This is a genomic window from Brevibacillus nigriterrae (assembly GCF_049846925.1).
Classification (GTDB): domain Bacteria; phylum Bacillota; class Bacilli; order Brevibacillales; family Brevibacillaceae; genus Brevibacillus_H.
In genome coordinates, this window is record NZ_JBNCMT010000023.1 from 1 (window position 1) to 95,903 (window position 95,903).

At 45.3% G+C, this 95,903-nt stretch carries 105 protein-coding genes and 1 pseudogene; 18 read left to right on the forward strand and 88 right to left on the reverse strand.

The genetic code is table 11. The annotated features are described in order from the left end of the window. The 6 genes from ACPW7N_RS16845 to ACPW7N_RS16870 form a co-directional block, all read right to left on the reverse strand. A partial coding sequence (locus ACPW7N_RS16845; RefSeq protein ID WP_425652271.1) for a right-handed parallel beta-helix repeat-containing protein occupies positions 1 to 375 on the reverse strand: 375 nt, incomplete at its 3' end. Next, entirely contained in the window at positions 372 to 935 is a 564-nt protein-coding gene (locus tag ACPW7N_RS16850) for a hypothetical protein (protein ID WP_425652272.1), read from the reverse strand. The genes ACPW7N_RS16850 and ACPW7N_RS16845, both read right to left, overlap by 4 nt. Positions 936 to 1,013: 78 nt before the next feature. Further along, a complete protein-coding gene (nosZ, locus tag ACPW7N_RS16855; protein ID WP_425652273.1) occupies positions 1,014 to 2,888 on the reverse strand; it encodes a Sec-dependent nitrous-oxide reductase in 1,875 nt (624 codons plus the stop codon). A gap of 41 nt (positions 2,889 to 2,929) precedes the next feature. Further along, a complete protein-coding gene (locus ACPW7N_RS16860; RefSeq protein WP_425652274.1) occupies positions 2,930 to 3,376 on the reverse strand; it encodes a cytochrome C in 447 nt (148 codons plus the stop codon). An 89-nt stretch (positions 3,377 to 3,465) separates the two neighbouring features. After that, entirely contained in the window at positions 3,466 to 3,804 is a 339-nt protein-coding gene (lpdD, locus tag ACPW7N_RS16865; protein WP_425652275.1) for a prenylated flavin chaperone LpdD, read from the reverse strand. A 133-nt stretch (positions 3,805 to 3,937) separates the two neighbouring features. Continuing rightward, positions 3,938 to 4,474 (reverse strand): hemerythrin domain-containing protein, encoded by a 537-nt coding sequence (locus ACPW7N_RS16870; RefSeq protein WP_425652276.1) that lies wholly within the window; start codon positions 4,472 to 4,474, stop codon positions 3,938 to 3,940. 229 nt (positions 4,475 to 4,703) lie between these two features. Between ACPW7N_RS16870 and ACPW7N_RS16875 the strand changes: the two genes are divergently transcribed. Genes ACPW7N_RS16875 through ACPW7N_RS16885 form a run of 3 tightly spaced genes read left to right on the forward strand, consistent with a single transcriptional unit; the run spans position 4,704 to position 7,116 of the window. After that, the gene (locus ACPW7N_RS16875; RefSeq protein WP_425652277.1) at positions 4,704 to 4,943 is read left to right on the forward strand and encodes a FeoA family protein; all 240 of its coding nucleotides are present in this window, start codon (positions 4,704 to 4,706) and stop codon (positions 4,941 to 4,943) included. Next, positions 4,940 to 6,949 (forward strand): ferrous iron transport protein B, encoded by a 2,010-nt coding sequence (feoB, locus tag ACPW7N_RS16880; protein WP_425652278.1) that lies wholly within the window; start codon positions 4,940 to 4,942, stop codon positions 6,947 to 6,949. Before ACPW7N_RS16875 ends, feoB begins: the two co-directional genes overlap by 4 nt. A gap of 20 nt (positions 6,950 to 6,969) precedes the next feature. Then, the gene (locus tag ACPW7N_RS16885; RefSeq protein WP_425652279.1) at positions 6,970 to 7,116 is read left to right on the forward strand and encodes a FeoB-associated Cys-rich membrane protein; all 147 of its coding nucleotides are present in this window, start codon (positions 6,970 to 6,972) and stop codon (positions 7,114 to 7,116) included. 69 nt (positions 7,117 to 7,185) lie between these two features. Here ACPW7N_RS16885 and ACPW7N_RS16890 read toward each other — a convergent pair whose 3' ends face one another. The 10 genes from ACPW7N_RS16890 to adhP all read right to left on the reverse strand — a co-directional run bounded on the left by ACPW7N_RS16890 (position 7,186) and on the right by adhP (position 17,160). Next, the gene (locus ACPW7N_RS16890) at positions 7,186 to 8,229 is read right to left on the reverse strand and encodes an SGNH/GDSL hydrolase family protein (RefSeq protein ID WP_425652280.1); all 1,044 of its coding nucleotides are present in this window, start codon (positions 8,227 to 8,229) and stop codon (positions 7,186 to 7,188) included. Between the two features lie 179 nt (positions 8,230 to 8,408). After that, positions 8,409 to 9,488 (reverse strand): HD-GYP domain-containing protein, encoded by a 1,080-nt coding sequence (locus ACPW7N_RS16895; RefSeq protein WP_425652281.1) that lies wholly within the window; start codon positions 9,486 to 9,488, stop codon positions 8,409 to 8,411. A gap of 204 nt (positions 9,489 to 9,692) precedes the next feature. Further along, positions 9,693 to 11,285, reverse strand: coding sequence for a YifB family Mg chelatase-like AAA ATPase (locus tag ACPW7N_RS16900; protein ID WP_425652282.1), 1,593 nt, complete (start codon positions 11,283 to 11,285; stop codon positions 9,693 to 9,695). 119 nt (positions 11,286 to 11,404) lie between these two features. Further along, positions 11,405 to 12,091: a DUF5071 domain-containing protein gene (locus ACPW7N_RS16905; protein ID WP_425652283.1), complete on the reverse strand. Its 687-nt coding sequence runs from the start codon at positions 12,089 to 12,091 to the stop codon at positions 11,405 to 11,407. 255 nt (positions 12,092 to 12,346) lie between these two features. Further along, positions 12,347 to 12,736: a tetratricopeptide repeat protein gene (locus ACPW7N_RS16910; protein WP_425652284.1), complete on the reverse strand. Its 390-nt coding sequence runs from the start codon at positions 12,734 to 12,736 to the stop codon at positions 12,347 to 12,349. Next, positions 12,736 to 13,485, reverse strand: coding sequence for a DUF4184 family protein (locus ACPW7N_RS16915; RefSeq protein WP_425652285.1), 750 nt, complete (start codon positions 13,483 to 13,485; stop codon positions 12,736 to 12,738). The genes ACPW7N_RS16910 and ACPW7N_RS16915 overlap by 1 nt, the downstream gene beginning before the upstream one ends. Before the next feature lie 16 nt (positions 13,486 to 13,501). Next, positions 13,502 to 14,041 carry an RNA 2'-phosphotransferase gene (locus ACPW7N_RS16920; RefSeq protein WP_425652286.1) on the reverse strand — a complete coding sequence of 180 codons (540 nt, stop codon included), beginning with the start codon at positions 14,039 to 14,041 and terminating at the stop codon, positions 13,502 to 13,504. Between the two features lie 192 nt (positions 14,042 to 14,233). Continuing rightward, positions 14,234 to 14,566 (reverse strand): DUF779 domain-containing protein, encoded by a 333-nt coding sequence (locus tag ACPW7N_RS16925; RefSeq protein WP_425652287.1) that lies wholly within the window; start codon positions 14,564 to 14,566, stop codon positions 14,234 to 14,236. 8 nt (positions 14,567 to 14,574) lie between these two features. Next, entirely contained in the window at positions 14,575 to 16,095 is a 1,521-nt protein-coding gene (gene adh / locus ACPW7N_RS16930) for an aldehyde dehydrogenase (protein WP_425652288.1), read from the reverse strand. 51 nt (positions 16,096 to 16,146) lie between these two features. Then, positions 16,147 to 17,160: an alcohol dehydrogenase AdhP gene (gene adhP, locus ACPW7N_RS16935; RefSeq protein ID WP_425652289.1), complete on the reverse strand. Its 1,014-nt coding sequence runs from the start codon at positions 17,158 to 17,160 to the stop codon at positions 16,147 to 16,149. A 347-nt stretch (positions 17,161 to 17,507) separates the two neighbouring features. Here adhP and ACPW7N_RS16940 point away from each other — a divergent pair, with 347 nt between their 5' ends. Next, on the forward strand, positions 17,508 to 19,367 hold the full coding sequence (locus ACPW7N_RS16940) for a sigma-54-dependent Fis family transcriptional regulator (RefSeq protein WP_425652290.1): 1,860 nt from the start codon (positions 17,508 to 17,510) through the stop codon (positions 19,365 to 19,367). A gap of 113 nt (positions 19,368 to 19,480) precedes the next feature. After that, positions 19,481 to 19,765 carry a hypothetical protein gene (locus ACPW7N_RS16945; protein ID WP_425652291.1) on the forward strand — a complete coding sequence of 95 codons (285 nt, stop codon included), beginning with the start codon at positions 19,481 to 19,483 and terminating at the stop codon, positions 19,763 to 19,765. 200 nt (positions 19,766 to 19,965) lie between these two features. Here ACPW7N_RS16945 and ACPW7N_RS16950 read toward each other — a convergent pair whose 3' ends face one another. The 30 genes from ACPW7N_RS16950 to ACPW7N_RS17095 form a co-directional block, all read right to left on the reverse strand. Further along, positions 19,966 to 20,316, reverse strand: a complete 351-nt coding sequence (locus ACPW7N_RS16950) for a YraN family protein (protein ID WP_425652292.1) — start codon at positions 20,314 to 20,316, stop codon at positions 19,966 to 19,968. Then, positions 20,313 to 20,606 (reverse strand): EscU/YscU/HrcU family type III secretion system export apparatus switch protein, encoded by a 294-nt coding sequence (locus ACPW7N_RS16955; protein WP_425652293.1) that lies wholly within the window; start codon positions 20,604 to 20,606, stop codon positions 20,313 to 20,315. Before ACPW7N_RS16955 ends, ACPW7N_RS16950 begins: the two co-directional genes overlap by 4 nt. Then, complete coding sequence (locus ACPW7N_RS16960) at positions 20,603 to 22,825, reverse strand: hypothetical protein (protein ID WP_425652294.1); 2,223 nt, start codon at positions 22,823 to 22,825, stop codon at positions 20,603 to 20,605. The genes ACPW7N_RS16955 and ACPW7N_RS16960 overlap by 4 nt, the downstream gene beginning before the upstream one ends. 29 nt (positions 22,826 to 22,854) lie before the next feature. Continuing rightward, positions 22,855 to 23,640 (reverse strand): ribonuclease HII, encoded by a 786-nt coding sequence (locus ACPW7N_RS16965; RefSeq protein ID WP_425652295.1) that lies wholly within the window; start codon positions 23,638 to 23,640, stop codon positions 22,855 to 22,857. 107 nt (positions 23,641 to 23,747) lie between these two features. Continuing rightward, positions 23,748 to 24,650: a ribosome biogenesis GTPase YlqF gene (gene ylqF, locus ACPW7N_RS16970; protein WP_425652296.1), complete on the reverse strand. Its 903-nt coding sequence runs from the start codon at positions 24,648 to 24,650 to the stop codon at positions 23,748 to 23,750. 79 nt (positions 24,651 to 24,729) lie between these two features. After that, positions 24,730 to 25,290 (reverse strand): signal peptidase I, encoded by a 561-nt coding sequence (gene lepB, locus ACPW7N_RS16975; RefSeq protein WP_425652297.1) that lies wholly within the window; start codon positions 25,288 to 25,290, stop codon positions 24,730 to 24,732. A 200-nt stretch (positions 25,291 to 25,490) separates the two neighbouring features. Then, on the reverse strand, positions 25,491 to 25,838 hold the full coding sequence (gene rplS / locus ACPW7N_RS16980; protein WP_425652298.1) for a 50S ribosomal protein L19: 348 nt from the start codon (positions 25,836 to 25,838) through the stop codon (positions 25,491 to 25,493). Positions 25,839 to 26,000: 162 nt separating this feature from the next. Continuing rightward, positions 26,001 to 26,744 carry a tRNA (guanosine(37)-N1)-methyltransferase TrmD gene (gene trmD, locus ACPW7N_RS16985; RefSeq protein WP_425652299.1) on the reverse strand — a complete coding sequence of 248 codons (744 nt, stop codon included), beginning with the start codon at positions 26,742 to 26,744 and terminating at the stop codon, positions 26,001 to 26,003. A 10-nt stretch (positions 26,745 to 26,754) separates the two neighbouring features. After that, positions 26,755 to 27,270, reverse strand: coding sequence for a ribosome maturation factor RimM (gene rimM, locus ACPW7N_RS16990; protein ID WP_425652300.1), 516 nt, complete (start codon positions 27,268 to 27,270; stop codon positions 26,755 to 26,757). Further along, entirely contained in the window at positions 27,263 to 27,688 is a 426-nt protein-coding gene (locus ACPW7N_RS16995) for a YlqD family protein (protein WP_425652301.1), read from the reverse strand. The genes rimM and ACPW7N_RS16995 overlap by 8 nt, the downstream gene beginning before the upstream one ends. Positions 27,689 to 27,772: 84 nt before the next feature. After that, a complete protein-coding gene (locus ACPW7N_RS17000; RefSeq protein WP_425652302.1) occupies positions 27,773 to 28,000 on the reverse strand; it encodes a KH domain-containing protein in 228 nt (75 codons plus the stop codon). A gap of 23 nt (positions 28,001 to 28,023) precedes the next feature. Then, positions 28,024 to 28,299 carry a 30S ribosomal protein S16 gene (gene rpsP / locus ACPW7N_RS17005; RefSeq protein WP_425652303.1) on the reverse strand — a complete coding sequence of 92 codons (276 nt, stop codon included), beginning with the start codon at positions 28,297 to 28,299 and terminating at the stop codon, positions 28,024 to 28,026. 86 nt (positions 28,300 to 28,385) lie between these two features. Further along, positions 28,386 to 29,840, reverse strand: coding sequence for a signal recognition particle protein (gene ffh, locus ACPW7N_RS17010; protein ID WP_425652304.1), 1,455 nt, complete (start codon positions 29,838 to 29,840; stop codon positions 28,386 to 28,388). Between the two features lie 11 nt (positions 29,841 to 29,851). Next, positions 29,852 to 30,190, reverse strand: coding sequence for a putative DNA-binding protein (locus tag ACPW7N_RS17015; protein ID WP_425652305.1), 339 nt, complete (start codon positions 30,188 to 30,190; stop codon positions 29,852 to 29,854). 132 nt (positions 30,191 to 30,322) lie between these two features. Then, on the reverse strand, positions 30,323 to 31,330 hold the full coding sequence (gene ftsY / locus ACPW7N_RS17020) for a signal recognition particle-docking protein FtsY (protein WP_425652306.1): 1,008 nt from the start codon (positions 31,328 to 31,330) through the stop codon (positions 30,323 to 30,325). Positions 31,331 to 31,376: 46 nt separating this feature from the next. Next, positions 31,377 to 34,949, reverse strand: coding sequence for a chromosome segregation protein SMC (gene smc / locus ACPW7N_RS17025; RefSeq protein WP_425652307.1), 3,573 nt, complete (start codon positions 34,947 to 34,949; stop codon positions 31,377 to 31,379). Between the two features lie 441 nt (positions 34,950 to 35,390). Further along, complete coding sequence (locus ACPW7N_RS17030; protein ID WP_425652308.1) at positions 35,391 to 36,413, reverse strand: MupG family TIM beta-alpha barrel fold protein; 1,023 nt, start codon at positions 36,411 to 36,413, stop codon at positions 35,391 to 35,393. Further along, positions 36,410 to 37,795 carry a PTS transporter subunit EIIC gene (locus ACPW7N_RS17035; RefSeq protein WP_425652309.1) on the reverse strand — a complete coding sequence of 462 codons (1,386 nt, stop codon included), beginning with the start codon at positions 37,793 to 37,795 and terminating at the stop codon, positions 36,410 to 36,412. The genes ACPW7N_RS17030 and ACPW7N_RS17035 overlap by 4 nt, the downstream gene beginning before the upstream one ends. Positions 37,796 to 37,872: 77 nt before the next feature. Then, the gene (locus ACPW7N_RS17040) at positions 37,873 to 38,730 is read right to left on the reverse strand and encodes a MurR/RpiR family transcriptional regulator (RefSeq protein ID WP_425652310.1); all 858 of its coding nucleotides are present in this window, start codon (positions 38,728 to 38,730) and stop codon (positions 37,873 to 37,875) included. A gap of 22 nt (positions 38,731 to 38,752) precedes the next feature. Continuing rightward, complete coding sequence (gene murQ, locus ACPW7N_RS17045; protein ID WP_425652311.1) at positions 38,753 to 39,655, reverse strand: N-acetylmuramic acid 6-phosphate etherase; 903 nt, start codon at positions 39,653 to 39,655, stop codon at positions 38,753 to 38,755. A 242-nt stretch (positions 39,656 to 39,897) separates the two neighbouring features. Then, entirely contained in the window at positions 39,898 to 40,599 is a 702-nt protein-coding gene (rnc, locus tag ACPW7N_RS17050; protein WP_425652312.1) for a ribonuclease III, read from the reverse strand. 24 nt (positions 40,600 to 40,623) lie between these two features. Next, positions 40,624 to 41,865: a beta-ketoacyl-ACP synthase II gene (gene fabF, locus ACPW7N_RS17055; protein WP_425652313.1), complete on the reverse strand. Its 1,242-nt coding sequence runs from the start codon at positions 41,863 to 41,865 to the stop codon at positions 40,624 to 40,626. A 164-nt stretch (positions 41,866 to 42,029) separates the two neighbouring features. Beyond that, positions 42,030 to 42,263, reverse strand: coding sequence for an acyl carrier protein (acpP, locus tag ACPW7N_RS17060; RefSeq protein ID WP_425652314.1), 234 nt, complete (start codon positions 42,261 to 42,263; stop codon positions 42,030 to 42,032). 54 nt (positions 42,264 to 42,317) lie between these two features. Further along, positions 42,318 to 43,058 (reverse strand): 3-oxoacyl-[acyl-carrier-protein] reductase, encoded by a 741-nt coding sequence (fabG, locus tag ACPW7N_RS17065; RefSeq protein WP_425652315.1) that lies wholly within the window; start codon positions 43,056 to 43,058, stop codon positions 42,318 to 42,320. Further along, positions 43,052 to 44,002, reverse strand: coding sequence for an ACP S-malonyltransferase (gene fabD, locus ACPW7N_RS17070; RefSeq protein WP_425652316.1), 951 nt, complete (start codon positions 44,000 to 44,002; stop codon positions 43,052 to 43,054). Before fabD ends, fabG begins: the two co-directional genes overlap by 7 nt. A 42-nt stretch (positions 44,003 to 44,044) precedes the next feature. After that, a complete protein-coding gene (locus tag ACPW7N_RS17075; protein WP_425652317.1) occupies positions 44,045 to 45,052 on the reverse strand; it encodes a beta-ketoacyl-ACP synthase III in 1,008 nt (335 codons plus the stop codon). 5 nt (positions 45,053 to 45,057) lie between these two features. Beyond that, entirely contained in the window at positions 45,058 to 46,065 is a 1,008-nt protein-coding gene (plsX, locus tag ACPW7N_RS17080) for a phosphate acyltransferase PlsX (RefSeq protein WP_425652318.1), read from the reverse strand. A 28-nt stretch (positions 46,066 to 46,093) separates the two neighbouring features. Continuing rightward, positions 46,094 to 46,678 carry a transcription factor FapR gene (fapR, locus tag ACPW7N_RS17085; protein WP_425652319.1) on the reverse strand — a complete coding sequence of 195 codons (585 nt, stop codon included), beginning with the start codon at positions 46,676 to 46,678 and terminating at the stop codon, positions 46,094 to 46,096. Between the two features lie 306 nt (positions 46,679 to 46,984). Then, on the reverse strand, positions 46,985 to 47,155 hold the full coding sequence (gene rpmF, locus ACPW7N_RS17090; RefSeq protein WP_425652320.1) for a 50S ribosomal protein L32: 171 nt from the start codon (positions 47,153 to 47,155) through the stop codon (positions 46,985 to 46,987). A gap of 187 nt (positions 47,156 to 47,342) precedes the next feature. Continuing rightward, a complete protein-coding gene (locus ACPW7N_RS17095; protein ID WP_425652321.1) occupies positions 47,343 to 47,855 on the reverse strand; it encodes a YceD family protein in 513 nt (170 codons plus the stop codon). 170 nt (positions 47,856 to 48,025) lie between these two features. Between ACPW7N_RS17095 and ACPW7N_RS17100 the strand changes: the two genes are divergently transcribed. Next, positions 48,026 to 49,276 carry a nucleotidyltransferase gene (locus tag ACPW7N_RS17100; protein ID WP_425652322.1) on the forward strand — a complete coding sequence of 417 codons (1,251 nt, stop codon included), beginning with the start codon at positions 48,026 to 48,028 and terminating at the stop codon, positions 49,274 to 49,276. On the opposite strand, the gene ACPW7N_RS17105 is transcribed toward ACPW7N_RS17100, so the two are convergent. Together ACPW7N_RS17105 and ACPW7N_RS17110 are read right to left on the reverse strand one after the other, a co-directional pair. After that, complete coding sequence (locus ACPW7N_RS17105) at positions 49,239 to 50,318, reverse strand: SepM family pheromone-processing serine protease (RefSeq protein ID WP_425652323.1); 1,080 nt, start codon at positions 50,316 to 50,318, stop codon at positions 49,239 to 49,241. The two genes, ACPW7N_RS17100 and ACPW7N_RS17105, sit on opposite strands and share 38 nt — an antisense overlap. Beyond that, positions 50,302 to 51,108, reverse strand: coding sequence for a patatin-like phospholipase family protein (locus tag ACPW7N_RS17110; RefSeq protein WP_425652324.1), 807 nt, complete (start codon positions 51,106 to 51,108; stop codon positions 50,302 to 50,304). Before ACPW7N_RS17110 ends, ACPW7N_RS17105 begins: the two co-directional genes overlap by 17 nt. A gap of 101 nt (positions 51,109 to 51,209) precedes the next feature. Between ACPW7N_RS17110 and ylbJ the strand changes: the two genes are divergently transcribed. Continuing rightward, entirely contained in the window at positions 51,210 to 52,439 is a 1,230-nt protein-coding gene (gene ylbJ / locus ACPW7N_RS17115) for a sporulation integral membrane protein YlbJ (RefSeq protein ID WP_425652325.1), read from the forward strand. Here the strand turns inward: ylbJ and coaD are convergent. Both coaD and rsmD read right to left on the reverse strand, forming a co-directional pair. Continuing rightward, positions 52,432 to 52,920, reverse strand: coding sequence for a pantetheine-phosphate adenylyltransferase (gene coaD, locus ACPW7N_RS17120; protein ID WP_425652326.1), 489 nt, complete (start codon positions 52,918 to 52,920; stop codon positions 52,432 to 52,434). The genes ylbJ and coaD overlap by 8 nt on opposite strands. Positions 52,921 to 52,932: 12 nt before the next feature. Next, positions 52,933 to 53,487, reverse strand: coding sequence for a 16S rRNA (guanine(966)-N(2))-methyltransferase RsmD (gene rsmD / locus ACPW7N_RS17125; protein ID WP_425652327.1), 555 nt, complete (start codon positions 53,485 to 53,487; stop codon positions 52,933 to 52,935). 441 nt (positions 53,488 to 53,928) lie between these two features. Here rsmD and ACPW7N_RS17130 point away from each other — a divergent pair, with 441 nt between their 5' ends. Continuing rightward, complete coding sequence (locus tag ACPW7N_RS17130; RefSeq protein ID WP_425652328.1) at positions 53,929 to 54,072, forward strand: hypothetical protein; 144 nt, start codon at positions 53,929 to 53,931, stop codon at positions 54,070 to 54,072. A gap of 133 nt (positions 54,073 to 54,205) precedes the next feature. Here the strand turns inward: ACPW7N_RS17130 and ACPW7N_RS17135 are convergent, their stop codons facing one another. Next, positions 54,206 to 56,182: a methyl-accepting chemotaxis protein gene (locus ACPW7N_RS17135; protein ID WP_425652329.1), complete on the reverse strand. Its 1,977-nt coding sequence runs from the start codon at positions 56,180 to 56,182 to the stop codon at positions 54,206 to 54,208. A gap of 293 nt (positions 56,183 to 56,475) precedes the next feature. Between ACPW7N_RS17135 and lgt the strand changes: the two genes are divergently transcribed. Further along, entirely contained in the window at positions 56,476 to 57,273 is a 798-nt protein-coding gene (gene lgt / locus ACPW7N_RS17140) for a prolipoprotein diacylglyceryl transferase (protein ID WP_425652330.1), read from the forward strand. An 85-nt stretch (positions 57,274 to 57,358) separates the two neighbouring features. Beyond that, complete coding sequence (locus ACPW7N_RS17145; RefSeq protein WP_425652331.1) at positions 57,359 to 57,592, forward strand: hypothetical protein; 234 nt, start codon at positions 57,359 to 57,361, stop codon at positions 57,590 to 57,592. On the opposite strand, the gene ACPW7N_RS17150 is transcribed toward ACPW7N_RS17145, so the two are convergent. The 6 genes from ACPW7N_RS17150 to ACPW7N_RS17175 all read right to left on the reverse strand — a co-directional run bounded on the left by ACPW7N_RS17150 (position 57,593) and on the right by ACPW7N_RS17175 (position 61,399). Beyond that, the gene (locus ACPW7N_RS17150) at positions 57,593 to 57,823 is read right to left on the reverse strand and encodes a hypothetical protein (protein ID WP_425652332.1); all 231 of its coding nucleotides are present in this window, start codon (positions 57,821 to 57,823) and stop codon (positions 57,593 to 57,595) included. 45 nt (positions 57,824 to 57,868) lie between these two features. Continuing rightward, positions 57,869 to 58,888 (reverse strand): inorganic phosphate transporter, encoded by a 1,020-nt coding sequence (locus ACPW7N_RS17155; protein WP_425652333.1) that lies wholly within the window; start codon positions 58,886 to 58,888, stop codon positions 57,869 to 57,871. Then, the gene (locus ACPW7N_RS17160) at positions 58,881 to 59,498 is read right to left on the reverse strand and encodes a DUF47 domain-containing protein (RefSeq protein ID WP_425652334.1); all 618 of its coding nucleotides are present in this window, start codon (positions 59,496 to 59,498) and stop codon (positions 58,881 to 58,883) included. Before ACPW7N_RS17160 ends, ACPW7N_RS17155 begins: the two co-directional genes overlap by 8 nt. Before the next feature lie 200 nt (positions 59,499 to 59,698). Continuing rightward, complete coding sequence (locus ACPW7N_RS17165; RefSeq protein WP_425652335.1) at positions 59,699 to 60,148, reverse strand: PilZ domain-containing protein; 450 nt, start codon at positions 60,146 to 60,148, stop codon at positions 59,699 to 59,701. A gap of 42 nt (positions 60,149 to 60,190) precedes the next feature. Continuing rightward, complete coding sequence (locus ACPW7N_RS17170; protein ID WP_425652336.1) at positions 60,191 to 60,841, reverse strand: GGDEF domain-containing protein; 651 nt, start codon at positions 60,839 to 60,841, stop codon at positions 60,191 to 60,193. A gap of 168 nt (positions 60,842 to 61,009) precedes the next feature. Continuing rightward, positions 61,010 to 61,399 carry a VOC family protein gene (locus tag ACPW7N_RS17175; RefSeq protein ID WP_425652337.1) on the reverse strand — a complete coding sequence of 130 codons (390 nt, stop codon included), beginning with the start codon at positions 61,397 to 61,399 and terminating at the stop codon, positions 61,010 to 61,012. A 347-nt stretch (positions 61,400 to 61,746) separates the two neighbouring features. Between ACPW7N_RS17175 and ACPW7N_RS17180 the strand changes: the two genes are divergently transcribed. Both ACPW7N_RS17180 and ACPW7N_RS17185 read left to right on the forward strand, forming a co-directional pair. Then, entirely contained in the window at positions 61,747 to 63,375 is a 1,629-nt protein-coding gene (locus tag ACPW7N_RS17180; RefSeq protein ID WP_425652338.1) for a peptide ABC transporter substrate-binding protein, read from the forward strand. 53 nt (positions 63,376 to 63,428) lie between these two features. After that, positions 63,429 to 63,758, forward strand: a complete 330-nt coding sequence (locus ACPW7N_RS17185; protein ID WP_425652339.1) for a hypothetical protein — start codon at positions 63,429 to 63,431, stop codon at positions 63,756 to 63,758. A gap of 9 nt (positions 63,759 to 63,767) precedes the next feature. Here ACPW7N_RS17185 and ACPW7N_RS17190 read toward each other — a convergent pair whose 3' ends face one another. Next, positions 63,768 to 64,229 (reverse strand): PilZ domain-containing protein, encoded by a 462-nt coding sequence (locus ACPW7N_RS17190; protein WP_425652340.1) that lies wholly within the window; start codon positions 64,227 to 64,229, stop codon positions 63,768 to 63,770. 623 nt (positions 64,230 to 64,852) lie between these two features. Here ACPW7N_RS17190 and ACPW7N_RS17195 point away from each other — a divergent pair. Beyond that, positions 64,853 to 65,068, forward strand: coding sequence for a hypothetical protein (locus tag ACPW7N_RS17195; RefSeq protein ID WP_425652341.1), 216 nt, complete (start codon positions 64,853 to 64,855; stop codon positions 65,066 to 65,068). Positions 65,069 to 65,142: 74 nt separating this feature from the next. Here ACPW7N_RS17195 and ACPW7N_RS17200 read toward each other — a convergent pair whose 3' ends face one another. From ACPW7N_RS17200 to ACPW7N_RS17230, 7 genes are all read right to left on the reverse strand, one after another. Next, positions 65,143 to 65,457 carry a YbjQ family protein gene (locus ACPW7N_RS17200; RefSeq protein ID WP_425652342.1) on the reverse strand — a complete coding sequence of 105 codons (315 nt, stop codon included), beginning with the start codon at positions 65,455 to 65,457 and terminating at the stop codon, positions 65,143 to 65,145. 102 nt (positions 65,458 to 65,559) lie between these two features. Then, positions 65,560 to 65,955 (reverse strand): spore coat associated protein CotJA, encoded by a 396-nt coding sequence (locus ACPW7N_RS17205; RefSeq protein WP_425652343.1) that lies wholly within the window; start codon positions 65,953 to 65,955, stop codon positions 65,560 to 65,562. 17 nt (positions 65,956 to 65,972) lie between these two features. Further along, entirely contained in the window at positions 65,973 to 66,545 is a 573-nt protein-coding gene (locus ACPW7N_RS17210; protein WP_425652344.1) for a manganese catalase family protein, read from the reverse strand. Positions 66,546 to 66,556: 11 nt separating this feature from the next. Beyond that, complete coding sequence (locus tag ACPW7N_RS17215; protein WP_425652345.1) at positions 66,557 to 66,808, reverse strand: spore coat protein CotJB; 252 nt, start codon at positions 66,806 to 66,808, stop codon at positions 66,557 to 66,559. 176 nt (positions 66,809 to 66,984) lie between these two features. Continuing rightward, positions 66,985 to 68,334 carry a sensor histidine kinase gene (locus ACPW7N_RS17220; protein WP_425652346.1) on the reverse strand — a complete coding sequence of 450 codons (1,350 nt, stop codon included), beginning with the start codon at positions 68,332 to 68,334 and terminating at the stop codon, positions 66,985 to 66,987. Beyond that, on the reverse strand, positions 68,331 to 69,002 hold the full coding sequence (locus ACPW7N_RS17225) for a response regulator transcription factor (RefSeq protein WP_425652347.1): 672 nt from the start codon (positions 69,000 to 69,002) through the stop codon (positions 68,331 to 68,333). The genes ACPW7N_RS17220 and ACPW7N_RS17225 overlap by 4 nt, the downstream gene beginning before the upstream one ends. Position 69,003: 1 nt before the next feature. Continuing rightward, on the reverse strand, positions 69,004 to 69,858 hold the full coding sequence (locus ACPW7N_RS17230; protein ID WP_425652348.1) for a DUF4405 domain-containing protein: 855 nt from the start codon (positions 69,856 to 69,858) through the stop codon (positions 69,004 to 69,006). A gap of 337 nt (positions 69,859 to 70,195) precedes the next feature. Here ACPW7N_RS17230 and ACPW7N_RS17235 point away from each other — a divergent pair, with 337 nt between their 5' ends. Further along, entirely contained in the window at positions 70,196 to 72,463 is a 2,268-nt protein-coding gene (locus ACPW7N_RS17235) for an RCC1 domain-containing protein (RefSeq protein WP_425652349.1), read from the forward strand. A gap of 147 nt (positions 72,464 to 72,610) precedes the next feature. Here ACPW7N_RS17235 and ACPW7N_RS17240 read toward each other — a convergent pair whose 3' ends face one another. From ACPW7N_RS17240 to ACPW7N_RS17255, 4 genes are all read right to left on the reverse strand, one after another. Beyond that, a complete protein-coding gene (locus ACPW7N_RS17240) occupies positions 72,611 to 72,889 on the reverse strand; it encodes a hypothetical protein (RefSeq protein WP_425652350.1) in 279 nt (92 codons plus the stop codon). Positions 72,890 to 73,093: 204 nt separating this feature from the next. Further along, on the reverse strand, positions 73,094 to 73,438 hold the full coding sequence (locus ACPW7N_RS17245; RefSeq protein WP_425652351.1) for a YolD-like family protein: 345 nt from the start codon (positions 73,436 to 73,438) through the stop codon (positions 73,094 to 73,096). Next, positions 73,425 to 73,799 carry a YhjD family protein gene (locus ACPW7N_RS17250; protein ID WP_425652352.1) on the reverse strand — a complete coding sequence of 125 codons (375 nt, stop codon included), beginning with the start codon at positions 73,797 to 73,799 and terminating at the stop codon, positions 73,425 to 73,427. Before ACPW7N_RS17250 ends, ACPW7N_RS17245 begins: the two co-directional genes overlap by 14 nt. Next, positions 73,799 to 75,049, reverse strand: a complete 1,251-nt coding sequence (locus ACPW7N_RS17255; RefSeq protein WP_425652353.1) for a DNA polymerase IV — start codon at positions 75,047 to 75,049, stop codon at positions 73,799 to 73,801. The genes ACPW7N_RS17250 and ACPW7N_RS17255 overlap by 1 nt, the downstream gene beginning before the upstream one ends. Before the next feature lie 210 nt (positions 75,050 to 75,259). On the opposite strand from ACPW7N_RS17255, the gene ACPW7N_RS17260 reads away from it, so the two are divergent. Further along, the gene (locus tag ACPW7N_RS17260; protein ID WP_425652354.1) at positions 75,260 to 76,840 is read left to right on the forward strand and encodes a hypothetical protein; all 1,581 of its coding nucleotides are present in this window, start codon (positions 75,260 to 75,262) and stop codon (positions 76,838 to 76,840) included. Positions 76,841 to 76,962: 122 nt separating this feature from the next. On the opposite strand, the gene ACPW7N_RS17265 is transcribed toward ACPW7N_RS17260, so the two are convergent. The 7 genes from ACPW7N_RS17265 to ACPW7N_RS17295 all read right to left on the reverse strand — a co-directional run bounded on the left by ACPW7N_RS17265 (position 76,963) and on the right by ACPW7N_RS17295 (position 84,445). Then, positions 76,963 to 77,493, reverse strand: coding sequence for a hypothetical protein (locus ACPW7N_RS17265; RefSeq protein WP_425652355.1), 531 nt, complete (start codon positions 77,491 to 77,493; stop codon positions 76,963 to 76,965). 57 nt (positions 77,494 to 77,550) lie between these two features. Continuing rightward, complete coding sequence (gene recG / locus ACPW7N_RS17270; RefSeq protein ID WP_425652356.1) at positions 77,551 to 79,605, reverse strand: ATP-dependent DNA helicase RecG; 2,055 nt, start codon at positions 79,603 to 79,605, stop codon at positions 77,551 to 77,553. After that, positions 79,605 to 80,498 carry an L-serine ammonia-lyase, iron-sulfur-dependent, subunit alpha gene (sdaAA, locus tag ACPW7N_RS17275; RefSeq protein ID WP_425652357.1) on the reverse strand — a complete coding sequence of 298 codons (894 nt, stop codon included), beginning with the start codon at positions 80,496 to 80,498 and terminating at the stop codon, positions 79,605 to 79,607. The genes recG and sdaAA overlap by 1 nt, the downstream gene beginning before the upstream one ends. A 27-nt stretch (positions 80,499 to 80,525) precedes the next feature. After that, entirely contained in the window at positions 80,526 to 81,191 is a 666-nt protein-coding gene (gene sdaAB / locus ACPW7N_RS17280) for an L-serine ammonia-lyase, iron-sulfur-dependent subunit beta (protein ID WP_425652358.1), read from the reverse strand. Between the two features lie 231 nt (positions 81,192 to 81,422). Next, on the reverse strand, positions 81,423 to 82,292 hold the full coding sequence (locus ACPW7N_RS17285; RefSeq protein ID WP_425652359.1) for a DegV family protein: 870 nt from the start codon (positions 82,290 to 82,292) through the stop codon (positions 81,423 to 81,425). A 74-nt stretch (positions 82,293 to 82,366) separates the two neighbouring features. Continuing rightward, positions 82,367 to 84,067, reverse strand: coding sequence for a DAK2 domain-containing protein (locus ACPW7N_RS17290; RefSeq protein WP_425652360.1), 1,701 nt, complete (start codon positions 84,065 to 84,067; stop codon positions 82,367 to 82,369). Between the two features lie 12 nt (positions 84,068 to 84,079). Further along, on the reverse strand, positions 84,080 to 84,445 hold the full coding sequence (locus tag ACPW7N_RS17295) for an Asp23/Gls24 family envelope stress response protein (protein WP_425652361.1): 366 nt from the start codon (positions 84,443 to 84,445) through the stop codon (positions 84,080 to 84,082). 283 nt (positions 84,446 to 84,728) lie between these two features. Here ACPW7N_RS17295 and rpmB point away from each other — a divergent pair. Continuing rightward, positions 84,729 to 84,906 (forward strand): annotated as a pseudogene (rpmB, locus tag ACPW7N_RS17300) (50S ribosomal protein L28). Between the two features lie 89 nt (positions 84,907 to 84,995). On the opposite strand, the gene spoVM reads toward rpmB, so the two are convergent. The 7 genes from spoVM to ACPW7N_RS17335 form a co-directional block, all read right to left on the reverse strand. Further along, complete coding sequence (spoVM, locus tag ACPW7N_RS17305) at positions 84,996 to 85,079, reverse strand: stage V sporulation protein SpoVM (RefSeq protein ID WP_005831022.1); 84 nt, start codon at positions 85,077 to 85,079, stop codon at positions 84,996 to 84,998. 21 nt (positions 85,080 to 85,100) lie between these two features. After that, the gene (locus tag ACPW7N_RS17310) at positions 85,101 to 85,277 is read right to left on the reverse strand and encodes a hypothetical protein (RefSeq protein WP_425652362.1); all 177 of its coding nucleotides are present in this window, start codon (positions 85,275 to 85,277) and stop codon (positions 85,101 to 85,103) included. Between the two features lie 170 nt (positions 85,278 to 85,447). Further along, positions 85,448 to 86,098 carry a thiamine diphosphokinase gene (locus tag ACPW7N_RS17315; RefSeq protein WP_425652363.1) on the reverse strand — a complete coding sequence of 217 codons (651 nt, stop codon included), beginning with the start codon at positions 86,096 to 86,098 and terminating at the stop codon, positions 85,448 to 85,450. A gap of 40 nt (positions 86,099 to 86,138) precedes the next feature. Then, a complete protein-coding gene (locus tag ACPW7N_RS17320; protein WP_425652364.1) occupies positions 86,139 to 87,389 on the reverse strand; it encodes an aminopeptidase P family protein in 1,251 nt (416 codons plus the stop codon). Positions 87,390 to 87,509: 120 nt separating this feature from the next. After that, positions 87,510 to 88,232 carry an amino acid ABC transporter ATP-binding protein gene (locus ACPW7N_RS17325; protein ID WP_425652365.1) on the reverse strand — a complete coding sequence of 241 codons (723 nt, stop codon included), beginning with the start codon at positions 88,230 to 88,232 and terminating at the stop codon, positions 87,510 to 87,512. Then, positions 88,225 to 88,884, reverse strand: a complete 660-nt coding sequence (locus tag ACPW7N_RS17330; RefSeq protein ID WP_425652366.1) for an amino acid ABC transporter permease — start codon at positions 88,882 to 88,884, stop codon at positions 88,225 to 88,227. Before ACPW7N_RS17330 ends, ACPW7N_RS17325 begins: the two co-directional genes overlap by 8 nt. 27 nt (positions 88,885 to 88,911) lie before the next feature. Next, positions 88,912 to 89,718 (reverse strand): transporter substrate-binding domain-containing protein, encoded by an 807-nt coding sequence (locus ACPW7N_RS17335; RefSeq protein WP_425652367.1) that lies wholly within the window; start codon positions 89,716 to 89,718, stop codon positions 88,912 to 88,914. Between the two features lie 335 nt (positions 89,719 to 90,053). On the opposite strand from ACPW7N_RS17335, the gene ACPW7N_RS17340 reads away from it, so the two are divergent. Beyond that, on the forward strand, positions 90,054 to 91,184 hold the full coding sequence (locus ACPW7N_RS17340; protein WP_425652368.1) for a M20 family metallopeptidase: 1,131 nt from the start codon (positions 90,054 to 90,056) through the stop codon (positions 91,182 to 91,184). Positions 91,185 to 91,250: 66 nt separating this feature from the next. Here the strand turns inward: ACPW7N_RS17340 and ACPW7N_RS17345 are convergent, their stop codons facing one another. Further along, complete coding sequence (locus tag ACPW7N_RS17345) at positions 91,251 to 92,402, reverse strand: MFS transporter (protein WP_425652369.1); 1,152 nt, start codon at positions 92,400 to 92,402, stop codon at positions 91,251 to 91,253. A gap of 57 nt (positions 92,403 to 92,459) precedes the next feature. Here ACPW7N_RS17345 and ACPW7N_RS17350 point away from each other — a divergent pair, with 57 nt between their 5' ends. Then, positions 92,460 to 92,606, forward strand: a complete 147-nt coding sequence (locus ACPW7N_RS17350; protein WP_425652370.1) for a hypothetical protein — start codon at positions 92,460 to 92,462, stop codon at positions 92,604 to 92,606. Positions 92,607 to 92,701: 95 nt separating this feature from the next. Here the strand turns inward: ACPW7N_RS17350 and ACPW7N_RS17355 are convergent, their stop codons facing one another. The 4 genes from ACPW7N_RS17355 to ACPW7N_RS17370 form a co-directional block, all read right to left on the reverse strand. Next, positions 92,702 to 93,589, reverse strand: a complete 888-nt coding sequence (locus tag ACPW7N_RS17355; RefSeq protein ID WP_425652371.1) for a DMT family transporter — start codon at positions 93,587 to 93,589, stop codon at positions 92,702 to 92,704. A 96-nt stretch (positions 93,590 to 93,685) separates the two neighbouring features. Beyond that, positions 93,686 to 94,336, reverse strand: coding sequence for a ribulose-phosphate 3-epimerase (rpe, locus tag ACPW7N_RS17360; protein ID WP_425652372.1), 651 nt, complete (start codon positions 94,334 to 94,336; stop codon positions 93,686 to 93,688). Then, positions 94,330 to 95,220, reverse strand: coding sequence for a ribosome small subunit-dependent GTPase A (gene rsgA, locus ACPW7N_RS17365; protein WP_425652373.1), 891 nt, complete (start codon positions 95,218 to 95,220; stop codon positions 94,330 to 94,332). The genes rpe and rsgA overlap by 7 nt, the downstream gene beginning before the upstream one ends. Before the next feature lie 18 nt (positions 95,221 to 95,238). Next, on the reverse strand, positions 95,239 to 95,903 hold a 665-nt coding region (locus ACPW7N_RS17370), incomplete at its 5' end, for a PASTA domain-containing protein (protein WP_425652374.1).

Genomic DNA, 95,903 nt, shown 5'->3' on the forward strand with positions numbered 1-95,903 from the left:
GTGATAGGAATCCGAAATTTCAATGTTCTCAATGATGTTATTGGATGAATTCACCTTCACTGCCGCATATTCTTCACGTGAATTCATGCTTTTGCTTCCATGCTCCACCTTCAACTGATCGAGATGGACATTTGGTGAATCGATTTGGATCACATTGCCGGTCGCATCTCCACGAATAATGGTATTGCTCTTTCCTATGATGGTTAGCGGCTTTGTGATTACGAGATTCCCCTCATACGTTCGATCGTCCAAAGTAATCGTTGCATTTGCTTGCGCCTGATCAATCTTCTCTTGCAACGATTCCTCTGCGAATGTGATTGACATGCTGATTGACCAAAGAAGTACTCCTAGCCACAAAGCTGCTAATTTTCTCATTGATTTCGTTCCCTCCATAGCGGGATTACGAGTAGAAGGAATGCCGCTCCAATTAGAAAAGAACCATAGGTAAAGTAGCTGTGAGTAACAAAGTTGGCGATTGTGTTCTCACCGATCATCGGTGGAATAAATGGATCAATTTTGATCGGAGCTTTCGGATCGAGATTCGTGCCAAACGCTTTTAGCCAACGATTAATGTCATAAAGCCCAAGAATTCCCCCTACACCGAAGAGTCCTACTATTCCGTACAACAACGATTTCTTTCTTAGTATTGCAACTACAAGGGTGAGAACCGCCATCCCGCCAATCACCCAAGGCAAGAACTGCAACTCTGGGAATGTTTCTTCGCTGAATGGAGCCATGCCAACGTAATGATTCAGTCCGTTTACAATGTCATATTTTCCATCTAGCTTATAAGGGTAAACAATAATATCAAGTCCTTCTGGATATTGAGGGGCAAAAAATTTCATTTGCCACCAAGGGAAAAAGATGGACACCGCTATCAGTACAGAAGCAATACCGATCATCACAGTAGAAGTCAGTGATAGTTTTCGTGCCACTCTACTCATCTCCTATTTAAATTAGGAAAAGAAGGGGCATCACATGGACACCCGCTTCATTTCCAAAGTCTGAACCTCTTAATTTTTTGGTTTTACCAGCAAGTAACCTGTCATTTCTTGGTGAAGCGCAGAGCAGAAGTTTGTGCAATAGATCGGGAATGTTCCCGCTTTATCAGCAGTGAACTCCATTGTTCTTGTTTCACCTGGTTGAATTTCGAAGTTCAGGTTTAAGTTGTTGATACCAAAGCCGTGGGTAATGTCCTCATCCAAATCGATGTTGGTCAGATGGATGACTACTTTGTCGCCTTGGTTTACTTCAATAACGTCTTGACGTTTTGCTTTTGCATCAAGGATGAACTTCGAACGCATTGCAATACCGTAAACGTGTACTTCATTGCCTTTACGCTCGATACGTGCATCATCAGCTTTCCAAACAGAATTAGGTCGTTTTTCATCCTTCTCAATAACTTCAGTTGTCTTGATCTTGTCTGCTTTGATCATTTGAGCATAGTGAGGCTCTGGGTCAACTGGTGCTGATTGAATGACTCTCATCTTGTCTCCAGACAGATCAATCAACTGCATGGATTCAGGGTGAGATGGACCTACAGAAAGATAGCTGTCTTTTGCAATTTTGTTCAGAGATACTAAGTATTTACCATCTGGGCTAGCACTGTCACCTTCTGCTGCAGCACTGTGTCCAGGAGAGTATTGAACAGCAACACGGTCAAGAGTTTCACCGGTTTGTACATTCCACTTAACTACCTCAGATGAGATGAACATGGTTGTATAAGCTAAACCTTTGTCGTCGAATTGAGTATGAAGTGGTCCAAGAGCATTCGGTGGGTTCACTTCACGTTCCATAACGGAATTGTAATCAAGAACTGGAATGCCTTTTTCTTCGCCAGAGAACTTCTTGTTTTTGATAGCATCGAATGCTTTTTCAAAAGAGAACACAGTCATTGCAGGAGCCAATTTACCAGAAGCAATAAAATTCTTACCATCTGGAGTTACGTCAACCCCGTGCGGAGACTTGGCAACTGGTACCAGGTAGATACCACCCTTGTGTTTCTCAGGGAAGATCACCTTCGAACCGCCAACCTCTTCAAATTGACCAGCAGCAACCATCTTTTCGAGCTCTTTCCAATTCCAGAGAATAATGTAGTCGCGGTCTTTTTGGGAAGCGTTGATTTCCAGGTTCGTTGTTGCTTCTTCTGTATTGTAGGTTGTCATAACAGCCCACTCATGAGAAGGTCCTTTACCCGCATCGGACAAGTCATAGTTCCAAGGTGGCAGGGCAACTTGCCAAGGAATGGAAAGTTTTTTGCTCGCCTCATCAAATTTCACAGCAGACAATGTACCTCTGAACTCTTTGCTGTAGTCATCGAGTGACGCATATTTGCGCTCGAGCGGAACAGCGAAACGAGTCGGCATGAACAAGTACTCTGTATTTTCAGTAACGAAGGCAGCGCAGTGAGGACCCGCAACGTTCGGTGCTTGAATCATGTCAATAGTCTGGAATGTTTTCAGATCCATTACCGCCGCACGGTTGTTGGCTACGTCAGTAGCGAACATCCATTTTCCATCGTATTCCCCTTTTGTTTCAGAGAATGCCGGATGGTGGAAGTCACCCCATGTGTATCCGCCTAACATTTCTTTGGTTTCTTTTTCATATCCATAACCCGTTGCAGAATCGATGGAGAATACAGGAACCGTACGGATCTTTCTCATGGATGGAACGCCATAGACGAACAGATGTCCAGAGTGTCCACCAGAAGCAAACAAATAGTACTCATCCAATTTACCGAAAGGTACGTGTACTTTTTCGGCATCAGATTTGATCTTCGTGTCTTCCGCTGTTGTTTTAGGACCTACGGAAGTTGAGCCAGCAAAAAACACAGTTGCTGCAATGAACCCCGTAAGAACCCCGGAGACGATTGGAACAATCTTCTTCATGAAGAATCCTCCTCAAAATTTTCATCAAAGAAATAAGATAATTACTTTTCTGACGCTAGTTTTAACGCTTTCAGAATTGCTTCGCGTTCCTCATCTGTCAATGGATTACCACCAATAACGCCAGACATTACGGCAGAAGTCGGCTTCTTGAGGAACTCTTCAATTGGTACCCCGTGCTTATCTTTCACGTTAACAAATGCTTTGGATAAATCAGGTCCAGCTGCTCCACCTTGCAAGTTTAGAGCTGAAATGGAGTGACATCCAATACAACCTTTTGTTGTAAAAATCTGACCTTCTGATGAAGAAGCAGTTGCCGCAGGTGCTGCAGGTGCTGCAGGCGTTTCTGCTTTACTCTCATCTGCCTTGGCAGGAGTAGAAGTTGCAGGTTCGCTGGCAACATCCTTAGAACCCTGGGATTGATAGTAAACATATCCCCCTGCAAACGTGATTGCAAAGCAAAGGAAGAATATCAAAAGATTTTTATTCATACTAAACCTCCCTTCATTCGTACTTCACTTACTATGATATTCCTATAATTTTCCCATACCTGTGTTTTCTGTCACACTTCACAAAGTTGTCAAACTATGTCACAAATTAGCAAAAGCGCTTCTTCCATAGCCTCTCGAGCCGTTACCACTGCGGTTTCTATATCTTTTTTAGTTGCTTGATCAATATGAATACCAACAATAACTGTCACAGATTTGTTACATTTCCGGCATGCTTGTCTGGCAAATTCGACTGCAAGTTCGTCCTCTCTATGACCAGGCACGGTAACAAGACCTACTTCTACTTCGCCATCAACAAGGTAAGCTGTTGCCGTTGCGCCGATGTGTGCAACACCTCCTGTTACTAGAAAGACCAAGTCTTCCCCCATTTGATAGTGTTTTACTTCGATTCCAAACGGTCTCAAGCTCATGCATATACCATCCCTTACCATTATTTATAACATGTAAATGTTGGAAATGATAGATTAAAAAACGAAAAAACTGCACCATCCGTCAATATCTGACAGATAGTGCAGAACATGTCGCTCTATTAAATATGGTTGCCTAGTTGATCTCGTTAAATTTTACTACCAGCTCTTCTTTTTCTGCGTCAGTCAGCATTTGTTGAGCCATTGGGAAGAGCACATTTTCTTCTTTCATAAAATGCTCTGTCAAAATCATATAGGCATTCATTAAATGGGAGGCAATACCTTTTGCTTCGTCTTTTTCTACTGTTTCGCCGATTGCAGCCATTTTTTCTGTGAATTGTTTCAGGTTTCTCTTTGCTTGATCATGCTCGTATTCCATTACAGAGATTGGTCCTGTTTCGCGGCCGATGTATTTTGCCATCATCACGAACAAAACATCTTCTTCACGAATGGAGTGAGGATCCAGTTCACTGATAAACTTCTGTGCCTTTTCGTTCAAATGACGAAGTGCATCCGCCCAGTTACTTGTCGCTTCGTCTCCGCCAATGTCTTTTGCAAGTAGATAAAACTCGTCCATTTGTGCACGTAATGGAATATGCTCTTCTTTGAGACGAGCCAATGCGGGGCTCAAAGGTAAATTGTTCACATTTGGAATTCCACATCCGAAACTCATAGTTAAAAGCCTCCTTCGTTTTACTCTAAGCAACAGTATAGTCTTTCACCTAATTTGATCTGTTAATCTGATCACATTTAACAATAATGAGACAATTTGTTTTAAAGCCATTTTACCACGTTCCAGAAGGATAAAAATGTGATTTTTGTCATACGACTCGTGTTGAAAGCATGATATAGTAAAACCTGAAGCATTGATAAAGATTATCATTTTCCTTTCGGAGGCAAGTATGAAAACATACAAAAATCTTGTCGACATCCAGCCAGGCACAAAGGTATGCATTTGCGATATTTCCAAGGTTAACTCGATCGTACTGCGGCGTCTCATCGATCTGGGTATTATGGAAGGTACAGAAATTTGCATGAAACGCCGTAGCCCATTCGGAGGGCCGCTCACATTAGAGGCGAACGGACAAAGCATTGGCATCAGGCGCAATGAAGCAAGCATGATCGAGGTGCAGTTCGTATGATGAAAATAGCGCTTGTAGGCAATCCCAATACAGGAAAGACCTCGCTCTTCAATACGTTGACTGGCTCATACGAGTATGTTGGCAACTGGGCGGGCGTTACTGTTGAGAAAAAAGTAGGGATGCTTAAAAACAAGCAAGGGCATCTTATTGACTTGCCGGGAATTTATTCCCTTAACCCGCTTTCTCGTGATGAAGGGGTTGCAAGTCAGTTTTTGTTGACTGAAGATTTCGAAGCGATTTTAAATATCGTCGATGCTTCTCAATTAGAACGTAATTTGTACTTAACTGTTCAATTACTGGAGTACGGGAAACCCCTGTTAGTTGGTTTAAATATGGTCGATGTGGCCCAAAATCGTGGGCTTGATATCGATCACAAAAAATTGTCAGAGCGATTGGGAGTTCCTATCGTTCCTATTGTTGCGCGTACAGGTAAGGGAAGTAATGAACTTTCATCAGAATTAAACACCATTACGAAAAAGCAAACTCAGCCCCTCACCCTCTACTATGGTGCGATTGTTGAAAAAGCGATACTGCGTTTAGCCAATCACCTCCCTTCTGATACGACTCTTCCTGTTCGTTGGTTAGCTTTGCAGTTCCTGGAGGGTAATCCGATCGTCCGAACCGAGTGGGAAAAATATGTGGATGCGAAAACACTCGCTGAATTGTACCAAGATGTTGAGCTTCAAGTGAAACAGCAGCAACTTGCATCTTCTCTTCCGCATTTCCTCCGCCAGATTCGAACGACCTTTATTAAAGAAGTGATTGATCAGGCATTGGTGCGAACAAAAACGATTGAACATACCTTTACTGACCGGATCGATGCCATTGTGACCAACAAATACTTAGGGATGCCGATCTTTCTGCTGTTCATGTATCTGATGTTCAAATTAACATTTGATTGGGTGGGCAGCCCGCTCTCCGATCTGTTGGATGAGTTCATTTCTGGTCCGCTGAGTGAAATGGTCGTTTCGCTTTTAACCTCGATGGGCGCATCGGAATTTACTCATGCCCTGATCGTGGATGGTATTATTGGCGGCGTCGGCGGCGTACTCGTCTTCGTTCCACAAATATTTATGTTGTTTTTCCTGATCTCTTTCATCGAGGACTCTGGTTATATGTCCCGTGTTACCATCGTAATGGATAAATTAATGGAGATTGTCGGTTTGAATGGAAAGTCCTTTATCCCGATGATCATCGGATTTGGTTGTAACGTGCCAGCAGTAATGACTGCCCGTACCATTGAACAGCCAAAGGAACGCCTGTTGACAACTCTTTTGATCCCGTTGATGTCATGTTCGGCACGTCTTCCTGTATACAGCTTGTTCGTAGGTGCTTTCTTTGTAAAAAATCAGGCATCGGTCGTTCTTTCCCTATACGTTCTCGGAATCGTTTTGGCCCTTTTACTGGCGAAGTTGTTCTCCTCTACATTGCTAAGACAGGAAACAACGATGTTCATTGTTGAACTCCCTCCTTATCGTCTGCCACAAGGTCGCACCTTGTTCCGCAGCACCTGGGAAAAAGGAAAAGGATTTATTCGCAAGGCGGGTACATTTATTCTCGGGGGTTCTGTTCTCATCTGGTTCCTCTCCTACGCTGGCCCTGGCGGTTTTGATGTTGATATGAATCATAGCTTTCTCGCCATGATTGGTGGAATCGTCGCACCTCTGCTTTCCCCAATCGGTTTTGGCAACTGGCAAGCAAGCTCGGCATTGATCACCGGATTCTTCGCCAAGGAAGTTGTCGTTTCAACGATGAATATTATTTATAACGCACCAGATGTGGACAGTTTGACAGGAATGGTAGGACAATTTTTTACGCCATTGCAAGCATTCTCATTTATGGCTTTTGTACTGCTTTATGTTCCTTGTCTGGCTACTGTTGGGGTTATTCGCAAAGAAACGGCTTCAACTCGCTGGACGTTGTTTTCGATTTCCTATTCACTGGTTCTAGCCTACCTGATTTCATTCATTATTTATCGTGGAGGCTTGCTAATCGGTTTAACGTAATGGAAGGGAGATGAATTTTTATGATTGATATTCTCATCGGCTCTCTCGTGTTTGGTTACGCAGGTTGGACAATCTACCGATACGTAAAAAAAAGCAAGCAAGGCTCTTGTTCTGGCTGCGCCCATACTACAAGTTGTGGAGTTACCGATTGTTCAGAACAAAAATAAAACAGTGATGGATACAACCCTTTCGAATTCATCGATTTTCTTGATTCGAAAGGGTTTTTTGTCATTCTTTTATTTTACTGTGACGGGTATTTTTATCAGTTCACCATCAAATAGAGCCTTGATAGTCGCTTCCCCTTTATCTTTTGCTTCAATCAGACCTGCCTTTACTCTCGCAACCTTGCTTTTCGTAGTAGTCCATTTTGCAAAGGCAGTGACATTTTCCCTAGCGCCATTTTTATATACTGCTGTAAGCTTCAGTTGCGTTTTTGCACCTTCTTTTAACGTAACACTCTTTTTGCTAATCAGCAGTTTCTCTGCCTTGAATTCTTTTATTACATAATTCCAGAACAAATCAGCGACAACTTCATACCCTTCTTCACTTAGATGGATATTTAGTGGATTAGGCAAATACTTCTCAAAATCCTCAGCAATTGCATCGGCTGTCGGTACAAACGTCGCTTTTTCATTCTTGGCTACCTTTTGAATCGTCTTGTTAAGCAAATCAAGGATTGGTTTCAATTGTTTCTGTTGTTCCTCTGGAAGGTACGAGTACGGATTGTAATACCCCATGATATAGAGGGACACATCATCATTCAGTTCGTGAATTTCCCTTGAGATGAAAGTAAGATTGGAACCGATTTGAGTCAAAACCTGTTGCACGACAGCAGGATCAGCATTGACAGTACCATCTGGTAATATTTTTATTTGCTTTAACAGATCATTGGCACCTGCATCCAGTGTGATGATTTCGGCGTCACGAATATTTTCACGGATGCCTTTTTCATCCTTACTTGAATCTGTATCTTTTTTTACATCATTTTTGATATCATCGAGCACGTTGGTGGTCGTATATCCTGGTACGGCATATCGCTTGTCCCAATGTGCGAGATAGCCAATCCGTTCGATTCTCTCAGCCAAAAAATCGGTATACCCTTTCCCCAATTCATTATACGGTGTCACACCCGCTGCAAGAGAATTTCCTAATGCCAAGTAATCGACTTCTTCTCTCTGCTCCTGCTTGGCAAAAACACTCGTAGCAAAAACGAGTGCCCAGATCAGTGTAAGCGAAACAATGATTTTGGTGCTATGATAGAAACCCTTCCGAAGATTCACGATGATTCCCCCTTATAAAATAGAAATGATCAGAATAGTACCTATATTCAACCAAAATTTGCCAGTTCCTTTCTGTTTTGCCCATCATTGCCTAGTAAGAAAAAACGGAAGTATTCGACGAAAAACCCGAACAGGAATCTGCTCGGGTTTTTTGAGGACAGTTTATTTTTTTGAAGGCCCTATCCAATCATGCGTTCGATGGCAAGTCCCCGGTGGTGTCGTAAATCCAGGTATTCATCATGGCGACGGACAAGCGGCCTCATCGGTTCATCCTGGTAAATGAGGACCACTTCCACCTCATCTCCGCTATTGAGGACAGCACGTGAGCCTGTATACAAGGTTGCAATGAAATGAATGAAACGAGTAGCAATTTCTGCGTTAATTTTGCCTAAACAGGCCTCATTCCATAACAAATTGGCTGCTTCAAATGGAGATGTACGTCGTTTATAAACACGATCAGAGCAAATGGCATCAAATACATCTGCAACCATTACAATTTGTGTGTAGTAGGAAAGACCTTTTTGAACCCGCTTCTCCGGATATCCGGAACCATCCAGTCTTTCATGGTGAGACAAGGCGATGTCAGCAAAAATTTCAGACCCACCCTCCATTTTGGATAGCAAATTATATCCATGAACGGTGTGTAGCTTCATTTGTTCGAACTCTTCTTCCGTTAATTTACCAGGCTTCATCAGAATCTCTTTGGGAACTAACATTTTTCCCACATCATGAAGCAGCCCCGCTTGTCCAATCAGAATAATTTCTTCTTTTGAAAGCCTAAGTAATTTTGCAATTAAGGCAGATAGAATTCCTACGTTAATAGAATGCCGGTATGTATAACCTTCTGAGCCGTCAAGGACATACAGTGCTCTGAATATTCCCGATTGGTTCAGGATTTGGTCAACTAACGGAAGAAAAGGGCCAGAAAACTGATTGATCGGTGGAATGTAATCCTCCCGAATTTCGTCAAAAAGTTGCCTTGCATTATCCAAAACGGTAACATAGGCTGCTGAAACTTCTTTTTCAATATAGAAATTTTGTAGATGTTTACTCAGTTCTTCATTGGGATCATCTTGTTGAGTTGATGTTTCATTCTTGTCCTCTACGTCGACGTACATGATCTTTTGTCGCAGCATTTTAAAGATCTCTGAACTGGATAATACCGTTCCTCTGGAAAGTAGAAGTAATCCGCTTCTGCTAAATACATCCTGGTTCAGTATACGTCCTACAAGAGAAACATCTAATGGTACTAACGCCATAAGTCTCCTCCCTTTACTAGATCCCTACAAATTTCATTCGTTATGTAAACAAAGTAAATTAATTCCAAAACCTAACTTGAGTATACAACCATTTGTCGAATTATCAAGAAGTAGCATATGAATTAGAGTAAAGTACCTAAGAGATATACTTTTTTAAAAGATAATCTCTATTACTTCAGTCCTATTATTTGATAACCGGGACTTTTATCCTAATTCCTTTTTTATCAAATTTCTGTCCAGTGCACGATACCGGATTGCTTCAGCAACATGGGCAGCAACTACCTGATCGGATGCACTGAGATCTGCAATGGTTCTTGCTACTTTCAAGATTCGATCATACGCTCTTGCACTTAACCCCATCGTTTCAAAAGCTACCTTCAACATGCGCTTGGCTTCCTGATCCAGTTGGATGAATCGTCTTATTTCTCCCGAGCTCATTCTGCTGTTAAACGGCAACTCTTTTCCATGGGAAAACCGCTGAAGCTGCAGAAGTCGGGCGTTCTCTACCCGTTTCTTGATACTTACAGATGCCTCTTCTTCCTTTCGATCCCCTAACAGTTCAATTGAGACCCGAGGAACTTCCAGCTGGATATCAATGCGGTCAAGCAAAGGTCCTGAAATGCGTGAGCGATAACGCTGAACGTGAGACGGATGGCAAGTACACTGCTGTTGATTTGCCGAGCCGTAGTAACCGCATGGACAAGGATTCATCGACCCAATTAAGAGAAATTGAGCTGGATATGAGTAAACCTGCTTCACTCGCCCAATTGCCACCTTGCCTGATTCCAATGGCTGCCTGAGCACCTCCAATACACTACGTGGAAACTCAGGCATTTCATCGAGAAACAGAATACCGGAATGGGCTAAACTGCATTCGCCTGGACGAGGGTTATGTGCGCCCCCTCCAATCAATGCGGCTTGCGTAATGGTATGGTGCGGAGCTCGGAAGGGACGCTCCCGGATTAACCCGCTTTTCCTCGTTAAATGCCCTGCTATGCTGTATATCTTGGTTGTCTCATATGCTTCGTCATTGCTCATCTCTGGCATGATGGATGGCATGCAGGTAGCGAGCATGGTTTTGCCAGATCCAGGTGGCCCGATGAGTAAGACGTTATGAAATCCTGCCGCCGCTACCTCCAAGCCTCTTTTCACGAGAGCTTGTCCGCAGACATCGGCGAAATCCTGTGTTGTTCGTTGTTCTTGAGATACTTTTTGATGATGAGTGTCTTCGATAAAAATGTGTGGAGAGTGAGGGAGATTGTCATGATGCACTGTTGGCTGCGAGGTTGGTTGATCTCCCTTCCACAGTTGGACAGCTTCATGCAGGGTGGATGCGGGGAGAATGGTCGCATTGACTAATCTTGCTTCTGATTCATTGTGTATGGGAATAACCACATCGGTAAAGCCTTGTTTCGTAGCTTCTAGAAGAATCGGTAAAACGCCGGGAATGGGTAGTAGAGTTCCATCCAATGCGATCTCACCCAATATCACGGTCTTCTTTTCACGTGGTGGTATTTGTTTGGAGGCAAGCAATATCCCTAATGCGATGGAAAGATCAAACCCAGAGCCCTCTTTTCTCAGGTCGGCAGGAGCGAGGTTCACGGTTATCCGTTGCATGGGAAACTCAAAGCCGGAATTGCGAAGTGCTGCTCTCACACGATCCCTGGCTTCTTTGACCGCCGATCCTCCGAGTCCAACTACATCGAACTGCGGCAATCCGTTGGAAATATCCACTTCTACGGTAACGATCATCCCGTCGATTCCGAGTATCGTTCCTGAAAAGGTCTGTGCGTACATGATCTGTCCTCCTCAAAACTCGGTTCTATGCTGTGATCTGCTATATGAACACTGTTATAGTTTTAGAGTAGGAGAAGACAGAGAAGGGGGCAAATAAATTTATCCTATTAGAAATAAACCTACATATCGTTTAATCGAGCTAGCAACTCTTTTGCCTCTTGATCAAACTCCCATTCTTTCTCATTCGCACTAGGATTAAAAGCTAATCTTCTTAACTCTGGAACGATTTCGATTAACACTTCATTCGGAAGTTCTTTTATAATCCAGCCTATACATGCAAATTGCCATGTATCATCTCCTGAGTTTAATATTCTTTTTAACTCAGGGATGATTCGTTTTCCGCATTTTAATAATATTTTTGGTAGTATCTGAGCTACTGGCCAATTAATATTTTGCATCCATTCCATCAATTCCGGAATTACAGGCTGTAGTTGATCTGAGTCTAAATCTAGTAGCCTTTCAACTGTTTCAGTATCCATTTTGTCTTTAGGAATAAGATCGAGTAGAGAAGGCGATTTGGTCAATGTTCTTTTAATAAAATTTGTAGCAGAAAAGGAGTGGCCGTAATGTTTATAAACGAGCGCACCAATCATTGCTTCATCGAGATCGTTAAACCACCAACCTACTTCTTTGAAGTCCACATATGCAACATACCGAATCATTTTGTTATTTGAATAGTCATATGTTGTTTCTTTTTTTACAAATTGAAAATCTTCCATTTCAAATATTTCTAGCACAGTGGTAACATATGAATCGGTTTTGCTTTCGTTCAGTTCTATTAATTTCTTTTTTTTCTCAGAGTCCATCTTCACAACTCCTTTTCTAAAAAACCCCTTCTGTTGTATTCTATGAAATCATGAAGAAACATTGTATATACCGATAGCACTAATCGTTGATCGATCTTTGTCCCAACCACTTAGATTCCTTCAGCTTCTATAATTATTGTAAAGTCATACCTTAAACGAATGTAATAATCAGATGGCAGTTTATCCCGTAAGTCTTCCAATCTTTCTCCCAAACAACCTAATTGCCATCTTTTTCATAAAAAATATCTACCTTTTTTATTCCTCAGCATCCATCTTCTCTATGATTTGTTTAAATAAAATAGCATCAGTATGGTCAGGGGTTATTTTCAGTGTAGTATTTATATCCTCTAATGCTTCGTGAGTAATTGCCTGCTCTAACTCTGAACTCGCTCTTTCGAAATCTTTAATTGAATCTTCAATAGCTCCTAAAAAGTCAGCAGAATCAAATTTTGTCATTCCTCTGAAGTAAAACGCCTGAGAATCAGACTGATCTAAACTAATAATCCTTGAAAAGAGCTTAAGTTTATGCGGGATATCACCATGATCATATATTCGTTTGTAATGGTGAAAGGAACTGTTTAAAAAGTTTTTTACGATATGAAATAACAAGGCTTCAATAAAAATCCAGACGTCCAGTATCATCATTATTCTCTCATTCTTTCTTTCCATTGATAAACAACTGACGAAATGACAATTCCAATCCAAAATCCAGTGATGGGAGCGACTACAATTATGCCTAATTTATTTTCACTGGAGCTGACTGTTAATTTTAAGATCAATACAAGCAGGGTAGTCAGCAGAACAATAAACCAATATCTGATTTTTTGTTGGATACTAGCTGATTGAAATCTTTGGACTGCTGTACCTTTTTTTACTCTATTGAGCAACAGTAAGATCGGTACGATTAATCCAATTAGTGACAAACTGTGCTGTAGAATTTTATATGTTGGTAATCCCAATGCTTTGCTTTGGAGGAAAGTGCTTTGTACCACAAAATATCCTCCGACGTGTGTAAATGAATCAATAAATATGTGAGTCAAAAACCCTATAATAATTGAAACTATGAAAGTTACCCACTTATTTAGTGTGTTAAGTATCCACTGTTTTCTCTGTATGCTTATGTTCTGTCGGATTTGTTTACTGAAAGGCAAGTGAAACAGCATCTGTCTTTTCACGACATAATGAAATAAAAGAGCTAGACAAACACTTATCGGAATTGCCTGAAAGAACAAGCCTTGTAGTGTGTGTCCGATCGTCTGGTAAGGTTCCAACATGAAAAAGTATTCAAAATCTGGAGACATGCTTCCGAGAATCAGTCCTGTAAGACTGAACCACCTTGGTTTTACTCTCTTGAAAGGAGCCGCATACAGTGGATGGGCAAATGTAAATGGCATTGCATCAAATCCTTTTTTATACTTCCGAAATGTACTTCTTATCTACCCTATCTGCTAACCAAACCATCTCATTGCCATGGTAAAAACGAATCCCATCTAGCCAAGCATCTTTCGCATTTATCTTGAGAATTACCGGCTCATTATCTCTTCTTTTTCCAACTTGAATAGCAGTTTCTTTTTCTTCTGAAAGGTGTACATACTGCCTTCCTTTTGGCAGCAGTCCCTGTTCTAGAATAAGAGCAACAAATTTCTTGGGTGTTCCATGAAAGAGAATGTCTGGTGGTTTCATCACATCTTTCATTATCTTCCTCGGTACTGAATGTCCATACAGCGCTCGTATTTTTCCATCTTTAATCTCATGGCGTTTCTTATCCGATTGAGAAATCATTGTATGTAAATCATTTTCGTCAAGATTACTCCACTTGGACTGTTCGTGGAATGAATATAGCAACTGTTCGATACTGACCCATCCATGTTCATCTAGTTCTAACTCATATTCATGAGGGGCATGTCGCAGGGCATAGGAGAGTTCTTTACTTAACTTTTGATAGTCCATACAGTCACTTCCTTCTTTCATAGAAATCTCATCTCAAAATCTCTTCCGTATGTCCACCTTTGTTCAGCATGTTGTTTCTCTCTTTTTACCCGATCGTACCATATATGGTGGATTAATACATTCTGATTTTTAACAAGAAAAGCCTTGCCCTTCCTCGAATCAACAGGAAAGACAAGGCAAATATCACAACAATTATCGATTACCGAAGCTAAGGATAAACCGAACCCTCTCCGATCCTTCCAAAGAAAACATTCCACTCCTACCAGACGCAATATCCAATACAATCTCTTTATCTGTCCAATATTCTGCCAGCGTTTTGTTGCTGTAGATCTGGCATTCTCCTACTTTGCCCAATAAAATATCCGATTCGCCAATCAGTAATTCTCCCACAGGCAAGCACATCGGCGTTGTCCCGTCACAGCACCCGCTCGACACATGAAACAGGAGCGGACCGTGCTTTTCCTGCAGACGTTCTATTAGCTTCAATGCGGCATCAGTAGCAACTAATTTTTGCTCGTTTGCCATTGAACCGTTTAGAAGAAACCTAATGCATTAGGGCTATAACTGACGAGCAAGTTCTTCGTTTGCTGATAGTGTGCGAGCATCATTTTGTGCGTCTCCCGACCGATACCTGAAACCTTGTATCCTCCAAATGCCGCATGTGCTGGGTACGCATGGTAGCAGTTCGTCCAGACACGTCCTGCTTCAATACTCCGCCCCATCCGGTACGCCGCATTGATATCTCTTGTCCAGACACCCGCTCCAAGCCCGTACAACGTGTCATTGGCAATGGCCAGTGCTTCTTCTTGATCCTTGAAAGTAGTGACTGATACTACGGGGCCAAAAATCTCTTCCTGGAAGATTCTCATTTTGTTATTACCTTTAAATACGGTAGGTTGAATATAGTAACCGCCCTGCAAGTCACCTTCAAGAACTGCTTTGCCCCCGCCGATCAGACATTCAGCACCCTCTTGTCGCCCGATGTCTATGTAACTGAGGATTTTTTCGACTTGTTCCATGGATGCCTGAGCTCCGATCATTGTATCTGTATCCAGTGGATTTCCCTGCTTGATGCTGGCTACTCGTTGCAGTGCTCTTTCCATAAATGGTTCGTAGATCGATTCTTGGATGATTGCACGAGATGGACACGTGCACACTTCTCCCTGATTGAGGGCAAATAAGACGAAGCCTTCTATGGCCTTATTAAAGAATTCATCATCCTTCTGACAAACGTCTGCGAAGAAAACATTTGGGGACTTGCCACCCAGCTCCAATGTTACGGGGATAATCGTTTGGGAAGCGTACTGCATGATCAGGCGACCCGTTGTTGTCTCTCCGGTAAAGGCAATTTTCGAAATCCGATTACTGGATGCCAGTGGCTTTCCTGCTTCCAAACCGAACCCGTTGACGACATTTAGCACTCCAGGAGGGAGCAAATCCTGGATCAATTCAACCAATACCAAGATGGAAGCTGGTGTCTGCTCTGCTGGCTTCAACACCACACAGTTACCTGCCGCAAGTGCCGGAGCGATTTTCCATGCTGCCATCAGGATGGGGAAGTTCCACGGAATAATCTGACCCACTACTCCTAATGGTTCATGAAAATGATAGGAAACCGTATCTCCATCAATCTCACCAAGGGTGCCTTCCTGTGCACGAATACAACCGGCAAAATAACGGAAATGATCGATTGCGAGCGGAATATCAGCAGCAAGCGTCTCACGTACTGGCTTCCCGTTTTCCCACGTTTCGGCTACAGCTAAAGTCTCCAGATTTGCTTCCATGCGGTCCGCAATCTTGTTAAGTATTGCCGCTCTTTCTGTCACTGATGTTTTGCCCCATGCTCCTTTGGCTGCGTGTGCGGCATCCAATGCAAGCTCAATATCCTCGGATGATGAACGGGCAACTTCGCAAAACGCCTGTCCTGTTACAGGGGTAATGTTCTCAAAATACTCTCCTTTCACGGGAGCAACCCATTTGCCGCCAATGAAATTATCGTAACGTTTTTTGAATTCTACTTTTGCTCCAGATTGTCCGGGTTGTGCATAAATCATGTAAATGTCCCCCTTCAAAGGATTTTTTTATTGAACAGTTGAAGAATTCTATTAATCAATTGTCAAAACGATCCGACCATTGATTTGACCTTTTTCCATTTTGTCGAACACGTCATTGATATCATCGAGTTTAAAAGTTTCATAAATGACTTTCACTTTACCTTCAGAAGCGAATTGCAATGACTCTTGCAGGTCTTTTCTTGTACCGACAATTGAGCCTTTTACTTGTACTCCATTCAGGACAGTATCAAAAATCGGGAGCGGCAAATCCCCTGTTGGCAAACCTACGATGACGCAAGTACCGCCACGACGGATGGACCGATAGGCTTGCTCAAATGCTTTGGCAGTCACCGCTACGCTGATGGCTGCATGTACACCGCCAACCTGCTCTTCAATAAAGGCTACAGGATCGGTATCCATTGCATTCACTGTCAAATCAGCACCCAATCGGGTAGCCAACTCCAGCTTCTCCTGATGAATGTCAACAGCTACTACGTTGAGTCCCATCGCTTTGGCATACTGCAGGGCCACATGCCCAAGACCGCCGATACCATAGATGGCAACCCAATCACCCGGTTTGGTCTCGGATACCTTCAATGCTTTATACGTGGTTACGCCAGCGCAAAAAATCGGTGCTACCTCTTCATAGCTCAAATTGTCCGGAATTTTGCAAACGTACGCCGCAGGTGCCTTGCAGTACTCCGCATATCCGCCATCGACTGAGTAGCCGGCATTCAACTGATCTTTGCAGAGCGTCTCCCATCCTGTCAGGCAGTATTCACATTCGCCGCAAGCTGAGTAGAGCCAGGGGATTCCTACACGATCTCCCACTTTAATGTTTTTGACGCCTTCTGCAACTTCAACTACAACACCAACCCCTTCATGTCCAGGGATCAAAGGCAGCTTTGGCTTGACTGGCCAATCACCATGTGCAGCATGGAGGTCTGTATGGCATACCCCGCATGCTTTAATCTGTACCAGAATCTCACCGTGTTCCAATGTTGGTTTTTCAACCTGCTTGATTTCCAGCTTCTCTTTGAATTGATTGACTACCGCAGCTTTCATAACCATTCACTCCCCCAAAAATGTAAGTGCTTACATTCGTGAAATATTGCATGTTTGATGCCAACAGTTGAACATGGCATTCTCACCTATTTCATCTGTAACTTTTGCCTGCAATCGTATCTCAGTTGTTCCATTGTGGAGCAGTACAGTGATCCATTTTGGAACAATTGTCTCGGCAAAATGAACACTAACTCGAGAGATCAGGTGTGGCTTGGCTTCAACTAAAAACAGGCAGAGATATTTGTCGGCATATTTCCTGAAAATTCTATTATCTTTTAGTATAATCTGTTACAATACAAGTAACTTTTTGTGAAAACTTCTTATCTTTCGTGATGTGAGGTGTTTCTATGACGATTGATTCTGTCAGATCGACAGGGGTAATTCCCTTACATATTCAAGAATCTTGGAAGCGCTGTCAGTCAACCGGACTACATCCTACAACCATTGATAAAGAAATCATCATCGGGGAGTACGAGCTAACCGAATACAATGAGCGGTATGCTGAGCTTCTCTACTACTCTGCACCAGTTCTAGAAGATGTCTACCAGTATATTCGTGGAACAGATACTCTTTTGCTGATTGCTTCTCCAGAAGGTTACATCATTGATTGTTTGGGAGACCCCTCCTTCATGCGCCATGCTGATCACGTCTCTCTTCGGAAGGGTGCTAACTGGCTGGAAGAATTCAAAGGTACCAATGCGATTGGAACTGCTATTGTGGAGAAAAAGCCTGTCCTAGTTCACGGTAACCAGCACTTTTTACACGATAATCACTTTCTCACCTGTGCGGCTACACCTATTTACCATCCGGAAGGACAATTGCTGGGTGTTCTCAATGTAAGCAGCTATCACCAGAACTATCATCCTCATACGCTAGGCCTGGTTAGAAGAGTGGCGCACAGTATCGAACAAGCTATTTTTCTTGCAAACTCTCAGAAAATGACCAGGAAGCTGTCAAACGACCTTGATTATATTTACTATCATCACCCTTCTTCGCTCATTACTATCGATAAAAAAGGAACGATTACCCGAATCAATTCAGAGGCAGCACGGATTATCGGATGCAGAGAAGAAACCGCAGTCGGTCTTCCAATCACCCGCTTCTTGCCAGAGATTCATACCAGCAAGCTTGCAGACGCATCGGAACACAAGAAATATGTTTGTAAAAACATTGTGTTCACCCCCCGCCTCCTTCCAAGCAACCATTCCGATCAGGCATATCTTCTGTTACGCGGAGAACCCCTTAAGCAGCTCGACACACATGGCAATCGTTACGATTTCTCAGATATACTGAGCGCTGATCCACAATTGGATGAAGTGACCTCAATTGCTAAACGAGTGGCGCCATTGGATATGAGTATCTTGATCAGTGGTGAAAGTGGTACGGGCAAGGAGCTGTTCGCCCAGTCCATTCATGCTGCAAGCCTACGATCTGACAAGCCTTTCATTGCTATCAATTGCAGTGCGATTCCTGACAGCTTGCTGGAGAGTGAGTTATTTGGGTATGAAAAAGGGGCATTTACCGGGGCAAAATCAAACGGACAAATCGGGAAATTCGAAGCTGCTGATGGAGGTACATTGTTTCTGGATGAGATTGGCGATATGCCTTTAGCTGCACAGGCAGTTTTGCTTCGGGTATTGCAGGAAAAGTGTGTGACGAGAATTGGCGGAATTATTCCTCGTCCGGTAGATGTGCGAATTATTGCCGCTACTCACAAAGACTTAACCAAAGAAATTGAGGCTGGCAGGTTTCGAGCCGATCTGTATTTTCGTCTGAACGGTTTCACACTAAGGCTGCCTGCCCTTCGTCATCGAAGCGATTTGCTCATGTTGGCCGATCACATTTTCGCTCAGCTTCCATTTACCAAAGGAAAACCTGTCTGTACCGAGGATGCCAAACGGTTTATCCAGACATATGAATGGCCAGGTAATTTCAGACAGCTCTATAATGTCTTGCAGCAAGCTGCATTTTTGGCCGAAAACAAACCGATCACCCATTCATTGCTGCACACTCTCTGTCCGACTGCTCCTTCTTCTTCACCGGCCAAGAGTCAAACTCAGCAAGAGAAAATGAGCATCCGTGATCAGGAAATTGCTTTGATCAAACAAGCACTGGAACTGCATCAGGGAAATATCACTCAGGCTGCAAAACAACTGAAAATTGGCCGAAATACGCTGTATCGAAAGCTGAAAGAGTATCAGCTTTAGCAGCTTTTAACATACAAGTTACCATTTGCACTCTTGCGTTTCCCATCGGGGAGAGAGTACTCTACCAGTAGGAATTGTCCGTACAATTAGCCTGCGAAAGTGGAGTGACGATCTTGCCCGATCTTTTTTTCGTCTCAGCAATAGTCAATATTTTCTTAGGAACATTTATTTTCTGTATCGGACTGCTTTTGATACATGCTAGCTTACGCAAAGTGAATCCGGAAGCCACTTTTTCCATTCGTACATATTGTCTGATATTTATGGCGGCAGCAATTGCCTATGCCCTCATCTCGCATGAAGTACCTTACTTCTTTGTGATCGCCGCTATCGTGCTTTCCGTGATTGCGCTTGTTGTGATCTGGTCGATTTTCGTCTACAAGCGGCTGTCTGGGAAATAATTCAAAAAAAGAACCCTCTGACTTTGCAGAGGGTTAAGAGGTGATGATGTTTGGAGGAGTTCATCGCGTCGAGTACAATACATCCTACGCTGCAATCATGATACTTGCTGTAGACGTTTCCCCAACTGGCAGGCCTAATTCACCCTGTCAACCTGCCTAAATGTGTGATTTCCTCGTCCATTTGCCTCTTTGCCCATTCGTTAAAATGCATGTGGGATATGGACAATCTCATATTTTTGATTGGCAGCCAGTACGATCGAACAGACATCAAACCGAAAAGAACTCGCCCCTTTATTCATTTGCAAATAATGGAGGGCGAGTTCTCGAAGTTTTTGCTGTTTTTTACGTGTAACGGATTCAACCGGGAGCCCGTATCTTGCCTGGCGTCTCGTCTTTACCTCAACAAATACAAGCGTTTGACGATCAAGTGCAACGATGTCAATCTCTCCATATCTTGTTTGAACATTCCGCTCAACAATTTTCAGACCTTTTTTTACAAGATATGATGCAGCGATTTCTTCTCCCCATTGTCCTAGCTCACGCTGATTCATCTGGGGCGACCTTCCCGGTCCATCCGATAAATGAATGCTAGTATCTCTGCAACCACCTGATACAACTCAGGTGGTATTTGTTGATCTATATCCAACTTGCCCAGCAGCTCAACCAATGAAGGATCTTCCTGAATCGGTATCCGATGTTCTTTTGCTTTTTGCAGGATGTTTTCGGCGATGAAACCTTTGCCCTTGGCAACTACAGACGGTGCTTCAGATACACCCGCCTGATACCGAAGGGCAACCGCCTGCTTTCGTTTCGGGACAGTTGGTTTGTCGGATTGGCTCATACTCGGAGGTCCACTCCTTTATAAGCACTTCCTAGGTTCACTGGCTGTGGTGAATTGCCTGATCTGCTCTTCCCTTCCGGAATCGGTTGTGACTTCAGATTGGATAAGAGATAGCCTGCGTCTCGCAATTGTCCCGCAAACGTATCCTTGCCGACAGCAATCAGTCCTTCCACCCACGGCAAATCATTATAAATGTTGATATTCACAATTTTATTGACGATATTTACATCTACCATGGTGATCCCGAGGGAATGCAGATCGAGATTAAAGAACAGGCGACAGTTATCCGGGTCAAGCTGTCCGCCATCTTTTTTCTTAGACTCAATTTGAATAAAAGCCGTCTCATCTCCATTTTCGGTACGCAGTGGAATTTGCATGACTACTTGAGAAATGGCTTGATTGGTTGGTTGCGAAAGCATAAGCTGTTGGCCTGTCACTTGCTGAAGCAATGTTTCTGCGGCATCTTTCAGACCTGCAGGCAAATTTCCTGATGCTTGCGATACCTGTAACAGCAGTGATTTTACATTTTCCAAGCTTGTATCCAGTTTGGACAACTCGGCAAAGCGAGGGCCAACCAGTTGCCTTTCGTGTGAAACACCCAACTTTTGGAACAAATCCTTCAACAGTTGAGATTTGTCATCATTGCCTGTTGCTCGTTGATTAGCCAGTTCACCTGTCCCTACATTTTCTCCCGGGTTCAATCGGTTCGGATTGGTGAGGTTTTCTTTTCCATTCACAGTTGGTTGTTCTGGCGGGAAGCCAACAAAGCCACTCGGTGAATAAATCGAATTGTTGACCTGAATCGATCTTGTCTCCATGTTGGCAGGAACCGCTGTCTGTTGTGTCGTATTGTTCAGTGCTTGTATTCCCTCTTTTTGGGTAGGGGTTGCATTCGCTGCAGCAGGTGTCACCTTTTGTGAAGCAGGTTGGCTCTGCGATGCTGATTGACTTTGCGATGCTGATTGACTCTGTATTGCTGTTTGCCTTTGTGCTGCAACTTGATCTTCGCCAGTCAAATTCAGGTTAGGGACGGTATTGCCCTGTGCGCTTGCAGATTGGTTCAGTATCTGTTGCTGATTTCCTGCAGCCTGACTGAGTGTAGTAGCTTGATTGGTTTGCAAAGGTATACTTGTATTGGGTACCGGTTGGGGTACTTGGTTTCCTGTTGTCAATGTGTTCGGTTGAGCAATCGACGCTTGTGTGCTCGTTGCCTGATTGTTCATTGCCTGATTACCACCTTGCTGTGTGGTGGCAGATGATAAGTTCGGATTGCTACCCTGTTGTGTGGTTGTAGTGGCTTGCTGTACACTTGGGTTGCTTCCTTGTTGTATGACGGCAGGCTGTGTTCCTGGATTGTTATTCTGAACCACATGTAACTGGTTTGCATTTGCTTGGGATGACACTGTTTGTGCTGTATTTGTCTGTCCAGCATTTCCTTGAGCACTGTTACCAGATAAGGAGACAGGCGACGGATTGGCTTTCGTCTGGTTTTCCGATTGAGCGATCACAGGCAGCTCTACTGGCAAGCTGCTGACCTTTGCCAATGCTTTGGAAACCAATTGTCGCAACCCTGTCTGATCTGCTACGGCAGCCCCGTTTTTGGAAGATGGCGCTGTAGTAGTTTCATTTGGTTCCTGTGCCAGAAAAGCTTCGACTTCCTTTACGAATTGTTGAATGGTTTCTGAAATTGGCTTGCCTGATAAAAAGGCCTTGAGAGAACCCACCACATCATTCGTTAATGGGAGATTTCGTTTCATCGCCAAAACAAACACATCCACAACTTCCTGGGAGTTCCCTTGCGCCTTCGCTATTTCAAGAAAAGCATTGACTGTTTCTTTGGTTACAGGAAGGTTCTGTCTCACCAAGGTCTGCACTAGTGCCCGGCTTTCCTCGCTCTCCGGGATACCCAGCGATTTCATCAGACCTTCCATCGATGGCTCCTGCAATTGCTGCGGATTTTCTGGAGAGGTAAGTACTTTTAACGTAACTGGATTTGTCGAAGGCTGTACTTGCAACCACGCTTTCTGCCCTACTTCCAGATTCGCTTCCAGCTTGGCAGAGACCGTCACGCCCCCCATTTGGACCAGAGCCATATTGTCGGGAAGCAGTTTGGTCACTGTCCCTTTGAAAACTTGTCCAGGCTCAAGCTCGATTGGTTTTTGCGTTGTGGACGATATGCGATTGAACATGGACGACATTAGTTGCCCGGCCTGTATCATATATTCCCCCTCCTTTCAACAACAGTGCATTAACCGATTTGTTCTTCCTTCACTCCGCCAAAAGACATACGGTGAATTGGGGATGGGCCCAGTCTGCGGATTGCTTCCATGTGCTCTGCCGTACCGTAGCCGGCATTTTTTTCAAAACCATAGCCAGGATACTTGTTGCCCCACTCTTCCATGAGCTTGTCCCTTGTCACCTTTGCCACAATCGAGGCAGCAGCAATTGAGATGCTTTTGCCATCCCCGCCGATTATCGGGATTTGCCGATAAGGCATGTTTGGAATATGTACTGCGTCAATCAAACATACATCAGGTGTGCAACCTGCATCCTGAACAGCTAGAATCATAGCCTCACGAGTAGCCTCCAGGATATTGATTTCATCAATTCGTTTTGCATCTACAATCCCCACACCTACGTGAAGGGCGTCTCGTTTGATTATTTCGTAAAATGCCTCTCGGGTAGCAAGCGGTACTTTTTTCGAATCGTTCAATCCTGGCAAATAGAAATCTTCTGGTAACGCTACCGCACAAGCAACTACTGGCCCTGCCAGCGGTCCTCTGCCTACTTCATCAATCCCGATGATGATCCGATTCCCCTGTTCTCTCAGTTGCCGTTCATGCTGGCTCATTTCTTGCCATTTTTGGGCAAGCTTTTGCTGTGCTTCTCTTTTTTGATGATATATTTTCACTAAATCAAGAACACCTTTACGCTTATCCGACAGTAACAATTGTTCCGTTTCAGCCGGAAGATCTCCACTTAGTTGGTCGAGCCATTGCTTTACTTTAGTTATCGACATTTTTGCAAAATCCATCTAGTATTTCTCCCTGCATCAAAATCTGGTGGTTCGAAAAGATAAAAACCGCCTACTTTTCATAGTAGACGGTAACAGCTCTCATCGCAATTTTTTCTTTTCAACCACTATTTACTATCTTCGTAGATCGAAGAGGGCTTGCCAATTGGGACTTCCATCTGCCAATCGATCGGCCTCTCCAGCGAAATCGTTCCTAACTTGCCGGAGCGCAGTTCACGGAGGAAAATCTCGGAGGCTTTATCATAATCAACCTGCCCTCCAGAAATCAGACAGCCACGCTTTTTGCCAACAATTTCAAGCATTTCAACGCCATCCTCTGGCAACTGATCGATCTTGAATCGGTCTTTGAGTTGCTCTGGATAGTAATGCAGCATGTATCTTGTCACAAACAGGGCAACTTCTCCAAAGTCAAGCAGTTCGTCTTTAATGGCACCACTCGCTGCCAGTCTGAGACCAACCATCTGATCCTCAAACTTCGGCCACAAGATTCCCGGAGTATCCAGCAATTCCAGGGTATCGCCCATTTTTACCCACTGTTGCGATTTCGTGACCGCAGGACGATCTCCTGTTTGCGCAACGGAGCGTTTGGATAATCGATTGATCAGAGAAGATTTGCCCACGTTGGGAATACCCAAAATCATAATGCGAATGGCACGTGCTTGCATGCCCCTGTCTGAGCGTTTTTGCAGCATTTCGGATGCCAACTCCTGGCAAAGTGCAGGAAGTTTGTTTACCCCTTTACCTGATAACGCATCGATCGGCAGCGTCCGTATTCCTTGTTCCCGAAAGTAAGCCATCCACTGATCAGTTGCTTTATCATCCGCCAGATCCGCTTTGTTGAGCAGAATCAAACGTGGTTTTTCCGCGACAATCTCATCAATCATCGGATTGCGACTGGAAAGGGGAAGTCTTGCGTCCAATAACTCAATCACAACGTCAATCTGCTTTAATTTCTCTGTGACCTGACGACGTGCTTTAGCCATATGACCAGGGAACCATTGAATCGCCATGTTATCACCTTCTTTGTCAATTAATAAAATACCCACCCGACAGATACGCTAGGTGGGGGCTGATTCCTATCACTTGCTACTACCTTGTCATTCTTACGGAATTCAATGGCCAAAAGACAAATTCCGCTCGTCCGACAACTGTTTTCAGATCAACCGGGCCAATCGCACGGCTGTCGTGGCTGTTTAATCGGTTGTCACCCATCACGTAAATTCTGCCCTCGGGAATCGTAAGTGGCCCGAAATCTTCCGTTAACGGGATATCCTGGCCTTTGATGTTCTCTCGGTTCTCGGCAAGATACGGTTCATCCACTTCTTTGCCGTTAATAAAAAGCACATCATTTCTCATCTCGATGGTATCACCGGCAACGGCTATCACTCGTTTGATGTAATCACGCTTGGCTTCAGCATGAAATACGATGATATCGCTACGTTGCGGTTCACCTATGTAGTAAATGGCCTTATTTACCACTAGCTTCTCTTCGTTATGTAGGGTGCTCTCCATTGATTGCCCTTCTACGATAAAGGGAGCAAACAAAAAGGTCCGAATAAAAAAAGCGAGTGCGATCGCAACAGCAAGAGCTTTTACCCACTCCCACGCTTCATTGTTGCCTTTGCTGGAGGTTTGTGCTGCTTCACTCATATCTATTATCCTCCTGCTTCTTTATAAATATTAACGTGATGTTCGGTCTGTTCGAAAACAGCTTTGTACAAACACGATATAGATTACTATAGCAAAATCCCGCCTATATGAAAAGTTTATCAAGAAAACGTTATATTCTCGATAATCCAGTTCAAACGTGAAAAAAAGGAGGACTGGAATCCAGACCCCCTTTGGTTCTCTTATCGACGAATTTCTTTAATACGAGCTGCTTTACCAACACGGTCACGCAGGTAGTAGAGTTTCGCACGACGAACACGTCCATGACGAACGATTTCGATTTTATCGATTTTCGGTGTGTGCAAGAGGAACGTACGCTCAACACCAATACCGTAAGATACTTTACGAACTGTGAATGTTTCGCTAACACCAGTACCACGACGGCGGATAACTACGCCTTCGAACAACTGGATACGTTCGCGCTGACCCTCGATAACTTTTACGTGTACACGTACAGTATCACCCGGTCTGAATGCAGGAAGGTCCTGTTTCAATTGTTCTTGTTCCAATGCGCGGATCACTTGATTCATTATAATTCCCTCCTTCCACCAGACGTTCATACTCGCCTCAGGTTCGTTGCGAGATGGCACAGTTGCCATCTTACGAGTAGCGGACCGTCTTACTAACGGGCAAAATTGCCACAAGAAGTATATTAACACATTGGACAGGCAACATCAAGAGAAAATCCTAAATTATTCGGTTTGTTTTTCCAATTCGGATTGTAGTTCTTGCAGTAGCTGTCTCATTTCCTTAGTAAGCTCCATCTCTTCCAACAGCTCAGGGCGACGCTCCAGTGTCCTGCGAAGAGACTCCTTCAGACGCCAGCGCTCGATATTGGCATGGTGTCCAGACAGCAAAATATCAGGAACTTTCCAGCCGCGATATTCTGCGGGACGTGTATAATGAGGGTGCTCCAAGAGTCCGGTGGAAAAAGAATCAGACACGGCTGAGGTTTCATTCCCAAGAGCGCCCGGCTGCAAACGGACGACACTGTCGATAATGACCATCGCCGCCAACTCGCCACCAGTCAGCACATAGTCCCCGATGGAGATTTCATCTGTCACCAAGTGTTGTCTGATCCGCTCGTCATAGCCTTCGTAATGACCACATAAAAACACGAGATGCTCTTCATTGGCCAACTCTTCTGCGAGCTTTTGATTATAGCGCTTTCCCTGCGGGCACATAAGTACGACACGAGGTTTGGAATCACCTGTGACTGCCTCTACTGCGTTAAACAGCGGTTCTGGCTTCAGCACCATGCCTCCGCCTCCACCATAAGGTGTGTCGTCCACCGTGCCATGTTTGCTTTCCGAGAACTCACGGAAGTTCGTCACCTGGAAGTTGACGATCCCTTTCTCTGCTGCCTTGCCCAGGATGCTTGAATGTAGAACGCCAGAGAACATTTCAGGAAAAAGCGTAAGGACATCAATTCTCATATGCGCCCCCCTACAGCAACCCTTCCATCAGATGGCAGACAATCCGTTTGTTCTTCACGTCTACCTCTTTGATACACTCATCAATAAACGGAAGCATGATCTCTCCACGCTTTCCTTTGACGACCCAGACGTCATTGGCACCTGGCTGTAATACTTCGACGATCTTGCCCAAATCCTCACCGTCATCCGTGACAACCTGACATCCTACCAATTGATGGATATAAAATTCATCGTCTTCGAGATCCAACAGCTCTTCTTCGCTGATTTTCAATTCTCCGCCTTTGTACTTCTCGATGTCGTTGATCGAATTGTAGCCTTGGAACTTGAGCAATTCAAAATCTTTATGGTTACGCCTAGAAGCGACTTTTAGCCGAATCGGTTGGGACAGGGTGGGGTGAAATAAATACAGTTCAGCCCCAATTGCAAAGCGCTCATCTGGAAAATCCGTTGTCGATACCACTCGCACTTCGCCCTGTAATCCCTGTGTGTTGACAAGCTTGCCAACGGTGTAAAACTTCTCACTCATCGCTCTTCTTCCCTCCTTGCCGAATGTCGATGACTACCCCGTCTTTTAGTATGATTTCTGTACCGTCCATGATTTCATCCCATACATCGCCAACGTTTACCTGTACACTGCTCTCAACAGTCGTATGGTAAATCTCGCTGCCTTCCGGGAGGTTCTCCACTTGTTTCACCTGAAATTGAAGCATCTCCATTTTTTCTTTTCTGATGCGTTCCTCACGTGCGATTCGTTCCGCCATAAATTTGTATGTATCGCCAGTCTTTTTCTGTGCATCGGCAAGTAATTTTTTACGCTGGAATTGCCACTGCTCCAACTCGCTCTGCACTTGTTTTATCTGACGGTTGTATTGAGAGAGCAAGAGCAACCGAGATGCCTCCGTCAGCACTATTTTCACTTGAACGGGTCGATGAATCGTGATCACAGAAAAACCTCCCCCCTCATCCGGACGCTCGCACACTCTTTACTATAGTACAAAAAAGACTGGGACGCATCCCAGCCTTCTTTTTTATACGATTTCAACGGTCACACGCTTGTCTGAATTGACTCCAGCAGCAGTAACAACTGTGCGTAGAGATTTTGCGATACGTCCTTGTTTGCCGATGATTTTACCCATATCACTTGGGTGAACAGATAATTCAAAGACCAGAAGACGTTCCTTCTCTACAGCGTTGACTCGTACCTCTTCCGGATGATCTACAAGAGCCTTTGCGATCAGTTCGACTAACTCTTTCATACAGAACCCTCCGTCAGAGATGCTTACTTCTTGCCAAATTTGGCTTCGTTCACTTGAGCAAGTACACCTACTGTAGAGAGCAGGTTACGAACTGTATCGGTTGGAGCTGCACCGTTCAAGATCCATTGAACAGCTTTCTCCGTATCGATATTGAGAACAGCCGGTTGAGCTACCGGATTGTAGTAACCAATCTCCTCGATGAAACGACCATCACGTGGGGAACGAGAGTCAGCAACAACTACACGGTAGAAAGGAGCTTTCTTGGAACCCATACGCTTAAGACGAATTTTAACTGCCATGTTGTTCACCTCCTATAAAAATCAACGCATACAACGTTGGTATTTCTTTATCTGAACTATCGCTTGGATGCGATAAGAGTTCAACTTTATTTAAATGGTGGTTTGAAGTTAAACGGGAAGTTGAGTCCGCCCTTCTTCTTGTCATCCATTCCCGGAAGCCCTGGCAAGTTTGGCATTTTGCCTCCGCCCAGACCTGGGATATTGAATCCACCTTTTTTGTTGCCTTTTTTCTTCATTTTGGTAGCCATGCCAGAGAACTGCTTCATCATTTTCTTCATTTCTTCGAATTGCTTGATGAAACGGTTTACTTCCTGAACAGTCGTACCTGCACCTGTTGCGATGCGGCGACGACGGCTTGCATTCAAAAGATCAGGGTTGGCACGCTCTGCTTTGGTCATCGATTTCACAATGGCTTCTGTGCGAGCCACTTGTTTCTCGTCGATCTTCAGGTCTTTCATGCCTTTCATCTTGTTCATGCCAGGCAGCATTCCCAATAGATCTTCCAATGGACCAAGCTTGCGCATTTGTGCCATCGAGTCGAGGAACATGTCAAAGGTGAATTCCCCTTGACGCATTTGACGCTCCATCTCTTTGGCCTTCTCTTCGTCAACCGCTTCCTGTGCCTTCTCAATCAGGCTGAGTACGTCACCCATGCCAAGAATTCGGGAAGACATGCGGTCCGGATGGAATGGCTCCAATGCATCCAGCTTCTCACCCATACCAGCAAACTTGATTGGCTTGCCAGTTACTGCTTTAACGGAGAGTGCTGCACCACCACGGGTATCACCGTCAAGCTTGGTGAGAATGACGCCCGTCAACTCCAACTGATCGTTGAAGCTTTCGGCCACATTCACGGCATCTTGACCAGTCATCGCATCGACGACGAGTAAAATCTCATCAGGTTTGGCTACTTCACGTAACTGTTTCAGCTCATCCATCAATGTTTCATCGATGTGCAAGCGACCAGCGGTATCGATCAGCACGTAGTCCAGGTGATTCGCTTTGGCATGCTCAATTGCTTGTCTCGCAATTTCAACCGGACTTACCTGATCACCCAAGGTAAACACAGGCGCTTTGACCTGCTCACCTAAAACTTGAAGCTGTTTGATCGCAGCCGGACGATAGATGTCGCCTGCAACCAACAGTGGTTTGCGATTTTGTTTTTGCAGATATTTGGCAAGTTTCCCTGTGGTGGTCGTTTTACCGGCACCCTGCAAACCTACCATCATCACGACAGTTGGCGATTTTGGAGCAACGGCAATTGATGCTACGCTGCCTCCCATTAACTCGGTCAATTCCTCGTTAACGATCTTGATGACCATCTGTCCTGGAGTTAAACTTTTCAGTACTTCCTGACCTACCGCACGCTCTTTGATACGAGCGACGAAGTCTTTGACAACTTTAAAGTTAACGTCAGCTTCGAGAAGAGCGAGTCTTACTTCACGCATCGCCTCGTTGACCGCTGTTTCGTCAATCTTGCCTCTGCCTCGCAGCTTGTCAAAAGCATTCTGCAACCGACTTGCTAAACTTTCAAAGGCCATGTCAGCCCCTCCTAATCCATCTCAGACAGCTGGCGGAGCAAAGAAAGTAGCTCCTCTTGAGAATCACTTCTGTTCAAGTTTTTTACCAAGCTAAACATCTTCTCTAGCATCAACTGGCGCTGTTCATGCTTATGAGTAAGCTGCAGCTTTTGTTCATATTCAAACAGTTGCTTCTCTGCACGTTTGATATGATCATAAACCGCTTGACGACTCACTTCATGCATTTCGGCAATTTCGCCTAGCGACAGATCGTCCAAATAGTAGAGCTCCAGATATTCTCGCTGTTTCCCTTTGAGTAGCATGGCATAAAAGTCAAACAAAACATTCACTTGATTGGTCTTTTCTAACATGGAACCAATCCTTTACTTGATGATTCTCTTATGAACAACGTGTAAAGTTTTTCCCTTTACAGAGCCAGATATAATACTATCTAATTCTCCGCCCACTGTCAAGTATTTTTATTGACACAGAAAAATTGAATTTTATTCGGTCGGATTTGGCTGTTCCTCGGCCTTGTCAATCAGCCCTGCAAATAGGGCATGAACGAATTGCTCCGCATCAAATGGCTGCAAGTCATCCATCTTTTCACCAAGTCCAACATACTTCACCGGGATATTCAATTCATTGCGGATGGCGATGACAATACCACCCTTTGCCGTGCCGTCCAGCTTGGTTAACACAAGTCCAGAAACTCCTGCCGAGGTACCAAACGTCTTGGCCTGCGACAATGCATTCTGACCAGTAGTTGCATCGAGAACCAGAAGTACCTCATGAGGCGCATCCGGAATCTCACGCTGTAACACCCGGTATACTTTATTCAATTCATCCATCAAATGTTGTTTGTTTTGCAAACGTCCTGCTGTATCGACCAGAAGAACATCTACACCTCTGCTCTTTGCTTCCTGAACTGCGTCGAAAACTACGGCTGCAGGATCAGATCCCTGATCTTTTTTCACTACATCGACTCCGACACGCTGCCCCCAAACCTCCAATTGTTCGATGGCTGCGGCACGGAATGTATCGCCTGCAGCAAGCAGCACTTTCTTTCCTTGCTGTTTAAACATGTGTGCCATTTTACCGATCGTGGTTGTTTTTCCTACCCCGTTTACCCCAACGTATAAAATGACGTTCATTCTGCCCTCTTTTACGTTCAGGGAGACGTCCTGTTTCTCGTCATTTTTGAGCAACCCAACCAGCTTTTCAGAAAGAATGGGCTGCAAGTCGAGAGCGTTCTCGATCTTGTGCTTCTTTGCTTCTACACGAAGCTCGTCGATCAGCTCCATAACAGTGCTGACGCCTACATCGGCAGCAATCAAAATTTCTTCCAACTCTTCGAAAAAGCTCTCATCCAGCTTTTTGTACCTGCGAACCAGTGCTTCTACCTTTTCCACCAGAGCATCTCTTGTCTTGGTCAACCCATCAGTAAACTTTTGAGTGACCTCTTCGGACTTCTGGAATATGGCGTCTTTCAGCTTTTTAAAAAAGCTCATGGTTTATTTCCTCCTTCAATGACTTCGGGCTGTGGCAAAATTCGTGCTAGGATGCGCTCTCAATCATTTTCTTGGTATCTTCCAGCTTGACGGACACCAGTTTGGATACGCCGCCTTCCTGCATGGTAATACCATATAATACATCTGCACTTTCCATCGTGCCTTTGCGGTGGGTAACACAGATGAATTGGGTCTGCTTGCTAAAGTGGTGCATGTACTCGGCAAATCGGCTCACGTTGGCTTCATCAAGGGCCGCCTCTACCTCATCGAGCACACAGAACGGAACTGGCTTTACTCGTAAAATGGCGAACAATAACGCCATGGCCGTAAAGGCACGCTCCCCCCCTGAGAGTAGGGCAAGGTTTTGCAGCTTTTTGCCTGGAGGTTGGGCCACAATGTCGATACCTGTTTCCAGCAGGTTGTCTGGATTGGACAAGACGAGATCTGCTCTACCTCCGCCAAATAATTGAACAAACACATCCTGGAACTGTTCACGGATCAAATCGAACGTCTCCCGGAATCGGCGTGACATCTCTTCGTCCATTTCTCGAATCACCTGATACAGCATATCCTTGGCTTCATTCAAGTCTGCTTCCTGACTACTTAAAAACTCCATGCGCTCCGAAAGACGCTCATACTCTTCGATTGCGCCCAGATTCACCGTGCCCAGTGCGGCAATTTCTTTTTTCAGTTTGTTTACGATCTGCTGCTGTTCGTTGATGGCAAGCTCTGACGGGTATTTCTGCTTTGCCAGCTCATAGCTTAACTCATATTCTTCAGAAAGTTTATTTAGAAGATGATCCAATTCTACATCGAAGCGATTTTTCTTCACTTCTTCCTGATGCAGAATATCCTCTAATCCTTTCACTTGCTTACGGATTTCTTTAACCTCTACTTCGATTTGTTCTTGAGCAGCAAATAGGGTAGCCCGCTCCGAACGCCGCTCGGCAATCAGGTTGCTGACACGTTCCTTATCCTGGCGCAGCTCACTGATTTTGCTGTCCAATTCGGTAGTAGATGATTCGTTGTTGCCCTCTAACGCATCGTAGGAGGCCAATGTGCGGTTTGCTTCATCCCATTCGTGTTGCAAACTGCTCTTTTGCTCGGCAAGACGCTTCACTTGCTCTTGACGGGATTGATACTCCTGCTTAACTTGTGCGGCTTTTACCTTAAGCGAAGTAATGCGTTCGTTCATTTCTTCCTTGTTGGAAAGCTGCTCTTGACGTCTCGTCTCAGCAAGCGCAATTGCCTCTGTCAGTTGTTTCTCTTCTTCTGTGAGGACAAGCAGTTTGTCTTCAGATTGCACCAGCTTCGTTTGAGCATCCTTGATTTCTCGTGAATGCCCCTCCAAATCCTGGGTCAAAAGGAACAGGCGTTCAGACAAATTCTTGCTTTCTGCTTCCACTTGCTGCAACAAGCCCTTGAACTCCTGCTCTCGCAAACGGAAACTCTCACCCTGTGTACGAAGCTCTTCCTGGCGAGCTTCGGTCTCCTGCACCAGACGAGACAATTTTTCGATCGTCTCTTGATGCGAGATAATCTGTTTGTCTACTTCGGCGAGCGTTGTTTCCAGCTCTTCTGCCTGACGACCACGCCCCAACAAATTGGAGGTGTTCTTTTTCAGCGCACCACCAGTCATGGAACCGCCTGCGTTCACCAAGTCTCCATCTAATGTAACGACACGATAGCGGTACCCTAGCATGCGAGCGACCTGGTTAGCTTGCTCCAGTGTCTCTGTCACAATGACGGTACCAAGCATGGACTCGACAATCGCACGATAGGTGTTGTCAAAAGAGATTAACTCACTGGCAATCCCGACGACACCCGTTGCCTGTTTCAGCTGCCTCTGGTCTGAATCCTGCAGTGTGCGTGACTTGATTACGGAAAGCGGCAGGAACGTCGCTCGTCCCAAGTTATTTTTCTTCAAGTAGGCAATTGCGTCACGGCCTGCTACTTCGTCGTTTACGACTACGTTTTGCAAGGCACCGCCCAACGCAACTTCTACTGCTGTTTCCACTTTCTCAGGCACTTTGATCAACTCGGCAACGGCACCGTGGATACCTTTCATTCCTTTGTCCCGTGCTTTGAGAATTTCTTTAACGCCTTGCTGGAAACCGCTGAATTCAGCCTGCATCTCTTTAATTAGATCAAGACGGGACTTCAAGGATTCACGACGTTGCTCATCTTGTCTGAGCAACTGACGGGCTTTTTCCACCTGAAGCTGATTGTTTTTCATCGCTTCTATTAATTCTTTATAGGTCGTAAGCGATGCTTGTATACTCTCTTCAAGCTGGGAAAGTTCTTTTGTGTATTCATTTTGTTTGGTTAAACGAGCTTGTTCCTCTTGATCGAGCTTCGATTTTTCTTGTGTAAGGCGATCAATTCTTGCTTGATTGGTCTGTGTTACCTGTTGCAGGTGGCGAATCTCGTTTCGCAGGCTGGCCATTTCATTCAGTTTCTCAAAGTAATCACTTTTGAGCTTGTCCACATCGTCAGATGCCGCCTGGACAATTTCAGCATATTGAATGCCCGCATCGTCGAGCGATTTTTGCACTTGATCGAGATTTTGCTTGGCCTCATCCTGCAATTTCAATTCTTCCTGCAATTCTGCTTCGATCGTATGCTGCTTCTCGGTTAACCGGTGCAACTGCTCCATGGTCGCTTGTCGGTTGGCTACCAGGTTACGCTGACGCTCCTTGAGTACTTCCCGTTGACCTTCGACCTTCTCCGTCTCTTCACTCACCGTCAGGAGTATTTGCTGCAACTCTTCGATCGATTGGTCGATCTGGGTGACTTTGAAACGAGCCTGCTCCAGATCAGCTTCACGGGTGCTGGCTTGTGTCGAGAGCTGCACCAATTCCCCCTGCAAGCGATCGACTCGCTGGTTCGCTTCTTCCCATTTCTCATGTGTGGCTTCGATTTGTTGCACATAGAGAGCTACCTCGTGAGTCTTGAGCTGTTTGCTTAATTCCAAATAGGATTTGGCTTTCTCTGCTTGCTCGGCAAGCGGTCCGACCTGTTCCGAAATTTCGCTTACAATATCGTGAATACGAACGAGGTTCTGTTCCGTTTCATCCAGCTTTTTCTCAGCTTCCCGCTTACGGGACTTGTATTTCACAATACCCGCCGCTTCTTCAAATATGCCACGGCGGTCTTCTGCTTTGGTACTTAGAATTTCTTCAATTCGGCCTTGTCCGATAATGGAATAAGCCTCTTTTCCGACACCCGTATCCATGAACAGCTCCATGATGTCCTTGAGACGGCAGGAGCGTTTGTTAATGTAATATTCACTATCACCTGAACGGTACACCCGTCTGGTCACTGTAACCTCAGAATATTCAAGGTCAAGGGATCGATCCGTGTTATCCAGTGTCAATGAGACTTCAGCAAAGTTAACCGGCTTGCGTGAGTCGCTTCCGGCAAAAATAATATCCTCCATCTTGGTACCACGCAATGATTTGGCGCTTTGTTCCCCTAACACCCAGCGTATAGCATCTGATACGTTACTTTTGCCGCTGCCATTTGGCCCGACAACTGCAGTAACACCCGGTACAAACTCCAATTCGGTACGATCGGCAAATGATTTAAAGCCGACTATTTCCAACCGTTTCAGATACATACGTGCTTCATCCTCCTAATTCAAAACGGTCATGACCGTTTTTTGACCGCAAGCGGTCACATCCACTTTTATGACAAGGTACCTCAGCGTCACACCTGGCATCTACTTCGGTAAAAACGTCGAGACGTTTTTCACTGAAAAGATAACCAAAAACTTCGGTGCAGCCAATTTTAAAATAATTACTTCTGTATAACTGTATTATTTTATCATAGAACGAAAGGGGAGAGAAGATAAGAAAAGACTTCGTCCGTTTACGCTCAGTGGAAGTTCGCAAAGAAGATCATCAAGTCCGTTCTTCCACCTCTCATCGGGTGGCTGAAACGTCGCTCAGTATCACTTCCAAGGAGACTGAAAGCGGACGAAGTCTTTTGATATGAGAAAAAGGACTGCCCCATAAGTAGCACCCTACTGTCGGGACAATCCTTCCGTTCCTCTATACTTCTATTCTTCTGTACACTCCAAGTATACTAGCTGACCAGGTTGAATCAGGTCGAGCAGATGTAGATCTGCTTCTGCTACTGAACCGACGACATTCACCCTCTCGTCAGCAGCCAAATCATGCAGCGTGATATGCAGCTCCCCACGATAACGCCCATACAAGTCATTATCTCTCGTTACGGTTCCCCGTGGTCTGACCTGCGAAATGTCATCAGGTGGAATCGACTCACTTGAGCGAGTATCCATAAATCGCATTACATCACGGGCAAAGTCTGGGCGCGGCCGATAGACTCCACTTTTTACTGCACCGGAGTGAATGCGAATGGGAATGATTCTGTTTTGATCGTAGGCAACCAATTGCTCCAACAGTCCCTCGCCAGGCTCAGGATCACCGACATATACATCATCGATTCCCGCTGAGAAAAGTTCGATTGTAGCATGGAACGGATCAAGGCTCCGGTGGGACTCCAACGTAGGCAACCCCTCTAACAGCGGCCCTCGCTTCTCACCACGCCCGGCGACAAAGGCAGCCACTCTGATGTCATGGCGTTTGTACAACTCCGTCTGTTTCTGAAAAAAGGCTTCGTCCAATCCCGTCTCTTTACGTGGATAAAAATTGTGCCAGGCAATCAACTGATTGGTGTCAAAGCCTCTTAATAACAACTCCAGCAAATCTCGTTCCAATACAATGCTGGCATTTAAGGCGATTTGAAACTGCTGGGAAAGCTCGATGATCGTCTCGTAGTCAAAGAAATCATCCAATCGTAGGCCCACTACCCCAAGTGACCGCAGTTCCGAAAGATCATTCAACCCCAAATGACCCGGTGTCCTCATCGACACATCTGCGTACACGTGAACTCCCAAATCCTTTGCCAATTGCAATAACTGTTTGGCCCGATTCGCCAACTCTCCTGACTCTTCGGGAATGTGGAGCGAGGTAAAGGCGTTGGTCACACCTTTCCCCGCCGCTTCCGTCAATCGCTGTTCAGCTAATGGATCGTTTAAATAGAAGGAAATTCCGATCATTCAAACTCACTCGCCATTTCATCTTTAAAGCCGAACAAGTATGTGCAGATAAAACCAGCAATATAAGCAATGAGAAGCCCAACCAGATAAAGCAGAATTTGATGAGGCAGGACGATAAAGGTCAAAGGCAAGCCAGAAACACCAACAGCAACCGTAGCAACGCTAAAGTATGCTTGGAAGGCTGCACCGAAACCGGCACCAAGGCACGCTGTAATAAACGGACGACCAAGCGGCAAGGTTACACCGAAAATCAGTGGTTCCCCGATTCCCAACATCCCCGCAGGAAGCGCACCGCCGACAGCACGTTTCAGACGTGGTTTTTTGGTTTTCATGTAAATCGCAAACGCCGCACCAACCTGACCCGCACCACCCATGGCAAGAATCGGCAAAAGTGGATCGTTACCGATTGAATTGATCAGCTCAAGGTGTACTGGTGTCAACCCTTGGTGCAATCCAGTTACTACAAGCGGCAGGAAGGTTGCTCCCAAAACGAAGCCAGCGACAATTCCGCCCATGTTAAGAATAGCGAGCAAACCTTGTGTAATTCCTGCAGAGATCCAGCCACCAACCGGCATAAAAACAAAATACGTTACGATACCAGTAATCAAAAGCGTGATGGTTGGTGTCAAAATGATATCCAATGCTGCCGGGATAAAGCGACGAACTCGTTTTTCAACAAAAGCGATAAAAATGGCAGCTAACAGAACCCCGATTAACCCGCCACGACCTGGCAAGAGCTTCTCACCGAAAAGCGTAATCTTGGCTACCTCCGGGTTGATGATCAATATCCCAGCCAAGGCGCCGAGTGCCGGAGTTCCGCCGAATTCTTTGGCTGCATTGATCCCGACAAGTACGCCCAAATAGGCAAATAACCCGCCACCGATAACAGTCAAAATAATAGCAATTTGCGAATCAGCAGGAAGCCACCCAGCCTGAACAACCCCTTTGGACAGACCTGTGATCAATCCAGATGCGACAAGGGCCGGAATTAGCGGGATAAAAATGCTGGCAATTCGCCGTAAAAATAGCTTAAAAGGAGTGGCATTCTTTTCTTTCAGCTCTGCCTTTTTCTTGTCTGCAAGCGCTTTCAGATCAAGCTCACTGGATGCCGCTGCTGACGCCCCAGACGCCTGCAACAATTTGCCGAATTCCTCTGACACATGATTGACAGTTCCTGGTCCAACAATGATCTGGAGTGTCTCTTCCTCCACCACGCCCATGACGCCTTCTATTTTCTTCAAGGCATCCTTGTTTACCTGAGCTGGGTCTTGCGGTGTAACACGCAGACGGGTCATGCAATGTGTGTACGAGACTACGTTAGTTGGTCCGCCTAAAGACTCCAAGATTGCGGCGGCCAGGACTTGATGTTTCTTCTCAGCCATAAGAATGTACCTCCCTTTTGTCAGGTATTTATGTTTTTGTTACCGTACTGCTGCTTTTGGATGATCAAGTAAGAGCATCACTTGTTTTTCTTGGTGATAAACCGAATTGCTTCTCTCGTCTTGTCAATGTAATCGACTGTCTCCTCATACTGCTGAGACGCCATGCACAGGAACAAAATATCGATCAGATGCAGTTGAGCGATACGAGAGGATGTCGCTGCACTCCGAAAAGGAGCTTCATTTGAATAGGAAGTAAACAAGTGAATATCAGAAAGAGTGGCCACCGTAGACTGCCCAAATCTGGTCAAGCTGATGGTCTTCACGCCACGCTCTTTGGCAAGTGACATCATATTCACCACTTCCGGTGTTTCGCCCGAAAATGATATGCCAAAAACTACGTCATCTTCATTCGCATTAGCAATCAGTGCTGCAACAAGATGGGCATCGGTGAAGGCTGTAGCCGCTTTGTTGATACGCAGGAGCTTTTGCTGAGCATCGGTTGCAATAATACTTGAGGCACCAATTCCAAAGAAATGGACCGTTTTTGCCTTCAGCAAGGCAGAGACAGCTTGTTCCAGCATGTCATAATTGATGATTTCTGCCGTGTCACGCAGACTCTGAATGCTGTTGTTGGTTGTCTTTTGTACGATGGAGTACATCGATTCGTCCGGCTCAATGTCCCGGTATCCCTGTTCGGCTGGCTTGGTCAAGTCGCCTGCCACCCGCAGTTTCAATTCCTGAAAACCCTTGAGCCCAAGCGATTTACATAATCGGATCACCGCTGAACTACTCGTATTTGTGCTCGTACCCAAATCACCAACGGTCATGTTCACTGCTTCATGAGGGAATTCCAACATGTATTCTGCAATTTTTCGTTCAGATGCCGGAAGCTGTTCTAGCATACTCTCCAGCATCTTCAAGCCACCAGTTGCCAAAAACCCTTCCTCCTTCCACTCGTTATTTCAATGAAATGGCGCTGCGCACATAACCATTGGCTCTGTTCAGCAGTTCCTTTGCTTCCGCATAGTCAGCGCCAGTTTTAATCATCACAATGGATGTCTTTACTTCCTGATTCGCCTGTTCCAACGTCGCCATCGCCGTTTCATAGGAAACCCCGGTGATGGTTCGTATGATCTGAACCGCGCGTTCTTTCAGCTTGTGGTTGCTGATATTCACGTCGATCATCAGATTTTCGTACACTTTGCCCAAGCGAATCATGGCAGCCGTTGAAATCATATTCAGCACCATTTTATGAGCTGTCCCCGCCTTCATCCTCGTTGAACCTGTCAGCACTTCCGGCCCGACGATCACTTCGATTGCCTGTTCTGCGAATTGACTAATGGCTGCATTCTCATTACAGGACAATGCAACGGTATTTGCTCCGATGCTTCTCGCATACTGCAAGGCACCAATCACATAAGGTGTTCGGCCGCTTGCAGCAATTCCAATAACGGTGTCTTTGCCTGTCAAGTTGATATTCTTGAGATCAGCTTCTCCTAGCTCCGGTTTGTCTTCTGCCCCTTCTACTGCTTTGACAAACGCATTCTGGCCACCCGCAATAAGACCAATTACCATGTCAGGAGATGTACTGAAGGTCGGAGGACACTCTACCGCATCAAGGACACCCAGTCGTCCACTGGTTCCAGCACCGATATAAATTAATCGTCCGCCTTGTTGCAAGGAAGCAAAGGCAAAATCGACTGCCACTTGCACTTCTGCCAGAACTTTCTGAACAGCAAGGGCAACCTGTTGATCCTCATCATTTATCGCTTTCAATATACTCAGTGTATCTGCTGTATCAATTTGCTTCGTCTGACTATTCCGTAATTCGGTTGTAAGTATACTCAGATTCTCTTCCACTTTTGATCAGTCCCTTTATAGGAAGTTCAAAAAGTCCGGTCCTCCTTTTTGAACTACCATTTTATTGTTTTATATGAGCTGCTTGGACTTATCTTTTGTATTTTTGAAATGTACTTATGGCTTTATTATATCCCTCCTGAAATTATATTTCAACATTTTCGTTTTATTACTGAAATTTTATGTCGGAATGAATAATAAAAAACCGCACCACCTTAATCGGCGATACGGTCTCTTTCACTTTCTTATTTAGCACCCAATTGAATTAACGCTCTAGCAGCCGCCTGTTGTTCAGCTTCCTTCTTGGAACGTCCAATTCCTACCCCAAGCTGGGCATTGTTCAAAAGCACTTCCGAGACGAACTCACGATTATGAGCAGGCCCTTTCTCCTGAATAATGCGGTATTGGATCTCGCCCAAGTTGTCTTGTTGCACATATTCTTGTAACTGACTTTTGAAATCCGTAACCTGCGTGAATTCACCTTTGTCAATTCGCGGGTACACGTATTTCTCCATGAAATTAAATACTGCATCAAGACCCTGATCAATGTACAAGGCGCCGATGAAGGCTTCGAACACGTCAGCTAGAAGGGCAGGGCGTTGTCGACCACCAGTTAATTCTTCTCCTTTTCCCAACAGGACAATATCGCCAAAATGTAAAAGCTCCGCAAATTTGACCAGTGAAGGCTCACAAACAATAGCCGCACGAAGTTTGGTCATTTCTCCTTCGCTCATTTTAGGAAATGTCTTGTAAAGAAACTGAGAGACGGTCAGTTCAAGAACAGCATCGCCCAAAAACTCCAGGCGTTCATTATCCTGAATCCGTTTGCCCCTCTGTTCGTTAACATAAGAAGAATGGGTGAATGCTTGACGCAACACGCTCTCATCCCGAAAGCGAATGCCGATCTCTTCCTGTAGCTGCGTAAAATTCAACACCTTCACCACCATTCCAAAGCATCCCTCTTCTTCTAATTATGCTTCATATCTTTTCAAAACAATCGTAGCATTGTGTCCGCCGAACCCAAACGTATTGGACAAGGCAACATTAATATTTGCTTTGCGAGCTACATTTGGTACGTAATCGAGGTCGCACTCGGGATCTGGATTATCCAGATTAATGGTTGGAGGCAGAACCTGATCACGAAGTGCGTATGCGGTAGCAACTGTTTCAATACCGCCAGTCGCACCAAGCAAATGGCCTGTCATCGATTTCGTAGAGCTGACTGCCAATTGGTATGCATGCTCTCCGAAAACCGATTTAATCGCCATTGTTTCAGCGACGTCACCTTGGCCAGTCGATGTACCATGGGCATTGACGTAGCCTACTTCAGAAGGATCGATTCCCCCATCTTTCAGTGCATTTCGCATACAGCGTGCTGCACCCTCTCCACCTGGAGATGGAGCTGTAATATGATGGGCATCTGCACTCATGCCGTATCCAACCACTTCAGCAATAATGTTGGCACCACGTTTTTTCGCTGACTCCAACTCTTCCAGCACGAGAACTCCCGCACCTTCACCCATGACAAAACCATCACGATCTTTGTCAAACGGACGACTTGCTTTCGTCGGCTCGTCATTTCGAGTGGACATTGCTTTCGCAGAACAGAAGCCTGCCAATGCCATTGGGCGAATCGTCGCTTCGGTACCACCCGTAATCATGACATCAGCATGACCGTGCTGGATCAGCTTGAACGCATCTCCAATCGCATTGGTACCTGTTGCACAAGCGGTAATCGCACTTGAAGTCGGTCCCTTGGCACCGAGTTCAATCGAAACTTGTCCAGAAGCCATGTTGGCGATCATCATCGGGATAAAGAATGGGCTCACACGACGCGGGCCTTTTTCCATAAGAACGGTGTGTTGATCTTCCCAAGTAGCAAGTCCCCCAATACCGGAACCGATATAGACACCTACTTGTTCAGCATTTTCTTCTGTAATGGTGAGATTTGCATCTTGAACAGCCATTTTGGATGCTGCCAAAGCAAATTGCACAAATCGATCATTGCGCTTCACTTCTTTTTTATCCATGAACTCTTCAGGATTGAAGTTTTTTACTTCTCCAGCAATACGAGTTGGATACTCAGATACATCGAATGACGTAATTAGATCAATCCCGGATTTACCTTCTAACAAACTGTTCCAGAAAGTTGTTGCATCGTTACCCACTGGTGAAATAACACCTACACCGGTGATTACCACTCTGCGCTTCATCAGGCTCACCTCTATATTTAAATCAGCATTTCGCTTCTCATCTTCATGTTCATGATCTTTATACAAACAAATAAAAAGGGTTCATGGCATATCATATGGTTTTGACCAATGTACAGGTGAAGTTGAAGGAGAAGTCCCGCTTGTGACGGGACTTCCTGTAAATCTTACTTGTGGGATTCTATGTATTTTACTACCTCACCCACAGTAGAGATTTTTTCTGCATCTTCATCAGAAATCTCCATATCGAACTCATCTTCGAGTTCCATCACCAACTCAACGATATCCAGGGAGTCAGCACCCAAATCTTCTTTGAAAGAAGCTTCAAGAGTGATCTTGGACTCGTCTACACCAAGACGGTCAACGATGATTTTCTTCACAGTGTCAAAAATATCAGCCATTCTACTTCACCCCCTCTCCCAGTATTATACGGGATGTCCTTGGTAAAAACCAGCTTACATGTACATGCCGCCATCGACATGCAATGTTTGCCCCGTCATATAATTTGCTGCGTCGGAAGCAAGGAACAAAACTACTTGTGCAATGTCATCAGCCTGCCCCAACCGTCCTAATGGAATTTGAGTCATCAGACCGCTGCGCACATCTTCCGGCAGTTTGGACGTCATATCCGTATCGATGAATCCTGGAGCAACTGCATTCACTGTAATGTTACGGGATGCCAGCTCTCGAGCGGTTGTTTTGGTCAAGCCGATTACGCCTGCCTTAGCCGCTACATAATTGGCCTGCCCTGCGTTACCCATTACCCCTACTACAGAAGTAATATTGATGATGCGACCACTTCTTTGCTTCATCATTGGACGAGTAGCAGCCTTGATGCAATTGAATACCCCTTTGAGGTTGATATCAATGACATCATCCCACTCGTCTTCCTTCATCCGCATGATCAGATTATCACGAGTGATACCTGCGTTATTGACGAGAATGTCAACCTGCCCGAATTGATCGAGCACGGCTTTGAACATGTCGTTCACTTCATCAGCATTGCCCACATTGGCACGAACCATAATCGCTTCGCGGCCCAATGCTTTGATCGCTTCTACCGTTTCGGCTGCTGCTGCTTCACTGCCAGAGTAGTTAACAGCGACATTCGCTCCTTCTTTTGCCAAACGAAGTGCAATGGCACGACCGATTCCACGAGAAGCACCTGTGACCAGCGCTACTTTACCAGCTAACATAAAATCCCTCCGCTCAACAGTTCTTCCAATGACTCCATGTCTTGAACAGCAAAGATTTGAACCTCTTTCGGCGCAATTTTTTTAATGAGCCCTGCGAGAACTTTGCCTGGACCTACTTCAATAAAGGTTGTTACCCCTTGCTCGACCATGTACAAAACAGAGTCTTCCCACAATACCGGTGACGCCACTTGCTGCACCAGGCTTTGCTTGATTTCCGCAGAAGAGGTAACAGCCGTTGCACTGACATTTGCGACAACCGGCGTGTGTGCATCCTGAATGGAAATCCCGTCAAGGACACTTGAGAGCTTTTCTGCTGCCGGGGCCATCAAGGAAGAGTGGAAAGGACCGCTCACGTTGAGAGGCATTACCCGTTTGGCACCACTCTCTTTGGCTTTCTCCCCTGCCAGCTTCACGCCTTCTGCACTTCCTGAAATTACAATCTGTCCTGGCGAATTCAGATTCGCAAGCTGTACAGGGAATCCTTCTGCGCTGACAGCTTCGCACACCTGATGAAGTACTTCTCGCTCCATCCCAAGGACTGCAGACATTGCTCCCTGACCTGCCGGGACGGCTTCTTCCATGAACTGTCCACGAGCACGTACTGTCTTCACTGCGTCTTCAAACGATAGAGCTCCCGCCGCGACTAGCGCTGAGTATTCACCCAAACTGTGACCAGCCGTAAAATCAGCACGTACATCAGGATGCTTTTCCTTGATTGCTTCCAATACCGCCACACTCATAGTCAGAATGGCTGGTTGAGTATTTACCGTTAATCGCAGTTGTTCTTCCGGTCCTTCGAAACAAATCGTGGAAAGAGAAACTCCTAGCGCTTCGTCTGCTTTATCGAAAATGGCTTTGGCAGCAGCCGATTTTGTAATCAACTCCGCTCCCATACCTACAAATTGAGAACCCTGACCCGGGAATACCAAGGCAATTTTGCTCATGAATCAGCTCAACTCCTTCTGTGCTCTTTATCCTCTGGGGAATTATTTTGCTTCCTTCACAGACCACTTGCACAACGCTGCACCCCAAGTAAGACCCCCGCCGAAACCGACGAGAATGACGGTGTCGCCTTCCTGCAAACGTCCTGCTTGCACTGCTTCATCTAATGCAACAGGGATCGAAGCAGATGACATGTTTCCGTAGCGATCGAGATTGATTGCAACTTTGTCCTCTGACAAGCCAAATCGCTTGATCGCCGCATCAATAATGCGGAAGTTTGCCTGGTGAGGAACAAGCAGGGAGATGTCTTCCTTGGTCATGCCTGATTTCTCCAGCACGGTTTCTGTTGCAGAATTCATCACCCGCACAGCAAATTTGAACACTTCGCCGCCAGTCATCTGTACGTAATGCAGCTTGTTCTCAATTGATTCCTTGCTGGCAGGGATTCTCGAACCGCCGGCAGGTTGGGATAAAAGGCATCCGCCTGAACCGTCTGCTCCCAAATCAAATGCTTTAAACCCGTATTCCTCTGCCACTGGACCAAGAATGGCCGCTCCTGCGCCGTCTCCAAAAAGGACACATGTATTTCGATCTTCGTAGTCCACAATCTTGGAAAGTACTTCTACACCAATGACGAGAATATAGCGATACATTCCAGTAGTGATGAATTGTGTAGCCGTTGTTATGCCGTATAAAAAGCCTGTGCAAGCCGCAGAAACATCAAGTGCACTGGCTTTAGTAGCTCCCAGCTTTTCTTGCAGGATGCAGGCAGTCGACGGGAACATGGTGTCCGGCGTAACGGTTGCAACAATGATCATATCAAGCTGATCTGCAGTAAGATTGGCTTTAGCCAAAGCTTTTACTGCGGCTTCATACGCGAGGTCAGAAGCTGCTTGCTCAGGAGCTGCGATCCGACGTTCACGAATTCCAGTACGGGAAATGATCCATTCATCAGATGTCTCCACCATTTTTTCTAAGTCTTTATTTGTCAAAACCCTGTCAGGTGTATAAGAACCGGTTGCCAATATTCCTACTGAGCGCAATCCATTCATCCCATTCACTCGCTTTCTGTTGTATTAATGGATTTCAATTCTTGCTGGATCGAATCGTTCACACCAAGCTTGACGAATCGAGCCGCAGCATGAATCGCATTTTTGATTGCACGTGCATCCGATGAACCATGCGCCTTGATCACTGGCTGGCGAAGGCCAAGTAATGGAGCGCCTCCGTATTCAGCATAATCCATTCGATTTTTGAAACGAACAAGGCTAGGCTTCAGGATGGCAGCAGCTACCTTATTCAAGAAATTGGAAGTTAATTCCTGCTTTAATTGTGAAAAAACGGCAGACGCTACACCTTCAATGGACTTAAGCAGTACATTTCCTGCAAACCCATCACTTACCAGTACATCACACTCACCAGTCATGACATCTCTGGCTTCCACATTGCCAATAAAGTTGATGTTCGCTCCCGAAAGCATGGGATAAACCTCTTTGGTCAGTTCATTTCCCTTCGCTTCTTCTGTTCCTACGTTAAGCAAACCAACACGGGGCTTCGACAGCCCAAGCACCTTTTCCACATAGAGGCTGCCCATGATGGCATACTGGAGCAAATGGAGCGGTTTGGCATCCATGTTTGCACCGACATCCAATACGAGCGTCACGCTGCCTTTGGTGTTCGGGATCAACGCTGCCAGTGCCGGGCGCTCAATGCCTATATTGCGTCCTGTGATTAACAGTCCTGCTGTCATCAAGGCTCCCGTATTCCCAGCAGAAATAAATGCGTCTACTTCTTGCTTTCGAGTCAGATCTGCCGCAACAACCATTGACGAGTCTTTTTTGCGTCGAACGGCACGAACAGGCTCATCATCTGCTTCGATTACTTCTGTTGTGTGGCGAATCTCAATTCCTGCGGGAACATTACCGGGCAAGACCTTTTTTATCTCTTGTTCATTACCTACCAATACTACAGTTAGCGATGGATCAGACGAGACAGCTTGCAATGCGCCTTCTACGTTGCTGCGCGGAGCAAGATCGCCTCCCATGGCATCTATGGCGATACGCAAATGGAATTCCTCCTCAGACTACAATCCGCTAATCTTCCGGTTGAAAACGTTGTCGAAATACACGGAAGGTGGCAGTGAACACTGTTTCTCCCTGTACCTTGGTTTCAACCCGTACCCTGCTTTCGTCTCCCTTATGTGAACGGACAACTGCTTTGGCTATCAATTTCTCACCAAGCTTCACCGGGCGAATGAATCGAATGCGTGCGGTTGCGGTCAATGCAACGTCTGCATCAATGACAGCAACAGCGAGCGAGTTGGCTTGTGCAAATATGTAATGACCACGGGCGATCTGTGTTCGAGTAAATACATGGTCTTCTTTTATTTCAAGTACAGAGATACCATGTGAATCGAGCTGCAAATCGATCACTTCCCCAATCACTTCATCAATCCCAAGCGATTTTACATGATCGAAGCTTTTTTCTGCCACATTTTTGATCCTCTCGCGCAGTTCAGGAATTCCCAATTCCAACCGGTCGAGCCGAATCGTCTGGATACTTACGTGATATTGTCCTGCAAGTTCTTCATCCGTTGCAAAGGGGTTATCTTGCAAGAAGTTGATTAGCTGTGTTTGACGATCTTTTTTGGGTAATCGCATATTAGCCAACCCCCCCATAAAAAATAAATGTATGTATGTAAAAAGCGAAAGAAAACTGAATATTAAGATCAGTTTTTAATACCAGGTACTAAAAAGAGTATAACGGATTCTCGTCACTTTTACAACCCCGTGAACATGTTTTCCCACCAACGGACAATTGGCACAAAAACGGCCATGACCGTTTTTGCTGACCGCATGCGGTCACATCCACTTTAATGACACGGTACCTCAGCGTAACATCTAGCATGTGCTTCGGTAAAAACGTCGAGACGTTTTTCACAAAAAAAAGAACAGAGGATGTTACTCCCCTGTTCTTCGACGTTATTACTTCGCGATTTTTTCGCCTTTGTAAGTTCCGCAGCTTGGGCATACGCGGTGGGAAAGCTTGTGTTCGCCACAGTTATCGCATTTGATCATGCCTGGAATCTCTAATTTGAAGTGCGTACGACGCATTCTTTTACGAGTTTTGGAAGTTCTCCGTTGAGGTACTGCCATCTTCCTTACACCTCCTTCAACTGATGTGTCTCAATTATTGTTTACACCCTCTATTGAAGCACTCTTTTTATCGAAGAGCAGCAAATCCAGAGGTGAACATATATGGATGGAATACCATCCGTTCAAAAATGAAGCTAACCATCAAAACGATTGTAAGCCACATTCTGAAAACAAAAGTAATTCTCGGTTATTCCTTTTTGAATAAATCTGCAAGTCCTGCCAGACGAGGGTCAATCCGTTCGTTGTTGCACGAACATTTCTTCTCGTTCCAGTTGGTACCGCAGGTCGGGCAAAGCCCCTGACAATCTTCTTCACAAAGCGGAATAATCGGCAGTGCAAGAAGAAAATCTTCTTGAAGAATCGGATCCAGCTCAATTTCATCCCCGCTAACGAGATGAATATCGCTATCTTCGTCATAGTCCACTTCTGACTTGTCCGATGCGAACGTTTCGTCAAAAGAAACATTCATGTGTTCCCGAAACGGCTTCAAGCAGCGAGCACAGACAAAATCAACATCTGCCTCCATTTTGCCTTTTACATAGTACAGTCCACCGAGCAGAGCGGCTTCACCACTTGCATTGACCTGTGACAAGTCGGTAATCTCCTGATGACGAGATTTCAACTCTTGCGGGTCTAACGTTGTGTGGAAAGGCAAGGCTTCACCTTTTCGATGATCTAATTCTGTCAATTTAATATTCATATTCTTTCACCTCATGCACAACAAGGATGATTATATCTGTTACCAAATCCTTTGTCAACCAATTTTGCTTGACACCTTACTTGAGAAAAAGCAAATACTTTGTAACGTTTGCCAACTGAGTCAAGCATCCTTACACTAGAAGAAAATGGTCAAGTAAAGGACGGTTATGAATGAAAACAGTTGGACTGGTTGTTGAATATAATCCACTGCACAACGGCCATAAATACCATTTCGAAGCGGCCAAGGAAAAAACAGGCGCCGATGCATGTGTCATCGTGATGAGCGGTAATTTCCTGCAGCGAGGCGAGCCTGCCCTCCTGCACAAACGTGCTCGTGCTGAAATGGCTCTACGATTGGGCGTTGATTTGGTCATTGAACTTCCCGTCGTTTATGCCACTTCCAACGCTGAGATGTTCGCTCATGGAGCCATTTCGATACTCGACAGACTCGGTGTTGTTGACGCCATCTGTTTTGGAAGTGAGAGTGGCTCGATTGAATGGATGCATACGCTTGCCAAGCATCTGGCAGTTGAACCAGCTTCTTTCAAAGAAATCCTGAAAGAAAAACTGGATCAAGGGAACGCTTACCCCATAGCTTATGCACAAGCGGCGAGCCAATACATGCAATCTCTCGGATTTATCGAGACTCCCCTAGATCAGCCGAACAACATTCTCGGATTTAACTATCTGCTTGCTCTTGAGCGTCTCGGAAGCAGAATGGAAGCGACCACGATTGAACGCCAAAAGGCAGGCTATCACCAAAAAACCATAACGGATCAGCAGATTGCCAGTGCAACTGCTCTGCGCAAGCTTCTTTTTGAAGATCAAAAAGACTTGCCCGATCTTGCGTCCTACGTTCCTGAAACGACTTTGCTTGTAATGAACAGAGAGTTTCAGAATGGGACAGGACCTGTTTCATGGAACAATTTCACACATCCTCTGTTTCATCGCTTGCTCCAGCTCACACCAGAGAAACTGGCAGACTACCACGAGATTGAAGAGGGAATGGAGTACCGAATACTTGCGCAAGCAAAACAAAGTCATTCCATTCATGACCTTCTCACTCAAGCCAAAAATCGCCGGATTACCTGGAACCGTCTACAACGAATGCTGCTTTCTGTCCTGCTCGATCTGAAGAAATCAGATGTTCGAGCGTTCCGTTTGCGTGAAGGCGCTCCTTATGCAAGAATTCTCGGTTTTAGCGAAAAGGGTCAAGCCCTTTTGCGAGAAGCCAGAAAAAAGTCAGCCATCCCACTTGTTACAAAAGTAAAGGACGGGCTGCATCCTATGCTTGACCTTGACTTGCGGGCCAGCATGGTTTATCAGCTTGGCCAGCCCACAAATCGCTCAACGAACTTCCTTGCAGAGTACCAACAACAACCGCTTAACTCTGCTTCGCTTTCAGATTCGTTAAATACGTAATCGCATCGTCAAAAGTTTTGACAGGGACGACAATCATCTTGGTGCCGATTCTCTTGGCAGTTTCTACTGCTTCCTGATAGTTCGATACAACATCACCCGTGGTCGCCTCATCTGGAGCAAAGAAAATTTCGGCACCTGCTTTATCAGCAGCAATGATTTTGTGATTGATCCCACCGATACGCCCCACTGTGCCATCTGCCGAGATGGTCCCTGTTCCCGCAATGCGGTATCCTTTTGTAATGTCCGTTTTTTTCTCAAGTTGTTCGTATATTTCCAAAGACATCATCAAGCCCGCCGATGGGCCGCCAATCCCTTCAGCAGAAATTGTTACTTTCTTGGGAATCTCGATTACCTGCTTGTTTTCCGGACGAATCCCAAGTCCTACACGACTAGTGGCATGGCCACTTTCGTCAGGCAGGGCCTTTAAGGTAATCGTGCCGGAATTTTCTTTTCCATTCCGATTATAGGTTACCGTAATGGTATCACCCGGTTTCTTTTGCTTCAGATAATCTAGCAATTCTTGCGTGGTAATCAGCTTGGTCTGGTCCACTTTTGTGATGACATCGCCTACTTTTAATACTTCTTTGGCTGGCATCCCCGCAATAGTACCCATCACCAGGACTCCGTGGTTTTCGATATTGACAGGGTACCCTGCACGTTTGAACGCAACAGCTTCCGCCAGCTTCTGTGAATTTCGCATGACTTCAAGCTCTCTTTGCGTAAAATCCTCGTCAGATTCTCCATGACTGAGTACCAGATTTTTATCAATCAGCTCTACATCGGGAGATATCTTGGAGTATAGATACCACAGCAGCTTCGCTTCTCCCATACGAACCGTTGTCAACATGAAGGTGCCCTTCTCGTCCTTGGTACCGTCCTCTACTTGAATAATAGGTGAAAGCTCAATGGCGGAACCCGGTCTGGTTATGTAATACGGAAGCGGTATATAAAACAGACAGACCAATGTGACGATCAGAGCCACGAAGCTCCATCGCAGACGTTTTTTCATGCTGTCGGAGCGATGTTCAACAGTTTGATTCATCGGTGTTCCCCCAATTCTCAATCAATTCCTTAATTCGATCTACGTTCTCTAGCGCAGCCCGCTCGCCTTCTGCAATGATATCTTCAATTCCCGTATAGTTAATGCTGCTATGGTGCCCTACATCGGGGCGAATGACCAAATCCGCAGAAAGCATCCTGTGTCGAAAAATTTCTCGTTCCATCACATCAATTGCTTGTGCGATGACATCAAAAATGGACGTCACTTTCATTTTTTTGTCAATGTGGCCAACATCAACTGCGAGAACGATGTCCGCTCCCATCTCTCTCGTAACCGTTATGGGTACCCGATCAATTACGCCCCCATCAACCAACAGGCGCTCCCCTACTCTTTCTGGAACAAATATGCCGGGAATGGAGATACTGGCTCTCACGGCAACGTCGATTGGTCCCTCTCGAAAAACAACCCTTTCCCCATTCTCAATATCTGTGGCGACAATGGCCAGTGGTTTGGGCAGCTCTTCAATCTTTTTACCGTGAGTGAGCAGCCTGATCAATTCCTTGATTTTTTGCCCTGAGACGAGGCCCATATTCGGTACAGTCAGGTCCAACCAGTGCTTCCGCTTCAAATTCATCGCCAGTTTTTCCATCATGTGCGGTTGGATATTGTTGGCATAGACGGCTCCGATGAAACTCCCCATGCTGCTTCCTGCAACCAAGTCGATTGGAATACTATGCTCTTCAAACACTTTCAACACACCAATATGTGCAAAGCCTCTAGCTCCTCCCGATCCGAGGGCTAACCCGATTTTTGGTTTTTGTTTGGAAGCCACAAGCTATCCCCCCTCCCCAAATGAATATGTATCTTCTATTGCATAGTTTCGTCCATCTTTACGTAGACATGTACTATCTCTCATACGTCCAGGAGGAATGTATGGCACACCGATCTCCGTTTTTAACACTTACACTCGCTATTTCGTCCATTGCTCTCGTGATAACTCTCATTACGAATCCCGAAACGTCTTTTCGAGCAGCAGTAGAAGGCTTGAAGATTTGGTGGGAAGTTGTTTTTCCTGCCCTGTTGCCTTTTATCGTTGTCTCCGAAATCCTGATGGGGGTTGGGGTCGTACATTTCGTTGGTGTACTGCTCGAGCCGCTGATGCGACCGTTTTTCAATGTACCGGGAACAGGCGGATTCGTACTCACGATGGGCTTTTCTTCCGGATATCCGGTTGCAGCAAAATTAACGACAAGCTTGCGGGAACAAGGGAATATCACCCGTGCGGAAGGAGAGCGTCTAGTTACATTTACAACAACTGGCGACCCTCTGTTTGTCATCGGTGCAGTTGCTGTCGGGTTCTTTCACAGTGAGCAGCTCGGATACATTTTGGCCATCACGCACTACTCATCGGCCATTTTACTCGGGATTCTCTACCGGTTCTACTCTACGGAGGCACCATCGACAAGACAACTCAAAAAAGATGACAATCCTGTCATATACAGAGCCCTGCAAGCCATGCATCGTGCCAGACTGAAAGATCATCGGCCTTTTGGCAAGTTAATGGGCGACGCTGTCTCATCGGCCTTGCAAACACTGTTTATGGTAGGTGGATTTATAATCGTTTTTTCGGTGATGCTACAGCTCCTGTCAGAAGTAAAAGTGACCGATGCGTTAAGCCATTTTCTTGCTGTCTTTTTGATGCCATTTGGCTTTCCTACATCATTTAGTAAAGCGTTGATTGCCGGATTGTTCGAGGTTACCCTCGGTGCACAAACAGCCAGTGAAGTAACCGGACAGGTATCCATGATGTGGAAGGCTGCCGTTGCAAGTGCGATTCTTTCTTGGGGTGGACTTAGTGTTCATGCTCAGGTTGCGAGCATTTTAAGTAAAACCGACATCAAAGTAGGTCCTTACTTGATCGGACGAGGCATCCATGCCTTTCTGTCTGCCTTCCTGACGATCTTGCTTTGGAAGCCCTTGGAGCATTTTACCCAAACAGCTTCAGCCGCACTGCCTGTTTTTTATACAAACAAGCATTTGCCCCCTGTTCATACCTGGTTGTATCACATCAGCCATTCGGCGTTTACAGTCGGAATCATTGCTATTGTATTACTGATTCTCTACGTCACCTTGAAACGCATTCCGAGCCGTATCATCAAGTAGTAGGCTTGGGAAACTTGGTCAATAGCGCCTTCTCTACGTCTGGTGGAACCAGGTCTGTTACTGGCGCATGATACCTCGCCACTTCCTTGACAATGCTGGAGCTTAAATAGGAATACTGATTATTTGTCATCACGAAAAATGTTTCCACATCCTCATCAAGCTTGCGGTTGATAGAAGCCATTTGCATTTCATATTCGAAATCAGAAACGGCACGCAACCCTTTTAGCAGTACCCTTGCTTCCTTGGTGCGCATGTAGTCAATTAACAATCCGCTGAACGTATCGACCTCGACGTTGGGTAAATCCTTTGTAACCTTGCGCAACAGTTCCAACCGTTCTTCGATTGTAAAGAGTGGGTCTTTTTTGGAGTTCACCAATACGGCTACAATCACTTTGTCAAAAATTTTGGCACCTCTTGAAATGATGTCAAGATGTCCGTATGTAACCGGATCAAAACTTCCTGGGCAAACTGCTATCACCATTTGTCTTCCCCCTTAGGAAATTCGCTCAAAAATACTTACTGTGGTATCACCGTATGTGACAAACCGAACTTTGGCATATGTACCGATACTTTCAGGTAACACAACGGAAGCGTCGTGCTCAGTTACAATTTGTGCATCTGGCGCAAGCAAGTTGTAGTCTTGCAACAACTGAATTTCTTCTGCGATTTTTTGTTTCGCATACGGCGGGTCTAAAAACACCAGATCAAACTGGAGCTCCCTTTTGGTTAATGCCTTCAAGGCTCGATGGGAATCAGTACGGAAAACCTCAACCTGATTATCCAGTTTGAAGGACGATAAATTTTCTTTAATGACAGAAATCGCTTTGGGATCAATATCGATAAAGACTGCTTTCTCAATGCCCCTGCTCAATGCCTCAATCCCCAAGCCACCTGTACCTGCATACAAGTCCAGGACTGTTCCACCTTCAAAATACGGCCCGATGATATTAAAAATAGATTCTCTGACTTTGTCTGTTGTTGGACGGGTTCCCTTGCCTGGTACGGCTGACAGTGGACGCCCCTTGAAATCTCCAGCGATTATTCTCATTATCCTTCACCTATAAACCCTTCATTTTGAGGCCCTGCCCGGTTCAGCACAAGCTGTAATCAAGCAGGTACAGAATAAAATCATACTATCATATGATAGATTCCTCGTAAAATAAAGCACTTGCTCTGTATCATTTTTCGGTAGCCGTGTATAAAAGGCCTCTTCCTTGGCAAAGAATAGAACTAGCGACGCAACGGTGTCGCTGACAACCGCGGAGAAGACTTACGTTTCCCCATAAGCTCTTCCTCCGGTTTCTCCTCTCCCATAATTGAAAAGCGGTTTACATACCGGCAAGAATTGTCTGATAGGAGCGTTCTTGCCATGCTTCAATGGAAGCAATCAATGAACCGCTACCTCACTGCATGAATGTAGTGAGGTATTTTTTTTGCCATTGGCAATACTAATCAAGAAAATGGACACAGAAAAAGGAGGTGTTGGGCAATGGCTGAAAAAAACCCTTCCAAACAAAAGATTGAGGCTGAGAAAGCACAATCCATGGCTGATAAAACAGGACAAAACAAGGATGTCGCACGACGCATGCAGTCAGAAGCTGACCAATCCGATATTGTTAAGCACGGACAGTAAAATACCCACCCGACACAAGCTATCGCTGGCGTCGGGCGGGGTCCCAAACTTCAAATATTAAAACAACCCATCGTACGCATTAATCGCTGTACCAGATGGGTTGTCCTTTTTCGTCTTTGTTTTAGGCCGGGGCTTAGCCCTCAACCTTGAACTGCGCCATAATCACTTGAAGCTCATCAGCCAATTTGGCTAATTCCAGTGCGTCAATGGAGATCTGATTGGCAGCCGCCGCCTGTTCTTCACTCGCTGCGCTTACCTCTTCTGAACCAGCAGCCGCTTCTTCTGTCACCGCAGAGATGTCTTCCATATTTCCTACGACTTGTCGGCCCATTCTCTCCAAGTCCTGAATGCTTTGGTGAATGCTTACGTTTTTCTCAAGGACATTATCGATCTGACCTTCGATGACTACGAACGCTGATCCAGCTTCCTGTACGGTATTTGTTCCTTCTTCTACCACACGAGTACCGAGTTCAACAGCTTCTACTGCCCGATGGCTTTCATTTTGCGTTTCCTTGATGAGACTGGAGATCTTTTCTGCTGAGATACTTGTTTCGTTTGCCAGTTTTCTGACCTCTTCCGCTACAACTGCAAATCCTTTTCCATGATCGCCTGCCCGTGCAGCTTCAATAGATGCATTTAGTGCCAGTAAATTGGTTTGCTGCGCAATATTTGTAATCATCCCTACAATATTGCCAATTTCTTTTGAATGATGATCCAATCGATTGATGATGTCTGCCGTTTGTTTTACAGTCTGGTCAATCTCGGACATTTTTTGTACTGCTTGATTGGCAAACCCTCTTCCCGTAGCTGCGGATTGCTTGCTTTGACGGGAGGCATCAATGATTTCATTCGCATATTGCGAAATTTTATTGACCGTTACCATGATTTCATTAATTTTGTCAGTTGCATTGGTAACTGATGCAGCAATATCAGACGTTCCGGAAGCAAGCTCTGAAATCGTTCTTGCCACTTGTTCAGCCGATTGTTTTGTCTCTTCACTACTATGAACCAATGTATCAGAGGATCGTTTGGTGTGTTCGGTCGTTTTATTAATCAGTGTTAAGACACCCTGCATTTTGTGTATCATCTCATTGAAGTTTTGGCCCAGGACGCCAACCTCATCTTTGGATTTATGTTGAAGTTTAATCGTTAAGTCTCCATCTGCTACCTGTGTAGTCAGATTTGTCAGCAGTTTGATCGGCTTGATCAAGCTTGTGGTAAAGAGAGTAACAACGATAACTGCAAATGCAAGAACAACGGCAGCCGTTACAAATGAGATGATCGCCATCGTCTTGAGTTGACTGGTCGCTTCATCTACCGGAGCAGTAATTATGACTCCCCAACCCGTGGTCGGAACTACAGAATAGAAGGCAAATTTTTCAATTCCGTCCAGCGTATATCGTGTCTGATCACCTTTCCCTGCTGAAAGCTTTTGTTGTGCTTCTGCAAGTTCAGGAACACCAAGATCTTGCATTTTATTCTTCATCACAAACTCTGCCTTCGGATGAGCGATAAACGTCCCATCTTTTTGAACCAGAGTAGCATAGCCTGTTTCACCATATTTCCCTTTGCCAACCAACTCGTTAATGGTTTTGATCGCTATAGTTGCCCCGAATACACCTTTCAGCTTACCGTTTTCATCTTTAACAGGACAGGCGATGACAATGATTTGATCACCAGTTACCTTGTGTATCAACACATCTGAGATTGCATACGGTTTGCCTGCCATAATGTCCTTAAAATAGGCGCGATCAGCTATGTTTGTCTTTTGATCGAGAGAGGTATAAGATTCCCCGTTTGGAAGCGCATACAAAAACGTGGAATACTCGGGCAATTCCTTCTGGATTTCCTTAAAGTATGTAATGGTGGTCCTCTGGTCCATAGTGACAACCTGTTGACTGGTTGACATCATTGAAAGCCGGGCAATATGCACCTGTAACCAGCTATCCAGTTCCCCACTCAGTTTGGCAATATCCACGGCTGACTTTTCTTGAAAATTCTGCACGAGAAAGTCAGTAGCTTTCGAATGGTTAATCCATGCGATACCAACTAAAGAGATGGTGAGGATCGGAATAATAATTAACAGCAATTTTGAACGAATACTTTTCATGGTGACTCCCCCTACAATCTAACATTCCAATAGTAATTAAGATGAAAAACTTGTTTTTTTATAATATTTCGAATATTTCATTCCCACTTTATCCCACCTCTACTCTCTTTGCAATTTATAGCTGTGATTTTTCACACAATCTTCGATATTTTTCGGGTAAATTTGACACTCTTTCCATTGTATTACCCTTATCCTGTTAAAACGAAACACACAGCTACTCTCCTCGGCAGGAAACTATCGGCAACTTGTGATATACTGTCTACATTAATGGCTAGTTTAGGAGGAGATAAGCGTTGCTAGACCCGGTTGCAATTTCACTTGGACCCATCCAAGTTCATTGGTATGGAATTATTATGGGTACCGCATTCTTCTTGGGAACCTATTTTGCAAGATATCACGCCAAACGTGCGGGAATCGATCCTGATCACATCTTAAATATGGTTGTGTGGATTATTCCTGCAGCCATCATTTGTGCCCGTGCCTACTACGTGATTTTTGAATGGGAACAATACGCTTCTCGTCCACTGGATGTTTTCGCTGTATGGAAAGGCGGCCTGGCCATCCACGGCGGTTTAATCGGCGGCTTTCTGGCCGGAGCGCTTTATGTTCGAAAACACGGTCTTCCTTTCTTCTTGATGGGCGATATCATCATGCCGAGTGTGATTCTCGGTCAAGCAATCGGCAGATGGGGAAATTTCATCAACCAAGAAGCGCATGGCGGTGAAGCATCTCCTGAATTCATGGCAAACTTCCCTGAGTTCATCCGTAACCAAATGTTTATCGACGGCGTATATTACCACCCTACTTTCTTATATGAGTCTCTGTGGAACTTACTTGTACTTGGCATCTTGCTTATACTTTTGTATCGGTTCAAACGACATGATGGTCAAGTTTTTGCCAGTTATATGATCCTCTATTCGCTTGGCCGCTTCTTTATTGAAGGCATGCGCACGGACAGTCTGATGTTTGCTGGTCTGCGGGTAGCACAGTTTACCAGTCTCAGTCTGGGCATGTTGGGTCTGTTCTTGCTTGTCTATGTCAGCAGAAGACAGACACCGCATGATCCTCATCTTCCTACAAAAACAAAATAGTAGAAAGCAAAAAAACCGTTGCCTCTGATTGGGGCAACGGTTTCCTGTTTATAATGGTTAATATGAAAATCAAGGAGGTGAGCGGATGAATCAGGGCGTCCTTGAAGAGTATATAGACAGGCCGATCACAATACATTTTCAAGATAGCCGTATTAGCCCTTCTCCTGAAATGGAAGGTGTCTTGCAAAATATCACAGCTTACGGAATTCTATTACAGGACGAAGAAGATACACTGCTTTTTATTCCTTATCATTCAATTCGAATGTTTGAAATCAAACCAAAACCAAGCTTCTGGCAAAAACTCACTGGAACGTATTAGCTAACTCCTGATAAACAAGTAGCCGATAAGCGTAGTGATTGCACCTGCTACAAACATGGTATAGCTTATGTATGTTGCTACATTCGTATACGCCTCATCCCATGAAATGAATTGATAGACATCAGCCAAATACAGGGCAGCACTGACAACCATGGCAGCTATGCCGATGTAAAACAACCATTGACCAACGTACCTGGATCGAATATTCCCTGGAGTGTTCGGATCAAGCAAGGGGCATACCTCCCAATCGTTCTGGGAATAGTATGCCCCTACTTTTTATAGAAATACGTCTAATACTACGTAACAAGCTGCAGCTAAAAGTCCTGTTACAGGCAAGGTAATAATCCAGGTAAATACGATACGTCCAGCCATTCCCCACTTCACTGCAGAGAACTTCTGAGATGCACCTACCCCCATAATCGCAGATGAGATAGTATGCGTCGTACTTACTGGCAATGCAAATGCTGTGAAAATCGTGATAATCATTGATGCTGACAAATCAGCAGAGAAACCGCTAATTGGTTTGATCTTCATGATTTTGCCGCCCATGGTTTTAATGATTCGCCATCCACCAACCGATGTACCCAAGGCCATTGCGAGGGCAGCAGAAAGCTTAACCCACAATGGAATAACTATATCACCATTTTCAGGCACCATAAAACCGCCTGTAATTAAAGCAAATGTGATAATACCCATTGTTTTCTGTGCATCGTTGGCACCGTGGCTGAATGATTGCCAGGAAGCTGAAAGCACTTGCAAGAAACGGAAATTGGTATTCGTTTTATGATAAGGCATGTTCGCTACAATGGCTGAAACAATCTTGATTACAATAAAACCGACAGCAAACGCAACCAGCGGAGAAACAATCAGCGCTTGGATGATGCTCACGAAGCCTTCCATGTTAATGGAACCCATACCCGCTGCTCCGACAACGGCCCCGGCTACACCACCGATGAGTGCGTGCGAGGATGAGCTAGGAATTCCAAACCACCACGTAATCAGGTTCCAGAGAATCGCTGCCGTCAGTGCGGCAAGTACAATGACCAATCCATTTTCTAGCTTAAAAGGGTCCGCAATTTTACCCCCAATGGTTTTGGCAACGCCGGTATAGGTAAGTGCTCCAACCAGGTTAAACACAGCAGCGAGAATAATCGCTGTTCGTGGGCTTAAGGCACGCGTGGATACTGATGTAGCAATTGCATTCGCAGTATCGTGGAACCCGTTAATAAAGTCGAAGCTAAGTGCCATTACTACGACCAGAATTAGAATAATCATATCTGGCGAAAGACTAAGCATTCTTGAGCACAATCCCTTCAACTAGGTTAGCTACATCTTCGGTGAAATCTGCACAGTCTTCCAGTCGATCATAGATCTCTTTCCATTTAATCGCCATAATTGGGTCTGTATTTGGATTATTGAGCAACTCGGATACCATTTTGCGATAATTGGCATCAGATTCCCATTCCAGTTCTTTGATCTCTTTTGCAATCGCTGCAACTACTTTATGATCAAGTTTGCGAAGAGTACGAATAAGTTCAATTAATTGCGTGGAGCATTTCACAATGATGTTTGCTTGTGCAAGCACACGACCATCTGGTTGTGGCAATTGATACAAGTACATACGGTCTGCAACGCCGTCAATATAGTCCAAAACAGAGTCCATCGTATGAGCCAATGCTACAATATCTTCGCGTTCAAGCGGGGTGATGAACGTGGAGTTCAACTCGTTCATAATTCTGCGAACGATGGCATCCCCTTCTTTTTCAACTGCTTTTATTTCCTTCACTTTTGCTTCCACATCGTGATAGTTACCCAACATTTCGAAAAACAGATGGGTCCCTTTGTGCAAAATGGATACTTGCTCTTCAAACAGATCGAAGAATAGATGTTTTTTGGACTTTAGCATAAAAGAAAACGTCACTCCTTTAGGAAAATTGCACCTCTACGATTATATCCGACAGGATTGTAAAGGTAAATTTAATTTGAAGCATTTTGTGTTAAGATTATGTAAAGATTATTTTCAAACTTTTCTTATATATTCTATGACGATTAGTATTGCCTTTTTCTCATGAAAGTTTGCATAAAAAAAGAGCAAAGCCTTTTGGCTCACTCTTCACGTAATTCTGATGTTTGAAAGCATTTTTCGCCTTCTTGCAAATGACAAAACGTACAGCTCGTCAGATTTGCTCTCGTGCGAAGCCGAATCATCATCGAATTGATATGCTGTGTTAATTGATTTTGGACATTATCAAAAATAGTAAACTGAACACCATATTCAAACAATTGTCCCATTTCCTGGCTTCTGACAATGACACCCAACAACTTAACAAGCTCGTCCATCATTTTGACTTCGAACTCCAGTACGATTTCATTGGAAACAGGCAGCTTCAGGCTTGAGATAAATCGCAACCCGCCTGGACCAATATCCTCAATACAAACTTTAGTCGTATTGGACTGTATGGTTTGTCCTTTAATCTGAACAATTTCAACGTCGCCACACATTGATTTATTTAATTCATACCGAAAATATTGTCGCCTGTTATGATGTTCGTTCATGGTAGTCTCCACAAATTTTGAATTATCCGCACGTGTTTTTTCTTACCCACTTAGCGGACCTGCCAGCATGCAGTCCTTTTTCTTTTTGGCCTCATACATCAAGGCATCTGCTCTTGCGGCCAATTCGGTAGCGCAGGCAGCATGATCCGGATAACTGGCTAACCCAATGCTTACTGTGATACCCGGAATCTCTTGTCGCAAAACCCCTTGTATCCTTCTTCCAACAATGATGCCTTGTTCGGTATCGGTATGAGGTAAGAGAACGACAAACTCCTCGCCCCCCCATCTACCTACTGTGTCCTGGTCGCGTACGGTTTTCTCCAGGAGCTGGGCAAATCGAACCAACAATCGGTCTCCCGCCAAGTGCCCGTGCTTGTCATTGTATTTCTTAAAGTTGTCTAGGTCAATGAACATCAGTGTAACCAGGTAACCGTGTCTTCGTGCTCGCTCAATTTCTTGTTGGAGCAATTGATTGAATCTTTTATTCACCAAGACACCCGTCAACGAATCGAGATAAGCCATTTTTTGCATATTCTCATATTTTTTACCGGACCAATACCCGATGAACCCTTGAATGACAATGGTTGCTGACAATAAGGAAAAAACGATCTCAGAAGTCGATATAAATTGAACCCCTATACCAACCGTTCCTAGCACGACCCCCGTCGATAATCCGATCCACCGATATGACATACATCTCTCTCCCCCGACAGACACACCAGATCCGGTACACTGCTCTAGATCTTAATACCTATCTCTCTTTTACGCTTCTTTTATATGCAGGTAATCTGATCGATCTATAGGGTCATTGTACCTAGAATAATATGGAAGAATCAAGAACAAACTGCAAAAATGTTCATATTATTTCCATACTTGCATTCTCTTTTCCAGATTGCTCGTATGCAGTTCCAACTCCGTCCCATCTGGATCCAGAAAGTTAATCGAACGTCCAAGGCCGCGATCAATTGGTCCTCTAACTATCGTCACCTGGCACTGTTGGAGAATACTCACTGCTTCATCAAAGTCTTCTTCCGCAATGGTAAATGCCACATGATCGACTCCTGCTGTTTTTTCTCTACGGGGAAGCTGTTCCTTTTGGATCAAACACACCCAAGCACTGCCCCACTCGAGATAGCAATCAAGATTTCCCTGATGGGCAAGCTTCATTTGCAGCACTTGTGTATAGAAAGCGAGAGAAGTCTGCAGGTTAGAAACAAGGATCGTCACGTGATTAAATCCTTTTACTTTCATAAAGAACACCTCCAAATGTCAATTTAAAATGTGCCCAAGGCTATTATGGAAATCATTAAAAAAGGTTAAAATTGTCATATGTTCCACATGTTTCTTGGATTCATCTATCAATTTTGATATAAATAAATAAAATCATCTGCGATTTCCCGCTTCGATCATGCAAGATATTGTATGATGAGTGCGTTCAGTATACAAAACGGTGATGATCGTTTTCCCCTCTTATCCCCTCTTATCGGGGGACAGAAACGTCGGGGGACTGAAACGTGTTGATGACCACAAGCGGTCACATCCAATTTTACGAAAAACGTTTGAGACGTTTTTCACACAATAAAGGAGCAGTTATAGGCGTGAAAACAAACCGTTCTCTAGCTGTAGTTCTTCTCGTTGTGAGTTCGTTGATCATTAGTTGCAGTATCGGTTTAAACAATGACAACCTAACAACCAGCAAAAACAGCCACTCTACCAAGCAAGTTGATCCTGGCCTACTCAGGCTGAATTTGCCTCGTGATCCAGTTACTGCCGACCCCAGTCTAGTTGAAGATACCACATCAGGAATTCTTGTTCGAGCTCTTTTTGATGGCTTAATGCGACGTGGCAAAGATGGCAATCCTCATGAAGCAGTAGCAGAATCGTACGAAGTTTCTGCCGATGGGTTAACGTATACGTTTCGCTTGCGCAATACAAAATGGAGTAACGGTGATCCGCTAACCGCCAGTGATTTTGAGTTTTCCTGGAAACGAATGATCGACCCGAAAACCGCCTCAAGCTTTGCTTATCAGATGTATTGCATCAAAAACGCAGAGCTTGCCAATAAAAGCAAAATCGGTATTGATCACGTAGGTGTCCGGGCGTTAGACGACTACACTCTTCAAGTAGAATTAGAATATCCAACTCCCTTTTTCCTTGAACTCGTCTCATTCCACTCCTTTTATCCCGTTCATCCGGGAGTCGTCCATGCCAATCCGCAATGGGCGCTTGATGCAAAATCTCACGTAAGTAATGGACCTTTTGCGTTACAGGTATGGGAACATCAAAATCGTATTGTGCTTATTAAGAATCCGCTTTACTGGGATGCTCGCGAAGTTCGTCTGCAGCGAATTGTTTTCTCCTTGGAGAACAATCCAATAACCGAGCTTTCGATGTTTGAAAATGGAGAATTAGACTGGGCGGGGGCACCGTTACACGAATTGCCGTTTGAATCCTACGATCGCTTGAACAAGGCAGGCAAACTGGTTACTTACCCGATTGCTGGTACTTATTGGTACAAGTTTAATACCAATCAGCCTCCGTTCCACAACGCTAAAATTCGTAAAGCCTTTGCCTATGCCATCAATCGTCAGGAGATTTGCGATTCGATTGACTCCGGTAAAAAACCAGCAACGGGTGTCGTGCCCCCTACCATGTCGCTAACAGAAGCGGGATATTTCAAGGACAACGATGCTGAAAATGCGAAAAAATTGCTTCGAGAAGGCATGGCGGAGCTGCAAATTACAAAGCTTCCACCCATCACGCTCTCTTATAATACCTCTGCTACTCACAAAAAAATTGCGGAAGTCATTCAAAAGCAGTGGAAAGAGGTCCTTGGAGTAGAGGTTACACTTCATGATGAGGAATGGAGCACCTACATGAGCGATCTTCATATGGGCAACTTCCAGATTGGACGTATGGGATGGCTTGCTGACTATCATGACCCGATCAATTTTCTTGAGCTGTTCAAGGAGCAAACTACGGCAAACAACGATACAAACTGGGAAAACAAACAGTATAAAGATTTACTCAACCAATCAACACGCACCCGAGACAACAACAAGCGGAAAGAATTACTTACACAGGCTGAACAGATCCTGATGGATGAAATGCCGGTTCTGCCCATCTTTTTCTACACCAATTCGTACGTCAAAGATGACTCGATCAAAGATGTCCTCGTGGACGGGCTTGGCTATATAGACTGGAAATGGGCCTATCGTGAAAATTGATGTTTGATTGTCGAATCGTGCGGGTAATATATCTCCAGTAGGATGGATGGGGGGTGTTACCAATTCAAAACATCGGTGTAAACGAAAAAGAAGCCAGGAAGCGCATGTTGAAAGATCTGATTGATTTAATCGATCGAGTCCCTGATGAGGACAATCCATCCGCTATCAAACAATTAATTGCTTATCTCAACGGATTACTTCGGATCAAAGTCATCACTCCACCAACGTCGGAGATAATCAGTTTGATCAAATATCAAAAACCTCACCTCTACCATGCGACCAAAAGGAGCATTACATCAACCAGCCATCTCAGCATGTTATTTTTAATTGAGATGGACCCGGTTCTTGCTTCCAATCGACTACAACAATTTGCCAAAAGTTAAAGCACCCTTTTAGGAGGGTGCTTGTTCTTTCAGTTCTGAAAAAAACTCTTCAATAGAAGTTTCACAGAGAGCAGTCTGGTATAAGGGCATTTTTTTCCGTTGACGAAGTGCGGCAACGTTAAGTAATCGTGTAATCAAATTATGTACTTCTTCATCAATCGTAAACGCCACGCCATAGGCCTCGATTTCATCGGAAACCGGTATATTTCTCACTACATATCCCAACAACTTTACATATTGTCCTAGCAGCGTAAGCTTAAATTCCAGAATGATATGTTCCGTTGCCGGTATTTTTAAATTGGATAAAAAACGAAGACCGCCCGCACTCAAATCTTCTATCAAGATCGAAACAATCCCTGTCTCAATCGTTTTCCCCTTCACACGCACAATGGTCATTTCTGCTTGGATGGGTGGATTGAACTGAAGCCGGAAATATGTACGCCTGGTTGACAACTCGGCTGAAATGGACACATTCCTTTCACTCCTTTAACCTACGCAAGTAGAACTAGTAATTAGATCGTATTGAACAATCCATCTTCACACAAGGACTGAAAGAACTATCTTTTGGAATTTTTTAACTCTATTTACATGTTGTTTTTGCGTTTAATTGGACAACCTATCCACTGACAGGAGGTGATGGGTGTGTCTAGCAAAAATAACAACAGTAAAGATTTAGGAAAAAACCGTGGAAAAACACTTGATCAAAACGATAAAAATCGTAACATTCGAAATGGCAACAGTGATAATAACGACCGTTAATTAACATTTTCTGCTCCCTATGGGTCCTCTGACGTTTCCAGTCCCAGCGGGAGCTTCCTTCTTACTATTCCTGTCGACAAAAAATGATTTTTTGTGACATTTTTATCACAATTTCGTGACATTTTACTTATTTTCATTTATTATTATTTTAGTCGATAAGAATTTATAAAATTATAACTTATCGACATAAGTAGTCGACTAAACGCAACATCCTTGTTGCATCGTCGACACTAGCACATCGTGTGCGTCGCACGGCTCTGCTGTCGCCACAGGCTCGGCAATCGCCGAGTTTACTAATTAAATTGGTTGGAAAATGATAGGTGGAATGTACTAACATGAATACAAATATTATCGAATTCCATGATTATGTCATTAAAGGGACCTGCCCTCATTGTTCTATGCATGTTCCTCATACCCTCACCAAGACAGCTTTTTTGATTTGCAAGAATGAGCTAATTGCGCAACTGCAACACACACCCAAGGGCTTATCCGTTAAGACTGACGCCAGTTTTCAACTGCTTGGCAAAGAGTTAACTTTTTTGGCCTGTTAATTGTCCGATGCTTCAAATGAATATGAAATCAACAAAAAAGAGGCATTCCTTGGAGAATTGCCTCTCTTTTTCCTTTATTTCACTCTGACTGCAGTCCCTGTCGCAATCACCATCATCATGCCTTCCCGCAATGTTTCGAAGTCAAGGTCAACGCCGATGATTGCATTTGCTCCGAGATGTCGTCCCTTTTCTGTCATTTCTCGAATAGCAAGTTCTCTTCCTTCTTGCAGCTTGCTCTCGTATGCACCGCTTCTGCCACCAATGATGTCCGTAATGCCTGCCAAAAAGTCCCTTACTACGTTTGCTCCCAAAATGACTTCTCCACTGACAATCCCTAAGTACGATTCAATCTCTTTACCCTGTAAATTAGAAGTTGTTGTAATGATCATGTGGTATTACCTCCCGTTTGTATTCTTTCCTTTTCCTCTTTTATTTACGATTGATTTTGACGAAAGTTCCAGGAAAAGAAGTAGGGAGCCTAAAAGTGATACTCACCTTCTATAGGGATCAACATACGGTTCATACAGCCAGCGAAAAAGTGTACCTTTTTCAAGCGCTTCGGGAAGCGGAAACTGGTCCATATACGGATCGGGCGGGTATGGCTTCACAGGAGGCAAATGAACTGGCGGTTGACCTGGCCGCCCAAGGCTCTGATTTCCAAGACCGGGTGAGAGGGCTTGCGGCCCTGGGCTTAATGGGCCTGGGCTTAACGGGCCTGGGTTTATCAGCCCTGGTCGTAACGGTCCGGGACTGAGTGGCACCGGATTTGGGGGTAAAGGAGTCAGCGGTCCGAAGTATACTCCACCGCTGCTACTACTGCTACTACTACTGCTGCTTCCATGGTTGTACCCTCTGCGTTGGCTTCCTCCTTTATTAAATAGGCTCATGTAACGATTTCCTCCTTTTAGAAGAATTTGCGGGTGTTGTTATGCTCTTCAACAATGTATAGGGCTTCACGGAACCGTTGGGAGTGGACGATTTCTCGCTCACGCAAATAGGTTAGCACCTGGATGACATCGGGGTCGTCCGTCAAATTGATCAGCCACTGATAGGTAGCACGCGCTTTTTCTTCAGCCGCAATATCTTCACAAAGATCAGCTACCGGATCTCCTTTTGCCTGAATGTAAGTAGCTGTCCAGGGAACACCGTTGGCATCGACGTAGAACAACGCCTTGTCGTGGTCGGCATACATACCTCCAAGCCCTGCTTCTCTCATCTGCTGCGGCGTTGCATTTTTCACCAGCTTGTGTACCAAAGTGGCAATTACCTCCAAATGCCCCAGTTCTTCCGTGCCGATATCTGTCAAAAGGGCTTTGGCCCGCTCATTTGGCATGGAATAGCGTTGATTCAGGTAACGAAGCGCTGCGGATAGTTCTCCATCAGGACCGCCGTATTGGGTAATGAGAAATTTGGCCATTTGCAAATCGGGCTTGCTCACTCGTACGGGAATTTCCAGCTTTTTTTCGTAAATCCACATGAATCTTCACCTCAATATTCGATTTCCCATGGCCATGGTTTGGTGATCCATTCCCAGCGGTTGGGCGATTTGGAAAAACCGTATTGCATTAAGGGACCGTGCTGCGCTTCGTACTCATGTTTGAGCCGCTGCAGTTCGTTGGATAGCGTGTTGTATTGATGGATGGCACGTTGGTCATCCGGGTTGATATCGAGATAAAACTGCAGCTCAACCAATCCAAACTGCACCTCTTGTAACCGTCGGAGAGTAACGCTGTACTCCATATGTCTCCTCCTTCTCTCTGTAGGTAAATCTCTATCTTTATACCGTATGCAAGTGGGCATTTGTCCGTCCCTGATGCGGAGGATAAATTGGCAGAACAGGTTAGCAAATAAAAAAGTGAATCATCCGCATGCAATTCTGCATGGGATAATCCACCAATCCGCTCGTTTTGTAGCGCTTATGCCCACTTCTTCGGATAACAAATGGTGAAACAGACTTGTCCGCTTTGATTCTCTACTTGAATGCTGCCATGGTAAAAACTGATAATTTTTTGGGAGATGGTTAACCCGAGCCCAAAATTACCATTCTCCCCCTTATAAAGGCTTTTAAAAATCTGATTAATGCTGCTTTCCGGGATCAGAGGGCCATCATTTTTTATTTCAACCATCCATGACGACTCATTCTCTTTCAGGGACACCTGGATGGTTTTCGCTGCAAACCTTAATTGATTTTCCAATATATTTTCAATAGAGACTCGGATACGATCGGGATTGCCGAAGATACAGGCTGCTTTTGTTTCTATATTCAACTGCCACCATAAATCTGTATTGATTGCTTGGAAATTATCCACTAGATAGGTCAATAATTTATCGAGATATACTTCCTCTTGTTCTTTCTCATTATCCAAAACATAGTCCAGGGTATTTAAGTAAAGAATTTGTTTGATTTTCCTCTCCAGACGTACTGCTTCATTCTTGATAACCCGGGCTGTATTTTCGGCGGATTCTACGTACATTCCATCGATAATGGCCTGTGCATAGCTCATGATCACCATTACCGGTGTCTTCAAATCATGGGAAATACTTTGAAGAAACTTGTTCTCCTCTTCATCTGCCAGTTTTAATGCCTGTTTCATCTCATTCATTGCACTGGCCAACCGTCCGATTTCATCCTGACGCTGTAATGAAAGCTCACTGTCCCACTCCTTATTGGCTATTCGTCTGGTATATGCCTCTACTTGCTTGAGTGGCTTCGCAATCGAATGGGCTACTAGCTTGGCTACAGGCAATGTACAGAGAATTATCAACAATCCAATCATAAAGACTTTCCCAAATTGCTCTCTCTCAAACAAACCTCGATAGGAAATTAAAAAGAGTTGATCCTTGACCTGACTAATTTCCAAAAGATATGTCTGGTTGTTCCTGATTTCCTTAAAGCTGCCATGATAGGTTTGATTGGGTTCAGCCTTTATGAAACTGCCCATCCATAATAACAAGGACTGATCCACGTATTCTTCGTGCTTATCGTCAGCAAGAAAAGCAATTTGTTTCGTGCGTTTATCAAACGTAAAATGATGCATACCTTCATGATAAATAAATCGTTTGATCGTATTATTCACCTGATTTTCTGCTACCGTATGCAAGACAAATTCATGAGTGTATTGCAATAGTTCCCTGTGTGTATCTTCATTGAAATCTTTAAAGAGAAAAGTAAACGCAAGCGAGCTAACAAATACAATGGCAAAAATGATAGCAGACAATAGAAACCAGATTCTCTTCGTCAGGGAGGTGAATTGGAATTTGATCATTTGACAACCAATTTATAGCCAAAACCATAGAGTGTTTCAATTTGAATTCTGGTTATTTTCTTTCTCACTCTTCTTATCGTATCGTCTACAACACGATCGGATCCAAAATAATTATCTCCCCATACTTTCTCCAGAATCTGTTCTCTCGTCACAACCGTGTTTTTATTCTCGATAAAATACAGCAACAGGGAAAACTCTTTATTTGTCAGCACAATTTCCTGTTCACGATCAAAAACAGTTCGTTGCTTCTTGTCTACAAGATAGTCTTCAATTTGAATGGCGGTCATCCTTTCTTCTTTGTCACCGTACAGCCTCTCCATTAATTTATTCGTTCTTATGATTAATTCCCTCGGTAAGAAAGGCTTTGACAAATAATCGTCACTGCCAAGCTCCAGCCCAACGACCCGATCAAGCTCCTGATTGCGTGCAGACATAAAAATGACAGGCGTGCGGGGGTTATACTCTTTTATCTCTCTGATCAACTGGTACCCATCCACATCTGGTAGCATAATATCCAAAATCCAGAGAGCTGGCATGTCGGAAATTCGCTGGCGTGCTGACTCACCGGTAAAATACGACTCTACTTGATAACCCTCTTTTTCTAAATATTTTCTCAGCAATTGATGCAAATTTTCTTCATCTTCGACTAAATAGATTGTTGTTGTCACGTTAGAACCTCCTTGCCCAGTCCAATGATGAGGCATTTTTCCGCTTGTTCGTCGATCTTCTCTCCCATATATACGTATAAAAAGCAATTGCTGCAAACATAGCTAGATATATCAAGAGAATGGGGATGATTCCGACCAACTGGATTGGGGAAAACGGTTTTTTGTGCCCTCTGCCTTCTCTGTTACTAATTTCTCCGCTTTCTCTGCTCTCCTGCCTTTCGGTGCTTACAATATTTTGACCATTCTCCTTGCTTTCTACATGGTGAAACTCCTCTTGCCCTACTGCTTGCTCACTAAAAATCCCGGGAGTTAACAGGATCATCTTGGGCATTTGTGCGATCAAGGCAATCGTTCCAATCACAAGGATGATACGTGACACCACTTTACGGGAAGGCCTTTGAAAAGTAAACAGCTTTGCCAGTTTAGGAAATTGACTCCCCATTTGCTTGATCCAGTTCCAATGCATTCCGATGTGTATACCGACGATGACCAATCCCAAAAGAGAGGAAACAATATGCAGAGCTTTCCAGTTGATTCCTATCGAATATCTTAGCTCGGAAAAAACCACCTTCGAGATGAAGAGTCCGCTTATCATGATAATCACCATATCCATGAACAGGACAAGGGTTAGGATAGACGAAAATTTTGTTTTTCCTTTGATTTTTTTATCGAATATTTTTTTGCTGATTCCAATCACCCAGTCCTTGTTTACACATATATGTCCGAGTATTGCAGCGCCCCATACGAGACCAGCAATTTCATGAAACGCTAAACTCGTCACCTCAGGTGTGAACAATAAACCAAACAGTATTGCTAGAACAATATCAAACCAAAACTTCCATCGATTTTTCTCCATTTCAATCCCTCCAAACAGACTTTCTATTCTCTAGCTTTGATCATAGAGATGAATTTTCAGAGAATTATCGTTACATTATGTGAAAGTGATGTGTTTGGAATTGGCGCACGGGAATACATCTCCCAAATAATAGGAAGAAATTCCTCTAACACCCGGGAATGGGAGTTGCGGTATTCTCAGGTTGCTTGCTTCTACATGAGTCACTCGGCGGTGGGTAGAATTTATACTTTCGCCGAAGCAAATGTATACTTTCGTATAATGTTGGCTGCGAAAGTGTTGAAGTAAACTATTCCTGAAGATTTTCAAGATTCCATACTGAAAAAGGACGTGATTTGTAGTGTCTCGCTTTGCAAAGTGGCTTCTCAGTTTGACTGTTGCTTCCAGTGCCCTTCCCTGGAATGTCGCTAGTGCCAGTGCCGGTTCTCCCGAAGATTATCCAATCGTCAAATCAGGTTTTGACTTTAACGTTGCGGTAAAAGAAGATGGCACCGTTTGGGCATGGGGCAGAAATACGGAAGGGGAGCTGGGAGACGGCTCGACTACCAGTGTAATCCTTCCGAAAAAAATCAGGGATCTCAAAGGGATTACCGATCTGGCGGCAGGCTATACCTATGCGCTTGCCTTGGATGAAGAGCAACATGTTTGGGCATGGGGCTCCAATGAATCCGGGCAGTTGGGCGATGGGACGACTGTTGCCAAACGTACTCCCGTAGAAGTAAAAGGTCTGAAAGATGTAGTCGATGTGGCAGCAGGTCGTTACCACTCCGCTGCTCTGGACGAGGACGGCAATTTATGGTCTTGGGGTGACAACACGTACGGTCAGTTGGGAGATGGCACCAATTCTGGTCAATCTGCTCCAGCAAAGATCAAAGGCTTATCGAAAGTAACGGCCCTTTCCGTTGGTACTTTCCATTCTGCTGCCGTATTGGATGATGGCAGCGTGTTTACTTGGGGCTTCAACGGTGAAGGTATCCTTGGTATCGGAGATGGTCCTAATAGCCCTTCACCAGTAGAAGTTTTGGGTCTAACCAGCGTTGTTGATGTAGCTGCCGGCTGGAGACACACGCTCGCCCTTCGCAGTAATGGAACCGTCTACTCCTGGGGTCGAAACGGTGAAGGCCAACTGGGCGATGGTACGAATGTCACCAAAGATCGTCCGGTGAAAGTAGAAGGACTAAGCGATGTGGTGGCAATTGCTGCTGGTCATGACGCCAGTTACGCAGTCAAAAAGGACGGCAGTCTCTGGGCATGGGGCTCGAATTACAGCAGCCACCTAGGTGACGGAACTTCTGACAAGAGACTCACTCCCGTACAGGTAGTCGGCCCCAATCAGTCTGGTGTCCTGAAGGATGTCATCTCAGTTTCTGCGGGTGAAAGCCATGCGATGGCTGTAGATGAAGAAGGGAATGTATTTGGCTGGGGAAGCAATAATGGTGGTCAACTGGGCTATGACTCTGCTCAAGCGTCCCCAAGTCCGGTTAAAATCAACCACAACTTCGTTATTGATTCCAAGTTGACTGGTTTGAAACTTTCTGATGGTACGTTGAGCCCGAATTTTTCTCGCAAAATTAAAAAATATACAGCACAAGTAGCTAATCAAGTGGAGAGCATCACTGTAACGCCAACTGCTTTCAATTCCAACGCAGGGATACTTATCTCAATGAATGGTGCCAAAGAAGCCATCGTCAGCGGACAAACGACAAACCCTCTTCCGCTGTCTGTTGGCGAAAATCAAATGGAGATCGTGGTCAAAACTCTTGATAGCGCAACTACCTATCATGTTACCGTCACTCGTTCTTCAGAAAACCAGGCACCTGTAGCCTCCGACCTCTCTCTCTCCACACAGCAAGAGACGGAAGTAAAGGGAACCCTCCCAGCCAAAGATGAAGAAGGAGATACCTTGACCTACAGCATCGTCGATAATGGCTCACATGGAACGGCGAAACTTACGGATGCGGAAAAAGGTGCCTTCACCTACACACCTGACAAGGATTTTATTGGTACAGATTCCTTCACATTCAAAGCGAATGACGGTAAGCATGACTCCAATATCGCTACCGTTTCCGTAACGGTTGGTAAACAAGGAAGCTCTGACCTGCTCGTTTCTGAAGAGAATCTTTTGCTCCAGCCTTCCAAGACAACAAGACTGAAAGTATACATGGTTGATGAAAAAGGTAAAAAGAAAGACATTAGTACTGACAATCAAACCAAATATGTAACGAGTGACAAAAACATTGTCACTGTCGGCAAGGGTATCGTAAAAGCAGGCAAACAGGAAGGCGAAGCAACCATCACCATTAGCTACAAGGAATTGAATACAGAAGTAACAGTGAAGGTAGCCAAAAATTCTGTATCCAAACTAACTTCTTCACAGAAAAAAGTGACACTCAAAGCGGGGGAAACTTCTCAAGTCAGCCTGAAAGCCGTATTCTCTGACAAAAGTGAAGCGGATGTAACCGCTCTGGCTACATGGACTTCGAGCAAGCCGGAGATTGCTACCGTAGTGGATGGCCAAATTACGGCACTCAAAACAGGCACAGCTACAATCAAGGCGATCTATGGCGGTAAATCGGTAAACGTAACGGTATCTGTGAAGAAAAAGTAACCGGATCGCACAAGAAAACCCACCCGATACAAGCTATCGCTGGCATCGGGCGGGGCCCCAAACTTATAAATCTACCAAGAAAAGCTCTTTCCCTTGTCGGAAAGAGCTTTTGCGTTGTTGTTTATTTGTCTGTTTGTGTGGTGTCTGTTATTTCATCTGAGTTTCCCGCTGTCTGGCGAGGACGTGATGACCGATCGGCAACCCTTTGGCCTCCAGTTCCTCTGCGGTTAGGACGTTAAAAGTCTCGTTTTTGCACGGCATTGGCATCAATCCTCCCAACGGGCTTAAACATTTGCCATTGGTGTCTGTCTCGATTACCATATACAACCCCTTGCACTCTAGCTGTTGAATGAAGTCGGTCCATCGCTTGGCGTTCAGTAACTCTGCGTGCTTGGTTAAGATTACGCCCATCTCTTGTGCTTGCATGAATATCCCCTTTTTCTGTTAAAAACGTCTTTGGCTCGCCAGTTTGTATTGACGTGTTTGCTGCCCTCACTAAGATACAGCGAAAGCAACTTTCATGCAAAAAGCGTTTTGGCACAAAAACACGCAAATTTCAGCCGTTTCTCGCAACCATTACGACGCAAAATGCTGTTTCGCTTATTTTGCTCTTCTCTCTCCTGTTTTCATCTACAATCGCTCTACTTCCAGTAAAACATCAAAAGAAATCCACTTTACACCCTGTAATGTATTCATTTTCAACCGTCTTGCCGCCTGATCGATATGGGTCACCAAGCCACGTATTTCCTGGGACACCCGCCCATCGTAATACTGCAGACGCAGGGTTGCTCTTTCACGCATACCCTCCCACACTGACTGGCTTAACTCCGCCTTCTCATCTTCATCCAGCACAGGCGGCACATATCGAAGCTGATCTTCTTTTAGTTGCAGATATAACTCACGGTGTTCTGGCAACACGAACCGACTGGCCGCAAACAAATTTTCTTTTTTCGAAATCGTCTTATCCCGTTTCACTCGCAACCTCTCTCTCTTCTGTCACCCACATGCGTACACGCTGCTGGCATTCCGCCCGCAGCAATTCAATGGAGTAAACCGCTTCCTGTAAATAGCCGTTGCAACGAACCTGTACACAGTAGAGATGGTCTTGTTTTTTGCTCGTGAGCAGCTCGTATCCCTTTTGACGAAGACAGCGCTTCAGGCGAATATGCTGCTTTTCTGCCCAACAGGATAAGCCCTCTAACAAGGCATGATAAGACAGCGACAGCGGCAATTGATGCATAACTGTCAAATCAGCCATAGCGGCCTTGAACAACAATCCGAAAAGCACACACTCCCGCAGTTGCTCCTGCAAGCTTGCCAGCTCATCTTTTTGCATTATTTATAATGCCCTCCTATCTTGCGTGCCCGCTCCTTGGCCTGCCCTGAATCCAGCAGTGACACGGCACGAAGAATCGCATCTTTTCCATATTTTGCTCGAATCCCGTCCATCACAGAGGCAAGCGAGCGCTGTTTGCTTTTATCCTCAAACAAGCTGAGTTGAATCTCATCATCTGGCTCCAGTTGACCGAGGTGAACGCCTACACTTCGAACCGGATGGTGATCCCAAAATCGCTCAAACAAAAGCAGGACGGCCTGATACAGCGTCATTGCATCATTGGTTGGCTCAGGCAGCTTGATCTGACGCCAAAAGCCTGTGGGCACATCGTAATTCGCTCCCCGACAGCCGACGGAAGCAACATGCCCCATCAGTTGTTTGCTGCGAGAACGGCGGCACACCTCTTCGCACAATTCCAGCAAGATGACCTTGATATCTTTTGCCGTATGATAGTCGCGTGGCAATGTCATATGGTGCCCGATTCCCTTTTGACGCTCATGTGACTTTGCGGATACGGGAGAGTCATCCAGCCCATGTGCGGTTCTCCACAAAACATCCCCATTCACTCCCCACCGCTTGGTTAGAGAAGAGAGAGGAAGGTTTGCCAATTGTTCAATTTTATAAATGCCCATCTGGTGCAAATGCCGTTTCATCCGTGACCCGACACCAAGCAACTTCTCAATCGGCAGCTTCCACAGCGTATCAGCCAGCTCTTCTTTACGAAGCCAATAGATACCAGCCGCCTGTTTCTTGGCGAAATTATCACAGGCCATCTTGGCAAGCACCTTGTTTTCGCCGATCCCGATACGGCAGACGACACCTGTTTCGAGCCAGATGCGTTCACGTATCATTTCAGCAATGCGCCACGGCTCACCAAACAAGGAAGTACTTCCTGTCACATCAAGAAATTGCTCATCAATCGAATACGGTTCAACCAGGTCTGTGAACGCCTCGAAAATCTGTGTAATTTGCAGGGAAACACGAATGTACTTCTCCATGCGGGGCTTGACTACCACCAGATGCCTGCACTTCTGTTGCGCTTGCCAAAGTGTCTCTGCTGTCGCCACTCCATATTCTTTGGCTAGCGGACAAGCAGCAAGGACAACACCACTGCGCCGCTCCGGGTCCCCCGCTACGACGATTGGCTTGTCGCGAATCAGTGGATTAGCTGCCTTCTCGACACTTGCATAGAAACTCTGCATATCAGCCAGAAAAATAACCCGCTTCCCTTTGCCTTGTTGCAAAGTCATTTACCTCCCAGCCCATCTGAAGTATTATGTTGGCCCAGTAAGAGAGAATAAAAATAAGAACATCTGTTCTATATTATAGCAAACAAACGTTCTTATTTATACCTCCATTTGTCTGGAAATTTTTTGTATAGAAAGCATCTGACGGTGTAACGAAACAAAGCAGAGCGACGTATAACAAATATCTTAGTTCATACAAGGGAGCCTGAGGGCATGAGCAAAAACAAAGCAATGGTTTCATTATTCGTAACCGTTTTACTGGCAGGATGTATGACGAAGCCTGCTGCACTGCCAACGACAGAGCCTGCTCAACCAACAACCACGCTGCAGACCACAGCAGAACAAACAACAAGTACAGCTCCTCCCCAGCAAGAGAATCAGGAGGAAATCCAGATTGTCCCGAAGCCAGAACTGCCTCAACCAGTAACCATTCCTGCAAAAGAAATTCCCTATGCTTATGAAAATATGAAGGAGGATGTGCTAATCCAACTCGATGAAGAACCGAGACTCCATTCGCCGATTCGCACCGTAGTTGCAACCACACCGCAGAAATACACGCTCTTTTTCCGCCAAGCGATGGACCCTGCTTCCGTGGAGTCTGCGATAAAGGCGAATACCGATATGAAAGAAGATCATCAAGCCTCAGAGAAGCGCCCCAGCTTTACCTTTACATGGACGAGTGACCGTCAGCTACACCTGATCGTCGAAGTTCCCGAGCTGCAGCAGCCGGAGTATGGGCATCAGTATGACATCAATGTCAAAGGAGCCAAGACAAAAAAAGGGCAGATTCTGCAGGAGCCACCTACCTTTCTCGCAACACTCTACACACAGCCGCAGCTTTGGCGAATCTCATCTGACGGCAAACGAGCAGAGCAGGTGACAAATGAGGAAGAGCCTTACCACTGGAACCAGGTGGGTTTAGGGAATGATCGATATGCCCTCTTGTATCGTTATACGAAATACTGCGAATGTGATGCAATCTACCCTAAATTACATGCGGTTTATGACTTCGAGACTGATCAACTCACCAAATACCCGGTGGAGCTGATGACGCACTACCTGGGAGAAGGCGAGTTTTTCGCAGATACCAGAGGCTTCTTTTATCACAAGCCCGCTAAAGGTGTAACAATGCCGGCAAGTGATACAGTCACCAAAATCAAAATGGATGGCTTTGTCCACGGAGCAAACTTTAGCAAAAAACGCACACACCTCTTCCTTGCCGTAGGAACCAAGGAACAGCAAAAAGATTACGATCTCGTCATTATTGAGCTGGCAACCCAAAAACAGACACGTATCCCCCAAGCACTGAAAGGGGAAGTTCCACATAGCGAAGTATCTGATGCAGAAATCGGCTCGAGCTTCTATGACGATGGAGAAAATGTCTATTTCGCCATGAGAAACCATGAGGAATACAAAGAAAACCGCTATCAATACAGTTGGAAGACAAACCAGGTCACTGCCTGGAATCCTCCTGTGGAGCCTGAGCAATGGTCTGGATTCATCAGTTCAGAAGACAGAGTGTATCAGATCTACTGGAATGGCGGGCTATACAAAGGTACTGAACGAATTCTTGAGATGCCCTTCTCAGAACATTGGCTGGGCAGCACTCACAAATTAGTCATGAGCATCCCTCCTGATAATCTGGAAAGGGCTCCTATAAAAAAGGCAGGACTGCACTTGTATGATGTAGACACCGGAGAATCAAGGCAAATTCTCCAGACCGCACATCCGGTCCTTGGCACAAGCAAAGATGGCAAATGGATATATCTCAATGTTACAGGTCCTCTCCAATGAAATGATGACCAAAACAGAAGCCAAAAAGACGCCTCGGAGAAAAGCTCCTTGGCGTCTTTTTACCCATCCGATAGTAGCTTTTCGCTAACATTGGATGGGGCCCCTTTTTAACCTCATAGTAACTATTGCTTTACCTTTGCATCCCCATCAAGCACATCTTCATACCGCATTTTATCGAAGTAGGCATTGGTGCCGGAAGCAAGCGTGACCCAGTAGTTCAACTGTTTGCTTGCATCTTCCTGAATGTATACGATGGTTTTTTCCAAATCGTAGTCCTCACCTGTCTTCGGATCGTCAACCGATTTGAAAATACCGCTCTCCTTCAAGTCCTTGAGCGAGATTGTCATGTAGCTGTTCGCTTCCAGGCTAATCTCCTTCTCCACCTTGTTCTTATCCACCGGTTCAAAATAACGCAGTGTCACTGTTTCGTTATTCTCCGATTTGTATCCGTTGGCAACAATGAACTTCTTGGCAGATTCTACGATGTGAATCGCGTTGGCACGCTGCTTCTCAGGAGAATTATCCTTTTGCATCCACGTCACAGCAGGAACTACCAGTGTCAGGACAACCCCGATACTTGCGATAATCAGCAAGATTTGATAAAACGAAATACCCTTTTCATTTTGTACCAGTTTTTTGAACCAATCCTTCATCTTCAGTCTCCCTCCCTGACTCCAAACTCTCTACTGTTATTTTCAACGTTGCATCCCTTAGTCAAATACCGCACCTTCCAGTACACCTTGCTCCCGTAAGTACTCACGCAAATGAGCATAGGTAGCATCCTCCCAAAAATGAGGATCTGCCACCAATTGAACAGTCTCCTGACGAGCGACCTCCAAGGCCTTGTAATCACTTAACAGATCAGCCACCTTGAATTCAGGCAACCCGCTCTGTTTGGTCCCGAAGAAATCCCCCGGCCCACGCAGCTCCAAATCACGCTGGGAAAGCTCGAAGCCATCGTTCGTTTCACACATGACTCGCATGCGTTCCTTACCCACTTCCGATTTTGGATCGGCGATGAGCACGCAATACGACTGGTCAGCCCCCCGTCCGACACGACCACGCAACTGATGCAGTTGGGCAAGACCGAACCGTTCGGCATCGTAGATCACCATAAACGTGGCATTCGGTACGTTGACTCCGACCTCTACGACTGTCGTCGAAACAAGAATTTGCGCTTCTCCTGCTGCAAATGATTGCATCACTTCATCCTTTTCCTTGGCAGGCAAGCGTCCATGCATCAAGCCGACGTTGTATTCTTTGAAATACGTCGACAATTGAAAATGCACATCGATCGCATTCTGTACATCCAGTTTATCCGATTCTTCAATCAGCGGGCAGATAACATAGGCTTGTCTGCCTTGCCGCAGCTCCTGACGCATTTCTTCGAGTACGGAGTGAAACTGTTCGTGCTTTACCCACTTAGTATCGATCGGCTTGCGTCCTGCCGGCATCTCATCGATGGTGGAGACATCCATATCGCCAAATGCGGTAATTGCCAATGTCCGTGGAATCGGTGTAGCCGTCATAAACAGCACATCGGGTGATAAGCCCTTGTTGCGCAGAATCCGTCGCTGCTCCACACCAAAGCGATGCTGTTCATCAGTAATGACCAGCCCTAATTTATTGAAAAACACATCTTCCTGAATAAGTGCATGCGTTCCGACAACCACATCAATCAGACCCATTTGCAGGGAAGCGAGTGTATCACGCCGTTTTTTGGCGGTAAGTGAGCCTGCCAATAAAGCAATTTGCAGCCCCATCGGCTCAAGCAGTGCTTGAAGAGACTTCACATGCTGCTCAGCGAGGATTTCTGTCGGCACCATCAAGGCACCTTGATACCCTGCTTTCACCGTTGCATAAAGGGCGATTGCCGCAACCACGGTCTTACCAGATCCTACATCCCCTTGCAAAAGGCGGTTCATTCCGTAATCAGCCTGCATGTCATCCAGAATTTCTTTAATCACTCGTTTTTGCGCCCCTGTTAACGGGAAGGGCAGCGCACGGACGAATTCCCTGATCTGATCCATCGGGATGCTCTGGGCATGTCCGCTCGTCTGTGAGCGTGTAATTTGTCTGAGTGCCTGTATTTTTAACTGGAACAAAAACAATTCCTCAAACATGATCCGGCGTCTGGCCTGCTTCCCCTCATCCATGTCAACGGGAAAGTGAATCAACTGTATCGCCTTTGCACGAGGCATTAAGCGGTAACGCTCCACCAAATCATGCGGCAAGATTTCCGGTATATACGCACCAAATTGATTCAAGGCACGCTCGATTGCTTTGCGCAAAAGCGGCATTGTCACCTCGCCACCCAAGGGATAGACGGGTACCAATTCGGCTCGGGTCTGTGCACGCATGGAATTGTTTTCTGTCATTTCACTGACAACAATTTGCAGCTTATGCTTGTCCCATTTCCCTGTAACGATGATTTCCTTGCCGGGTGATATCTGTTTTTTCACAAACGTCTGATTGAACCAGACGGCCGTTACTACAACACGATCAATCACCATACGGGCGGAAATCCGTGACTTCTTCTTGCCATAAAAGCGAACAGAGGGTTCACCGTACACTGTGCCTACGAGTGTGACCCTCTCTCCATGCTTCACTTCGGTTAGATCTCGAATCCGATAATCCTCGTAGCGAGAAGGGAAGTACTCCACCAGGTCCCGAATCGTCTGAATTCCCAAGACTGCCAAATCCTTGGCCCGCTCCTCCCCAATCCCGGACAGAGTGGTAACGGGCCTAGTCAACCAATCACTCATCACTGTTGGCTACAGTTTAAAGGTATGCCGAATACCTTTGCTTCAATTTGACGCCCAGTTTGCGTAGCCGCTAAACCGCCTTGTGCCGTTTCCTTGAGCGCTGTCGGCATCGTGCAGCCAATCCGGTACATGGCGAGAATTACTTCATCAGTCGGGATTACACTTTTGATTCCGGCGAGCGCCATATCGGCAGCAACCGTAGCAATGGCCGCACCCATGGCATTGCGTTTCACACAAGGTACTTCCACGAGACCAGCAACGGGATCACAGACGAGTCCCAGCATATTTTTCAGAGCAATGGCAACAGCCTGTGACGATTGCTCAGGTGTTCCTCCTGCCATCTCGACAATCGCGGCAGCGGCCATTGCCGTAGCAGACCCAACCTCTGCCTGACATCCGCCTGCTGCTCCTGAAATAAATGCGTTGTTAGCAATACAAAATCCGATCGCTCCGGCAGTAAACAAATAGTTGACCATTTGCTCCCGTGTCGGATTCAATTTCTCTGTCACGGCAAACAACGTCCCAGGTACAATTCCACAGGCCCCGGCCGTTGGTGTCGCCACAATCGTTCCCATTGCCGCATTCACTTCATTGACGGCGACAGACATACTTACCGCATTGAGCAAAGTAGGGCCGGAGAGAAACGGCTTTTCTTTCATGTAGGTTTGCAGCTTCTTGGCATCTCCGCCAGTAAGTCCGCTGTGCGACTTGATATCTTCTGTTAATCCTCTCTGAACCGCTTTTTCCATCACGTCCAAGTTGGTGTACATCTCTTTCATGATGTCTTCACGGCTGCGAGAAGAGACTTTCATTTCCGCTTCGATCATTACTTGTGAAATCTGTTTGCCTTCGGATGAAGCCAATTCCACTAGTTCGGCAACGTTGCGAAACATGATGACAACCCCTTTATCCTAAAATTCCTATGCTTGTGCCAAAACCAACACTTGGAGAATATGCGGCATCTGCTCGATCTCTTCTACAAGTTTAGAGGTGATGACAGAATCGACTTCGATAACCATCAGTGCTTCACGTCCACGCTCTCGTCTGGACAGTTCCATATGACCAATGTTCATTTCGTACTTGGTCAGAATGTTGGACACTCCTGCAATCATGCCGTAACGGTCTTCATGCAATACCATAATCGTTGGTGCATTACCAGAGAGCTTCAACGGGAAATGGTTAACTTCAATGATTTCGATCTTGCCGCCGCCAATCGAGATTCCTACCATTTCCAATGTGCCAGCATCATCACTTAACTGGATACGTGACGTGTTTGGATGATCGGTCAGCTCATCGGACGTTTGCAAAACAATCTCAATGTTACTATCCTTTGCGATTTGCAGGGAATCCTTTAGACGTAAATCAAATGTATCAAACCCGAGAATACCTGCAACCGTCGCAACGTCAGAGCCATGTCCCTTGTATGTCTTGGCAAAAGACCCGTAAAAGGTGATGACTGCTTTCTTGGGCTGACGTCCAAAAAAGCTTCGAGCCACACGGCCAATTCGAGCGGCACCAGCCGTATGCGAACTGGACGGGCCAACCATGACAGGTCCAATAATATCAAATACGCTTTTGAATTTCACTTGTTTCTCCTCCCAGGTTCGGGTCGATCCCTTATTTATCCATCAAGTGTATCTGGGATGCGTAGGGCATCTTCTCATATATTGTATCCTACTCCCTCTGAAAGCGCTATACACATACAAGGAGAAATGAACCCACCGGACACAAGCTATCGCTAGGTTGGGCGAGGCACAAACTACTGCCAATAAGAAAGAGCAGTAGCCTTGCAAAAAAGGCTAGCTGCTCTTTATCTATTACTGATAGGACGCTGTTTTGATCATCACACAAGCCAATGTGCCTGGCCCTGTGTGGGTACCTATTACGGGTCCGAGTTCCTGAATAAATGTCTCGGTAACTGTAAATTCTTCTTTGACTCGCTCTAACAATGATTTGGCTTCATCAATTGCTTCGGCATGGAGAATCGCTACTTTGACTGAATCCTTGCCTGCATAGGAAGTAAGCTCTTCGAGCATGCGACCAATTGCCTTTTTGGTTCCACGCACCTTGTCAAAAGAAAAAACTTGTCCTTCTGGATCGAGTGAGAGGATCGGCTTGATGTTTAACAGAGAACCAAGCATTGCCTGAGCTTTTCCGATTCTACCGCCTCTTTGCAGGAATTCCAGTGTGTCGACGATAAAGTAAACTTGAATATCACGTAATAATCGTTCGATTAAGTCCAAAATCTGTTGTTTGGATTTGCCCGCATGAACTGCTCGTGCTGCTTCAACGGTAACAATTCCATGAATAAACGACGCTTTTTTGGAGTCGATGATCGTAATGTCAATCTCTTCCTCCAACATAGTCTTGGCAATGACTGCAGACTGATAGGTTCCAGACAATGCAGCAGAGAGCAAGAGGCAGATAATTTGCACGTCTTTCCCATGCTTCTCTACAATTTGCTTGTACGCCTCCAAAAAATCAAGTGGAGACGGCTGAGAGGTAGTCGGCTGTACATCGGTACCCTTAAGTTTAACAAAAAACTCTTGTGTATTCATTGTCACACTATCGAGAAAGCTTTCTTGACCAAAAATTACTTTTAACGGAACCATTTCAATTCCAAGTGAGCTGCGTGTAGCTTGATCGATGTCAGCTGCACTATCCGTTAAAATGACAACTTGCGCCATTAAATACCCCCCTCTCCTAACAGATTGAGGTTGTCCACAATGTGGGATGAGCCTCTCTTACCATCAAGCTATGTCTATTCAACAGAAAAAATGAATGGATACAATGGTTGATTTCCTGCGTAGATTTCTACTTCTACATCAGGGAATGCTTCTGACAGCATCTCTTCCAGCTCCGCTGCCTGGTCTTCCGAAGCACCTTCACCGAAGATAATCGTAACCAATCCTGCATCCTCATCAACAAGCTGATTCAGCAATCCTTTGGCGCTTTCCATCATGTCAGGCTCTGCTACCAAAATTTTACCGTCAGCAATGCCAATAAAGTCATCCTGCTTAATCGTTACTTCACCCATTTGCGTATCTCGTACGGCAAAAGTAACAAGGCCTGTTTTGACAGCGTTTGCAGCAGCCGTCATGCCCTGCTCATTGCTATCGAGGTCTGCCCCGCCGTTAAACGCCACCAAGGCAGCCATCCCCTGCGGAACACTCTTTGTTGGAATAACGGCAACTGGTATATCCGACAGGTCCTTCGCCTGATTGGAAGCCATAATGATATTGCTGTTGTTTGGCAGAATGATAATTTTCTCCGCATTCAAACCGTTGATTGCGTTCATGAAGTCTTCCGTGCTCGGGTTCATGGTTTGTCCACCTTCGACCACGACATGTACACCCATGCTGCGGAAAATATCTGCAATCCCGCTACCGGCAGCAACCGCAATCAAGCCATAAGGAAGTTTCTCTTGTGGCGGCGTCACTGGCTCAGCCGTTTGTTTGCGCTCTGCTTCTTTTTGCAAAATCGTGCTGTGCTGCTCACGCATGTTTTCGATTTTCAAACGGTGCAAGCTTCCGAACTGCTGTGCGTAATTCAGAACTTCGCCTGGATTCTCTGCATGGATATGCACCTTGACGATCTCATCATCTGATACCACAAGCAACGAATCGCCCATTTTATCCAAATGATTGCGGAAAGAAGACTCAATAAACGGCTTTTTGCCAGTTTCAGTGCTATGAGTGAGCCACACCATAAACTCTGTGCAATAACCGAATGTAATATCCTCTGTTTTCATGTGAATCTGTGCATTGTGGTGCTCTTCCACCATCTGATCCAGATCGGCATCCAACACCGCAACTGAGGAAGCATTCTGCACATTCTCAGCGGTCTCACCACGAAGTGCACGGAGAAACCCTTCATATATAAAGACAAGACCTTGTCCACCTGAATCAACTACGCCAACCTCTTTTAAGACTGGCAGTAATTCTGGTGTACGGTTCAAACTGATTTTGGCGTATTCCAGCGTTTTTTCCATTACCTGAACAATGTCATCCATCGTTCTCGCATACTTCACAGCCATATCGGCTGCTTCACGAGCAACAGTAAGAATTGTTCCTTCCACAGGCTTCATCACTGCCTGGTAGGCGGTATCAACACCCTGCTTCAAGGCATCAGCAAACTGGCGGGAATTAATTGTATCCTTCCCTGCAACCGATTTACTGAAGCCACGGAACAACTGGGACAAAATTACGCCCGAATTGCCTCTCGCCCCCATGAGCAGACCTTTGGCTAAAGCTGCCGCTGATTCGCCCACCTTAATCGATTCTTTGCGAGACAATTCATCCACTCCGGAAGAGAAGGTTAAATTCATGTTGGTTCCTGTATCTCCATCCGGTACTGGAAACACGTTGAGGGCATCAACGATCTTTACATTTTTATGTAGATTGCTGGCTCCCAGGTAAACCATTTGACTTAATAGCTCGCCATCGAGTCGCGTATGTATCACGCATGTTCCTCCTTACATTTCCCGATCTGTTCGGACTCCCTGTACAAAGATGTTAATCGCCGGGACATCGATACCAACCATTTGTTCAAGCGTATAACGCACACGACGCTGAACATTACCGGCAACTTCGGAAATTTTGGTTCCGTAGCTGACGATGATATGCATATCGAGGCTAACCTCACCCTCGTGATTATGGACTACAACACCCTTACTCAAGTTGTCCAATTTTAAAATCTCTGCAATGCCGTCTTTGAATGCTTTTCGTGAGGCCATGCCGACTAGACCGAAAACTTCCATTGCCGCACCACCAGCAATTCGGGCGATAACTTCCTCTGATACATCGATTTTACCCAACGGTGTGCTCATTTCCACTGTCATGCAAGGATTCCTCCTCCGTAACGGCCCCTACCGTTATTTTTTTAGTGAAACCGCATAAGCGATTTTTTATCACTTCTATTAATTCTATCTGAAAACAGAAGTATTGTGAAGTTTTTTCACCTTTCCGCCTTATCATGCGTACTTTTTGCCCGATTAAATCGTTTTTAAAATCAGGTGTCAAGTATTGCAATTGACAGATACCTATGCTACTATAGTTCAAGTGTCTGTACTGCTCTTTTTTAGAGCATTATCGTTTCACTGTCTTCAAGGGAGGTGGAAATACATGTCTCGCAAATGCTTCGTTACTGGTAAATCTGCTAAAGCTGGAAATGCACGCTCCCACTCCATGCGCGCTACTCGCCGTACTTGGGGTGTTAACGCGTATTCTCGTAAATGGCAAACCAAAACGCGTATATGTTAGCACCAAGGCTTTGAAATCCGGCCTTGTAACTCGCGTATAGTTGTATTACTATGATGCGAAAAAAAGCACCTCTTTAGGTGCTTTTTTTGTCGATAAAACCAAAAAAAACGCTTATCGACATGCGCTCTGTTATTTCTTCTTATTAAACGCCTCGATAATCCCCCGAATCATACCACCGAGGAATTTTGGTAGCTTAATTGTATAAAACCGCATTCTAACCCCTCCTTACCGGAATTACTTATGTTGATACAAGAACCACCCAGCCCCCATTAATCCCACTCCCAAGAAGGCATACCACACCCATGGAGGTGCCGTACTTAACAGGATGGAAATACCTGTTACAGCGAGAATAACGCCCAAAATTCGCTTCACAGCGCTACCTTGTCGCAAAAAAAACAACCGAAATCCCATTGTCCTATAGGCACCTCCTCAAGGGCGTAATCCGTACGTTGTTATTACATCTTATTCCACCCAAGGTCAAACATGTGTCTAGGTGACAAATGAATAGAAAAAAATTAAATAAACATAATTGCCCCTACCAAATATCTATATGCACCTGCTGGTTTTTTGTGTAAAAAAGATTAATTGTCATTGGTGAGCATGACGAACAATTTCCCTTGTTTGAGGGCGATTGTACCCGTCTCATGCAAGAACTCGTTGCTCACCCCAATCGCCATCCCCATTTCGATGGTAGCCTCATGGAGCGGGTACATAAATCCTTCCAACGTTATCCCTGTCACTTTTTCAGACATGGGCAAAAGAGACATGAATCGAAAGTGGTCACGGGAAATGGTGAATTGCGGAAACTGCTCCGACAAAAGAAACACCCTGTTCTGTTTGCTCTCAATCTGCATCCAGACACCCGCTAGCTGTGCCTTTTGCAACAATTGCAGGTTTGCCAGGGTGTGATCCATCCGACTGCCCAAGGCCCCGTACAGGATGATCTCGTCGGGCTCGAGTGCCACGGCCACTTCGATGGCGATTTCGGTATCCGTCAAATCTTTATGACTCGGATACTGCTCCATCTGCACCCCTGCTTGCTGCAAACGCAAAATCCCCTCTTCACCAATCGTATCGAAATCTCCAATCGCCATGTTCGGGACGATGCCTTGATCCAGTAGCCGAATCGCTCCCCCGTCTACACCAAATATCGTGTCGTTTTCTTGAACAACAGGGAGAACATCAAGGTTCCCCCCTGTGCAAATATGTATGGTGCGTCTTTTCCTTGTCATTGAAAACATCCTTTATGTCGGTAGATAAGAAATTAGAGAGCTATCTCTTGTTTTGCATAATTTTTTCAAGTTCATCCGCCTGTTTGGGAATTTGGGAAGACAGAACTTCACAGCCATTTTCTGTGATCAAAATGTCATCTTCTATTCTGATCCCAATCGACTCTTCCGCAACATACACTCCAGGTTCAATCGTAATGACCATGCCTTCTTTCAAAACAGCACCACGTTCAGCAATATCATGTGTATCCAGGCCTAAATGATGAGCGACTCCGTGATAATAATAGTTGGAGAGCTCCTTGTCGTCCTGAATCAAGCCAATGCGAAGTAACCCGTCAGCAAGGACTCTTTTGGTTACATTGTTAAGGTCCAGCAGCGTGACCCCTGGCTTCGCTGCCTCAATCGTCTTGAGTTGTGCCTCGAGGACAAGCTCGTAAAACAATCTCTGCCGCTCCGTAAACTTGCCATTCACCGGAAATGTACGGGTAATGTCTGATGCGTAATAATTGGATGTCACACCCAGATCGATTAATACCAGATCCCCGTCTTCCACCTTTTGATCGTTATCGGAATAATGCAATACGGTAGCATTTACACCACCAGCTACGATTGGAACATACGGCAGTTCCCTGACCCCATGAGATTTCGCAACAAAGTCGAGATGGGCTTCCAGCTCATACTCCATGACTCCGGGGGTTGCATGTGCCAATATGCGTCGAACAGCCTCGTCCGTGATTGAAATGGCCCGGCGGATTTCCAAAATTTCTGCAGATGTCTTCACCGTTCGGATTTCTTTCATCCATGGACTCGCATCCATGATCGGCAAAGCTCTATACTTGGTCTGCACTTCACTAGCAAAGTTTTCAGCAGGCGACGATTCGTCCTCCCATGAAATCCGGTCCAAATCAAGGTAGATGTTACACTTTCCATCATTGCGATAAATAAAGGTTCCAAAAGAATCCAGCCATTCATCCAGGAAAGCGAAGCTCTCCACTCCAGAAATCTCCTTCGCCTCTTCAGCGCTTAATACCGCTCCCGTCCACTTGGCTTCCAATTCATTGGGACGCTCCAGAAATAGCGTTTCTGATACAACTTCAGCGCGTTTGGTTATCATCAACACAAGTTTATGTCTCGCAATTCCTGTCAGGTAGTAAAAATTGCGATCAGGTGAAAACGGATATTTTTCGTCGTATGTACGGGTTTTGGTAATACCTGAAAAAAGAACAAGCACAGATTGATCAGGCATTTTCTCCACAAGCTTTTGACGGCGGTCTACAAACTCCTGAGAATTCATTCGAATCAACTCCTTTTCTTCCCTTTCTTTCCATTGTACATCAATTCGTCTGCCTCACGTACTAACTCTGCACAAGCAAATATGCAAAAACCCGCTTGCATGGCGCAAGCGGATTTCTTTTTACAGCATCTTTTCGAGAAATTGTTTGGCTCTCTCACTTTTTGGGTTGGTGAAAAACTCTTGAGGTGAAGAATCTTCGACCAGTCTTCCTTCATCAAGGAAGCAGATACGATCCGCCACTTCACGGGCAAAGCCCATTTCATGAGTCACGATTGCCATGGTAATACCCGTGTGAGCAAGAGACTTCATTACTTCCAATACTTCTTTTACCATCTCTGGGTCTAGTGCAGAAGTCGGCTCGTCAAACAACATGATCTCTGGCTCCATTGCCAGTGAGCGGGCAATGGCTACCCGCTGCTTTTGACCACCGGACAGGCGATTCGGATAAACATCCGCCTTGTCAGCCAATCCGACACGCTTCAAGAGGTCCATTCCTTTTTTCCGTGCTTCCTCTTTGCTCATGTTTTTGACTTTGATTGGTGCGTATGTCAAGTTCTCCAATACGGTCATATGCGGGAACAGGTGAAAGTGCTGAAACACCATACCAATCTTTTGGCGGATTTTCAGAATGTCCGTGGAAGGTGCAGTGATGTTCGTACCTTCAATATAAATATGGCCTTGGGTAGGCGTCTCCAACAAGTTCAAGCAGCGGAGCAGCGTCGATTTACCAGAGCCAGATGGACCGATGATGGCAACCACGTCGCCTTTTTTAATCTCTGTGGAAATGTCTTTCAATACGTTTAATTTACCGTACGACTTGTGCAAATTCTCAACTTTAATCACTTCGACGCAACCTCCTCTCCAGTGCCTGTGCTCCCAAGGTTAACGCCATGACGAGACAGTAATAGATCAAGCCTACGAACAGATATGGTTCAAAGTAGATATATTTCTCTGCACGAACAATATCCGCACGACGCATCAAATCCATATAACCAATGGTGGAAACGAGAGCTGATTCTTTCAAAAGAGCAATGCTTTCGTTTACCAGTGCAGGCAAGATATTTTTGAGTGCTTGCGGAAAAATAATATCGAGCATCATCCGACGATACGGGACACCCAATGCCATAGCAGCTTCCCGTTGCCCTTTATCCACAGCCATAATCCCGGCACGGATCGTCTCGGAAATATAGGCAGCAGAGTTAAGCGAGAAGGCAAAAACCCCTGCCGCAAGCGCACTGATGTCATACCCGGTTAATTGAGGAGTTGCATAATAGACAATAGCCAACTGCAGGATCAGTGGTGTTCCTCGAAAGATGGATGTATAACCAACGGCAAAGCCTTTAAGTACTTTAATCGATGAAATTTTAAATAAGGTAAGAATTGTACCTAATATGAATCCGAATACAACCGAAAGTAAGGTAAATTGAAGCGTGACCAATATCCCCTGCAAAATAAAAGGGATAGAGGGCACGATTCGTGAAAAATCCAAATCCATGCCCTACATCCTCCTTACAACCGTATCTTATTGTTTTTCAAACCATTTTTTGATCAATTTGTCCATTTCACCGGAATCTTTGAGCTTCTTGATCGCTTTGTTGAAGTCTTCCACATGCGTGGAGCCTTTAGGGAATGCTACTGCCGAACCATTTTCACCATTGCTTGGAATTGTATTGAACTCGATGTCAGGGTTGGAAGCCGTATATCCTTTTGCTACCGTGTCTTCAATGATCGCTGCGTCGATACGGTTTGATTTGATCTCCTGGATAATATCCCCGATTTTGTTGAGTGGAACTACTTGCAAGCCTTGGACGGTTTCAGCCAATTTCTTTGCTTCATCGTGTTGGATGGAACCAAGCTGTACGCCTACTTTTTTGCCTGTCAGCATATCAGTTGTTGTCAGTCCGCTTCCTTTTGCTGCTACAATGGTATTTTTCGCATCGTAATACATCTCAGAGAAATCTACGCTTTGCTTGCGCTCATCAGTCGGTGTCATACCAGCCATGACGAAATCTACACGTTTGGATTGAAGAGCAGGAATGAGGCCGCTGAAGTCAGAATCCTTGATTTCAAGTTCAAAGCCCATTTCGTTCGCAATATAGTTAGCGATATCAATATCGAAGCCTTTGATTTCGTCTTTGCCGCTTGATGTATCATGGAACTCATATGGAGGGTAATCTGCTGAAGTACCCATTACCATCTTTGGTTTTTGCGTTGGTGCTTGTCCACCTTGGTTTGCCTGGTCTTTATTTGCGGTCCCACAGCCAGCCAACACGGAGATAGCTAATACAGAAGAGATTGCGAGCATCATGAGCGATTTCATTTTTTTCATTGTTTTGTCCTCCTACAGATTTACGTATAATGTATAAATCGTTGATAAAAGCTGATCTGCAAGTAAAGAGTATTATGCCCTGCAAGGTTTTTGCTCATTTCGCTGATTTATAAATATTCAACACTATGCTTATTTTAAACATTTCCAAAACAATTTCAACCTGTTTTATTCTAGTTCCGCAATTAAGATTATTCAGAAATCTACAAAATCCAATTACTATTTTGCTCCTGAGGTTACAACAAAGACTACCAGTATTAAAGATTATAAATATTATTTCCCTAAAACATGTTAGATTATTAATAGGCAAAACTTCTATTGATTCGGGAGGAATACATATGGCAATGAATTGGACAGCCTATTTTTCAGAAAAACTAGATGAGATCATGGAAGACCTCCAATTGTTTGTCCGAATAGAGACTCCAACTCACAATAAAGTTGCTGTTGATGCGCTAGGTGAGGTGATCACTCATAAGTTTGCAAGACTTGGTTGCACGGTGGAGACCATTTCTCAAGCGGAGTATGGCAATCAGCTACGTATTACTTACGGTAAAGGTGAGGAACAAACCCTAGTACTGGGGCACTTTGATACAGTGAAGGAAATCGGGACGCTCATACAGGAGCCATGTCAGATAATTGATGGAAAGCTCTATGGACCTGGCGTCTATGACATGAAAGCAGGGATTGTCTTTACCTATTACGCCCTGCAAGCCATTATTGAAAATCAGCTTCCACTGCGAAAGAAGCTCGTGTTTTTCTGGAATACCGACGAGGAAGTGGGCAGTCCATCCTCCAAGCTGCATATTCAGAAAGAAGCCTCCCGAAGTAATAGTGCACTTGTGATTGAGCCTGCTTTTGGCAATGGATTGTTGAAGACGAGCCGCAAAGGTGGCGGTGAGTTCGTTCTAACCGTTCATGGACGTGCAGCGCATGCAGGAAATGACCATGCCAGCGGAGTGAACGCCATTGAAGAGTTGTCCCGCCATATTCTGGACATTCAAGGTTGGACGAATTACGAGCTTGGCACCACATTATCGGTAGGAAAAATTACTGGAGGTACTGCCTCCAATGTCATTCCCGAACTGGCAGAAGCGATGATCGATGTGCGGATTAGCAAACAGTCGGAAGCCGAACGGATCAATCGTCTGATGGCACAACTGAAGCCTTATCATCCCGATGCCCGCCTGTCAATATCCGGTGGGATCGACAAAATGCCAATGGAACGCACCGCAGGAACAGAGCAGTTGTTCCTCCATGCCAAGGAGCAAGCACGTCTGGAAGGATTGGAGCTGGGTGAGATTGGAGTCGGTGGCACAAGTGACGGCAACTTCGTCTCTTCCGTAGGTACACCTGTACTGGATGGACTGGGCCCGGTTGGCGACGGTGCTCACGCCTCCCATGAACACATCGTCATCGATGCTATTCCCTCTCGCATTGCCTTGCTGGTTCGCCTTTTCACAACGGTATAGCTTTGCACGCAAAAAGAAAAGCTGCTGGGTCCTTATCTATGACCCAACAGCTTTTTATCTTTTACACTAGCCCTTATACAGTTGCTTCATCGGTCGGTACAGGATGACCATTGCGACTACCAACATCGAGTGAATGAGTACATTCAGTCCAAGGACGGAGCAGGTTGCGACAATCATCGGAGCAACTAGGAAGCCGAGCAGAAACCCAAATCTCGTCAGTAATGACTGAAACCCCATGATACGTCCACGCAGCTCGTTGGCGCTTTGTTGCAACAGGGTGCGAGATTGCAGAGCAGTCGCTGAATCAAACAGACCCGCCAGGAACAGCGCAAGGAGTATCAGGATTGGCACCGACGTACTGAAGGCAAGCACGATGAACCCCGAAAAACAAACCATGCTTCCAACAAGCATACTCATGACAGACCACTTGATGCGCCCCCAGAATAATGATCCTGCAAAGGAACCCGCTCCTACCGCTGACCACATGAGTCCGTGCATCGTGGAAGGATGCTCCATCGCATTGGACAAGATCGGCAGACCATAATTCCAGGAGGTTCCCCCCAACGTATAAAGAAACCCTATGATCATCAAATACAGGAAAAAGCGGTTGTGTTTGACGTAGGTGATGGCTTCATTAATCTCTTGGAAAAGATGTCGAGATGCTGCCTGCCTAGCAGATGTACTATTCCACCGCAGATACCGCAAAACGATAGCCGACAAAAAGAACGTCCCTGCATCAAACAGAATCACCCATTCGTACCCCAGTTGATCGGCAAGTACTCCACCCGCAGTAAAGCCGATAATTCCTGCAAGAGACTCCAATCGAATAATCCTGGCATTTGTCCCTTTCACACCCTCATCTGCGAACCATTCAGGGATGGATGCCTGATAGCTCACCTGAAAGACATGATAGAAGACACCGAGCAAAAAGGCTGAGAGCACCACGGTAAGCGGATGAGGCATCAGGACAATCGAGGTCAATGCACTGCCACAGACGATGTCACTTATCATCATCAACCTTCTGCGATCATAACGATCCGCCACAATACCCGCTACGACACTGGACAACAGTCCACCGACCTGTCTGGCAACAAAGAAGGCCATTAACCAAAACGCGGGATTTTCAAACGTAAGCAAAAGAGCAGTAACGGCTATCAAATGCATACGAGAACCCAGGTCAGACAACCCGTTCACGTACAGATATACTTGTTTTTTCATCCAAACCTCCGTCTAAGGCGGTTCAGATCCAACACCCCCTACTTAGGGGTGCGTACAGTGATTATGGCAGTTGACATGCACATGCCTCCTTCTAAAACCCACCCGACACAAGCAATCGCTAGCGGTCGACTAAACGCAACATCCCTGTTGCATCATCGACACTCGCACGTCCTGAGCATCGTCGGCGGGGCCCCAAACTTGTAAATTCTAAGAATAAAGGGTCATTTCAATGGTTCAAACAGGCAGGGAGTGTCTTCTCTAACCAGCTTGATTTATTTTTGGCATGTGCCATGGATTTATTATACAGCTTCTTTCTCCCTCGTTCCCAAAAAAATTGCAACGAGAACACAAATCATTCCTATCGTCTGACTCCACCCAAAAGACTCATTCAACAGTAAAACCCCTACCAGTGTTGCCGATACAGGAAGGAAGCCAGTAAATAGCCCGGCTACACTTGCTTTCACCTTTGCAACACCTTTATACCACAGAACAAACGAGAGCACACTCGCCGTGATTGAGTAATAGAAAACCAAGAGCCAAAGCGTTATCCCCGGTTGACTAAAGCTGAAGGTAAACGCCTCTTTGATGGCAAATGGTAAAAACAGAACAAAACCGATCGCATTTACGCCAATTGCCATTTGAATCGGAGATAGTTTATCAGACAGTTTTTTTGCAAAAATAGTGAACAAGGCTTCCGAGATAACCGCACCTAACACGAGAAGATTGCCCCAAAAGAGGTTCTCTTCATCTAGAGATGCGGGTCCTGCTTGCGTAGATATGATGGAAATGCCTACTACTGTAAGGAAAATTGAAAAAATTTGCGGCAGTGATAATTTTTCCCTCAAAAAGAAAAAGGACAATAAGGCGATGACGGCCGGCACCGTGCTTGTGATAATTCCAGCAGATGTGGCAGATGTAAACCGTACTCCGTATAGCATCAGTAGACTGAACAAAAAAACGCCAAAGAAAGATTGCAGGAATAAATAGCTCCAGTCACTTTTTTGCAATTCTACTTTGTCCTTTTTTGGACTGTAATACAACATGGGAATCAAAAAACATAAAGCGATGAGAAATCGGATCTCTGAAAACAGAAAAATCGGAATTTCATGTACAATCACCTTCCCTACAGCCACATTTATACCTACAAAAGCCATGGACAATGCCAGTTGCAGATAGGCTAATCTCAATCTTCACACCTCATCCCATATAAGTTTTCGCTAATTTCCATATGGAAGAAAAGCACGTGCTCATCACTGCACGTGCTTTCTGTATATCTCTAGGTGTTATTTTCCACGAATCGCTGCAATGGCTGCTGCACGATCTGGCTGATTGAATACCGCATTTCCAGCGACAAGGACTGTTGCTCCTGCCTCTTCACACAATCTCGCCGTCTCTTGATTCACTCCACCGTCGATCTCAATCTCGACATGGGACAATCCTCGCTCATCCAGCATGTTACGCAGCTCTTTCACTTTTGGTAGAACACTGTGAATAAACTTCTGTCCGCCAAATCCAGGGTTTACTGTCATCAACAGAACCATATCCAGATCGGGCAGCATGGATTCAATCGTAACCAGCGGTGTTGCCGGGTTCAGTACGACCCCCGCTTTTACCCCCTGATCTTTGATCAAATGAATGCTTCGATGCAGGTGTCTCGCTGCCTCCTGGTGAACCGCAATAATGTCTGCACCTGCTTTGGCGAACTGCGGAATGTACTGGTCAGGATTCTCGATCATCAGATGGACATCGAGGGTAAGCTTGGTAATCGGACGGATGGCTTCTACCACCAATGGTCCGATCGTTATGTTGGGAACGAAATGTCCATCCATTACATCAATGTGAATCCAGTCTGCTCCGCCTCTTTCGACGTCTAGAATCTCTTCTCCCAGTTTTGCGAAGTTTGCTGATAGGATGGATGGTGCAATTTTTACCATGGTTTATTCCTCCGTTGGTATTCTTTCAGTTCTTCTGTAAACATTTTGTAGTGTTCGTACCGCTCTGGATCAATCTCTCCCGATTCCACTCCTGATTTCACTGCGCAGCCTGGCTCGTGCAGGTGAAGGCAACCTCGAAACTTGCACTGGTCGCTTACCTGCTCAAAGTCACGAAATGATTGAGCAAGCTCCAGATTGTCCAATCCGATGAACTCCAGAGAGCTAAAGCCAGGGGTGTCCGCAACGTATCCGCCTTCTGCAAGCGAAATCAGCTCCACATGGCGCGTTGTATGCTTCCCGCGGCCCAGCTTTTGGCTGATCTGTCCTGTCTGCAAACTCATTCCTGGAAACAGTGCATTGATCAAGGAAGATTTGCCAACCCCCGATTGTCCTGCAAATACAGAAATATGATCAGCCAGAAGCGCATTCACTTCTTCAAATCCATACTGCTTCTTGGTCGATGTCGGGATGACCGGATAGCCAATTCGTTTGTACCTTGTCACGATTTCCTGGACTTCTTCCTCATCAGCCAAATCGGCTTTGGACAATACGATAATCGCACGGATCCCTGCATGTTCGGTATGAACGAGAAATTTGTCCAACAGTGTGGAGCTGAATCCCGGCTCTCTCATAGAGAATACGAGGACAGCCAGGTCTACATTGGCAATCGGTGGTCGAATCAACTCTGTTGACCGTTCACTGACCTCCATGACATAGCCTTCTGAATCGCCTACAGCATCATAGACAACCCAGTCTCCCACCAAAGGATTTACTTTGGCATCTTTCTTTTTAAACAGTCCACGAGCTCGGCATTGAATAATACGGTCCTGATCAGCCACGTAGTAAAACCCGCTGAGAGCTTTCACGATCCGACCTTCTGGCATGCATGTCCCTCCAACACTTTAAGGAAAATTACGATACTCTATCACGTATTTAGCAAATGTAGCGTTATTTTTCAGCACTTCGATTGTACCGTTTTTGTTTGGCGACAGTACAATTGGTACTTTATACTCGGTTGATGCTTGAATGGTTTCCTGGAAGGCGATTTGTTGATTACCCCGGGCATCGTCCACTACAATCTTAATCTCTGCTGTCTCACCCTCAAAAAGCTCGACCGGAACGGCGTACGTGCCTACCTTGGCATCTGCCGGATACTCACCGTTACTGACGGTAAGTGGTATTTGTTGTCCTGCTACCACATCCATATTGGCATCATACGGATGGGTCGAGATAACCACGTCTGGCTCAGTAACCGTGTAGGATGGTTCCCTGTTAATCGGGCCCTCTGCCAGTCCGGCTTTTAAGAGCTCCAGCTTTGCTTTGTCGATGCTGTCTCCCACGACATTCGGCATTTTCACATACTTCTTGCCCTTGCTGACGATCAGTCGAACACTCGTTTCCTTTGGAACAATTTGGGAGTTAGCTAACGGTTCCTGGCGAATGACCTGCCCCGGTGGAGCATTATCGTCCTCTTCCTCAACAAATTGATAGTCCTTAAAATTCTGTAACTTCAATTGTTCTTCGGCAGATGCACGATTCAAGCCGATAAATTGAGGCATCGGAATAT

What these genes read in the sequence shown, in the direction of transcription:
- ACPW7N_RS16875 (WP_425652277.1), top strand. Translation starts at nt 4,704, where the DNA reads ATGAAAACATACAAAAATCTTGTCGACATCCAGCCAGGCACAAAGGTA.
- ACPW7N_RS17265 (WP_425652355.1), bottom strand. Translation starts at nt 77,493, where the DNA reads ATGAAGGATTGGTTCAAAAAACTGGTACAAAATGAAAAGGGTATTTCG.
- spoVM (WP_005831022.1), bottom strand. Translation starts at nt 85,079, where the DNA reads ATGCGGTTTTATACAATTAAGCTACCAAAATTCCTCGGTGGTATGATT.
- ACPW7N_RS17105 (WP_425652323.1), bottom strand. Translation starts at nt 50,318, where the DNA reads ATGAATCAAACTGTTGAACATCGCTCCGACAGCATGAAAAAACGTCTG.
- ACPW7N_RS17230 (WP_425652348.1), bottom strand. Translation starts at nt 69,858, where the DNA reads ATGGAGAAAAATCGATGGAAGTTTTGGTTTGATATTGTTCTAGCAATA.
- fapR (WP_425652319.1), bottom strand. Translation starts at nt 46,678, where the DNA reads ATGGGGGGGTTGGCTAATATGCGATTACCCAAAAAAGATCGTCAAACA.
- ACPW7N_RS17240 (WP_425652350.1), bottom strand. Translation starts at nt 72,889, where the DNA reads ATGCAAGCACAAGAGATGGGCGTAATCTTAACCAAGCACGCAGAGTTA.
- rsmD (WP_425652327.1), bottom strand. Translation starts at nt 53,487, where the DNA reads ATGAGAATAATCGCTGGAGATTTCAAGGGGCGTCCACTGTCAGCCGTA.
- ACPW7N_RS16925 (WP_425652287.1), bottom strand. Translation starts at nt 14,566, where the DNA reads ATGGCAAACGAGCAAAAATTAGTTGCTACTGATGCCGCATTGAAGCTA.
- adhP (WP_425652289.1), bottom strand. Translation starts at nt 17,160, where the DNA reads ATGAAAGCTGCGGTAGTCAATCAATTCAAAGAGAAGCTGGAAATCAAG.
- ACPW7N_RS17310 (WP_425652362.1), bottom strand. Translation starts at nt 85,277, where the DNA reads ATGGGATTTCGGTTGTTTTTTTTGCGACAAGGTAGCGCTGTGAAGCGA.
- ACPW7N_RS17315 (WP_425652363.1), bottom strand. Translation starts at nt 86,098, where the DNA reads ATGACAAGGAAAAGACGCACCATACATATTTGCACAGGGGGGAACCTT.
- ACPW7N_RS17095 (WP_425652321.1), bottom strand. Translation starts at nt 47,855, where the DNA reads ATGAATATTAAATTGACAGAATTAGATCATCGAAAAGGTGAAGCCTTG.
- ACPW7N_RS17330 (WP_425652366.1), bottom strand. Translation starts at nt 88,884, where the DNA reads ATGGATTTGGATTTTTCACGAATCGTGCCCTCTATCCCTTTTATTTTG.
- ACPW7N_RS17075 (WP_425652317.1), bottom strand. Translation starts at nt 45,052, where the DNA reads ATGAATGGATTGCGCTCAGTAGGAATATTGGCAACCGGTTCTTATACA.
- ACPW7N_RS17285 (WP_425652359.1), bottom strand. Translation starts at nt 82,292, where the DNA reads ATGGCGCAAGTTGTCATTTTAACGGATAGTGCAGCTGACATCGATCAA.
- ACPW7N_RS16965 (WP_425652295.1), bottom strand. Translation starts at nt 23,640, where the DNA reads ATGGATTTTGCAAAAATGTCGATAACTAAAGTAAAGCAATGGCTCGAC.
- ACPW7N_RS17145 (WP_425652331.1), top strand. Translation starts at nt 57,359, where the DNA reads ATGAATCAGGGCGTCCTTGAAGAGTATATAGACAGGCCGATCACAATA.
- ACPW7N_RS16960 (WP_425652294.1), bottom strand. Translation starts at nt 22,825, where the DNA reads ATGATACAGGCCGGGCAACTAATGTCGTCCATGTTCAATCGCATATCG.
- ACPW7N_RS16905 (WP_425652283.1), bottom strand. Translation starts at nt 12,091, where the DNA reads ATGGACTCTGAGAAAAAAAAGAAATTAATAGAACTGAACGAAAGCAAA.
- ACPW7N_RS16895 (WP_425652281.1), bottom strand. Translation starts at nt 9,488, where the DNA reads ATGGCGTTAGTACCATTAGATGTTTCTCTTGTAGGACGTATACTGAAC.
- ftsY (WP_425652306.1), bottom strand. Translation starts at nt 31,330, where the DNA reads ATGAGCTTTTTTAAAAAGCTGAAAGACGCCATATTCCAGAAGTCCGAA.
- adh (WP_425652288.1), bottom strand. Translation starts at nt 16,095, where the DNA reads ATGATTTATGCACAACCCGGACAATCTGGAGCAAAAGTAGAATTCAAA.
- recG (WP_425652356.1), bottom strand. Translation starts at nt 79,605, where the DNA reads ATGAGTGATTGGTTGACTAGGCCCGTTACCACTCTGTCCGGGATTGGG.
- coaD (WP_425652326.1), bottom strand. Translation starts at nt 52,920, where the DNA reads ATGGTGATAGCAGTTTGCCCAGGAAGTTTTGATCCGGTTACATACGGA.
- ACPW7N_RS17175 (WP_425652337.1), bottom strand. Translation starts at nt 61,399, where the DNA reads ATGAAAGTAAAAGGATTTAATCACGTGACGATCCTTGTTTCTAACCTG.
- ACPW7N_RS17215 (WP_425652345.1), bottom strand. Translation starts at nt 66,808, where the DNA reads ATGGAGTACAGCGTTACTCTCCGACGGTTACAAGAGGTGCAGTTTGGA.
- lepB (WP_425652297.1), bottom strand. Translation starts at nt 25,290, where the DNA reads ATGAGTGAAGCAGCACAAACCTCCAGCAAAGGCAACAATGAAGCGTGG.
- ACPW7N_RS17260 (WP_425652354.1), top strand. Translation starts at nt 75,260, where the DNA reads ATGAGCAAAAACAAAGCAATGGTTTCATTATTCGTAACCGTTTTACTG.
- ACPW7N_RS17160 (WP_425652334.1), bottom strand. Translation starts at nt 59,498, where the DNA reads ATGCTAAAGTCCAAAAAACATCTATTCTTCGATCTGTTTGAAGAGCAA.
- ffh (WP_425652304.1), bottom strand. Translation starts at nt 29,840, where the DNA reads ATGGCCTTTGAAAGTTTAGCAAGTCGGTTGCAGAATGCTTTTGACAAG.
- rpe (WP_425652372.1), bottom strand. Translation starts at nt 94,336, where the DNA reads ATGGTAAAAATTGCACCATCCATCCTATCAGCAAACTTCGCAAAACTG.
- rpsP (WP_425652303.1), bottom strand. Translation starts at nt 28,299, where the DNA reads ATGGCAGTTAAAATTCGTCTTAAGCGTATGGGTTCCAAGAAAGCTCCT.
- trmD (WP_425652299.1), bottom strand. Translation starts at nt 26,744, where the DNA reads ATGAGAATTGATGTCCTTACGCTTTTTCCTGAAATGTTCTCTGGCGTT.
- ACPW7N_RS17200 (WP_425652342.1), bottom strand. Translation starts at nt 65,457, where the DNA reads ATGATCATTACAACAACTTCTAATTTACAGGGTAAAGAGATTGAATCG.
- fabD (WP_425652316.1), bottom strand. Translation starts at nt 44,002, where the DNA reads ATGAGCAAAATTGCCTTGGTATTCCCGGGTCAGGGTTCTCAATTTGTA.
- ACPW7N_RS16955 (WP_425652293.1), bottom strand. Translation starts at nt 20,606, where the DNA reads ATGAGCCAATCCGACAAACCAACTGTCCCGAAACGAAAGCAGGCGGTT.
- ACPW7N_RS17130 (WP_425652328.1), top strand. Translation starts at nt 53,929, where the DNA reads ATGGCTGAAAAAAACCCTTCCAAACAAAAGATTGAGGCTGAGAAAGCA.
- ACPW7N_RS17255 (WP_425652353.1), bottom strand. Translation starts at nt 75,049, where the DNA reads ATGACTTTGCAACAAGGCAAAGGGAAGCGGGTTATTTTTCTGGCTGAT.
- rimM (WP_425652300.1), bottom strand. Translation starts at nt 27,270, where the DNA reads ATGAGTGAGAAGTTTTACACCGTTGGCAAGCTTGTCAACACACAGGGA.
- ACPW7N_RS17135 (WP_425652329.1), bottom strand. Translation starts at nt 56,182, where the DNA reads ATGAAAAGTATTCGTTCAAAATTGCTGTTAATTATTATTCCGATCCTC.
- ACPW7N_RS17210 (WP_425652344.1), bottom strand. Translation starts at nt 66,545, where the DNA reads ATGTGGATTTACGAAAAAAAGCTGGAAATTCCCGTACGAGTGAGCAAG.
- ylqF (WP_425652296.1), bottom strand. Translation starts at nt 24,650, where the DNA reads ATGGCGATTCAATGGTTCCCTGGTCATATGGCTAAAGCACGTCGTCAG.
- ACPW7N_RS17195 (WP_425652341.1), top strand. Translation starts at nt 64,853, where the DNA reads ATGAATACAAATATTATCGAATTCCATGATTATGTCATTAAAGGGACC.
- rsgA (WP_425652373.1), bottom strand. Translation starts at nt 95,220, where the DNA reads ATGCCAGAAGGTCGGATCGTGAAAGCTCTCAGCGGGTTTTACTACGTG.
- ACPW7N_RS17165 (WP_425652335.1), bottom strand. Translation starts at nt 60,148, where the DNA reads ATGAACGAACATCATAACAGGCGACAATATTTTCGGTATGAATTAAAT.
- ACPW7N_RS17015 (WP_425652305.1), bottom strand. Translation starts at nt 30,190, where the DNA reads ATGTTAGAAAAGACCAATCAAGTGAATGTTTTGTTTGACTTTTATGCC.
- ACPW7N_RS17340 (WP_425652368.1), top strand. Translation starts at nt 90,054, where the DNA reads ATGGCAATGAATTGGACAGCCTATTTTTCAGAAAAACTAGATGAGATC.
- ACPW7N_RS16940 (WP_425652290.1), top strand. Translation starts at nt 17,508, where the DNA reads ATGACGATTGATTCTGTCAGATCGACAGGGGTAATTCCCTTACATATT.
- ACPW7N_RS17335 (WP_425652367.1), bottom strand. Translation starts at nt 89,718, where the DNA reads ATGAAAAAAATGAAATCGCTCATGATGCTCGCAATCTCTTCTGTATTA.
- ACPW7N_RS17100 (WP_425652322.1), top strand. Translation starts at nt 48,026, where the DNA reads ATGAAAACAGTTGGACTGGTTGTTGAATATAATCCACTGCACAACGGC.
- ACPW7N_RS17035 (WP_425652309.1), bottom strand. Translation starts at nt 37,795, where the DNA reads ATGGCTGAGAAGAAACATCAAGTCCTGGCCGCCGCAATCTTGGAGTCT.
- ACPW7N_RS16920 (WP_425652286.1), bottom strand. Translation starts at nt 14,041, where the DNA reads ATGGACTATCAAAAGTTAAGTAAAGAACTCTCCTATGCCCTGCGACAT.
- lpdD (WP_425652275.1), bottom strand. Translation starts at nt 3,804, where the DNA reads ATGAGCTTGAGACCGTTTGGAATCGAAGTAAAACACTATCAAATGGGG.
- nosZ (WP_425652273.1), bottom strand. Translation starts at nt 2,888, where the DNA reads ATGAAGAAGATTGTTCCAATCGTCTCCGGGGTTCTTACGGGGTTCATT.
- ACPW7N_RS17220 (WP_425652346.1), bottom strand. Translation starts at nt 68,334, where the DNA reads ATGATCAAATTCCAATTCACCTCCCTGACGAAGAGAATCTGGTTTCTA.
- ylbJ (WP_425652325.1), top strand. Translation starts at nt 51,210, where the DNA reads ATGGCACACCGATCTCCGTTTTTAACACTTACACTCGCTATTTCGTCC.
- fabG (WP_425652315.1), bottom strand. Translation starts at nt 43,058, where the DNA reads ATGTTAGCTGGTAAAGTAGCGCTGGTCACAGGTGCTTCTCGTGGAATC.
- ACPW7N_RS17295 (WP_425652361.1), bottom strand. Translation starts at nt 84,445, where the DNA reads ATGACAGTGGAAATGAGCACACCGTTGGGTAAAATCGATGTATCAGAG.
- ACPW7N_RS17205 (WP_425652343.1), bottom strand. Translation starts at nt 65,955, where the DNA reads ATGAGCCTATTTAATAAAGGAGGAAGCCAACGCAGAGGGTACAACCAT.
- ACPW7N_RS16900 (WP_425652282.1), bottom strand. Translation starts at nt 11,285, where the DNA reads ATGTACGCACAGACCTTTTCAGGAACGATACTCGGAATCGACGGGATG.
- ACPW7N_RS17345 (WP_425652369.1), bottom strand. Translation starts at nt 92,402, where the DNA reads ATGAAAAAACAAGTATATCTGTACGTGAACGGGTTGTCTGACCTGGGT.
- ACPW7N_RS17170 (WP_425652336.1), bottom strand. Translation starts at nt 60,841, where the DNA reads ATGTCATATCGGTGGATCGGATTATCGACGGGGGTCGTGCTAGGAACG.
- ACPW7N_RS17030 (WP_425652308.1), bottom strand. Translation starts at nt 36,413, where the DNA reads ATGATCGGAATTTCCTTCTATTTAAACGATCCATTAGCTGAACAGCGA.
- ACPW7N_RS16860 (WP_425652274.1), bottom strand. Translation starts at nt 3,376, where the DNA reads ATGAATAAAAATCTTTTGATATTCTTCCTTTGCTTTGCAATCACGTTT.
- acpP (WP_425652314.1), bottom strand. Translation starts at nt 42,263, where the DNA reads ATGGCTGATATTTTTGACACTGTGAAGAAAATCATCGTTGACCGTCTT.
- ACPW7N_RS16950 (WP_425652292.1), bottom strand. Translation starts at nt 20,316, where the DNA reads ATGAATCAGCGTGAGCTAGGACAATGGGGAGAAGAAATCGCTGCATCA.
- ACPW7N_RS16885 (WP_425652279.1), top strand. Translation starts at nt 6,970, where the DNA reads ATGATTGATATTCTCATCGGCTCTCTCGTGTTTGGTTACGCAGGTTGG.
- ACPW7N_RS16910 (WP_425652284.1), bottom strand. Translation starts at nt 12,736, where the DNA reads ATGATGATACTGGACGTCTGGATTTTTATTGAAGCCTTGTTATTTCAT.
- rpmF (WP_425652320.1), bottom strand. Translation starts at nt 47,155, where the DNA reads ATGGCAGTACCTCAACGGAGAACTTCCAAAACTCGTAAAAGAATGCGT.
- feoB (WP_425652278.1), top strand. Translation starts at nt 4,940, where the DNA reads ATGATGAAAATAGCGCTTGTAGGCAATCCCAATACAGGAAAGACCTCG.
- sdaAA (WP_425652357.1), bottom strand. Translation starts at nt 80,498, where the DNA reads ATGTTTCGCAACGTTGCCGAACTAGTGGAATTGGCTTCATCCGAAGGC.
- rplS (WP_425652298.1), bottom strand. Translation starts at nt 25,838, where the DNA reads ATGAATCAAGTGATCCGCGCATTGGAACAAGAACAATTGAAACAGGAC.
- ACPW7N_RS17320 (WP_425652364.1), bottom strand. Translation starts at nt 87,389, where the DNA reads ATGAATTCTCAGGAGTTTGTAGACCGCCGTCAAAAGCTTGTGGAGAAA.
- fabF (WP_425652313.1), bottom strand. Translation starts at nt 41,865, where the DNA reads ATGAAGCGCAGAGTGGTAATCACCGGTGTAGGTGTTATTTCACCAGTG.
- ACPW7N_RS16870 (WP_425652276.1), bottom strand. Translation starts at nt 4,474, where the DNA reads ATGAGTTTCGGATGTGGAATTCCAAATGTGAACAATTTACCTTTGAGC.
- smc (WP_425652307.1), bottom strand. Translation starts at nt 34,949, where the DNA reads ATGTATCTGAAACGGTTGGAAATAGTCGGCTTTAAATCATTTGCCGAT.
- ACPW7N_RS17155 (WP_425652333.1), bottom strand. Translation starts at nt 58,888, where the DNA reads ATGCTTAGTCTTTCGCCAGATATGATTATTCTAATTCTGGTCGTAGTA.
- ACPW7N_RS16915 (WP_425652285.1), bottom strand. Translation starts at nt 13,485, where the DNA reads ATGCCATTTACATTTGCCCATCCACTGTATGCGGCTCCTTTCAAGAGA.
- ACPW7N_RS17000 (WP_425652302.1), bottom strand. Translation starts at nt 28,000, where the DNA reads ATGAAAGAGTTAGTCGAACTGATCGCAAAGGCTCTTGTAGATCATCCG.
- rnc (WP_425652312.1), bottom strand. Translation starts at nt 40,599, where the DNA reads ATGGTGGTGAAGGTGTTGAATTTTACGCAGCTACAGGAAGAGATCGGC.
- ACPW7N_RS17250 (WP_425652352.1), bottom strand. Translation starts at nt 73,799, where the DNA reads ATGCAAAAAGATGAGCTGGCAAGCTTGCAGGAGCAACTGCGGGAGTGT.